82 protein-coding genes and 1 pseudogene (2 of these 83 running past the window's edge) are annotated in these 115,343 nt (G+C 66.1%); 60 read left to right on the plus strand and 23 right to left on the minus strand.

Annotation, left to right across the window (positions count from 1 at the left end; genetic code table 11):
• The 3 genes from LWC34_RS09780 to LWC34_RS09785 all read left to right on the plus strand — a co-directional run.
• Window positions 1–4,214: the end of a hypothetical protein gene (locus LWC34_RS09780; RefSeq protein ID WP_233724676.1), read on the plus strand. It extends 5,614 nt beyond the left edge of the window; the window shows 4,214 of its 9,828 coding nt (coding positions 5,615–9,828); the start codon falls outside the window, past its left edge; the stop codon is at window positions 4,212–4,214.
• Between the two features lie 99 nt (window positions 4,215–4,313).
• Window positions 4,314–4,445, plus strand: a complete 132-nt coding sequence (locus LWC34_RS56745; RefSeq protein ID WP_284051427.1) for a hypothetical protein — start codon at window positions 4,314–4,316, stop codon at window positions 4,443–4,445.
• A gap of 153 nt (window positions 4,446–4,598) precedes the next feature.
• A complete protein-coding gene (locus tag LWC34_RS09785; RefSeq protein ID WP_233724677.1) occupies window positions 4,599–4,904 on the plus strand; it encodes a WXG100-like domain-containing protein in 306 nt (101 codons plus the stop codon).
• On the opposite strand, the gene istB is transcribed toward LWC34_RS09785, so the two are convergent.
• Together istB and LWC34_RS09795 are read right to left on the minus strand one after the other, a co-directional pair.
• A complete protein-coding gene (gene istB, locus LWC34_RS09790; protein ID WP_233724678.1) occupies window positions 4,901–5,674 on the minus strand; it encodes an IS21-like element helper ATPase IstB in 774 nt (257 codons plus the stop codon). The genes LWC34_RS09785 and istB overlap by 4 nt on opposite strands.
• Window positions 5,671–6,558, minus strand: a complete 888-nt coding sequence (locus LWC34_RS09795; RefSeq protein WP_233724679.1) for a Mu transposase domain-containing protein — start codon at window positions 6,556–6,558, stop codon at window positions 5,671–5,673. Before LWC34_RS09795 ends, istB begins: the two co-directional genes overlap by 4 nt.
• A 74-nt stretch (window positions 6,559–6,632) precedes the next feature.
• Between LWC34_RS09795 and LWC34_RS57965 the strand changes: the two genes are divergently transcribed.
• Together LWC34_RS57965 and LWC34_RS09805 are read left to right on the plus strand one after the other, a co-directional pair.
• Complete coding sequence (locus tag LWC34_RS57965) at window positions 6,633–6,872, plus strand: DUF5372 family protein (protein ID WP_233724680.1); 240 nt, start codon at window positions 6,633–6,635, stop codon at window positions 6,870–6,872.
• Between the two features lie 206 nt (window positions 6,873–7,078).
• On the plus strand, window positions 7,079–7,564 hold the full coding sequence (locus LWC34_RS09805) for a helix-turn-helix domain-containing protein (RefSeq protein WP_233724681.1): 486 nt from the start codon (window positions 7,079–7,081) through the stop codon (window positions 7,562–7,564).
• A 43-nt stretch (window positions 7,565–7,607) separates the two neighbouring features.
• Here the strand turns inward: LWC34_RS09805 and LWC34_RS09810 are convergent, their stop codons facing one another.
• A complete protein-coding gene (locus tag LWC34_RS09810) occupies window positions 7,608–7,907 on the minus strand; it encodes a hypothetical protein (RefSeq protein ID WP_233724682.1) in 300 nt (99 codons plus the stop codon).
• On the opposite strand from LWC34_RS09810, the gene LWC34_RS09815 reads away from it, so the two are divergent.
• Window positions 7,870–8,430, plus strand: coding sequence for a recombinase family protein (locus LWC34_RS09815; RefSeq protein WP_233724683.1), 561 nt, complete (start codon window positions 7,870–7,872; stop codon window positions 8,428–8,430). The genes LWC34_RS09810 and LWC34_RS09815 overlap by 38 nt on opposite strands.
• Here the strand turns inward: LWC34_RS09815 and LWC34_RS09820 are convergent, their stop codons facing one another.
• The 3 genes from LWC34_RS09820 to LWC34_RS09830 are packed head-to-tail and all read right to left on the minus strand — an operon-like array spanning window position 8,431 to window position 11,575.
• Window positions 8,431–9,423, minus strand: coding sequence for a tyrosine-type recombinase/integrase (locus LWC34_RS09820; RefSeq protein ID WP_233724684.1), 993 nt, complete (start codon window positions 9,421–9,423; stop codon window positions 8,431–8,433).
• Window positions 9,420–10,361, minus strand: coding sequence for a tyrosine-type recombinase/integrase (locus tag LWC34_RS09825; RefSeq protein WP_233724685.1), 942 nt, complete (start codon window positions 10,359–10,361; stop codon window positions 9,420–9,422). The genes LWC34_RS09820 and LWC34_RS09825 overlap by 4 nt, the downstream gene beginning before the upstream one ends.
• Window positions 10,358–11,575, minus strand: a complete 1,218-nt coding sequence (locus tag LWC34_RS09830) for a tyrosine-type recombinase/integrase (protein ID WP_233724686.1) — start codon at window positions 11,573–11,575, stop codon at window positions 10,358–10,360. Before LWC34_RS09830 ends, LWC34_RS09825 begins: the two co-directional genes overlap by 4 nt.
• Window positions 11,576–11,761: 186 nt before the next feature.
• Here LWC34_RS09830 and LWC34_RS09835 point away from each other — a divergent pair, with 186 nt between their 5' ends.
• Window positions 11,762–13,366, plus strand: a complete 1,605-nt coding sequence (locus LWC34_RS09835; RefSeq protein WP_233724687.1) for a recombinase family protein — start codon at window positions 11,762–11,764, stop codon at window positions 13,364–13,366.
• A 9-nt stretch (window positions 13,367–13,375) separates the two neighbouring features.
• On the opposite strand, the pseudogene istA reads toward LWC34_RS09835, so the two are convergent.
• The 7 genes and pseudogenes from istA to vanR-Sc form a co-directional block, all read right to left on the minus strand.
• Window positions 13,376–14,140, minus strand: a pseudogene (gene istA / locus LWC34_RS09840) (IS21 family transposase); the annotation flags it as partial.
• Window positions 14,141–14,311: 171 nt separating this feature from the next.
• Window positions 14,312–14,839 carry an ABC transporter ATP-binding protein gene (locus tag LWC34_RS09845; RefSeq protein WP_233724688.1) on the minus strand — a complete coding sequence of 176 codons (528 nt, stop codon included), beginning with the start codon at window positions 14,837–14,839 and terminating at the stop codon, window positions 14,312–14,314.
• 88 nt (window positions 14,840–14,927) lie between these two features.
• Window positions 14,928–16,376 carry an Asp23/Gls24 family envelope stress response protein gene (locus tag LWC34_RS57970; protein ID WP_233724689.1) on the minus strand — a complete coding sequence of 483 codons (1,449 nt, stop codon included), beginning with the start codon at window positions 16,374–16,376 and terminating at the stop codon, window positions 14,928–14,930.
• A gap of 110 nt (window positions 16,377–16,486) precedes the next feature.
• On the minus strand, window positions 16,487–16,912 hold the full coding sequence (gene tsaA, locus LWC34_RS09855; protein WP_233724690.1) for a tRNA (N6-threonylcarbamoyladenosine(37)-N6)-methyltransferase TrmO: 426 nt from the start codon (window positions 16,910–16,912) through the stop codon (window positions 16,487–16,489).
• A gap of 201 nt (window positions 16,913–17,113) precedes the next feature.
• A complete protein-coding gene (locus tag LWC34_RS09860) occupies window positions 17,114–18,742 on the minus strand; it encodes a GMC family oxidoreductase (protein WP_233724691.1) in 1,629 nt (542 codons plus the stop codon).
• A gap of 231 nt (window positions 18,743–18,973) precedes the next feature.
• Window positions 18,974–20,029 carry a sensor histidine kinase gene (locus tag LWC34_RS09865; protein WP_235728788.1) on the minus strand — a complete coding sequence of 352 codons (1,056 nt, stop codon included), beginning with the start codon at window positions 20,027–20,029 and terminating at the stop codon, window positions 18,974–18,976.
• Between the two features lie 20 nt (window positions 20,030–20,049).
• Entirely contained in the window at window positions 20,050–20,709 is a 660-nt protein-coding gene (vanR-Sc, locus tag LWC34_RS09870) for a VanSc-type vancomycin resistance response regulator transcription factor VanR (protein WP_233724693.1), read from the minus strand.
• A 1,335-nt stretch (window positions 20,710–22,044) separates the two neighbouring features.
• On the opposite strand from vanR-Sc, the gene LWC34_RS09875 reads away from it, so the two are divergent.
• The 23 genes from LWC34_RS09875 (at window position 22,045) to mpaM (LWC34_RS09985) (ending at window position 72,978) form a co-directional block, all read left to right on the plus strand.
• Entirely contained in the window at window positions 22,045–23,001 is a 957-nt protein-coding gene (locus LWC34_RS09875; protein WP_235728790.1) for a ParB/RepB/Spo0J family partition protein, read from the plus strand.
• A gap of 17 nt (window positions 23,002–23,018) precedes the next feature.
• On the plus strand, window positions 23,019–23,294 hold the full coding sequence (locus LWC34_RS09880; RefSeq protein ID WP_233724695.1) for a helix-turn-helix domain-containing protein: 276 nt from the start codon (window positions 23,019–23,021) through the stop codon (window positions 23,292–23,294).
• Window positions 23,295–23,329: 35 nt separating this feature from the next.
• Window positions 23,330–24,571 (plus strand): cation:proton antiporter domain-containing protein, encoded by a 1,242-nt coding sequence (locus tag LWC34_RS09885; RefSeq protein ID WP_233724696.1) that lies wholly within the window; start codon window positions 23,330–23,332, stop codon window positions 24,569–24,571.
• A gap of 94 nt (window positions 24,572–24,665) precedes the next feature.
• Entirely contained in the window at window positions 24,666–25,730 is a 1,065-nt protein-coding gene (locus LWC34_RS09890) for a prephenate dehydrogenase (RefSeq protein ID WP_233726397.1), read from the plus strand.
• A 965-nt stretch (window positions 25,731–26,695) separates the two neighbouring features.
• Window positions 26,696–28,654, plus strand: a complete 1,959-nt coding sequence (locus LWC34_RS09895; protein WP_233724697.1) for an ABC transporter ATP-binding protein — start codon at window positions 26,696–26,698, stop codon at window positions 28,652–28,654.
• A 2-nt stretch (window positions 28,655–28,656) separates the two neighbouring features.
• Window positions 28,657–34,866 carry a non-ribosomal peptide synthetase gene (locus tag LWC34_RS09900; RefSeq protein ID WP_233724698.1) on the plus strand — a complete coding sequence of 2,070 codons (6,210 nt, stop codon included), beginning with the start codon at window positions 28,657–28,659 and terminating at the stop codon, window positions 34,864–34,866.
• Window positions 34,867–34,871: 5 nt separating this feature from the next.
• Window positions 34,872–38,042: a non-ribosomal peptide synthetase gene (locus LWC34_RS09905; RefSeq protein ID WP_233724699.1), complete on the plus strand. Its 3,171-nt coding sequence runs from the start codon at window positions 34,872–34,874 to the stop codon at window positions 38,040–38,042.
• A gap of 75 nt (window positions 38,043–38,117) precedes the next feature.
• The gene (locus tag LWC34_RS09910) at window positions 38,118–50,123 is read left to right on the plus strand and encodes a non-ribosomal peptide synthetase (protein ID WP_233724700.1); all 12,006 of its coding nucleotides are present in this window, start codon (window positions 38,118–38,120) and stop codon (window positions 50,121–50,123) included.
• A gap of 19 nt (window positions 50,124–50,142) precedes the next feature.
• The gene (locus LWC34_RS09915; protein ID WP_233724701.1) at window positions 50,143–55,713 is read left to right on the plus strand and encodes a non-ribosomal peptide synthetase; all 5,571 of its coding nucleotides are present in this window, start codon (window positions 50,143–50,145) and stop codon (window positions 55,711–55,713) included.
• A complete protein-coding gene (locus LWC34_RS09920) occupies window positions 55,710–55,919 on the plus strand; it encodes an MbtH family protein (protein WP_233724702.1) in 210 nt (69 codons plus the stop codon). Before LWC34_RS09915 ends, LWC34_RS09920 begins: the two co-directional genes overlap by 4 nt.
• A gap of 138 nt (window positions 55,920–56,057) precedes the next feature.
• A complete protein-coding gene (locus LWC34_RS09925) occupies window positions 56,058–57,203 on the plus strand; it encodes a cytochrome P450 (RefSeq protein WP_233726398.1) in 1,146 nt (381 codons plus the stop codon).
• 338 nt (window positions 57,204–57,541) lie between these two features.
• Window positions 57,542–58,738, plus strand: coding sequence for a cytochrome P450 (locus tag LWC34_RS09930; protein ID WP_233724703.1), 1,197 nt, complete (start codon window positions 57,542–57,544; stop codon window positions 58,736–58,738).
• Between the two features lie 118 nt (window positions 58,739–58,856).
• A complete protein-coding gene (locus LWC34_RS09935; RefSeq protein WP_233724704.1) occupies window positions 58,857–60,077 on the plus strand; it encodes a cytochrome P450 in 1,221 nt (406 codons plus the stop codon).
• Window positions 60,078–60,123: 46 nt separating this feature from the next.
• The gene (locus LWC34_RS09940; RefSeq protein ID WP_233724705.1) at window positions 60,124–61,599 is read left to right on the plus strand and encodes a tryptophan halogenase family protein; all 1,476 of its coding nucleotides are present in this window, start codon (window positions 60,124–60,126) and stop codon (window positions 61,597–61,599) included.
• 67 nt (window positions 61,600–61,666) lie between these two features.
• Window positions 61,667–62,851, plus strand: coding sequence for a glycosyltransferase (locus LWC34_RS09945; RefSeq protein ID WP_233724706.1), 1,185 nt, complete (start codon window positions 61,667–61,669; stop codon window positions 62,849–62,851).
• Entirely contained in the window at window positions 62,851–64,077 is a 1,227-nt protein-coding gene (locus tag LWC34_RS09950) for a glycosyltransferase (protein ID WP_233724707.1), read from the plus strand. The genes LWC34_RS09945 and LWC34_RS09950 overlap by 1 nt, the downstream gene beginning before the upstream one ends.
• A 13-nt stretch (window positions 64,078–64,090) precedes the next feature.
• Window positions 64,091–65,314 carry a glycosyltransferase gene (locus tag LWC34_RS09955; protein ID WP_233724708.1) on the plus strand — a complete coding sequence of 408 codons (1,224 nt, stop codon included), beginning with the start codon at window positions 64,091–64,093 and terminating at the stop codon, window positions 65,312–65,314.
• Window positions 65,315–65,322: 8 nt separating this feature from the next.
• On the plus strand, window positions 65,323–66,546 hold the full coding sequence (locus LWC34_RS09960; protein ID WP_233724709.1) for a class I SAM-dependent methyltransferase: 1,224 nt from the start codon (window positions 65,323–65,325) through the stop codon (window positions 66,544–66,546).
• A gap of 181 nt (window positions 66,547–66,727) precedes the next feature.
• Complete coding sequence (locus LWC34_RS09965; protein ID WP_233724710.1) at window positions 66,728–67,540, plus strand: PIG-L deacetylase family protein; 813 nt, start codon at window positions 66,728–66,730, stop codon at window positions 67,538–67,540.
• 81 nt (window positions 67,541–67,621) lie between these two features.
• Window positions 67,622–69,337 (plus strand): ArnT family glycosyltransferase, encoded by a 1,716-nt coding sequence (locus LWC34_RS09970; RefSeq protein ID WP_233724711.1) that lies wholly within the window; start codon window positions 67,622–67,624, stop codon window positions 69,335–69,337.
• A 23-nt stretch (window positions 69,338–69,360) separates the two neighbouring features.
• Window positions 69,361–71,106: an ArnT family glycosyltransferase gene (locus tag LWC34_RS09975; RefSeq protein ID WP_233724712.1), complete on the plus strand. Its 1,746-nt coding sequence runs from the start codon at window positions 69,361–69,363 to the stop codon at window positions 71,104–71,106.
• A 152-nt stretch (window positions 71,107–71,258) separates the two neighbouring features.
• The gene (gene mpaM / locus LWC34_RS09980; protein ID WP_233724713.1) at window positions 71,259–72,083 is read left to right on the plus strand and encodes a daptide-type RiPP biosynthesis methyltransferase; all 825 of its coding nucleotides are present in this window, start codon (window positions 71,259–71,261) and stop codon (window positions 72,081–72,083) included.
• Between the two features lie 61 nt (window positions 72,084–72,144).
• Entirely contained in the window at window positions 72,145–72,978 is an 834-nt protein-coding gene (gene mpaM, locus LWC34_RS09985; protein ID WP_233724714.1) for a daptide-type RiPP biosynthesis methyltransferase, read from the plus strand.
• Between the two features lie 51 nt (window positions 72,979–73,029).
• Here mpaM (LWC34_RS09985) and LWC34_RS09990 read toward each other — a convergent pair whose 3' ends face one another.
• Window positions 73,030–74,316 (minus strand): aminotransferase-like domain-containing protein, encoded by a 1,287-nt coding sequence (locus tag LWC34_RS09990; protein WP_233724715.1) that lies wholly within the window; start codon window positions 74,314–74,316, stop codon window positions 73,030–73,032.
• 222 nt (window positions 74,317–74,538) lie between these two features.
• Between LWC34_RS09990 and LWC34_RS09995 the strand changes: the two genes are divergently transcribed.
• The 9 genes from LWC34_RS09995 (at window position 74,539) to LWC34_RS10035 (ending at window position 84,825) form a co-directional block, all read left to right on the plus strand.
• Window positions 74,539–75,369: an alpha/beta fold hydrolase gene (locus LWC34_RS09995; RefSeq protein WP_233724716.1), complete on the plus strand. Its 831-nt coding sequence runs from the start codon at window positions 74,539–74,541 to the stop codon at window positions 75,367–75,369.
• Window positions 75,366–77,099: an amino acid adenylation domain-containing protein gene (locus LWC34_RS10000; protein WP_233724717.1), complete on the plus strand. Its 1,734-nt coding sequence runs from the start codon at window positions 75,366–75,368 to the stop codon at window positions 77,097–77,099. Before LWC34_RS09995 ends, LWC34_RS10000 begins: the two co-directional genes overlap by 4 nt.
• Window positions 77,100–77,113: 14 nt before the next feature.
• Window positions 77,114–78,304: a cytochrome P450 gene (locus LWC34_RS10005; RefSeq protein ID WP_233724718.1), complete on the plus strand. Its 1,191-nt coding sequence runs from the start codon at window positions 77,114–77,116 to the stop codon at window positions 78,302–78,304.
• Window positions 78,305–78,515: 211 nt separating this feature from the next.
• On the plus strand, window positions 78,516–79,607 hold the full coding sequence (hppD, locus tag LWC34_RS10010; RefSeq protein WP_233724719.1) for a 4-hydroxyphenylpyruvate dioxygenase: 1,092 nt from the start codon (window positions 78,516–78,518) through the stop codon (window positions 79,605–79,607).
• Complete coding sequence (locus LWC34_RS10015; RefSeq protein ID WP_233724720.1) at window positions 79,604–80,710, plus strand: alpha-hydroxy acid oxidase; 1,107 nt, start codon at window positions 79,604–79,606, stop codon at window positions 80,708–80,710. The genes hppD and LWC34_RS10015 overlap by 4 nt, the downstream gene beginning before the upstream one ends.
• Window positions 80,710–82,125 (plus strand): NDP-hexose 2,3-dehydratase family protein, encoded by a 1,416-nt coding sequence (locus tag LWC34_RS10020; RefSeq protein ID WP_233724721.1) that lies wholly within the window; start codon window positions 80,710–80,712, stop codon window positions 82,123–82,125. Before LWC34_RS10015 ends, LWC34_RS10020 begins: the two co-directional genes overlap by 1 nt.
• A gap of 1 nt (window position 82,126) precedes the next feature.
• Window positions 82,127–83,104 (plus strand): NAD-dependent epimerase/dehydratase family protein, encoded by a 978-nt coding sequence (locus tag LWC34_RS10025; RefSeq protein WP_233724722.1) that lies wholly within the window; start codon window positions 82,127–82,129, stop codon window positions 83,102–83,104.
• The gene (locus LWC34_RS10030; protein WP_233724723.1) at window positions 83,101–84,210 is read left to right on the plus strand and encodes a DegT/DnrJ/EryC1/StrS family aminotransferase; all 1,110 of its coding nucleotides are present in this window, start codon (window positions 83,101–83,103) and stop codon (window positions 84,208–84,210) included. The genes LWC34_RS10025 and LWC34_RS10030 overlap by 4 nt, the downstream gene beginning before the upstream one ends.
• A gap of 15 nt (window positions 84,211–84,225) precedes the next feature.
• Window positions 84,226–84,825 (plus strand): dTDP-4-dehydrorhamnose 3,5-epimerase family protein, encoded by a 600-nt coding sequence (locus tag LWC34_RS10035; RefSeq protein WP_233724724.1) that lies wholly within the window; start codon window positions 84,226–84,228, stop codon window positions 84,823–84,825.
• A 52-nt stretch (window positions 84,826–84,877) separates the two neighbouring features.
• On the opposite strand, the gene LWC34_RS10040 is transcribed toward LWC34_RS10035, so the two are convergent.
• Entirely contained in the window at window positions 84,878–86,014 is a 1,137-nt protein-coding gene (locus LWC34_RS10040) for a glycosyltransferase (RefSeq protein ID WP_233724725.1), read from the minus strand.
• Window positions 86,015–86,205: 191 nt separating this feature from the next.
• On the opposite strand from LWC34_RS10040, the gene dpgA reads away from it, so the two are divergent.
• From dpgA to LWC34_RS10065, 5 genes are all read left to right on the plus strand, one after another.
• Window positions 86,206–87,306, plus strand: a complete 1,101-nt coding sequence (gene dpgA / locus LWC34_RS10045; RefSeq protein ID WP_233724726.1) for a 3,5-dihydroxyphenylacetyl-CoA synthase DpgA — start codon at window positions 86,206–86,208, stop codon at window positions 87,304–87,306.
• Window positions 87,307–87,317: 11 nt separating this feature from the next.
• Window positions 87,318–87,956: an enoyl-CoA-hydratase DpgB gene (gene dpgB, locus LWC34_RS10050; RefSeq protein ID WP_233724727.1), complete on the plus strand. Its 639-nt coding sequence runs from the start codon at window positions 87,318–87,320 to the stop codon at window positions 87,954–87,956.
• Window positions 87,953–89,134 (plus strand): (3,5-dihydroxyphenyl)acetyl-CoA 1,2-dioxygenase DpgC, encoded by a 1,182-nt coding sequence (dpgC, locus tag LWC34_RS10055; RefSeq protein WP_308200004.1) that lies wholly within the window; start codon window positions 87,953–87,955, stop codon window positions 89,132–89,134. Before dpgB ends, dpgC begins: the two co-directional genes overlap by 4 nt.
• Window positions 89,131–89,934: an enoyl-CoA-hydratase DpgD gene (gene dpgD / locus LWC34_RS10060; protein ID WP_233724728.1), complete on the plus strand. Its 804-nt coding sequence runs from the start codon at window positions 89,131–89,133 to the stop codon at window positions 89,932–89,934. The genes dpgC and dpgD overlap by 4 nt, the downstream gene beginning before the upstream one ends.
• A gap of 90 nt (window positions 89,935–90,024) precedes the next feature.
• A complete protein-coding gene (locus LWC34_RS10065) occupies window positions 90,025–91,095 on the plus strand; it encodes a 3-deoxy-7-phosphoheptulonate synthase (protein WP_233724729.1) in 1,071 nt (356 codons plus the stop codon).
• A 60-nt stretch (window positions 91,096–91,155) separates the two neighbouring features.
• Here LWC34_RS10065 and LWC34_RS10070 read toward each other — a convergent pair whose 3' ends face one another.
• Both LWC34_RS10070 and LWC34_RS10075 read right to left on the minus strand, forming a co-directional pair.
• Window positions 91,156–92,151 (minus strand): trypsin-like serine peptidase, encoded by a 996-nt coding sequence (locus tag LWC34_RS10070; protein ID WP_233724730.1) that lies wholly within the window; start codon window positions 92,149–92,151, stop codon window positions 91,156–91,158.
• A 585-nt stretch (window positions 92,152–92,736) separates the two neighbouring features.
• Window positions 92,737–93,990, minus strand: coding sequence for an IS256 family transposase (locus LWC34_RS10075; protein WP_233724731.1), 1,254 nt, complete (start codon window positions 93,988–93,990; stop codon window positions 92,737–92,739).
• A gap of 208 nt (window positions 93,991–94,198) precedes the next feature.
• Here LWC34_RS10075 and LWC34_RS10080 point away from each other — a divergent pair, with 208 nt between their 5' ends.
• The 4 genes from LWC34_RS10080 (at window position 94,199) to LWC34_RS10095 (ending at window position 98,198) form a co-directional block, all read left to right on the plus strand.
• Window positions 94,199–94,576, plus strand: coding sequence for a hypothetical protein (locus tag LWC34_RS10080; protein ID WP_233724732.1), 378 nt, complete (start codon window positions 94,199–94,201; stop codon window positions 94,574–94,576).
• Window positions 94,577–94,698: 122 nt separating this feature from the next.
• Window positions 94,699–95,355 carry a Crp/Fnr family transcriptional regulator gene (locus tag LWC34_RS10085; RefSeq protein ID WP_233724733.1) on the plus strand — a complete coding sequence of 219 codons (657 nt, stop codon included), beginning with the start codon at window positions 94,699–94,701 and terminating at the stop codon, window positions 95,353–95,355.
• An 81-nt stretch (window positions 95,356–95,436) separates the two neighbouring features.
• Window positions 95,437–96,183 (plus strand): hypothetical protein, encoded by a 747-nt coding sequence (locus LWC34_RS10090; protein ID WP_233724734.1) that lies wholly within the window; start codon window positions 95,437–95,439, stop codon window positions 96,181–96,183.
• A complete protein-coding gene (locus tag LWC34_RS10095; RefSeq protein WP_233724735.1) occupies window positions 96,180–98,198 on the plus strand; it encodes a hypothetical protein in 2,019 nt (672 codons plus the stop codon). Before LWC34_RS10090 ends, LWC34_RS10095 begins: the two co-directional genes overlap by 4 nt.
• Window positions 98,199–98,430: 232 nt before the next feature.
• Here the strand turns inward: LWC34_RS10095 and LWC34_RS10100 are convergent, their stop codons facing one another.
• Window positions 98,431–99,405, minus strand: a complete 975-nt coding sequence (locus tag LWC34_RS10100; RefSeq protein WP_233724736.1) for a helix-turn-helix transcriptional regulator — start codon at window positions 99,403–99,405, stop codon at window positions 98,431–98,433.
• A gap of 73 nt (window positions 99,406–99,478) precedes the next feature.
• On the opposite strand from LWC34_RS10100, the gene LWC34_RS10105 reads away from it, so the two are divergent.
• The 4 genes from LWC34_RS10105 (at window position 99,479) to LWC34_RS10120 (ending at window position 101,598) form a co-directional block, all read left to right on the plus strand.
• Window positions 99,479–99,817: a YybH family protein gene (locus tag LWC34_RS10105; protein ID WP_308200082.1), complete on the plus strand. Its 339-nt coding sequence runs from the start codon at window positions 99,479–99,481 to the stop codon at window positions 99,815–99,817.
• 2 nt (window positions 99,818–99,819) lie between these two features.
• Entirely contained in the window at window positions 99,820–100,305 is a 486-nt protein-coding gene (locus LWC34_RS10110; protein WP_233724738.1) for a DUF488 domain-containing protein, read from the plus strand.
• A 129-nt stretch (window positions 100,306–100,434) separates the two neighbouring features.
• Window positions 100,435–100,842, plus strand: coding sequence for a hypothetical protein (locus LWC34_RS10115; RefSeq protein WP_233724739.1), 408 nt, complete (start codon window positions 100,435–100,437; stop codon window positions 100,840–100,842).
• Window positions 100,843–100,974: 132 nt separating this feature from the next.
• Window positions 100,975–101,598, plus strand: coding sequence for a glycoside hydrolase family 25 protein (locus LWC34_RS10120; protein WP_233724740.1), 624 nt, complete (start codon window positions 100,975–100,977; stop codon window positions 101,596–101,598).
• A 471-nt stretch (window positions 101,599–102,069) separates the two neighbouring features.
• Here LWC34_RS10120 and LWC34_RS10125 read toward each other — a convergent pair whose 3' ends face one another.
• Genes LWC34_RS10125 through LWC34_RS10140 form a run of 4 tightly spaced genes read right to left on the minus strand, consistent with a single transcriptional unit; the run spans window position 102,070 to window position 105,553 of the window.
• Window positions 102,070–102,885 (minus strand): LLM class flavin-dependent oxidoreductase, encoded by an 816-nt coding sequence (locus tag LWC34_RS10125; RefSeq protein ID WP_233724741.1) that lies wholly within the window; start codon window positions 102,883–102,885, stop codon window positions 102,070–102,072.
• Window positions 102,882–103,367: a hypothetical protein gene (locus LWC34_RS10130; protein ID WP_233724742.1), complete on the minus strand. Its 486-nt coding sequence runs from the start codon at window positions 103,365–103,367 to the stop codon at window positions 102,882–102,884. Before LWC34_RS10130 ends, LWC34_RS10125 begins: the two co-directional genes overlap by 4 nt.
• Entirely contained in the window at window positions 103,364–104,107 is a 744-nt protein-coding gene (locus LWC34_RS10135) for an alpha/beta hydrolase (protein WP_233724743.1), read from the minus strand. The genes LWC34_RS10130 and LWC34_RS10135 overlap by 4 nt, the downstream gene beginning before the upstream one ends.
• Before the next feature lie 3 nt (window positions 104,108–104,110).
• Window positions 104,111–105,553, minus strand: coding sequence for an MFS transporter (locus LWC34_RS10140; protein ID WP_233724744.1), 1,443 nt, complete (start codon window positions 105,551–105,553; stop codon window positions 104,111–104,113).
• 284 nt (window positions 105,554–105,837) lie between these two features.
• On the opposite strand from LWC34_RS10140, the gene LWC34_RS10145 reads away from it, so the two are divergent.
• The 3 genes from LWC34_RS10145 (at window position 105,838) to LWC34_RS10155 (ending at window position 109,935) form a co-directional block, all read left to right on the plus strand.
• A complete protein-coding gene (locus tag LWC34_RS10145; RefSeq protein WP_233724745.1) occupies window positions 105,838–107,037 on the plus strand; it encodes an MFS transporter in 1,200 nt (399 codons plus the stop codon).
• Window positions 107,038–107,257: 220 nt separating this feature from the next.
• Complete coding sequence (locus LWC34_RS10150) at window positions 107,258–108,913, plus strand: FAD-binding oxidoreductase (RefSeq protein WP_233724746.1); 1,656 nt, start codon at window positions 107,258–107,260, stop codon at window positions 108,911–108,913.
• Between the two features lie 56 nt (window positions 108,914–108,969).
• Window positions 108,970–109,935 (plus strand): ParB/RepB/Spo0J family partition protein, encoded by a 966-nt coding sequence (locus LWC34_RS10155; protein WP_233724747.1) that lies wholly within the window; start codon window positions 108,970–108,972, stop codon window positions 109,933–109,935.
• On the opposite strand, the gene LWC34_RS10160 is transcribed toward LWC34_RS10155, so the two are convergent.
• Window positions 109,923–110,861: a helix-turn-helix transcriptional regulator gene (locus tag LWC34_RS10160; protein WP_308200006.1), complete on the minus strand. Its 939-nt coding sequence runs from the start codon at window positions 110,859–110,861 to the stop codon at window positions 109,923–109,925. The two genes, LWC34_RS10155 and LWC34_RS10160, sit on opposite strands and share 13 nt — an antisense overlap.
• Window positions 110,862–111,112: 251 nt before the next feature.
• On the opposite strand from LWC34_RS10160, the gene wecB reads away from it, so the two are divergent.
• The 5 genes in view from wecB to LWC34_RS10185 are tightly spaced (at most 2 nt apart) and all read left to right on the plus strand, a layout consistent with a single transcriptional unit that may run on beyond the window.
• Window positions 111,113–112,264, plus strand: a complete 1,152-nt coding sequence (gene wecB, locus LWC34_RS10165) for a non-hydrolyzing UDP-N-acetylglucosamine 2-epimerase (RefSeq protein WP_308200083.1) — start codon at window positions 111,113–111,115, stop codon at window positions 112,262–112,264.
• Entirely contained in the window at window positions 112,264–113,052 is a 789-nt protein-coding gene (locus LWC34_RS10170) for a hypothetical protein (RefSeq protein WP_233724748.1), read from the plus strand. The genes wecB and LWC34_RS10170 overlap by 1 nt, the downstream gene beginning before the upstream one ends.
• Window positions 113,046–114,260, plus strand: a complete 1,215-nt coding sequence (locus LWC34_RS10175; protein ID WP_233724749.1) for an FG-GAP repeat domain-containing protein — start codon at window positions 113,046–113,048, stop codon at window positions 114,258–114,260. The genes LWC34_RS10170 and LWC34_RS10175 overlap by 7 nt, the downstream gene beginning before the upstream one ends.
• 2 nt (window positions 114,261–114,262) lie before the next feature.
• On the plus strand, window positions 114,263–114,469 hold the full coding sequence (locus LWC34_RS10180; RefSeq protein ID WP_233724750.1) for a hypothetical protein: 207 nt from the start codon (window positions 114,263–114,265) through the stop codon (window positions 114,467–114,469).
• Window positions 114,448–115,343, plus strand: partial view of an acyltransferase family protein gene (locus LWC34_RS10185; RefSeq protein ID WP_233724751.1) — the 5' portion only. 49 nt of this gene lie beyond the right edge of the window; 896 of the gene's 945 nt are visible here — the first part of the coding sequence; its start codon is at window positions 114,448–114,450; the stop codon falls past the right edge of the window. The genes LWC34_RS10180 and LWC34_RS10185 overlap by 22 nt, the downstream gene beginning before the upstream one ends.

Below are 115,343 nucleotides of genomic sequence, written 5' to 3' on the forward strand. Positions count from 1 at the left end.
CTGCTCCGCTGCGTAACCAATCCGGGAGGACAAGGCCGGTGAAGGTCGTGCGGGATAGGATCGCCGAACTGCTGGAAGCGGATCTGGATCCGGATCCGGGCGAGTCCCAGGAGGTGTGGCCGCACCTGTCGGCGGCGTTGCAGGTGGAGAAGCTGACACCGGAGCAAGTTGTCGAACTCATCCGCGACGGGCGGCCCATGAGCAGCAATCTGCTGGCCGCCGCGACCGCGCTGGCGTTCGATACTGCTTTGTGGATTTACCCGCGTTCCGCGGTACCGTACCGGTTCCGGGCGCGCCATCCTCGTCCGGTAAGGAGCACCCACCTCGTTCACCATGAGCTCGCGCCGGGCGTCGATCTCTGGGTCGCCGCGGAGCCTGATCTCCCGGCCTTGCTTCGTTCTCGCGACATACCTTTCGAGGAGACAGAACTCCCCGCTATTCAGGCTGAGGTGGAGCGCGTCGCCAACCGCCTGCCTGGGCATCCGGTCAGTCACGCGGCGATGGTCGTGTTCGGCAGGCGTTTTGTTGAAAAAATCTTCACTGATGCGCATCACCCTGTACCGACGACGCAGGAGATTCTCCGAGCGCTGCACGAGTTGAAGCCGGAGATGTTCACCCCAGGCCCGTTCACAGAGCAAGATCCCGGGTTGGCGGACAGGGTGGCACGCATTATCCACCGGAACCGTGAACGGCGCCTCGTGCGTGAGCAGGCCCGTCACGCGGAAGACGCGTTGGCGAAGCACCCGGATACCCGCGACTCGCTGATCCAGCAGGCTGACGTGATCCTGCTCCGAGAACTGCAGGCACCGCCAATCCGTCATCCGGAGAACTCGCCGGCGGAGGAAGAGCGGTTGTTGCTCCAGGAGCAGATGCGTTGGGTCATCGCCGGTGAGCTGGGCGTGAAGGGCGAACCGGCAGCCGTCAGCCTGGCTCGGCGGCTGGGTCATCGATTCGACTTGAGGCGAGCGTCGTCCTGGTCGGATTCCCAGGCCGGGGCGTCGGTCGCTGATCGTGGATCGATGGACATAGATCCGGGGCGAGGTGCCACGGCCAGGAGTGAGCCGGTCAGGAGCCAATCGGTCCGGAGTCAGTCAGTCAGAAGCGACTCCGCCTCGGTGGACATGGATAACACCCGCCCTCTGACACATGATCAGGAGAAGGCGCTTGAGCAAGCGGGTTTTGATCCGCGCGCCGTCGACCTGGAACCGGAAGGCGTGCGACAGGAATTCGCGGACGCGCTCGTGGTCGCTCTGCAACTCACAAACCGGCACGGAGAGCGGAGGACGGCGACGGAGATCCGGGAGCGGATCGCCGACGTACTGGGGCAGAACCAGGACGCTCGGCACTGGACTGACCTCGACAACTTCGGGCAACACAAGCACCTGACCCGTGAACAGATCATCAACCGCATCCTCAATCCAACACCCGGCAGCAGGACGGACAACATCCTGCTCAGGATCGGCGCCGCGACGGTGTTCAACACCACTATCTGGGTCTATCCGCTCTCCGGCGATCCAGTGCAGTTCGTGTCACCCGACTGGACTCCGCAGACGAGTGTCCACATTGTCGAGGTGGAGCTCGAGTCGGGCCGTGATCATTGGGTCCTCGCCTGGCAGGTGGACATGACGACATTGCTCCGTTCCCGTGGAATGGTCAAAGAAGGCACGGACGAGCGTACGTCCGCCACTGAGGAATACCGCGCGCTGACCGAAGTTCCGACGGGCAACGAATTCAGCCATATCGCGGCGATCCTCTTCGGCAGGCGCTATGTCGACCCGATCCTCGATTCACTGGGCGAACCGAGGGCGACCACCGGCGAGATCCTCTTCGGACTGGAGGCGCTGCGACCCGAGGCGTTCGCTCCTGGCCCTTACTTCCGCAACCAGCCACCCCCTGTCGTCGGCGTGCCGACGCAGTTGGCGGACCGCATCCGTGCCGCGCGCCTGAAGCGGCCAGCGCAGTCGTCCTCGTCGAGCAGCAGCAGCGGTTCCTCGCGCATGGACGTCGACTCGTCGAGGGGATCGGTCAGCTCCTCTGGCGCGCCGCGGGAAGATCGGGCCTCGTCCGTGCGGTCGTACGGTCGCGGTGCGTCCGTGCAGCCGGACGCGAACATCTCGCAGGAGCGAGCCGCTGATGGGGTTTCTCAGTCGCAGCCTGGTTCCAACAGGCACTTGGAGTCGTCGGTGTGGCCCAACCTGACGGACGCGCAGTGGGCGGCCATCGAGCGAGACCACCTTGTCGCACACAACGTCCAAGGCGATGGCGACTGTTTCATGAGCGCGCTGATCGTGTCAGCTGACTTGCCGTTCACTCAGCAGCAGGTTCGCGAGCGTCTCGCGGACACGCTGGAAGAGCATCTGAACATGTCGCATAGCCCGTTGATCGCCCATCTCAGCGCCACTTTGGAGGATCTCGTGCGCCAGCGCGCGATCACCGGCCCCTGGGACGCGGTCGATCAGCTTCGCGAGAACACCGTATGGAACAACGGGCGGATGACCTGGCAGAACACCGGAGACCTGGCTCCAGCCCTCGCCGCGGAGGCATTCCAGCTCAACCTCCGGATGTACTGGGCCACAGGCCGGACCATGGACTTCGCGCCAGCCTATGGTGCCATCAATCCTGGGGAGGCGGTCGGTCTCCTGCACACCAACCACGACCACCCAGGGGCGGAACACTGGGTGGCGACCAAGCCGGCACCCGCGCCCATCAGTGGGGGTGACCTGACCTCCAGCCGTGGTATCGCAGGCTCGGACCGCTCGTGGAGTGAGGATCCGGTGGTCTTCCTCAGGCGGTTGCTGGACCAAGCGGCTCTTCAGGAGCCAATAGACGTGGACCAGGCGGTTGCCACCGCGCGCTCGGAACGTGCGACGAGCATCGCTATCTCAGAGCGCCGGCTCCAGGACACAATGGACGAATTGATCAATCCCGATGCGTTCGGACCGGCCGAATCCGCTGGACAAACACCACGCTCGGTGGCCGACACCGGTCATGACCACGCTACCCAGACGTCATACGACATGACTCCGTCGCGGGGGCGCCACCTGCGGGCCTTCGACGAGCAGCGGGTGAGCGCACGCCAGCCCCTCGAAGAACACTTCAACGTCACGTTCCGCGACGACAACCCCGGGGACGGTACGCAGGATTCCGGCGATATCGCGTACATCGCCACCGAGTGGGAAGTCAAGTGGATTCTTCCGGTACTGCTTGGTGAGTTGACGGCGAAACAGCTGGCGTCCAGCTCGAATCGCTGGCTCAGAACGGTCGAGCGTGTGCTCGATGCGTATGAACGGGGCAACTCGCCGATCGCAACCCGGGACGGGAGAGTGATTCCGCGCGCTCAGTCGGGGACAGTCGACCCGGCGCACGTGCTGGGTCCCGACGCCGTGAAACAGGGACGTGCGCTGGAGATCAGCGACGATCAGCTGGTGGCAGTCCTCCGGAAGTGGTGGAGTGCCGAGGGGCGCGTCACCCGCAGCACGAAGAATTCGTTGACCGTGGACCTGCCCGACGGAGGCAAGTACACCACGCAGCCCATGAGAATCGTCAACAGTTACGTTGACGAGAACAAGGTCTTCGTCCGGCCGATCCCGGCATCCCCGGAGCTCCGGAAGCTGCTCGAGGACGATCTCGGTGTCAAATTTCCCGAGGACGCCAGCACGGACGAGCGGACGCCGGTCCCGCAGGTGATTCCCCTGCCGAGCCAGTCGCAGGAGCCGGCCACCGATGAGGACCGCCGTTCATCCCAATCAGTGTCTTCCAGGACGTGGGCCCGGGCGCAGTCCGCATTCGTCCCCGAACTCAACCGCGTTCTCGCTGGGCAACGTGAACTCGCGGCGTCGGTGGCGGAGATCAGCCAGGCGCGAAGCTCCTTTGGTCCACTGGCGACTCCGAGCGTGCTCGATGTGGCGGGCAGGATCCAGACGATGCGAGAGCAACAGAGGTGGCAGCAGCGAATCGAGGGTGCACGGGCTGTGGTGACTCCGCTGAACCGGAATCAAGCCGCGTATCTGCGGGCAGAAGCGCTACGCATCCTCTTGGCCGAGGGATATGTGCCACCGCCGCTGGCCAGTGCTTCACCGGAGCAACGGGCAGCGATGCAAGAGATTGACAACAACGTTCAAATGGTGGTCGGCGCCGAACTGGCGCGTACGAACAACGAGGCCGCGGCCAGCACCGTTGCCCAGGAGCTCATTGAGCGGTTCAACCTGAGATGACTCGCGCCCCGACGATTACAAGGAAGAGATTTCTGATGGTGGGTGAGGCCGAGAACGCCCGGAAGACCAACGAGAACTGGGCGCTGCTGGGTGGATCCGGTGTGGAAGGCGGAATCGCCGGACGACGGGCCGCCTGCCGAGGTGATGGTGGGTGGCTGGCTGCACGACAACGGGGAGCTGAGGCGGTTCACGCCCAATCCGGGCTACGAGCCCGCGACCGAGGGGGAGTGACGGATCCGACCGACGCGGTGATCCAGTTGGTGGCACAGCGCATTGGCCCAGTTGGTTGAGGACACAGCTGACAAACTCGACGCCATCCGGCGCAATGCCGAGACGACCGAGCAGAACGCGATCATCATCGCCACGAGCCTGAGTAGCTGAAGCGTGGCCGCACAGGAGGTTCCGGACGCGGTACAGGGCTTGCTCGCCGTGGTCGTGGGCAACAACTGGCCCGAATACAACGCCGCCGACCTGCAGGCGATGGCCTCACAATGGCGGGCCGCCGGTGAGCGGGTGGCCGGCGTCATCGCCCAGATCGAGACGGGTGCGGCGCACGTCGAGCGTGGCCTGACTGGACCGGCTTACGAGGCGTTCCGCGGGTTCATCGCGCCGCTCATTGTGAACGATCACGTAATTCCCCAGGGCTGGTGCTCATGTAATTCCCCAGGTCCTGGCCTATGTGGAGTTTAGGCGGCGTCCTCCTTCCGGGTGGTGTTGGTGCGGCCGGTGGGCCGTTTCTTGGGGCGGTAGCTGGGTCCGTTCATGAAGACCTGGTGGCTGGTGTTGATGAGCCGGTCGAGCAGGCTCTCGGCGACGACGGGGTTGGGGAACAGTGGATACCAGTCCTGTGGTGCCCGGTTGCTGGTCAGGATCAGCGAGCGGCCGGTGCGTTCGGTGATCAGTTCGTAGAGGTCGTCGGCCTGGGTGGCGGTGAGCTCACGCATGCCGAAGTCGTCGAGGATGAGGATGTCCGGGCGGGTGAGCTCGCGTAGTCGTTTGTCCCAGGTGCGGTCGGCGTGCCCGCCGGCGAGATCGGCGAGCAGACGACTGGTCTTGAGGAACCGGACATCGGCGCCGTGACGGACTGCGAGATGCCCGAGTCCTTGCGCGATATGGGTTTTGCCGACCCCGACGGGTCCATAGAGGACGACTGACTCGCCGGCGTGTAGCCAGCGCAGCGCGGCGAGGTCGCGGATCTGCGCGGCGGGCAGTTTGGGGCTGGCCGTGTAGTCGAACTCCTCGAGGGTGACCTGCTGCTCGAACCGGGCTCGGCGCAGCCGGCGGGTCATCGCCTGTTGTCCGAGGCGGGCGAGTTCGTCCTCGCAGAGCACCTGCAGGAACTCCAGATGACCGAGCTCACCGGCGCGGGCTTGGGCCAGACGGGTGTCGAGGGTGTCCAGCATCCCGGAGAGCTTCAGCGCCCGCAGCGTGTCGTCCAGTGCGTTCTTGATGATGGTCACGACGCCGCTCCCGTCCCGGCCGAGTCGCCGGGTTCAACGGCATGGACGTCGTCGCAGTGGTCAGCGGGTTTGTCGCCGGGTATGTCGTTGCTGGTGGCCACTGGGGCCAAGGGCGCCGTCTCGGTGGCGGACAGGGGGACGACGTTGGCGAACAACCCGTCCGGGCCGTGCAGGAACGCCGCGGCACCGCCGTCGCCGGTGGGTCGCTCGGCGCCGATGTTCTCGGTGCCGGCGGCCAGAATCCCTTTGATAGTCCGGTAACTCGGGTCACCGACCTCGATCGCGCGGCGACACGCCGCCTCCAGACGTTCGGGCCCGTACTTGGTGGCCAGGCCCAGCACGCCCTGTGCGGCCCGCAACCGGAACAACGCGTTCACCGCAAGCAGGTCGGTGATCACCGCGGTGCAGTGCTCACCGATCTCGCCCGCGCGTTGCCGGCACCAGACCGGGGTGCGCATCTGGAACGCGATCTTCTCCGGCGGATAATCCGCGGTGTCGGTCCGTTTCCCGCGCTCGAGCCATGGGTGGGTCTTGATCAGGGCGCCGTCGTGGAAGAACTGCACCACCGACCCCGCCTCCCGCGCATCCACTGTCGCGCCGAGGAACCGCCACGGAATCGAGTAGAGCGTGTGCCCCACCTTCGCGTGGATATCCGGGCCGACCTTGGCCGTCGACCAGGTGGCCAGCACGAACGGCGAAGTGGGCAACGCCGCCAGCGCGTCAGCCTCAGCCGCCTCGAACACCGACAACGGCGCCGCCCCACCCAACGGCCGACACGACCGGCGGCCGGCGACCTCCAGACACCATGTCACCGCGGCGGCCTGCATCTCCGGCAGCGAACCGAACTCCCGGCCGCGCCAGAACGAGTCGCGGATGTAGGGCATCGGACGTTCCACCCGGGGTTTGGACCGAGTCGTCGAATGCACCCGATGGAGCCGGTGAGCAACGAGTTGTGCGGGTGACGCATCCGTTCCATCCGTTGCGTGGGCAGGAGTTCGAGTTCGTGGCGCGCCGCAACAACTGGGGTGAGGATCGGGTCTGCTTCCATGATGAGCGCGGTGAGCTGAAGTCCCTGCCCACGGCTTGGACCGACGTGGTGGAGCCGGATCCGTTCGTGGTGATGGCGGCCGGCCGTTCGCCGTTCCGGATCCAGGACCTGCTCGCGTTGGCCGATGTGCTGGCGAGCCTGCGTCCCTGACCGTCTGAGCTTGATCCACGTGTCAACCAGATTGCGCCGCGAATGTCAGGGCAACTATGCCGACAATGGTCATCATTCGTTGCTCACGGAGGCACACGACCGAGTGAATAGCGGTTGTCCTGCTGGAGAAGTACAACATCGCATGGTTAGAGTCACCGCCCATCGCGTCAAAGTTAGATAGACAAGATCATGGTGGTGGAGCAGGCATGGGCAGGCGACGGGCAGACCCGAAAGCCGAGACGTTGCGTGAGTCGCGAACACTGAACCCGCATCCGGAGTCGGTGGCCGACGAGCGGTTCACCGACTCGGAGTTCTTCGACGCCCGCGACCTCGTGCAAGTCAAGTACGAGATGGTGCGCCGGGTCGAAGTCGACGGTGTCTCGGTGACGACCGCGGCGGCGGCGTTCGGGTTCTCCCGGCAGAGCTACTACCAGGCCGCGGCCGCGGTGGCCGAGAGCGGACCAGCCGGCCTGGTTCCCGCCAAACCGGGGCCCAAGGGTCCGCGCAAACTCACCGACGAGGTCGTCGACCATCTCGAGGAACTCCTGGCCGCCGACCCCACGCTGCGATCGTCGGCGCTAGCAGAGCTGATCCAGCAGCGGTTCGGCACGCGCGTGCACCCACGCTCGATCGAGCGGGCGCTGGCTCGCCGCCACACGGAATCCAAGGAGCGACCCAAAAGCAGCCCCTGACATCCCCACCCACGGCGCGGACACCGCCGCGCGATACGAAGAACTACGCGCGGCGGTGCTGTCCGGCCACGGCGAGGGATGGCGGCTGGGCTGGGGCGTGCTGACCGGCCGCGGCATGGCTGCCTGGACCACGGCGCAACAACAGATTCCCGTTGCCGCACAACAGGATCCAGAACCTCGCCCCGCCCCGACGACGGCCGCGCTGACCGGCCATGCCACCGAACTGGTGCGGGTGTTGGCCGGCATGGCACTGGCAGCGCTGCGGCCCGAACACGATCACCCCGCACGCGATCAAGGAGAAGACTGTGAACACCAGCGCCGCCAGCGCGGCGGGCAAGGTCACCCACGAGCACCTGCGGCGTGACGCCTACCTCTATGTCCGTCAATCCACGCTGAAACAGGTCCTGTCCAACACCGAGTCGACCGCGCGGCAGTACGCGCTGCGCGGCCGGGCGGTCGCACTCGGCTGGGCCGAGTCGCAGATCATCGTCATCGATACCGACCAGGGCCAGTCCGGCGCCTCAGCCGCGGACCGGGAAGGGTTCCAGCGACTGGTCGCCGATGTCGGCATGGGACACGCCGGGATCGTGCTCGGGTTGGAAGTTTCCCGGCTGGTCCGCAACAACACCGACTGGCACCGGTTACTGGAGATCTGCGCGCTGGCTGGCACCCTCATCCTGGACGAGGACGGCCTTTATGACCCGGCGAACTTCAACGACCGGCTCCTGCTCGGTCTCAAAGGGACAATGTCGGAGGCCTTATGTGGACGTCCACATAAAGCTTCCTATGCGAACCCGTCCGTTATGCCGACCTGGCGGGGGAAGTTGTTTGCTCCCAGCAAAATCTGGCTACCAAGTTCGTTATAGTCACAGACCGTTGAGGAACGCGAGGATGGTGTCGGGGGGTTGGTAGCGGCCTGGTGGTGCGTCGCGGGGTGCGGTTCGGGCCAACGCCCGCTCCTTGAGTGCAAGATCGGCATGGATGTAAACCTGCGTGGTGGCCGTGTTTTCGTGTCCCATCCACAACGCGATGACGGAGATGTCAACACCGGCGTGGAGCAGCCGCATCGCGGCGGAGTGCCGCAGGACGTGAGGTGAGATCTTCTTCTCACCCAAGGTGGGACAGGATCGCGCTGCAGTGGCTGCATGTATGGAAACCCGGCGCTGCAAGGCATCCCGGCTCATGGGGCCGCCGCGGCGGGTCGGAAACAACGGGTCGGCAGGCAAACCAGCGCGTTCGGCAAGCCAGGCACGAAGCACCATGACGGCGCCAGCGGTGAGTGGGGTAATCCGCTGTTTTCTGCCCTTGCCCAGACAACTGACGTGCGCGCCGGTGCCCAGGTGGAGATCACTGATCCTCAGGCGGGTGAGTTCGGTGGCGCGCAGCCCGGTCTGGCAGGCCAGCATGAGCAGGGCGTGGTCGCGGCGTCCGGTCCAGTTGCTCGGGTCCGGGGCGGCCAGCAGCGCGGTGATCTCGTCCTCGGTGAGGTAGGTGATCAGGGTGCGGTCGAACCGTTTGGGTGGGATTGCCAGGACCCGCTGGATGACCGCGGCCTGGTCGGGATGGTGCAGCGCTGCGTAGCGGAACAGCGAGTGGATGGCTGCCAGTCGGGCGTTGCGGGTGCGGACGCTGTTGCCGCGGTCGGTTTCCAGATGGGTCAGGAACGCGCCGATCAGCGGAGCGTCCAGATCGGTGATGTCCATAGTGGAGGGTTGTTTGCCGGTCTGTTTCTCGGTGAAGATCAGCAATAGCTTGGCGGTGTCGCGGTAGGCGGCGATCGTGTGGCCGCTGGCCTGGCGTTGCCGGGCCAGTCGGTCGGTGAAGAATGCTTGCAGGGTCGGGGCCAGAGTGCCGCTCATGCGCCACCTGCCAGGTGTTCGGCCAGGCGCTGCCCGGCCAGGGCCATCAGTTCCGGTGCGGCAGAGAGGTACCAAAATGTGTGTTTCGGGTCGGTGTGGCCCAGGTAGGTCGACAGCCTGGGCATCATGGCCGGGATGTCGGCGCCCTGGCGGTACCAGTCCAGCACGGTCGCGACCGCAAAACTGTGCCGGAGGTCGTGGATTCGTGGCCGGCAGGACGCTGAGCGGCGTGTGATCCCGCACCCCTCGGCCAGGCGGGCGAAGACAAGGCTGATGTTGCTGTGTAGCAACCGTGTCCCCCTGCTGGAGAGCAACAGTGCTGGGCTGGCCGGTCGTGGCAGCCGTTCCTGCCGACACTGTCGATAGCGGGTCAGGGCTCGCATCGCGCTGGGGTGCAAGGGAACCAGGCGGTGTTTGCCGAACTTGGTGTCACGCACCATCAGCAATTCGTGCTCGACGTCGAGATCCTCGTCATCAAGGGCGATCGCTTCACTGATCCGCAGGCCGCTGATCGCCAGCAGGCTGATCAGGCTTTGGTAGGTGGCGGCCCGAAGGCGCGGACGCAGCATGGCCGCGGCCTGGATGAGTGACCGGATCTCAGCCTCGGAATACAAGTACGGAGTAGCCCGGCAGGGCCCCACGGCGTGGATCACCCCGGCCGGCGGAACCTCCACACAGGGGTCAAGGCTGTGCAGGTAGGCGGCGAAGCCGCGCACCACGCTGACGCGGATCGCCAGCCAATGCAGGGATGTCCCAGCGGGTAGCGTCGCCCAGGCCAACGCGTTCTCGGTGGTGATGGTGTCGATGCCGTCGTGTTCGAGGTAGTCGACGAACTGACCCAGCAAGCGGCCGGCGTTGGCCAAGCGGAAACCCACAGCGCGACGCAAATCCAAGTAGTCCGCGAGCGCGCGGCGCAGCGGGGGACGTGACTGTGTCATGCCGCCTCACCTGGCCAAGGCCGGGCCAGTGCCCGTAGCGCCTCGGTATCAACCTTCGCGTAAATCGCGGTGGTCAGCGGGCGAACATGTCGTAGAGCTTGGCCGATGTCGCTCAGCGAGCCACCTCCACGCAGCATGGCGGTGGCCGCCGAGTGCCGCAGCCGATGAGCGTGCACCACGCCAATACCAGCCCGTCGGCCCGCGGAGGCCACCGCAGTCGTGACAGCGCCGGTGCTCAACGCCCGATACGGAGCCTGCGCACGAACGAACACCGTCCGGCCCTGGGCAGCGGCAGGGCGTCCGTTGCGCAGATAGGCGACGATCTTCTCCCCGACATCAGCCGGCAGCGGCATCCGATCACGCCGATTACCCTTGCCCCACACCGTGATCTCACCGAGTCGCCAGTCGATGTCGTCTAATCCCAACGCGGCGACTTCACCAGCGCGCAGCCCGAGCCGAAACAGCAACGTGAGGATCGCCAGATCCCGCCGCCCTGTCGAGGTCTGCTGATCACACGAGGCCAGCAACGCGACCACCTGGTCGGCTTCCAGCGCTTGAGGCAGACCTCTCAGCGTCCAGCCCGCTACCGAAGGCACGGCTGTGGCCAGCGGCTGGTCGATGACACCTTCCAGATACAGAAACGTAAGCAGGGACCGGAGAGCCGTCACGATCCGCTGAGCAGACCGAGGCCGCTTCCGACACTGCACCACCACGAACGCGGCCACCTCACCCGCGGTCAAGCGCTCCAGATCAACGTCATCTTCGGTCTTGTTCGCCCTCTCTAGCAGGAACGGTTGTACCAGGCGCACATTCAGCGCGACCGTCGTTTGGGCCAGTCCTCGCTCAGTGGTGAGGTAGTCGCGATAGCGGACCAGTAACTGCTCCACCGGGGTTGTCGCGGCCGCAGGGACCCACGCTGAAACCACCCCCAGATGCTGCAGGTAGCCCACCAGCGGCCGCAGCGCTCGTGCGGTGCGCTCGTTGACGTAGCCGGCCGCGCGGCGGTAAACGAAGTAGGTATCCACCGTCGCGGGGGTCAACTCCGACGTCTCCAGACCCTCCCGAGCCAGCCATCGGCTCAGGTGCGCCATCAACCGCACATGCGCCGCCGCGGTCAGCGGCGTGTAACCCAATCGCTCCAGCTCAGCCCGGTAACCATCAGCATAAGGAGCTAACGGTAGGCACACCCGAGCCCAACACGGAACTGTCGTCATGACCTTCTCCTCTCCATCAAGGTGTTGAGCGAAAAGGAGACGCTGATCAAGGACGCTGATTACGCCGAACTTGGTAGCCAGATTTTGCTGGGAGCAAACAACTTCCCCCGCCAGGTCGGCATAACGGACGGGTTCGCATAGGAAGCTGAACTGCATTTCCTCAAAGCGCGGTTGCGGGGCGGGGTGTTGTCCAAGGCCCGACGCGGCGAACTGGTCCAGCCGCTGCCGGTCGGCCTGGTCTATGACCCCGTCGGCAACGTCGTGCTCGACCCCGATGCCAGTGTCCAGGGGCCGGTGGCGCGCGTGTTCAGCACGTTCACCGCCACCGGCTCAGCGCTGGCCGTGGTCAAGGCATTCACCGCCGACAGTCTGCTGTTCCCCCGCAGACTGAAAACAGGCCCGCGCAAGGGCGAGCTGGTCTGGGGCCAGCTTCAGCACTCCCGCGTCCTGCAAGTACTGCACAACCCGCGTTACGCCGGTGCGTTCTTCTACGGCCGTCACACGCACGGCCGCGGCCCCGGCGGCACGACGACCACTCGTCTCCTGCCGCGTGAGGAGTGGACGGTGCTGATCACCGACTCCCATCCCGGCTACATCAGCTGGGAACAGTTCGAGGCCAACCAGGCCCGCCTGGCCGCCAACGCCACCGCCCACGGCAACGACCGCCGCGCCAGCCCACCCCGCGAAGGCCCCGCCCTGCTGCAAGGACTGGTGATCTGCGGCAAGTGCGGCGGCCGGATGACCGTGCGCTACCACACCCGCAAAGGCAACCACGTCCCCGAATACGTCTGCCAATCCGAGGGCATCCAGCACGGAAAGATGATCTGCCAACGCATCCCCGGCGCCGGGATCGACGCCGCGGTGAGCCGGTTTCTCCTCGACACTGTCACTCCGCTGGCGCTGGAAACCGCCCTCGCGGTCGCCGACGAGCTCACCGCCCGAGCCGACGAGGCTGACCGCATCCGCGCCACCGCCGTGAAGCGCGCCCAATACCACGCAGACCTGGCCCGCCGCCGCTACCTCGCGGTCGACCCCGCCAACCGGCTGGTCGCCGACCAACTCGAAGCCGCCTGGAACGCCACACTGCGCGAACTCAACGAAGCCACCGACACCTATCAACGCGCCCGCACCGGGCAAACCGGTCCACTGAGCCAAACACAGCGCGACGCCGTCACCGCACTGGCCGCAGACTTCCCCGCACTCTGGAACAACCCGGCCACCCCAATGCGGGAACGCAAACGCATCGCCCGCCTGCTGCTGACCGACATCACCCTCGCCCGAACCGACAACATCACCGTCCACATCAGACTCCGAGGAGGCCAGGACCACACCCTGACATTGCCGCTCCCGTTGGCCTCATGGCAAATCCGCCAGACTCCGACCGAAGTGGTCTCGGCGATCGACACCCTGCTGGAGGAACACACCGACTCCGAGATCGCCGCCATCCTCACCAGCAAGGGCATGGTCAGCGGCACCGGCCAGCCCTTGCACGCCCGGCTCATCCGCCAAAACGGAAAGGCCTACCACCTACGCAGCCACACCCAGCGCCTGCGCGACGAAGGACTGCTCACCCTCAACGACATCGCACGCCACCTCGGAGTCGGCACCAGCACCGTCAAAACCTGGCGCAACCAAGGGCTGCTCACCGGCCGCCGAGCCAACGACAAGAACGAATACCTCTACCAACTCCCCAGCCCCGACATCGCCCGCCCACGACGCGGACGACCACCCCGCAAACCAGCCCCACCCACCGAAACAACCACCACATCAACCACAAGGAGCGCAGTCTGATGCCAACTGTTTGTCCTTCGGTTTCACCGCCCGCGCCGGATCGATCAACGTTCCATAATGGACACCCAACTCGGCATACGACCGGTTGATCTTCGGGTCGTAGAGATCCGGCTTGTCCACCCCAGTCCGCAGGTTGTCCGGCACCAACCGGCGTGGCACCCCACCGAAGAACTCGAACGCCGCAACATGCGACGCGGTCCAGGACCGCTGGTCCATCGTCAACACCGGCCGCACGAACATGTGCCGCGACATAGCCAGCACCATCACGAACGCCCAGACCTTGCGTCCTCGGCCCGTTCCTGGGTCGATCCAGGAACCGAGATGGCCGTAGTCGATCTGGGCCTCCTCACCCACCGGCGGGTCCTCCCGCAACACCGTCACCTGCGCACGCCGGTTCTCCTCAGGCAGGTTCGCCCGCACATACCGGCGCAACGACGCCACCGAGGCGTCCAAGCCCCGCTCGGACACCAACCGCTGATGGATCGTGGACATCGTGACCACACCCAGCATCGACTTGATGTAGTCATGGTGCTTCGCGATCTCCGGCCACGTCACCTGCCGCAACCGGGTGTCCGCCAGCTGCGGGAACCACACCTGCACCTTCTCCGCCCACTGATCGGCGCTGATCGGCGGTCCGCCCGGCACGATGCCTTCAGCCTCCGCGGGCTCGAGGTACTTCCTGATCGTCTTGCGATCCACACCCAGACTCGCGGACAGCTCCAGCTTCGAGCGTCCCGCATACCAGTGGATCAAGATCTCGGTCACATCGACCACGTCAAACGTCCTTCTCGCCATGGGCTCCCTCGCCACACGCGGGTAACAGAGCAGTCTGCAACGTCATGGCCAGATCCACGACGTACACGCCGTCACCCAATCGGGTGGGGAATTACGTGACGCCACAGGTGGGGAATTACGTGATCGCAAACCCAGCTTTGGTGGGGAATTTCATGATCGCCGACAGGTTGGTTCGTCGGCCAGTACGAGCCGGCGATCGCCGACGAGCGCGCGGGCGATCGCCACCCGCTGCTGCTGGCCGCCGGACAGTTCGTCGGGAAATCGTTCCCCGTGGCCCTCAAGGTCCACTTCGGACAGTGCTGTTCGTGCCTGACCGCGGGCCTGCCGCGGGCTCGTGCCGTCGAGTTCCAGCGGCAACGCCACGTTTTCCGCCGCGGTGAGGCTGGCAAGCAGGTTCAGGTCCTGGAAGACGTAACCGACTCGGCGGCGGCGAAGGGCTGCGAGTTCGCGCTTGCCGCAGTCGCCAAGCAGGGTTCCGTCGATGGCGACTTCGCCTTTGGACGGCCGATCCAATCCGCCGGCCAGGTTGAGCAGGGTCGACTTGCCCGATCCGGACGGCCCCATCACCGCGACCAGTTCACCCGCGTTGACCGTCAACGTGACGCCTTTTAGCGCGTGGACCTCGGTTTCGCCTCGGCCGTGGGTCCGGTGCGCGTCACGTAACTCAAGGATGGACATACATACCGAGTATGCATACTCGGTATGTGGTAGGCAAGGGTGACTTCCGGGACTAGGCCTTGGCCGTCAAGGCCTAGTCCCGCAGTCGTCAGGCAGTCGGGATGTGGATGTCGCTGACGTGGACGTCGACCGCGGCCACGTCGAGGCCAAGGAACTGCTCGACCGCGTCGATCACCTCGGTGCGAATCTGCTCGGCGAGAGCCTTGATCGCGTGCCCGAACTCGATAACCAAGGACAGCTTGATCGTGGCGACATCGTCGACAACGTCAACCGAGATACCTTGGTCAGCAAGGCTGTGCACGCCGTCGATCTTGGCCGCGACGACCGTCACGACCTTGCCGACTACACCTTCGCCAACCGTGATGTTGCCGCGAGAGCCCGCGGCTGGCCGGTTCTCGGCCGCAACCGGCACCGCGACCAGCGCAGGCTGATCGACTTCAGCCGCCTCGGTTTCGGCTACAGCTGGGACCTCGGCTTCGGCTTCGGCTACAGCTGGGACTTCGGTTTCGGCTGCGGCTTCAGCAGAGGCAGGCTCGCTGGCCTCATCGGCGGCGGCTGCCGCACTGTCTTCATCGGTGGCTGCGGTGGCTTCCGGTGCGTCTTCGGCGTCGGTGGCTTCCGGCGCGTCTGCGCTGTCGGTGTCTTCGCTGATTGCTTCGGCGGCCGCTTCTTCGGTGAGGTCGTCGTTTGCGGTGGCTTCTTCGGAGTCGTCGGCGTCGGCTTCCGTGGCTGCCGCGGTGTCTTCTTCGGTCTCGGCGGTGGCGGGTTCGCTGTGGTCGTCGTCAGTCTCGGTGGCTACTGCGGTGTCTTCCTCGACGTCGGACGAGACGAGCTCAGTGTCTTCGTTGTCGTCTTCGACGGCTGCTTCTGGTGCGAGGTCTTCGTCCGTGGTGGCTTCGTCGGCTTCGGTTTCGCTGGCTGCCGCGCCTTCTTCTGCTGTCTCGGCGGTGACGCTCTCGGTGTCTTCTTCAGCCTCGGCGGTGGTGGGCTCGCCGTCTTCGTCGGTGGCTTCCGGCGTGTCGTCGGTGTCGGTGGCTTCTGTGTTTTCGGTGTCCTCGTTGGCGACCTCGGTGGCTGCTTCTTCGGTGAGGTCGTCGTTTGCGGTGGCTTCGTCCGCGTCTTCCGGCTCGGCCTCGGTGGCGACTGGGGACTCTTCTTCGGCGTCTTCCGACTCGGTCTCCGTGGCTACCGCAGCGTCTTCTTCGGCCTCGATGTCCTCGGCGGTGTCGCTGTCTTCGTCGGTGGCTTCCGCGCTCTCGGTGTCTTCGTCGGCAACTTCCGCGGTTGCTTCTTCTTCCGCGAGCTCTGTGGTGGCTTCGTCTGAGTGGTCCGCGTCAGTGCTTTCGGTGGTGGCTTCGTCCGATGCTTCGACCGTCTCAGTGTCTACTGGCTTGACTTCGATCGCGTTGGCGCCAAGGGCTTCGTCCGTGACGACTATGTCCGCGCCCGCTGCTGGCGCTGTGTCGGTCTGGGTGGGGGCGGGGGTCGCTGCGGCTGTCTTGTTTCGGCCGAAGAGGGAGTTGATGAGCTCGGGCACGGGGAGTTCCCCTTTCGAGAGCGATGGGTTCGGGGAAGGGAGTGCGCGTCATGATAGGGGCTCGTTCGTGACGCAGATCACCGGGGCCACTTTCGAGATTTCCCTGTGTCTCAACCATGTTCTGGTTGAGACACCTCGGCCTCCAGCACGGGCTTCACGTCGATCACCGGCGTGCCGTCGACGGCTTCGATCCGACCCACTCGCACCCGGAGACCGTCGATCTGCCTGACATTCACCAGATGCAGTCCGATCGGGTTCGGGCGGTCCGCTGACCGGGTACTGAACACTCCCGTCAGCGGGTTGCCGGGATCGTCGCGTGGGTGCACCTCCAGCACATCGCGGTCGGCCTTGTGCAGCCACGTCAGTACGAGGACCGCGGTTCCAGCTTTGAGGTCGCGGATACCTGCCGCCACCTCAGGGGAAAACACCAGCCATGCGTCCGGCGCTCCCTCTTTCCCTTGTTTCGGTGCGTCCGACGGATCTGTCAGCGATGATTCGACGTGTCCTATTGGGACAATCCGATAGTCGTTCGTCATGCCGGTCATACTAGGCGCGGATCGTCAATTCCCGGCGGCGGGGACGCACTCGAAACGGGCGGCCGTTGATGGTGGAACCAAACTGATCTTGGCACGAGCGGCGATGAGATTCCGTGCACGGGAACCAGTACCTATTTCTACAATTGCGGACCGGGGCACCGCTGAACTATTGATCGACCGGAACCCGCCGTCTTCCTCCGGTCAGCTGTCCGAGAGGATGAATTGTGCGCCCATCTCGCCGATCATGATGCAGGGCGCGTTGGTATTACCGCCGGTGATCGACGGCATGATCGAGGCATCGCAGACCCGAAGTCCTTCCACACCACGCACTTTGAGGTCAGGGCGGACGACAGCGAGCTCGTCGACGCCCATCCGGCAGGTGCCGACGCCGTGGTAGACCGACGTCGCCCGGTTGAGGATCGCGTCGCGCAGCTCCTGGCCCCGCAGCTGCGTGCCTGGGTGGATCTCCGCTTTGACCGCACCTTTGAAGGCTTTTGACGCGAAGATCTCGCGGACCATCTCCGAGCCTTCGCCGAGTACTTCGAGGTCGGCGGGGTCGGCAAGGTACTGGAAGTCGATCAGCGGCGCCGCCGTGGGGGCCGCGGAGGCGAGTCGCAACGTGCCGCGGCTCTTCGGATATATCAGTGTCGTCAGGACCGTGAGCGAGGTGCGCTTGTCGACGTCGTGCCGGATCGGCGCGTCCTGGTTTGGTGACACGTAAGCCCACGGCAGGAGATGCAACTGCAAGTCGGGGATCGTGTCGGCTTTGGACGTCTTGAGGAACGCCACCGCTTCGAAGACCGAGTTCGCCAAGAATGTCGTGCCGGGCCGGAGCAATTCTTTGACCAGGCCGCGCGCGAAGTACGGCGCGGTTCCGGTGTTGCGGCTCGACGTTACGTGGAACGTCAGCGCGTGGAACATGTGGTCGTGCAGGTTGTCGCCGACCGGGAGGTCCACGATCACCTCGATGCCGTGGCTCTTGAGGTGCTCGGCGTGGCCGATGCCCGACAGCATGAGCAGCTGTGCGGATCCGACGAACCCGGCGGAGAGGATGACTTCCTTGCCTGCGCGGAGAGTTCGGTGGGTGCCGTCGGCGTCGACGACTTCGACACCGGTCGCGCGGCCGTTCTCGATGATCACCTTCTTGACCAGTACACCGGACTGCAGTTGAAGCGTTGGGGGAGCGAGGTGGTGGATGTAGCCGCGTGAGGCGCTGTAGCGCAGGCCCGCGGCCGCGTTCTGCTGCATCCGGCTGACGCCTTCTTGCGACTCGGCGTTGTAGTCGTCGAGGATCTTGCAGCCGATCGTTTCGGCTGTGGCGTCGATGAACTGCAACGCGCCCTCTTCCGGGCTTTTGTTGCGGGTGACCCGGATCGGCCCGCCCGCGCCCCGAAACGCGTTCTCGTCGTCCTCGAAGTCCTCCATCCGTTTGTACGCGGCGTTCACGCTGTCCGCGTCCCAGCCGGTGTTGCCCTCTGCGGCCCATGAGTCGAAGTTGGCACGGTTGCCGCGGACGTAGACCATCCCGTTGACCGAACTCGAACCACCGACCACCTTGCCGCGCGGTACCGGCATCCGGCGGTCGAGGAGGTGCTTCTGTGGCACGGAGTAGTAGCCCCAGTCGTTGAGCTTCTTGAGCTGGGGCACCGCGTGCATCGGGCCGACCAGTCCTGGCTTGCGGATCAGCAGCTTCTCGTCGGTTTTGCCCGCTTCGAGGACGATCACGCTCGCGCCGGATTCCGCCAGCCGGCCCGCGATCGCGGCTCCCGAGCTGCCCGAGCCGACGACAATGTAGTCGGCCTCGTCGCCGCGCGGCACCCTGTTCGCCATGTCCGCTCCTCGCTCCGGCCAGCCAGGCAAAACTGTAACCTGTTCTACTTCTGGCCTCACGGTATAGCGTCGCGGCTCGGTTTCGCAATCATGTGGGCTGCGAGCAGCTGGTGGGTTAAGGGGTGGCTGTGGGTGTTTGGCTTGTGGCGGTGACTGTGGCGGTTGTTTGGGTTGTGCCGAGGGATGGCTATGGGTGATTGGGGCGCGCCGGGGGATGGCTGCCGCCGCCAGTCAGTCCTGTGTGGGGAGTTCTACTGTGATCCGGAGTCCGCCCGCTTGGCGCGGCACGATGGTGAGGGTTCCGCCGTGCACTTGCGTGATGCTCTTGACGATCGCCAGGCCGAGGCCGACGCCCGCGTGGTCGTTGCGGATTCGTTCCGTGCCACGTTGAAATGGCTCGGTCAGGGTCGAGACCAACTCAGCGGAGAGTTCTTCGCCGCTGTTCTCCACCGTCAGTACCGCGGTGTCGGGATGCGCCGCTGTTCTGATCCACACCGTGCCTTGGTCGGGCAGGTTGTGCACGATCGCGTTGTGCAGCAGGTTTGTTGTCAGTTGCAGCAGGAGCGCTTGCGAGCCGGTGGCTGGGGTGATTTCGCCGGAGGTGTGGATTCGGACACCACGCTTCTCCGCCAGTGGGAGCAGGGTCTCGGTGGCTTCTTCCATCAGCAGCGAGAGATCCACGGGTGCTCGGCTGAAGGACCTCTCCTCTGCTCGGCTGAGCAGGAGTAGTGCTTCGGTGAGGTCGATCGCCCTGACGTTCACCGCGTGCAGGCGGTCGAGCAGTTCGCCGCGGTCGTGTGCTGGATCGTTTCGGGCGACGTCGAGAAGGGTCTGTGAGATCGCGAGCGGGGTGCGCAGTTCGTGCGATGCGTTGGCTGCGAACCGCTGCTGTCCGGCAACGTGGGCTTCGAGTTGGGCCAACATGGCGTCGAAGGCGTCGGCCAGTTCGCGGAATTCGTCCGCACGGCCTTCCAGTCGGATCCGGTGGGACAGTGAGCCGGTCGCGGCCATGCGGGTGGCGTCCGTGATACGAGTAAGAGGTGCGAGCATCCGGCCTGCGAGCAGCCACCCGCCCAACAGCCCGATGACCAGCAGGCAGGCCAACACCGTGCCCGCGACCGACGCGAAGTCGCGCATGAGGTCCGAGCGGATCAGGATCCCTCCGGGGATGGCCGCGACATCGGGTAGGTAGCTGCGCAGCAACGCCCACACCGTAACCACCAGTGGGACACCCGCGACCATCAGGAATCCGGCGTAGCTGAGGGTTAGTTTGAGACGAACACTCAACCCTGGTGGCCTGGCCACCTTCAACTTCCGATGCGGTAGCCGACACCTGGCACGGTGGCGATCAGCCAAGGTTCGCCGAGACGCTTGCGCAGTGCGGAGACCGTGATACGTACGGCGTTGGTGAACGGGTCGGCATTCTCATCCCACGCCCGCCGCAGCAACTCTTCCGCGCTGATCACACCGCCTTCCGCGGCGACGAGAACTTCGAGCACGGCGAACTGCTTCCTGGTCAGTGCCACGTACCGGCCGTCGCGGTAAACCTCCCTGCGGAACGGATCCAGCCGCAGGCCAGCGATTTCCCGCACGGGCGGCCGGTTGTACGCGCGTCTGCGGTCCAGTGCTCTGAGGCGGAGCACCAGTTCCTGGAGTTCGAAGGGTTTTGTGAGGTAGTCGTCCGCGCCGAGGCCGAATCCTGTTGCCTTGTCGTCGAGGCGGTCGGCCGCTGTGAGCATGAGGATCGGCATGCCGCTACCGGAGGCGACGATGCGCTTGGCGATCTCGTCGCCGGAGGGGCCGGGGATGTCACGGTCGAGCACGGCTATGTCGTATGCGTTGACACTCAGCAGTTCCAGCGCGGTGTCGCCGTCACCGGCGGTGTCGGCAGCGATCGCTTCAAGGCGCAGACCGTCGCGGATGGCTTCGGCCAGATAGGGTTCGTCCTCGACGATCAACACGCGCATGGCCCGATGCTACGAGATCAGTACGCACGCGCTGGGATGGTACGGCTTGACACATGTCGTCGGCGTATCGAAAACCGGATACATGCTGGCAACACTGTGCCGCGTTGACTGTAGACATCGGATTCTGCTTACCTGCCTGCCGGGCCCGGCAGGCATCTGCCGGCGCGCATGATCGGGCACCCCCAAACCCGAGATCGAGGCCGGCGATCCGAAGGTGGGACGCACAAGGGCCTCGCAACCACACGTGCGTCCCGCCTCCGGCTTCTTTCGATCGGCCCATTGAAATGCCGCACGCCATTCCGGACGATCGAACCCAGGAACGACGAATACGGCGAACACCGCCACCGAGGTGTCCTCGGCAACACCGGCCAGATTGCATGTTCCGGCAATCAACGATCTTCGTCACGGGTTCTTGATCGCCTGTCCCAAACCCTGAATTCACCTGATCGGCCTAGCGGTGGTGAGCGCTCAGTTGTTAGGAAGCACGCATTACCGGCGCGCATTTCAGTAGATCTTGAATCGGCCGGGACCTGCGAATCAGGGGGCCTTCCTGGATGATGGCCGGGATTCCGGCGCGGCGGATACCATGATCATCTGGTCGGTGCAATGTCGAAGTGTATTAATTGCCAACAACGATTGGCCGTGACATGCTGACCAGTGTGCACTCACTGGGGACTAGAGGCGCGACGGTGACTCGCGGCCATCGGGCCGCCGAGATTCCAATCGGCACAACCACCGGGCCGGGTCCGGCCGGTTTGCCGGGCGCACGAGATGGTGCTGAGCTTCGCCGGACCGTCCACTCGCGGTTGGCTGACGGTCGCATCGGCGTCCGTGGGCGACCCTCGCGGGTATCCGGGACTTTCGTTAACATTCAACAAAATCCTCGCTGCGGAGGATGTCCGTGTTGACGGGTTCCGGGTGTCCAACCGCAGACACCGGGCAGTTGGACGGTGTGGTGTCCGCCACACTGTATCGGCAGTCCGTGGTAACCGGCATGCGGACGTCGCTGTCCGGAATAGGGGGGGTGGATCTGGTATATGATCTCCCTTAGCATGTCGATGAAAGGCCAATGCCAAACCGGGGTCGTTCGAATGCTGGCTGCGAGGCATTCTGCAATTCGGTAAGTATTGCAGACGTCGACATTTGACGGGAACTTCTGGTTCGCCTTTCACCCTTTAACTGGGGAAGACGTACAGGTTTGCCTGTGCGGAAAGACAATTAAGTCTGATTTGCACGATCAGCGTAGATCGAGCGAGCGGCTGTGACGCCGTGTTCTGTGCTGCGCAAAATGGACGAATAAGAGATCCAATTTGGTTTGGGGGCTAAGTGGATCCGATGAGAGATGACCTTGTCGCTCTCCCGGTCGTCGAAATCGAAGTGTCGCGGCTGTCTTCCGCGTACTCGCCACGCACCTCTGGTGAGGATCCGGAGCACGTCGAGATGCTGCTGTCGGCAGAAGGAGATCTCCCGCCCATCCTCGTGCACCGGCCGACGATGCAGGTGATCGACGGCCTGCACAGGCTGAAGGCCGCGCGTTTAAGGGGCGATTCGAAAATACTGGCAAGGCTGGTCGACGGTACCGAATCGGACGCCTTCGTACTGGCCGTCGAAGCGAACATCCGGCACGGTCTGCCGCTGTCGCTGACCGATCGCAAGCACGCGGCTGTCCAGATCATCGGGACGCACCCGCAGTGGTCGGACCGGCGAGTGGCCTCGGTGACCGGTATCTCCGCTGGCACGGTCGCTGACTTGCGCAGGCGCGGCGGAGAAAATGGAAACGAGGCCAGGATCGGGCGCGATGGGCGCATCCGTCCGGTCGACGGTTCCGAGGGCCGACGGCTCGCCGCCGAACTGATCCGCAGTGACCCGGGACTTTCACTGCGGCAGGTGGCCAAGCAGGTCGGTATCTCGCCGGAGACGGTCAGGGATGTGCGCGGCCGGTTGGAGCGCGGCGAAAGCCCGACGCCGGACGGCAGCAGGCGACTGCAGGCAAAGCCGCAGCCACTGCGCTGGAGCGAGCCTGACTTCGGCCGCGTCGTCGACCGCGACCGGCTCGCCATGCTCGAACGTCTGAAGGCCGATCCCGCGCTGCGGTTGACCGAGACCGGCCGGACCTTGTTGCGGATGTTCGCGATGCACTCCATTGACGGCCAGGAATGGGGGCGGGTCCTGCACAACGTCCCGCCGCATCTGTGCAGCACGGTCGCCGGGTTCGCCAGGGATCACGCCCGGGTGTGGGCGGAGTTCGCCGACCGCCTGGACAACCGGGCGAGCGACCTGGCCGCGGGATGAACGCGCGGCTTGACGGTATGTCTCCGGCACAACGTGACGTGTGGTTGCCACGGCAGAAGGACGCTGACCGCGGGACCTCGGCAGCACGCGATACTCCGCCGCTCACCCGTGCGGAACTGCGGGTGGCGGCGCTGGCCGCGCAAGGGTGCGTCAACCGGGAGATCGCGGAGCGGCTGTACATCACGCCGAGCACCGTCGAGCAGCACTTGACCCGCGTGTTCAAGAAACTGGGAATCACCGGCCGGGACTCCCTGCCGCCTTCGCTGTCGGCGGGGAGCCGCGAGGACCCATGAGCGCCCATGCCGCGACACGGACGTAAGGGAATGTCTTGAACACCCACCAAGTGGTCTTCTTGCTGCTCGACCTGGCGGTGATCGTCGTGCTGGCGCGCCTGCTCGGCGCGTTGGCACGGAAGTTCGACCAACCGGCGGTGATCGGTGAGGTGCTCGCCGGAATCCTGCTTGGGCCGACGTTGTTCGGCGAGGGTTTCTCCGCCGCGCTGTTCCCGACCGACGTACGCCCGTTCCTCGCGGCACTTGCGAACGTCGGGGTGGCCATCTTCATGTTCATGGTCGGCCTTGAACTTGAGCGGACCCTGCTGCGTGGCAAGGGAAAGCTCGCACTGACCGTGTCGCTCACATCGATCGTGCTGCCGTTCACCCTCGGTGTCGGACTGGCGTTCTACCTGGCGGTGAACCACCAGGCCGAGCATCGGCTCGGCTTCGTGCTGTTCATCGGCGCGGCCATGTCGGTCACCGCGTTCCCTGTGCTGGCAAGGATTCTCCAGGACCGGGGCATGCTCAAGACGACGCTCGGCGGGCTGGCGCTGACAAGCGCGGCGGTCGGTGACGTGCTGGCGTGGTGCCTGCTCGCGGTCGTGGTGGTCGTGTCGGGCAATGCCAGTGGCACCGAACAGTGGCTGATCGTGCTCGGCCCGCTCTACATCGCCCTCATGCTGTGGGTGGTACGGCCGCTGCTGCGGAAGCTGTTCACGGCCAGCCGCGCGGGAACGCTCCCGATCGTGCTGGCAGGTGTGCTGGTTTCCGGCGCGGTGACCGAGTGGATCGGTCTGCACTTCATCTTCGGTGCGTTCCTTTTCGGTGTGATTGTGCCGAGGGAAGGCACGGAGAAGCTGCGGCACACGATCATCGAACGGGTCGGCGAGTTCAACTCGGCGCTGCTGCTGCCGGTGTTCTTCATCGTCACCGGCTTGAAGGTGAACCTGTCCGGACTCGGTACGACCGGGCTCGTCGAACTCGGCCTGGTGCTGCTCGTCGCCATCACCGGCAAGTTCGGCGGCGCGTTCGTGGGTGCCCGTTTGCATGGCCTACCGGCACGCAAGTCCGCCGCACTGGCCACCCTGATGAACACCCGTGGCCTGACCGAGCTGATTATTCTCACGGTCGGCCTCCAGCTTGGCATGCTGGACCAGCCGCTGTACTCGATCATGGTGGCGATGGCGGTCATCACGACGGCCATGGCCGGACCGCTGCTGCGCGTGATCTATCCGGCCGCGGTGATCGAACGGGATCACGCCGTCGAGCAGGCGCGGCAACCCGCTGCCAGTTGACAGTCCAGATGGACCGGGCTCATCCCGGGGGTGTCCAACTTCCGCGGCTGGACGCCCCGCCGACTGAGCGGCACAAGGAGTAGTAGTGGTGACCATGCAGAAGGTGCTAGTTGTCGGCACCGGACTGATCGGCACCTCGGTCGCGCTCGCCCTTCGCGAGAAGGATGTGGCGGTCTACCTCTCCGACATCGACGCGGACTCCGTGCGGCTGGCACGGGAACTCGGGGCGGGCCAGGAGTGGACCGGCCAGGACGTGGACCTCGCGCTGATCGCCGTGCCACCGCACCTGGTCGGGGAGCGGCTGGCCGATCTGCAGAAACAAGGAGTCGCACGGGCGTACACCGACGTGGCCAGCGTCAAGGCCGATCCGATCGCCGACGCGCAGCGGCTCGGCTGCGACCTGACCACCTACGTGCCAGGCCATCCACTCGCAGGCCGTGAGCGCTCCGGCCCGGCCGCTGCCCGCGCGGATCTGTTCCTTGGCCGTCCCTGGGCGCTGTGCCATGGCGATGAGACGAGTGCGGATGCCGTCGAACTCGCGCGGGACCTGGTGTTGACGTGTGGGGCGAAGGCCGTCACGGTCGATGCGGACGAGCACGACTTGGCCGTAGCGCTGGTATCGCACGCCCCGCACGTGGTGTCGTCGGCGGTCGCGGCGAGCCTGCAGAGCGGTGACGACGTCGCGCTTGGCCTTGCGGGGCAAGGACTGCGTGACGTGACACGCATCGCCGCCGGGGATCCCTTGCTGTGGCGGATGATTCTTTCCGGGAACATGCAGCCGGTCGCCGGGGTGCTTGAGCGGATCGCGGCCGATCTCGCCGCCGCGGCCTCGGCTCTGCGGTCCGGCGATCTGGATGACGTGACGGATCTGCTGCGGCGCGGCGTCGACGGCCACGCCCGCATTCCAGGCAAGCACAGCGGACCCGTGCGCGATTACGTCGCGGTTCAGGTAGTACTGCAGGACAGGCCAGGGGAACTGGCCCGGTTGTTCAACGCGGCCGGGCTGGCCGACGTCAACATCGAGGACGTCCGGATCGAGCACTCGACCGGTCTTCCGGTTGGTGTCGCCGAGATGTTCGTCCGTCCACAGGACACAGACCGGCTCGCCGAGGCCCTGAGGTTCCACGGCTGGCACGTGCCGCCCGTCGCTGGGCGTTAGCCATGGGATGCCGTGAAGGCCACCTTCGCGGAGTTAGACGCGTGAGGGCCTCCCTTGACGCGTTAGGTACCGATGCCAGGAACTGAGGGTTCGGGTTTGGTCGATGCCTGGGGGCGTGTGCGAGTCGTTGACCTGCGAAGGTTTGTGGCGGGCGCGGGTGGGTTGCTGCTGGGGCTGGGTGCCGTGGTGAGGGCGCCGGGCGTGTGCGTCGTGTTGAGGGGTATGAGGGCCGAGTTTGCTGCGTTGAGTGCCGTCAAGGTGGCCTTCGCGGCATCAGGTTCAGTCGTAGGTGGGGCTGGTGTTACAGGTGTGGCTGACGAGGTGATTTGTTGTCCTTAATGGACCTTGAGATGTTCGAAAGCGGCTAGGCCACGGACTTGGTTAAGTTCCTGGCGTTGGCGTTGGCGTTGGCGTTGAAGGCGTGAGGGCCTCCCTTGACGCGTTCGATGCCGATGCCAGGAACTCAGGGTTCGGGAGTTTGGTCGATACTGGAGCGTGCGCGTGCCGTTGACCTGCGAAGGTTCTGGGTTGCTGCTGGGACTGGCCGCACGGGCGAGGGGGCGGGTATCGCGTGGCGTTCAGGGGTGTGAGGGCCGAGTTGGGTGCGTTGAGTGCCGTCAAGGTGGCCTTCGCGGCATCAGGTTCCGTCGCAGGTGGGGCTGGTGTGACACGTGTGACTGACGAGGCGATTTTTTGTCCTTAGTGGACCTTGAGATGCTCGAAAGCGGCCGCCCACAGACCTGGTCAAGGTCCTGGCATTGGTGCTCAAAGCCCGAAAACAGGCCCGCACACGCCATCGCCGCCACAGCCCGTACCCGGAACGCTCCTGGCATTGCTCGTACGTGCCCGAGCAGGTAACGGCGCGTGAGAAAAGACCGCGCCACAACGGGAAATGCACTCGTGGACATCGACCGCATTCAGCACGATTGAGATCGCCGAGTTTCGCGTGTGAGAGGGATGCCCGTATGGACGTAGTGTTGCGCTTCGGTGCGCCGACCAAGAGCGACGACGACCCCGACCCATGGTCGACGACGGTCCGCTCGGGCACGGTCCGCCGAGTGCTCGCCTACTTTCGCCCGCACATCGGCATGGCGGGGCTCTTTGTGCTCGTCTCCGGGTTGGAGGTGGCCACCGTCATCGCGTCTCCGTTGTTGATGATGGAGCTCATCGACAACGGCATCCTCAAGAACGATCTCGGGCACGTGATCTGGATGGCCGCGCTGACCGCCATGCTCGCCGTGCTTGGCGCGCTGTTCTCGATGTGGTCGGCCTACGTCTCCGCGCGGATCGGTGAGGGAGTCACCTACGACCTGCGGGTGCAGGCGATCGACCACGTCCGCAAACTGCCGATCGCGTTCTTCACCCGCACCCAGACCGGCGTTCTCGTCGGCCGGTTGCACACGGAACTCGTTATGGCACAGCAAAGTTTCGGTCACTTGCTGATGGCGGCCACCGCCGGTGTGACGGTCGTGCTCGTGCTGGCCGAGCTGGTGTGGCTGTCGTGGCTTGTCGCCATCGTGACTGTGGTGCTGGTTCCGCTGTTCGTCGTGCCGTGGATCTACGTGGGACGGGTGATCCAGAAACGCACCGGACGCCTGATGGAGGCCAACGCCGGTCTTGGCGGGCTGCTCCAGGAACGGTTCAACGTCCAGGGAGCGATGCTCTCCAAGCTCTTCGGCCGGCCTGACGAGGAGATGGCCGACATCAGGGACCGATCCGAGCGGATCCGCAAGATCGGCGTGAGCATCGCCATCTGGGGCAGGCTCGGTTTCACCATGATGGCGCTGATGGCCGCGGTCGCCACCGCGCTCGTCTACGGCATCGGTGGCGGGCTCGTGATCGACGGGGCATTGGCGCTGGGCTCGCTCGTTGCCATCGCCACCTTGCTCGTGCGGTTGTTCGGGCCGATCACCCAGCTGTCCGGCCTGCAGGAGACCGCGCAGACCGTCCTGGTGAGCTTCGCGAGGGTCTTCGAGCTGCTTGATCTGAAGCCGCTGATCCAGGAACGCCCCGACGCGGTCGGCCTCGAGAAGAACGTGGCGCCGGACATCGAGTTCGACGACGTGAAATTCCGCTATCCCACCGCGAACGAGGTCTCGCTGGCGTCGCTCGAGCAACTGCGGACCAAGCAAGATCGCAACGAGGTGACGGCGGAAGTCTTGCGTGGCATCAGTTTCCAGGTGAAGTCCGGAACTCTCACCGCCCTCGTCGGCCCGTCCGGCGCGGGCAAGAGCACGATCACCCACCTGGTTTCCCGGCTGTACGACCCGAACTCCGGGGCCGTTCGCATCGGCGGGCACGACCTGAAGGACCTCACCTTCGACTCGCTGCGTGCCGCGATCGGTGTGGTCAGCCAGGACGCCTACCTTTTCCACGACACGATCAGGGAAAACCTGCTCTACGCCCGGCCGACCGCCACCGAGGACGAGCTGATCGAGGCATGCAAGGGCGCCCAGATCTGGGACCTGATCGAATCCCTGCCGCGCGGCCTCGACACCGTCACCGGTGATCGCGGCTACCGCATGTCCGGTGGGGAGAAGCAACGACTGGCCATCGCGCGGCTGCTGCTGAAGGAGCCGTCGATCGTCGTGCTCGACGAAGCCACCGCACACCTGGACTCCGAGTCCGAGGCCGCCGTGCAGCGGGCGCTCAAAACTGCCCTGCGCAGCCGTACCTCGCTGGTGATCGCGCACCGGTTGTCCACGATCCGTGAGGCCGACCAGATCCTCGTGATCGACGGCGGCGGCGTCAGGGAGCGTGGGACGCACGAGGAGTTGCTGGCCGCGGGCGGTCTTTACGCGGAGCTCTACCACACGCAGTTCGCCAACCCAGAACGCTATGCGGCCAAGCCGGACATCGAGGACGAGCTTGAGGACATCGAGCCTGAGCCCGAACCGGTCTTCCACATTGGTTTCGGAGGATGACGATGACCTCGGCAGCGCCGACCACGCCGACGGTGCTGGATCTGTTCGCCGCGCAGGTGGACCGGACGCCCGACGCGGTGGCCGTGGCCGACGGGGATCGGGTTCTCACCTACCGGCAGCTGGCTGAGCTCGCGGGACAGCTGTCCGGACGGTTGATCAGCCACGGCGTGCGCCACGGCGACCGCGTGGGCGTCATGCTGGACCGTTCGGCCGACTTGCTGGTGTCACTGCTGGCCGTGTGGCAGGCCGGGGCGGCTTACGTGCCAGTGGATGCGGCCTATCCCGCGCCACGGGTGGCGTTCATGGTCGCGGACTCGGCCGTGTCGCTGATGGTGTGTTCGGCAGCGACGCGCGGGGCCGTGCCGGAGGGGATCGGGCCGATCCTCGTCACGGACAAGGGCGACGCGTCTGCGGTCACTGTGCGGCCGGGCGATCTGGCGTACGTGATGTACACCTCCGGCTCGACAGGCACCCCGAAGGGTGTGGCTGTCCCGCATCGAAGTGTCGCCGAGTTGGTGGGAAACCCTGGCTGGGCAGTGGAATCCAGCGACGCGGTGCTCGTGCACGCGCCGTACGCCTTCGACGCGTCCCTGTTCGAGATCTGGGTGCCGCTGGTGTCGGGTGCCCGTGTCGTGATCGCCGAACCGGGGCCGGTTGATGCCCGGCGCCTGCGGGACGCGGTCGCGGCCGGAGTGACGCGGGCGCACCTGACTGCGGGCAATTTCCGTGCGGTGGCAGAGGAATCGCCGGAGTCGTTCGCGGGGCTGCGCGAAGTGTTGACGGGCGGGGACTTGGTACCCGCGCACGCGGTCACGCGGGTTCGGGAAGCGTGCCCACGAGTGCGGGTCCGGCACCTGTACGGCCCGACAGAAACCACGCTGTGCGCCACATGGCATGTGCTCGAACCAGGCGACGCGCTCGGCCCGATGTTGCCGATCGGGCGTCCGCTTGCTGGCCGCCAGGCTCACGTGCTCGACGGGTCGCTGCAGCCGGTCGCACCGGATGTTGTTGGTGACCTTTACCTTTCCGGTGCCGGTCTGGCGGACGGCTATCTGGACCGGGCGGGGCTGACGGCGGAGCGGTTCGTCGCGGATCCGTTCGCACCCGGGCAGCGGATGTACCGGACCGGTGACCTTGCCTACTGGTCCGCTGACAACGAGTTGATGTTCGCGGGCCGGTCCGATGCCCAGGTGAAGATCCGCGGGTTCCGGATCGAACCCGGCGAGATCGAGGCCGCGCTCACCGCGCAGCCGGACGTGCACGAGGCCGTCGTGGTGGCGATCGACGGCCGTCTGATCGGTTACGTGGTCGGGGACGCGGATCCCGACACTGTCCGCGAGCGTCTCGCCGCCGTGCTGCCGGAGTACATGATCCCGGCCGTGGTGCTCAAGCTGGATACGCTTCCCCTGACCAGCAATGGAAAGCTGGACCGGGCCGCGCTGCCCGCGCCGGTGTTCACCGCGAGTGTCACGGGCCGCGAAGCCACCACCGAGGCCGAGAGTGTCCTCTGTGGACTTTTTGCCGAGTTGCTCGGCCTTGAGCGAGTCGGTGTCGACGACGGCTTCTTCGAGCTTGGCGGCGATTCGATCATCGCCGTACGGCTGTCCGCACGCGCGGCCAAAGCAGGCCTGCTGGTCACGCCTGCCCAGATCTTCGGGGAGAAAACCCCGGCACGGCTCGCGGCCGTCGCGAGTGTCGTCCCGGTCTCGGAGTCTGTCGACGGCCCACTGATCGAGCTGACCGCCGAAGACGAGGCGGAGCTGGCGATCGCGGCCCCCGGTGCCGAGGAAATCTGGCCGCTGGCACCGCTCCAGGCCGGGTTGCTCTTCCAGACGGCCCTCAATGACCATGGGCCCGACATCTATCAGACGCAGTGGATCGTGGAGCTGACCGGTCCGCTGGACGTGGCCAGGCTGCGGGTGGTCTGGGAAGGGGCGTTCGCGCGGCACGGCGAGCTTCGGCTGAGCTTCCACCGGCTGTCGTCGGGCAAGGCGGTGCAGGCGGTCGCCGGGCACGTCGCCCTGCCGTGGCGCGAGGTCGACCTGTCCGACGCGAACGACGCCGAAGCGGCCATCGACGCGCTGGCAAGGCATGAACAGCAGCGGCGGTTCGATCTCACCAAACCACCGCTGTTCCGGCTGGTCCTGATCCGGCTCAGCGAGACGCGGCACCGATTGCTGGTCGTCAATCACCACATCCTGACCGACGGCTGGTCGATCGCGGTGATCCTCAACGAGGTGTCCGAGGCGTACACGGCCGGTGGGCATTTCCCAGAGCGGACGGGTGTCGCGTCCTACCGTGACTATCTGGCTTGGCTCAACCGGCAGGACAAGGACTCGGCACGCGTGGCATGGCGGACCGAGCTGTCCGGCATCGACGTGCCCGCGTTGGTCGCGAAGGCGGACTCCGGGCCGGACTACGACTACCGCACCACGTACCTGTCGCCGGATCTCTACAGCAGGCTGCTTGAGTTCGCCCGCGACCACGAGCTGACCCTGAACACGGTGATGCAGGGCGCGTGGGCGATGGTGCTGGCGCGACTCGTGCGACGCACTGACGTGGTGTTCGGCACCACGGTCGCCAATCGTCCCGCCGAGCTCCCAGGCGTGGAGTCGATGCCAGGGCTGATGATGAACACGCTGCCGGTCCGCGTCCCGCTGGACGGCGATAAGTCCATTGTGGACATGCTGACCGGCTTGCAGTCCAGGCAGGTCGCGATGATGCCGCACCAGCACCTCGGCCTGCCGGAGATCCAGAAGACGGCCGGTGCGGGCGCGGTCTTCGACACGCTGCTGGTGTTCGAGAACTACCCGAGGGACTTCGCCGACCAGTTCCGCTATCTGGGCACGATCGAGGGCACGCACTTCGCCGTGACCCTCGGCGTCATCCCGGCGGACGACTGCAGGCTCATGCTTTCCTACTTTCCCGGGCAGATCGAGGATGCCATCGCCGAGTCGGCGCTCGACTGGTTCGTCGGGACCCTCGAGACGATCGTCGCCGACCCGTCCCGTCTGGTCGGGCGGGCAGGTATGGGCGCGGTTTCGCTGCACCGCTGGGAACCCGCGCTGCTGACCGGCGAGCCGTTGCCCGCGTTGGTCGGGCGCGTGGTCGAGGACTGGCCGGACGACATCGCGGTGGTCGATGGCGATGGCGAGCTGTCGTACGGGGAGTTGTGGGACCGGGCGGTGAAGTTCGCTGCCGTACTGCGGGCTCGTGGGGTTGGCCATGAGGAACGTGTCGGCCTGGTGGTAGGCCGGTCTTCGTGGTGGCTGGTCGGGATGTTGGGCGTGCAGTTGGCGGGTGGCGTGTTCGTTCCCGTCGACCCGGCGTATCCGGCCGAGCGCGTACGGCTGGTTTTCGGCAGCGCGGATCCGATGTTGGTGGTGTGTCAGGGAAAGACCCGGGACGCGGTGCCGGAGGAGTTCGGCGACCGGCTTGTCGTGATCGACGAGTTGGACCTGGTGGCCGCCCCGAGCGCGATCTTGCCGCGGCTCGGCCCGCGTGACGCGGCGTACGTGATCTACACGTCCGGGTCGACGGGAACTCCGAAGGGAGTCGTCGTCACGTACTCGGGCCTGGGGAATCTCGCGCTCGCGCACATCGCCCGGTTCGGTGTGTCGCGCTCGTCCCGGGTCTTGCAGTTCGCCGCGCTCGGCTTCGACACCATCGTGTCCGAGGTGATGATGGCGTTGTTGTCGGGGGCGACACTGGTGATGCCACCCGACGAGGATCTGCCGCCCCAGGCGACGCTGGCCGAAACCTTGGAGCGGTGGGACGTCACGCACGTCAAGGCGCCGCCGTCGGTGCTTGCCACCCTCGATGTGTTGCCCGACAGGGTGGAGACAGTGGTCGCGGCGGGGGAGCTGTGCCCGCCGGGTCTCGTGGACCGCTTCTCGGCGGACCGGCGGATGATCAACGCCTACGGGCCGACCGAGACCACGATCTGCGCGACGATGAGCATGCCGTTGGTGCCACGCCAGCATCCGATCCCGTTCGGGGCACCGGTTCCCGGGGTTCGTGGCTATCTGCTGGACTCGTTCCTGCGTCCGCTGCCGCCGGGCGTCACCGGCGAGCTGTACCTGGCCGGGATTGGTGTCGCCCGAGGCTATCTGGGCCAGACGGCGTTGACGGCTGGGCGGTTCGTCGCCGATCCATTCGTTGCCGGTGAACGCATGTACCGCACGGGCGATCTGGCCTACTGGACCGACCGAGGCGAGCTGGTGTCCGCCGGGCGGGCCGACGACCAGGTCAAGATCCGTGGTTTCCGGGTCGAACCCCGTGAGATCGAGTTCGCGCTGTCCAGCCACCCCGAGGTTTCCGGGGCCACGGTGACCGTCCACGATGGACGCCTGGTGGCCTATGTGGCGCCAGGTGACATCGATCCGCGGGCGCTGCGCGATGACCTCGCGTCACGGTTGCCTCCGTACATGGTTCCTGCGGCGGTGGTCGCGCTCGATGTCCTGCCGCTGACGCCGCACGGGAAGATCGACCGGGCCGCGTTGCCCGAACCGGACTTCTCATCGACATCGGCAGGCCGCGACCCGGAGACCGAGGTCGAGCGGATTCTGTGCGAGGTGTTCGCTGAAGTCCTTGGCCTTGAGCGGGTTGGGGTCGAGGACAGCTTCTTCGAGCTTGGTGGCGACTCGATCTCGTCGATGCAGGTCGCCGCTCGTGCGCGGCGCGATGGCATCTCGCTGACCCCGCGTCAGGTGTTCGAGCACCGGACTCCTGAGCAACTGGCGCTTTTGGTGGCCGAATCGCCGCTGCCGCGGAGTGATCAGTCCACTGTGGCTGATGGTGTCGGTGATGTCGCGTTTACGCCGGTGATGCGGATGTTCGGTGAAGGCGTTGCGGCGCCCGGGTTCGCGCAATGGATCGTGCTGGGTGCGCCGTCGGACTTGACCGAGAAGACGGTGGTTGCTGGCCTCGCGGCGGTCATGGATACGCACGACATGCTGCGGGCGCGTGTTGTCGACGAGCGCTTGGTGGTTTCGGAGCGCGGGTCGGTGGACGCGGGCGGATTGGTTACGCGCGTTGAGTTTGACGGCTCGATCGAGGAGGTCGTGGCGGATGCCGTGAGCCGGTTGGATCCCGCAGCGGGTGTCATGGTCCAAGCGGTGTGGGTGGACGCCGGACCGGATCAGTTGGGGCGCTTGATCGTGGTGGCGCATCACCTGGCGGTCGACGGCGTGTCCTGGCGGGTACTGCAATCGGACTTGCAGGCAGCCTGCGAGGCCGCGGCCGCCGGACGCGAACCAGCACTGGAGCCAGTGGCGGTGTCGTTCAAGCGGTGGGCCGGTTTGCTGGAGCAGTGGGCGGTCTCGGCCGAGCGGGTCGGGGAATTGGCCGCGTGGAAGGAGATTCTCGGTTCCGAGGATCAGCCGGAGCATGCCCCGGGCGGTGACGTCCGTTCCCGGTCGTGGGTCGTGCCTGGGGCTGAGACTTCCGTGTTGGTCGGGCAGGCTCCTGCGTTGTTCCACTGTGGAGTGCACGAGGTCTTGCTTGCCGGGCTGGCTGGAGCGGTGGCCCGGTGGTGTGGCGGCGACACGGCTTTGGTGGACGTGGAAAGCCATGGCCGCCATTGCGCCGATCAACACATCGGGATGGACTTGTCCAGGACGGTCGGCTGGTTCACCAGCACGCATCCGGTGAAACTGGATGTCGCTGGGATCGATCTGGCCGATGTGGTGGCCGGTGGTCCGGCGGCCGGGACGTTGCTGAAGGTGGTCAAGGAACAGTCGCGCGCGGTTCCCGGCGACGGCCTCGGCCACGGGCTGCTGCGCTACCTCAATGCCGAGACAAGGCCGGTTCTCGCGGCACTTCCGTCGGCCCGGATCGGGTTCAACTACATGGGCCGGTTCGTCGCCGGTAACCAGAGTGATGGCCAGGCGTGGCAACTGATCGGTGACATCGGCGGTTCGATCGATCCGAGCATGCGGTTGCCGCACGGGTTGGACGTCAACGCGATTGTCCAGGATCTGCCTGATGGTCCGGAACTGACGCTCATGGTGGAATGGTCGGGCGAACAGTTCGCCGATGCCGAGATCGACCGGCTGGCAAGCGAACTGCTCGCGGTGTTGTCCGGGCTGGCCCGTCAGGCCAACGATCCCGGCGCAGGGGGACATACCGCGTCCGACTTCGGGCTGCTCGATCTCGACCAGGACGAGATCGCCGGCTTCGAGGCTTTAGCAGCGGAACTCAGTGAGGGGTAGACATCGTGAACACGTCGACGACGTCCTCCGGATCGGCGCTCGCCGAAGTCTGGCCGCTGTCCCCGATGCAGGCGGGAATGGTTTACCACGCCTCATTGGACGATGAGGGTCCCGACATTCACGTCATCCAGCACTCGCAGTACATCGACGGCCCTTTGGACGCGGCACGGTTCCGGAAAGCCTGGGAAGCCTTGCTCGGCCGTCACGCGGCGCTGCGGGCGAGTTTCCAGCGGCGCAAGAACGGCGAGACGGTCCAGGTCATTCCCCGGCAGGTGAAGCTGCCATGGGCCGAACGTGACCTGTCCGGCCTTGCCGATGACGACGCGCAGGCCGAGATCACCAAGATCGCCGACACCGAGCGTGCCACGAAGTTCGACCTGACAAGGCCTCCGCTGCTGCGCCTTGTGCTGATCAAGCTCGGTCCGGCGAAGCACTGCCTGGTGACCACGAGCCACCACTTGCTCATCGACGGGTGGTCGCGGGCGATCCTCGAGTCGGATCTCCTTGCGATCTACGCGGCAGGCGGTGTCGCCACCAAGCTGCGGCCCGCGGGTTCCTACGGCAACTACCTGGCCTGGTTGGGTCGGCAGGACAAGGAAGCGGCCCGCGAGGCGTGGCGTGCGGAGCTGGCTGATGCCGACGAGTCGGCGCTGAGGATCCGGGAAAGGCCAAGGCTGGCACCGGGATTGCCGACCAAGGAAGTGCTGAACCATTCCCCGGAGTTCCTGTCGGCTCTGGTCGAGTTCGCTCGTCGCCATGCGTTGACGTTGAACACCGTGGTTCAGGGCGCGTGGGCCTTGGTTCTGGCCCGGTTGATGCGCCGTCGTGACGTGGTGTTCGGAGCGGTGGTCTCCGGACGTCCGGCGGAGTTACCTGGCGCGCAACAGACCGTGGGGCTGTTCATCAACACCGTGCCGGTGCGAGTGCGGTTGGACGGCGGGCAGACGGTTCTGCAGACGCTGACGGAGTTGCAGGAGCGGCAGTCCGCGCTGATGTCGCATCACCACCTGGGCTTGCCGGAGATCCAGAAGATCGACGGGGCGAGCTTCGACACGATCGTGGTGTTCGAGAACTACGCCGATCCGACGACGGAATCGGACTCGCCGAGCGCCATCACTGTGTCGTTGCGGGAATTCCATCAGGCGACGCCGTACGCGATCACCCTGGGAATCTTGCCCGGCAAAGGCCTGGACACCTTGATCGAGTACCAGCCGGAGATCATCGACGACCAAGTCGCCAAACAGGCTCTGTGGCGGCTTGCCCGGGTTCTTGAGCGGATGATCGCGGAGCCGGGGACGGCGGTTGGTCGTCTGGACGTGGTGGCCGATGCCGAGCGCGAGCTGGTTGTCGAGCGGTGGAACCAGACCGATGCTGTCGCGGATGCGCCAACGGCGGTGGAGTTGTTCCGTCGCCAGGTGGAACGGGCGCCAGATGCGACGGCGGTGCAGGCCGCGGACCAGACCTGGTCTTATGCGGATCTCGACAAGTGGTCCGATCGGGTTGCGGGCGCTCTGACGGATCGCGGCGTGCGACGCGGTGACCGTGTCGGGGTTGTGCTGGAGCGGTCGCCGGAAGTTCTGGCGACGTGGCTGGGCGTGTGGAAGGCGGGCGCGGCGTTCGTGCCGGTCGATCCGGGCTATCCGGCCGATCGGGTGGCGTTCATGCTGGCCGATTCCGCAGTCGCGGCAGTGGTTTGTGGACCGAAGACGTCCGGTGTGGTGCCGGTGGACTATCCGCAGATCCTCGTGAACGACGCTGTCGAGGGCGAGGTTTCCGCTGTCCCGATCGGGGCGGATGATCTGGCGTACGTGATGTACACGTCCGGTTCGACCGGGACGCCGAAGGGTGTGGCGGTTCCACATCGGAGTGTCGCGGAGCTGGCGGGGGATTCCGGCTGGCGGATGAAGCCTGACGATGTGGTGCTGATGCACGCACCGCACACGTTCGACGCGTCCTTGTTCGAGATCTGGGTGCCGTTGGTGTCTGGTGCCCGTGTCGTGATCGCCGGACCGGATCTGGTGGATGCCCGACGCTTGCGGGAAGCGGTCGCGGCCGGGGTGACGCGGGCCCATCTCACCGCGGGGAGTTTCCGTGCGGTGGCAGAGGAATCGCCGGAGTCGTTCGTAGGCTTGCGTGAAGTGCTGACCGGTGGTGACGCGGTGCCTCCGCGCGCGGTGGAGCGGGTTCGTGAGGCCTGTCCGCAAGCGCGGATTCGACACCTGTACGGGCCGACCGAGACCACGCTGTGCGCGACATGGCATGTACTTGAGCCGGGTGACGTGGTCGATGAGGTGTTACCGATCGGCCGTCCGCTCGCGGGCCGCAGGCTGTACGTGCTGGACGCTTTCCTGCGCCCGTTGCCGCCGGGCGTCTCGGGCGATCTGTACATCGCGGGCGCGGGCCTTGCGCGCGGCTACCTTGGTCGTTCGGTGCTGACTGCGGAACGGTTTGTCGCCGATCCGTTTGCGCCAGGCCGACGGATGTACCGGACGGGCGACATCGCGTACTGGGCCTACGAGGGCGAGCTGGTCTTCGAGGGACGGGCCGACGACCAGGTCAAGATCCGTGGCTTCCGGGTGGAGCCGGGCGAGATCGAAACCGTGCTGGCCGCGCAGCCGGGCGTCAGCCAGGCGGTGGTTGTGGCTCGTGACGAGCGCTTGATCGGCTATGTCGTGTCCGATGCGGGCGTTGACCCGGCACAGCTGCGTGCGCAGATCGGTGAGGTGCTGCCGGACTACATGGTTCCGGCCGCGGTGGTCGTGCTGGATGCCTTGCCGGTGACCGCGAACGGGAAGATCGACCGGGCGGCCTTGCCCGATCCCGACTTCACCGCCCGTGCTGCGGACCGGGAGCCGGTCACCGAGACCGAGCGGATGCTGTGCGTGCTCTTCGCCGAGGTGCTCGGCCAGGAGAGGGTCGGCGTCGATGACAGTTTCTTCGAGCTTGGCGGGGATTCCATCCTCGCGATGCGGCTGGTGGCGCGGGCACTGCGCGACGGAATGACGTTCTCCGCGCCGGAGGTGTTCGAACACCGGACGCCCGCTGGCCTCGCGGCCATCGTCGAACCGCAGGCAGAGGAACCTGTTGTGGCACAACAGGCCACGTCCACGGCCGTCCTTGTCGACCTGAGCCAGGACGAGATCGACGAATTCGAAGCCGAGTTCGACGCTGTGTAAGGAAAACCCTCGTGAGTGGTTATCCGCGTTAGAACACGCATAACCACTCACGAGGGCTAATCGAGGGAGACGTTGATGGCTCAGTCGCGGATCGAGGAAATCTGGCCGCTGTCGCCGCTGCAGGCCGGGTTGCTCTTCCACGCGGTCTACGACGGCGACGGGCATGATTTCTACATCGGCCACTGGATCCTTGACCTGGCCGGACCGGTGGACGCGGCACGGCTGCGCACGGCATGGGAGGCGCTGCTGACCCGGCACGCCCCACTGCGGGCCTGCTTCCGGCAGCGCAAATCCGGTGAGACCGTGCAGATCATCGCCAGGCAGCCGGAACTGCCGTGGCGCGTGGTCGACCTTTCGCACCTCGATGACGCTTCAGAAGCCGTGCGGGAGCTGGCCGAGGAGGATCGCACGACGCCGTTCGACCTCGCGAACGCGCCGTTGCTGCGGCTGACCCTGATCCATCTCGCCGACGACGGCCACCGCCTGGTGGTGACCTGCCATCACACGATCATGGACGGCTGGTCGCTGCCGATCGTGCTCGACGAGCTTTCGACCCTGTACCAAGGAAATAGCGAACTGCCTGAGGTGACGTCCTACCGGGAGTACCTGGCATGGCTGAGCCGACAGGACAAGGAGAAGGCGCTCTCGGCATGGGCGGCGGAGCTGCGTGGCGCCGAGGAGCCGACACTGGTCGCGCCCGCCGATCCGGGGCGTGCGCCCGGCATTCCGGAGAGCGTCGAGGTCGAACTGCCGGAGGACCTCACGCAATCGCTGGACGAGCTGGCTCGGCGCCACGGGCTGACGCTGAACACGGTCGTGCAGGGCGCGTGGGCGATGGTGCTGGCGCAGCTGGCTGGCCGCACTGACGTGGTGTTCGGGGCCGTGGTGTCGGCGCGCCCGCCGGACCTGCCTGGCGTGGAAGGAATGGTGGGGCTGTTCCTCAACACCGTTCCGGTTCGTGTGCGGCTGAACGGCTCGAAGCCGGTCATCGAACTGTTGGCGGAGTTGCAGAAGCGTCGGTCGTCACTGATCCCCGACCAGTTCGTCGGCCTGGCGGACATCCAGCAGGCGGCCGGGCCTGGCGCGATCTTCGACTCGTTGCTCGTCTTCGAGCGCTTCCACGATGCGCCTGCCGACGCGAAACCCCTTGGCATTCAGGTAAACCAGGGCCGGGTGGCCGCCCACTACCCACTGACTCTCGTCGCCGTGCCGCGCGAGTCGATGCTGATCAAGCTCGACTATCTGACGGACCTCTTCGACGAGGCCACCGCTCTATCCATTGTGGAGCGACTGACTTCGGTCCTCGGGCAGTTGACCAGTGAGATCACAGTGGCGGATGTCGCTGTGACAAGTGCGACTGAGCGTGCCCTGGTCGTGGACGAGTGGGGTGCGGCAGCCGAAGCGGCACCGAATCGCCTCGCCCTGGAGCTGTTTGACAGCCAGGTGGAGCGTTGCAGCGACGCGATCGCGGTTGTCGACCGCGATCGGGCGATGTCCTACGGGGTATTGGCTGAGGATGCCGAGCGGCTCGCGGGTTACCTGCGCGGCCGTGGGGTGCGGCGCGGGGACCGGGTTGCTGTGGTTGTGGAACGGTCCCACGACCTGATCGCGACCTTGCTCGCGGTGTGGAAAGCGGGCGCGGCCTATGTGCCGGTGGATCCCGCGTACCCGTTGGAACGCGTGAAGTTCATGCTCGCGGACGCCGATCCCGCGGTAGTGGTGTGCACGGCGGCGTACCGGGATGCCGTGCTGGACGGCGGGACCGAGCCGATCGTCCTCGACGATCCGCCGACGCGGCAGGCGGTTTCGGAATGCAGCCATCTTTCGGTTGGTACGACAGCTGATGACGTCGCCTACGTGATGTACACGTCGGGATCGACGGGCACGCCCAAGGGTGTCGCGGTCTCGCACGGCAACGTTGCGGCGTTGGTCGGTGAGCCGGGATGGCGCGTCGGCCCAGACGACGCCGTGCTGATGCACGCTTCGCACGCGTTCGACATCTCGCTGTTCGAGATGTGGGTGCCGCTGGTTTCGGGCGCCCGCGTGGTGCTGGCCGGATCGGGCGCGGTAGACGGCGCTGCGCTGGCCGCGTATGTGGCAGACGGAGTTACGGCCGCGCACTTGACCGCCGGTGCCTTCCGGGTGCTGGCCGAGGAGTCGCCGGAGTCGGTGGCTGGTCTGCGCGAGGTGCTGACCGGTGGCGACGCGGTGCCGTTGGCGGCGGTGGAGCGTGTGCGGCGGACGTGTCCGAACGTGCGGGTACGGCATCTCTATGGCCCGACGGAGGCCACGCTGTGCGCGACGTGGTTGCTACTGGAGCCTGGCCACGAGACGGGATCGGTGCTGCCGATCGGTCGTCCGCTCGCGGGGCGGCGTGTGTACGTCCTCGACGGGTTCTTGCGGCCCGTGCCGCCGGGTGTCGCGGGTGAGCTGTATGTCGCCGGAGCCGGTGTGGCGCAAGGTTATTTGGATCGTTCGGCGTTGACGGCCGAGCGGTTCGTCGCCGACCCGTTCGTGCCTCATGGGCGGATGTACCGCACCGGGGACCTGGCGTACTGGACCGACGAGGGTGCGCTGGCGTTTGCCGGACGGGCCGATGACCAGGTGAAGATCCGCGGGTACCGAGTGGAGCCCGGTGAGATCGAGGTCGTCCTCGCAGGCCTGCCTGGCGTTGGCCAGGCCGTGGTGCTCGCGCGGGATGAGCACCTGATTGGTTACGCGGTCGCTGAGGCGGGCCACGAGCTTGACCCGGTGCGGCTTCGTGACCAGCTCGCCGAGACGCTGCCCGAGTTCATGGTTCCGGCCGCTGTCCTCGTGCTGGGCGAGTTGCCGTTGACGGTCAACGGAAAGATCGACCGCCAGGCACTGCCCGAGCCGGACTTCGCGTCCAAAGCGGGCCGGGAGCCCGCTACCGACGCCGAACGAGTCCTTTGTGGAGTGTTCGCCGACGTCCTTGGCCTTGAGCGGGTTGGGGTCGAGGACAGCTTCTTCGAACTGGGCGGCGACTCGATCTCCTCGATGCAGGTTGCCGCCCGTGCGCGTCGCGAAGGCATTTCCCTGACGCCACGGCAGGTGTTCGAGCTTCGGACCCCGGAACGTCTTGCGGCACTGGCACAAGAGACCCAGCCGACGCCACGGGCCGCGGTGACCGGCGTGGGGGAGATCCCGTGGACGCCGGTAATGCGTGCCCTCGGGGACGACGCGGTGCGCCCGAACTTCGCGCAGGCGAGGGTCGTCGGCACTCCGGCAGGCTTGAACCAGGACGCCCTCGTGAAAGCCCTGCAGGCGGTGCTGGACGTGCATGACCTGCTGCGGGCCAGGGTGGAGTCCGACGGACGGCTGATCGTGGCCGAGCCAGGTGCTGTGGACGCGGGCGCCTTGGTCACGCGGGTGGCGGCTGGCGCGGGCAACCTCGACGAGATCGCCGAAGGCCAGGTCAGCACGGCGATGAGCACGCTGAACCCGTCGGCCGGAATCATGGCGCGGGCCGTGTGGATCGACGCCGGGAACGATGAGCCGGGCCGGTTGGCATTCGTGGCGCATCACCTGGCAGTCGACGCGGTCTCGTGGGGAATCCTGCTGCCGGACCTGCGTTCGGCCTATGACGCGGTGATCGCCGGTGAGACCCCTGCCCTGGAACCCGCGACGACGTCGTACCGGCAATGGGCGCTGCGGCTGAGCGAGCAGGCTCGCAGCGACAGCACGGTGGCTGAGCTCGACCAATGGGTGGCCTTGCTGGACGGCGTCGAACCGGTGCTTGAGCAGCAAACCGGGCAGTCGCACTCGTGGTCCGACGCCCTTTCCGGCCCTGTGGCACGCAACCTGGTGTCACAGTTGCCCGCGGCATTCCATTGCGGGATCCAAGACGTCCTTCTGGCTGGCCTCGCGGGTGCCGTGGCGCGGGTGCGCGGTGCTGGCGGCGGGCTGCTGGTGGATGTGGAAGGCCATGGGCGGGAAGCCGCCGATGGCGAGGACCTGCTGCGTACCGTCGGCTGGTTCACCAGCGTGCACCCGGTCCGCCTCGATCTGGGCGACCTTTCACTGAAGGCCGTCAAGGAACAGGCTCGCGCTGTCCCCGGCGATGGACTTGGCTACGGGCTGTTGCGCTATCTCAACTCTGATACCGCGGCCCGGCTTGCCGACATGCCGTCCGCGCAGATCGGGTTCAACTACCTCGGCCGGACCAGTCTGTCCCTCAAGAATCCCGCGTGGGAGGTGAGCGGCGAAGGGCCGCTCGGCGGCGGTCCGGACATGGCCTTGGCCCATCTGGTGGAGGTCGGCGCGGAAGTTCAGGACACGCCAACCGGCCCACGACTGGGGCTCGCCATCGATGGCAGGGACATCGACCCCGCGACAGTGCAGCAGCTCGGTGAGGCTTGGCTGGAGATATTGACTGCCCTCGCCGAGGATGCGGGCGCTGGCGGGCACACGCCGTCCGACTTCGACCTCGTCGACCTGACGCAGCAGGACGTGGCGGAGCTGGAGGCCGCGGCGCCAGGCCTGACGGACGTCTGGCCATTGTCGCCGTTGCAGGAAGGCATGCTCTTCGAGCGGGCCTTCGACGATGACGGCGTTGATGTGTACCAGAGCCAGCGGATCCTGGACCTCGACGGCCCGCTCGACGCGCAGCGGCTGCACGCGGCATGGAACCAGGTGCTCGCCCGGCACCACTCGCTCAGGGCCAGCTTCCACCAGCTCGCATCGGGCCAGACCGTGCAGGTCATCGTCGGCCAGGTCGATATCCCTTGGCGGGTAGAGGACCTGTCGAACGTCGATGACGCGGACGCGGCCGTCGAACGCCTGCTCGCCGAGGATCAGGCGCAGCGGTTCGACGTGACCAAGGCGCCGCTGCTACGGCTGTTGCTTATCCGCCTTGCCGCGGACCGGCACCGGCTCGTGCTGACGTCGCACCACGTTGTGCTGGACGGCTGGTCGACACCGCTCATCCTTGGCGAGGTGTCGACTGCCTACGCGGGTGGTCATGGCACGTCCACACCACCGTCCTACAAGGACTACCTCGCCTGGCTGAGCCGTCAGGACGAAGAAACGACCCGCTCGGCGTGGCGGACCGAGCTCGCCGGGTCGGACGAACCGACCATTGTGGACATTGACGCGTCCAAGACGATGGTGCTGCCGGGCCAGCACGCCGAATGGCTGTCCGAAGAGGCCACACGGGCACTCACCGAATTGGCCCGTGGCCACGGTTTGACGTCGAGCACGATCCTGCAGGCCGCATGGGCGTTGGTGCTGGCGCGCCTGGCTGGCCGGACCGATGTGGTTTTCGGGTCCGTGGTTTCCGGGCGTCCGGCGGACGTGCCGGATGTCGAGCGGATGGTCGGGATGTTCATCAACACCGTCCCGGTCCGCGTGCGGCTCGACGGCAGCCAGCCGGTGCTGGCGATGGTCAAGGACCTGCAGGCGCGCCAGTCAGCGTTGACCGAGCACCAGCACATGGGGCTGCCGGAGATCCAGAAGGCCGCGGGGCCGGGCGCGATCTTCGACACCATCGTGATGATCGAGAACTACCCGCACACCGCCGCTGGACTCGGTGACGACGGCGGCGTCGTGATCAGCGGTGTCGCTACCCGGACCGGCACCAGCTACCCGCTGACGATGAACGTCAGCCTCGGGGATCGCCTGCGGATCAACGTGTCCTACCGGCCAGACCGGATTGCCGCGGACACGGCCGCTGAGGTCGCCCGGCAGGTCGTGCGCGTCCTGGAACGCGTGGTGGCGGAACCTTCACTGCCCGTTGGCCGCCTTGGTGTGACGAGCGAATCGACGCGTGCTTCCGTTGTGGAGCAATGGAACTCGACCGGCGAGGCGCACGGCGGACCGTCGGTGGTGGAGTTGTTCCGGCAGCAGGTTGGCAAGTCTCCCGACGCGGTGGCGGTCGCGGACGGGGAACGCACGCTGTCCTACGCCGACCTCGACCGGGAATCGGATCGGTTGGCGGGGCACCTGGCTGGGCTGGGAGTGCGGCGCGGTGACCGTGTCGGTGTGGTGATGGAGCGCGGCGCGGACCTGTTCGTCGCCCTTCTCGCGGTCTGGAAAGCGGGCGCCGCGCAGGTTCCCGTGAACGTGGACTACCCCGCAGACCGGATCGAACAAATGCTTGTCGGCTGCTCGGTCGCGGTCTGTGGGGAAGCGAGCCGGGTGCCAGATGGGGTCGAGCCGGTGGACGTACTGGCGACCGGGGGAGAACCACCCGCGCTCACGATCGGCGCGCACGACGTCGCCTACGTGATGTACACGTCGGGCTCGACCGGTGTGCCGAAGGGCGTCGCGGTGCCGCACGGAAGCGTGGCGGCCCTGGCGGGTGACCCAGGCTGGTCGCAGGGCCCCGACGACTGTGTGCTGCTGCACGCGTCGCACGCGTTCGACGCGTCGCTGGTCGAGATCTGGGTGCCGTTGGTCAACGGAGCCCGCGTGATGGTCGCGGAACCGGGCGCAGTGGACGCGCAGCGGTTGCGTGAAGCGATCGTCCGTGGCGTGACCACGGTTCACCTGACCGCAGGCGCTTTTCGTGCTGTGGCGGAGGAATCGCCCGAGTCCTTCACGGGGCTGCGTGAGATCCTGACCGGCGGTGACGCGGTGCCACTCGCATCTGTCGTACGGATGCGCCAGGCATGCCCGGACGTGCGAGTCCGGCAGCTGTACGGCCCCACCGAGATCACCCTGTGCGCCACGTGGCTTGTCATCGAGCCAGGGGCCGAAACAGGCGACACCCTGCCGATCGGCGGGCCGTTGGCTGGCAGGCAGGCGTACGTGCTCGACGCGTTCCTCCAGCCGGTGGCGCCCAACGTGACCGGCGAGCTCTACCTCGCAGGCGCTGGCCTTGCGCACGGATACGTGGGCAACAACGGATCGACCTCCGAGCGGTTCGTCGCCAACCCGTTCGCTTCCGGTGAGCGCATGTACCGCACCGGTGACCTGGCGCGCTGGACGGACCAGGGCGAGCTGTTGTTCGCCGGACGGGCCGACTCCCAGGTGAAGATCCGTGGTTACCGCGTCGAGCCCGGCGAGATCGAGGCCGCGCTGGCCGAGGTCCCCGCTGTCGCGCAGGCGGTTGTGGTGGCACGGCAGGACCTCGCGGGTGAGAAGCGGCTCTTCGCGTACGTGACTGGGGAAGCGCTGGATCCTGATGAGGTCCGGGCGCACCTGGCTGCCCGGCTGCCGGAGTTCATGGTGCCGGGCGTGGTGCTGGTCCTTGACAGCTTCCCCTTGACGCTCAACGGAAAGATCGACCGCGCGGCCCTGCCTGCCCCTGAGTTCACTGGCAAGTCAGCCGGTCGCGAACCGCGCACCGAGACCGAGCGGCTGTTGTGCGACCTGTTCGCGGAAATCCTTGGGCTTGACCGGGTCGGCGCCGACGACAGCTTCTTCGAGCTCGGCGGCGACTCGATCCTTTCGATGCGGCTAGCCGCTCGGGCGCGACGCGAGGACGTCGTCTTCGGTGCCAAGCAGGTCTTTGAGCAGAAGACACCCGCGGGGATCGCGGCGGTTGCCGAGCGCGGCGGACCGAAGCGGCTCGACCAAACCGACGGCATTGGCGAAGTCGTACTGACGCCGGTGATCAAGGCACTGATCGAACGCGATCCCAGCGCGCTCAACGCAAGCGCGCAGTGGGTGACCGTCGGTGTGCCCAATGACCTGTCGATCGATGTGCTGACAGCCGGGTTGGCCGCCGTGATCGACACGCACGACATGCTGCGCAGCCGGATCGTCGAGGGGCCCAGGCTGGTCGTGGCCGACCGGGGAACGGTCGACGCGGTGGTCGAACAGGTCGAGGCTGGTGACCTGGACGAGATCGCCGGTGATGCGGCCGCAGGGCTCGATCCCGTTGCGGGCGTGATGATCCGGGCGGTCTTGGTCGGTGCAGGCAGGCTTGTCCTTGCCGCGCACCACCTTCTGGTCGACGTCGTGTCGTGGCGGACCCTGGTGGCGGACCTGCAGGCGGCCTGCGAAGCCATTGCTTCTGGCCGGAGGCCGGAGCTCGATCCGGTGGACGTCTCGTACCGCCGCTGGGCGCGGACACTGGTCGATCAGGCAGCGCTGCGGACCTCGGAACTGACGACGTGGACCGAGATCCTCGACGGAGCACCATCACGCCTCGGTGAGCTCGACCCCAAGCGCGACACCTTCGCGACCGCGGGACGTAAGTCGTGGACGTTGCCGAGGGACAAAGCCGGTGTGCTCGTGGAGAAAGCCACCTCGGCCTTCCACTGCGGTGTTCACGAAGTGCTGCTGGCGACCCTGGCAGGCGCGGTGACCCACTGGCGCGGTGGCACGGGCGTCGTGGTGGACATCGAAGGCCACGGCCGCCAGCCGATCGACGAGATGGACCTGTCCCGCACGGTCGGCTGGTTCACCGACATCCACCCGCTGCGCCTGGACGCGACCGGCGTCGACACAGCCGACGCGATCGCGGGCGGCGTCGCGGCAGGTCGCTTGCTCAAGCAGGTCAAGGAAAACGTGCGTGCCCTGCCCGACGGCGGGCTCGGCTACGGCATGCTGCGCTATCTCAACGCCGAAACCGCGCCGGTCCTCGCGGCACTGCCCACGCCGGAGATCGGGTTCAACTACCTCGGCCGTTTCTCGGCCCACACCGGTGACGCCGAGCTCTGGCAGATCGCGGGAATCTCCGGCGGTGGTTCGGAGCAGGACACGGCATTGCGGCACGTCGTGGAGATCGACGCGGTCGTCACGGACACAGTGGACGGACCCGAATTCACCCTGAACCTCACCTGGGCCGGGCGAATTCTCGACGAAGCCGATGCGGAATCGCTCGCGCGGGCATGGCTGGACATGCTGACCGGCCTGGCCACGCACGTCGACCAAGGCGGCGCCGGGGGACACACGCCATCCGACTTCCCGCTCACCACGCTGACGCAGCAAGAAGTGGCGGAGGTCGAGGCCGCCGTGCCGAGCCTCGTCGACATCTGGCCGCTTTCCCCGCTGCAGGAAGGCCTTTTGTTCCACGCCGCCGACGAGCGCGGCCCGGACGTCTACGCGAGCATGCGGACGCTGGCCATCGACGGCCCGATGGACGTCGCCCGGTTCCGGGCGTCATGGCAGGTTCTGCTGGACCGGCACCCGGCCTTGCGGGCGAGTTTCCACCAGCTCGAGTCCGGCGAGGCCGTGCAGGCGATCGCCAGCGAGGTCACGCTGGACTGGCAGGAGACCGACCTTTCGCACCTGCCCGAAGCCGAGGCGCTGGCGGAATTCGACCGTCTCGCGGAGCAGTTGCACGCCGAGCGGTTCGACCTGACCAAGGCACCGCAGCTGCGCCTGCACCTGGTGCGCATCGGTGACCGCAGGCACCAGTTGGTGTTCACGTCGCACCACATCGTGGCTGATGGCTGGTCGCTGCCACTGATCCTGGTGGACTTGCTGACGGCATACGAGGGCACGACACAGTCTGCTGCGACCTCGTACCGCGACTTCCTTGCCTGGATCGCTCGCCAGGACAAGGCGGCGGCCAGGGAGGCATGGCGGAGCGAGCTCGCGGGGCTCGACGAGGCGACGCACGTCGTACCGCCGGAGTCGATCATCACGCCGATCGAGCCGGACCGCGTCGGCTTCGAGCTCGACACCGAGTTGAGCAAGCGCTTGGTCGAGTTTACTCGCAGGCACGGTGTCACGGCGAACACGCTCTTCCAGGGAGTCTGGGCGCTGCACCTGGCTCGGCTGACCGGACGCCAGGACGTCGTCTTCGGCGCCGCGGTGGCCGGGCGGCCACCCGAGATCCCCGGTGTCGAGTCGTCGGTCGGTCTGTACATGAACATGCTGCCGGTCCGGGCCACCCTCACCGGCCAGCAACCGATCATCGACATGCTGACGGACCTGCAGGAACGGCAGATCGCGCTGCTGTCGCACCAGCACATCGGACTGAGCGAGATCAACCAGCTCGCCGGTCAGGGCGCGGCCTTCGACACGATCGTCGTGTTCGAGAACTACCCGCCCCCGCCGCCTCGGTCCGACGGCCCGGACGCGCTTGTCATACGTCCCACCGGAATTCCGAACGACACCGGGCACTATCCGATCTCCATGCGCGCGGGCGTGTCGGGGCACGGCGAGTTCATTTACCGGCCGGACGTGGTCAACCGCGCCGAGGCCGAGGAGATGCTCGCGGCGATCCTGCGGGCGCTTGAGCAGGTCGTCGCCGATCCGCAGATCCCGGTCGGCCGCGTCGGCCTGATCGGTCCGGAGCAGCGTCGCCTGGTCGTGGACGAGTGGAACCAGACCGACGCGCCAGTCACAAACGAGACGCTGCCCGCGCTTGTCCGCCAGCAAGCCGAGCAGACACCCGACGCGGTGGCGGTGCAGGACGCGGCGCGGAGCCTGTCGTACAGCCAGTTGCTGGGCGAGGTAGAGGCGCTGGCACGGCTGCTCGTGGGTTTGGGCGTTCGGCGTGAGAACCGGGTCGGAGTGCTTGTCGAACGTTCGGCTGAACTGGCCGTGACCCTGATGGGGGTCACGTTCGCTGGCGGAGTGTTCGTGCCGGTCGACCCGGACTATCCCCGTGAGCGCATCGAGTTCATGCTGGCGAACTCGGCACCGGAAGTGCTTGTGTGCACTAAGACGACTCGCGAGGTTGTGCCCGCGGAGTTTACGGGCACTGTGCTCGTGCTCGACGAGCTGCCAGCTGCCGATCCGGGCGTGGAATTGCCTTCCGTGGCACCGGAAGACGCGGCGTACGTGATCTACACATCGGGATCGACCGGTGTGCCCAAGGGTGTCCTTGTCGCCCACTCCGGGCTGGTCAACCTCGGGTACGCGCACATCGAGCGGATGGCCGTGACGTCGTCCTCACGGGTGTTGCAGTTGTCGGCGATCGGCTTCGACGCCATCGTGTCCGAGCTCTACATGACGCTGCTGGCCGGTGCGACCTTGGTCCTGCCAGACGCGGCGAGCATGCCGCCCCGGGTGACGCTGGGCGACGCGATCCGCAAGGCGGGCATCACGCACCTGACCGTATCGCCGAGTGTCCTGGCGAGTGAGGACGATCTGCCCGACACCCTGCAGACCGTGTTGACGGGCGGCGAGGCACTACCGCCCGCGCTGGTGGACCGGTGGTCGCCGGGCCGTCGGGTGATCCAGGCCTATGGGCCGACGGAAACGACCATCTGCTCAACGATGAGTGCCCCGCTTTCGCCGGGACACGAGCAGGTTCCGCTCGGTGGGCCGATCTACAACGTGCAGCACTACGTGCTCGACGCCTACCTGCAGCCGGTGCCGCCCGGGGTGGTCGGCGAGCTGTACATCACCGGCGTCGGACTGGCTCGCGGATACCTCGGACGCCTTGGCCTCACGTCGGAACGGTTCGTCGCCAGCCCGTTTGCCCCGGGTGAGCGGATGTACCGCTCCGGCGACCTGTTCCGCTGGACCCGGGAGGGCCAGCTGATGTTCGCTGGCCGGGTAGACGCGCAGGTCAAGGTGCGTGGCTACCGGGTCGAGCCAGCCGAGATCGAGGCCGTGCTGATCGAGCATCCAGGGGTTGCCCAGATGGCGGTCGCGGTCCGCCGGGACGGGCCGGGTGACAAGCAGTTGGTGGCGTATGTCGTGCCGTCGGCTGACGCTTCGGACACGCTGACCTCGTCGCTGCGTGAGCTGGCGGCCGAACGCCTGCCGGAGTACATGATGCCTGCGGCGTTCGTGTCGTTGGACCGGATGCCGTTGACTCCCAACGGGAAGCTCGACCACAAGGCGCTTCAGGCACCCGACTTCGCCGCGATGTCAACGAAGCGTGGTCCGAGCACGGCTATGGAGGCGCGGCTGTGCGAGCTGTTCGCGGACGTGCTCGGTCTTGACCAGGTCGGCGTCGACGACAGCTTCTTCGAGCTCGGTGGCGACTCGATCACCTCGATGCAGCTGTCCGCCCGAGCCCGCCGCCAAGGGCTGGAACTGACGCCGTGGCAGGTGTTCGACGAGAAAACGCCGGAACGGCTGGCGGCCATGGTCAAGGAGCTCCAGGTCGAGGAGGAGCCCGCCGAGGCGCCCAAGCCCGCGGCAAGCCCACTCCTTGCTCTTTCACCTGACCAGATGAACCAACTCGAGGCCGGACTGGCCGGTGAATAACTTCCATAAGGAGCAGATCGTGACCGTTGACGACACTCGCGCGAAGCCGCGCTCCAGTGTGGAAGACGTCTGGCCGCTTTCCCCGCTACAGCAAGGAATGCTCTACCACACGGCCCTCGACGACGACGGCCCGGACACCTACACCGTGCAGACCGTCTACGGCATCGACGGCCCGCTGGACGCTGATCGCCTGAGGGCCTCGTGGCAGGCTCTCGTGGACCGGCATGCCGCGCTGCGGGCCTGTTTCCGTTACGTCAGCGGCGCGCAGATGGTCCAGGTCATCGCACGCGGCGCCGAGATTCCGTGGAACGAGACGGATCTTTCCGGCCTCCCGGAGGACATCGCCGACGACGAGGTGGACCGGCTCGCGGCGCAGGAAGTGGCCGAGCGGCTGCGTATCGAGGTGGCGCCGCTGATGAAGCTGCACCTGGTCCGGCTTGGCCCGGAGCGTCACCGGCTCGTGCACACGCTGCACCACGTGCTGGTCGACGGCTGGTCGATGCCGATCATCCACCGCGAGCTCGCGGCCATCTACGCGGCAGGCGGTGACGCGTCCGGGCTTCCGCCCACGGTGTCCTATCGGGACTATCTGGCGTGGCTTGGCCAGCAGGACAAGGACGTTGCCATCGCGGCTTGGCGCAAGGAGCTCGCCGGGCTGGACACGCCGACCACGGTCGCCCCGGCGGATCCGACCCGCGTGCCGGACATCGACACCACGGTGATCGAGCTGTCCGCGCAGTTGACGGACGATCTGTACAAGTTGGCGCGCAGCCACGACCTCACTTTGAACACGGTCGTGCAGGGCGCGTGGGCCGTTGTGCTGTCACAGCTGGCCGGTCGTAACGACGTGGTTTTCGGCGCGACGGCGTCGGGTCGGCCAGCTGACCTGCCCGGTGTCGAGGCGATGGTCGGGCAGCTGCTCACCACGCTGCCGGTCCGTGTCCGGCTCGATGGCGGGCGTCGGGCGGTCGAACTGTTCGCGCAGCTGCAGCGTGACCAGTCCGCACTCATGGCCCATCAGCATCTCGGCTTGCAGGACGTGCAGGCAGTTGTGGGACCGGGCGCGGTTTTCGACACGCTCGTCATCTACGAGAACTTCCCGCGCAAAGGACTCGGCAAGGCCCCGGACGGCGGCCTTTCGCTGATCCCGGTGAAGCGCGGGCGTAACTCCTCGCACTACCCGTTCACACTGATCACCGGTCCCGGCGAGCAGATGCCGCTGATCCTCGACTACGACCGCGGCCTGTTCGACCCGGCGGCCGCGCAGTCGGTCGTCGGTGCCTTGGCTCGTGTGCTGGAGCGGCTGGTTGCCGAGCCCGATGTCCTCATTGGCCGTCTGACGCTGGTCAGCGAGGCCGAGCGTGCCTTGGTGGTTGACGAGTTCAACGCGACCGCGGGCCCGGTACCCGGGGACTCGGTGATCGAGCTGTTCGCCCGCCGCGTCGCCGAGGCACCCGACGCGGTGGCGATCACCGATGCCAGCGGCGCGAACCTGACCTACGCCGAGGTCGACCAGGCGTCGAACCGGCTGGCCGGTTACCTCGCTGGTCGTGGCGTCGGCCGTGGGGACCGTGTCGGTGTGGCCATGGAACGGTCGCCGGACTTGCTGATCGCGTTCCTGGCGATCTGGAAAGCGGGCGCCGCCTACGTTCCGGTCGACGTCGAGTACCCGGCCGAGCGAATCGCCTTCATTCTCAACGACTCCAAGGTCTCGATCGTCCTGTCCACTCAGGACACCTCTGGAGTGGCCGAGAACTCGATCGTCCTCGACGCCCCGGAAACGCGCGCGGCCATCGATGGCTGTGCTGCTCCGGAAATCCAGCTGTACGCGGGCGATCTGGCGTACGTCATGTACACCTCCGGGTCCACCGGCCTGCCGAAGGGCGTGGCCATCCCGCATGGGGCTGTGGCTGGTTTGGCTGGCGACGCGGGCTGGCAGATCGGTCCGGATGACGGTGTGCTGATGCACGCGACGCACGTCTTCGACCCGTCGCTCTATGCGATGTGGGTGCCGCTCGTCTCGGGTGCCCGGGTCCTGCTCACCGAGCCGGGCGTGCTGGACGCGGCCGGGGTACGCCAGGCCGTGCAACGCGGCGCGACTTTCGTGCACCTCACGGCCGGTACCTTCCGTGCCCTCGCGGAAACGTCCCCCGAATGTTTCGAAGGTCTGATCGAGATCGGGACTGGTGGCGACGTGGTTCCCGCGCAGTCCGTGGAGAACCTGCGGCGGGCCCAGCCCGGCCTTCGGGTCCGCAACACCTACGGGCCGACCGAGACCACTCTGTGCGCGACGTGGCTGCCGATCGAGCCTGGTGATGTGGTTGATCGGGAGCTGCCGATCGGCCATCCGATGACCAACCGGCAGATCTACATCCTCGACGCGTTCCTGCGTCCCGTCGCGCCGGGTGTCGCGGGCGAGCTGTACATCGCCGGTACGGGCCTGGCCCGCGGGTACCTCGACAGCCCCGGCGTGACGGCCGAGCGGTTCGTGGCGAGCCCGTTCGTTGCCGGGGAACGGATGTACCGCACCGGCGACCTGGCGCGCTGGACCCGTGACGGCGAAGTGGTGTTCCTCGGGCGTACCGACGAGCAGGTGAAGATCCGCGGCTACCGGGTCGAACTCGGCGAGGTCGAGGGCGTCCTGGCGGCCCAGCAGGGTGTTGTCGAGGCAGTTGTCCTGGCACGGGAGGACCAGCCGGGGGAGAAGCGCCTGGTCGGCTACTTCGTCTCGGACGGCACTGACGCGGGACCGGAGGAGATCCGGCGGCAGATGGGCCTTGTCCTGCCCGCGTACATGGTTCCTGTGGCTGTTGTCGCCCTGCCTGGCCTGCCTGTCACGCCCAACGGCAAGGTGGATCGCCGGGCACTGCCCGCTCCGGATCTCGCCGGACGCGCGTCGGAGAACGCGCCGGAGAGCGAGGCCGAGAAGGTGCTGTGCGCGCTCTTCTCCGAGATCCTTGGTGTCGAGCAGGTTGGTGTCGATGACGCCTTCCATGACCTCGGCGGCAGTTCGGCGCTGGCCATGCGGCTCATCGCGCGGATCCGTGAGGAACTCGGCGTGGATATGCCGATCCGGCAGCTGTTCTCGTCTCCGACTCCCGCGGGTGTCGCGCGAGTGCTCGCCGCGAAGTCACGTCCCGCGCTCGAAGCCGCCGCGCGGCCAGACCGGATTCCGCTCACCGCACGGCAATTGCGCGCCTGGCTGCTGGCGCGTCCGGGCGAAGACACTGCCGGCCAACACATCTCGGTCGCGCTGCGCCTGCGCGGCAAGCTGGACGTGCCCGCGCTGGCGGCGGCGCTCGGCGATGTCGCGGCACGGCACGAAATCTTCCGTACGACCTTCCCTGGCGACGCGCAGACCGTGTACCAGCACATCCACGACGCCGCCGTGGTCGAGTTGACGCCGGTCCCTGCGACAGAAGAGAACCTTCCCGGGTTGCTCGCTCAGCGCCGGATCTTCGATCTGACCAAGGAAATACCGTGGCGCTGCGACCTTTTCCAGCTCTCGGAAAAGGAACACGTTGTGCACCTGCAGGTGCACCGGATCCTGGCTGACGACGACTCGATGGACGTGTTCTTCCGTGACCTGGCGGCCGCGTACGGCGCTCGGCGCGAGGGCCGGGTCCCTGAGCGTGCGCCGCTGGCGCTGCAGTTCGCCGACTACGCGATCTGGGAGCAGCGACTGCTCGCGGGCGAGCGTGAACTCGACAGCCTGATCAACGAGCAGATTGTCTTCTGGCGCGACAACTTGGCCGGTATCGACGGGGAGACCGTGCTGCCGTTCGACCGTCCGCGCCCGGCGATCCCGTCGCGGCGGGCTGGCTCGGTCGAACTGCGGCTGGAGGCTGGCCCGCATGCCCAGCTGATGGCCGCCGTTGAAGAGGCTGGCGCGGACCCGTTCCAGGTGGTGCACGCCGCGCTCGCCATGCTGCTGAGCAAATACGGCGCTGGCCACGACCTGGTGATCGGCACGGCCCTGCCTCGCGACGAGGACCTGATCGACCTCGAACCCATGATCGGGCCGTTCGCCCGTCCGGTCGCGTTGCGCACGGACGTCTCGGGCGACCCGACCTTCCTTGAGGTCGTCACCCGGGTGCAGGAGGCGCTGCAGGCCGCGCAGGAGAACCTGGACGTGCCGTTCGAGCGCCTCGCCGAGCTGCTGGACCTGCCTGCCTCGCTGTCCCGCCACCCGGTGTTCCAGGTGGGACTCGAGGTTCGGGAAGAGGACCTCAGCTCGTGGGACGCGACCGAACTGCCCGCCCTGCGCACCGAAGCCCACCCCGTCGGGCCTGAGGCCACTGAGCTGGACCTCGCGTTCAGTCTCGACGAGCGCCGCGACGACGATGACAACGAGGACGGCATCGAAGGCACGCTTCGGTATGCCGCCGACCTTTTCGACGAGGACACCGCCGAATCGGTGGCCCGTCGGCTGATCCGCGTCCTTGAACAGGTCGCTGAAGATCCTCAGCGACGGATCAGCGAGGTGGACATCTTCCTGGACGACACCGAACGCAACCGTCCACCGATCGCACCCGCGCGGTGGTCCGGTCACGTGCCCGCGGCGGTCGCCGACCTGGGCCCGGTCGGCGCGCTCGTGCTCGACGACCAGCTGCGCCCGGTCGCTCCCGGTGCCGTCGGCGATCTGTACGTCACCGGTCCGGCAGTGGACGCGGGAGACGCTGGCCCGACCGTGCCGATGCCGTTCGGGACTCCGGGACACCAGATGCTGCGCACGGGTTTGCTCGTCCGTAAGACCTCGGCCAAGACCCTGGTTGTCGTGGGTGAGCGGCGGCGGTCAAGCGCCTCGGTGAAGACGGGCGACTTCGAGATCTTGCTGCCGTTGCGGGTCGATGGCGACCGCCCGCCGCTGTTCTGCGTGCACGCGAGCGGTGGCCTGAGCTGGAACTACGAGCCACTGCTCCGGCATCTTCCGGTGAATCAGCCGGTGTACGGCGTGCAGGCGCGTGGTTTGGCCCGCACCGAGCCGCTGCCCGGCAGCGTCGAGGAGATGGCGGCCGACTACCTCGAGCAGATCCAGGCCGTGCAGCCGACTGGGCCGTACTACCTGCTCGGCTGGTCGCTCGGCGGACGTGTCGCGCAGGCCATCGCGAGATTGCTTGAGGCACAAGGGGAGCAGGTAGGCTTGCTGACCCTGCTCGACGCCTATCCCGTCTACATGGGACGCAATGCGACCGGCACCGCGAGTGAGCAAGCCGAGCGTGACGAGGCTGCCATGGAGAAACGCAACCAGCAGGACCTCGACCTCGCGGGCCAACTGGTCAAGGGCGCAGCCGCCAGGGCACGCCTTGAGGCCGTCATGCGAAACCTCTGGGAGGTCGGGCCACGGCACACCGCCTCGCCCTTCACCGGCGACATCCTGCTCTTCGTGGCCACAGTGGACCGTCCGGAACACCTGCCCGTCCCGGTGGCCAAGGCCAGCTGGACGGACTACACCACCGGGGCCATCGAGTCGCACGAGATCGCGTCCAACCACTACGACATGGTGCAACCCGCCGCGTTGGCCCAGATTGGTGCCATCGTCGCCGAGAAACTCCGGTCGCGGCCGGAGTCGGAAAGGACACAACGATGACCAACCCGTTCGACAACGAGGACGGCACCTTCTTCGTGCTGGTCAACGACGAGGGCCAGCACTCGCTCTGGCCGACCTTCGCCGAGGTGCCTGCCGGCTGGACCCGCGTGCACGGTGAAGCAAGCAGGCAGGAGTGCCTCGCGTATGTCGAGCAGAACTGGACGGATCTGCGGCCGAAGAGCCTGATCCAGGCGCTCGGCGCCTGACCTGTCCAGCCGCTCAATACGGACGGTTGGACGAGCTCGAGGCTCGTCCAACCGGTTTTCCGGGAAAGGACCTGTGCGGTGATCGAGGAGAACGACGTTGTCCGTGGTTCGTTCGAGGAGATCAACGTCGAACTGGGCATGGCGATCCACCACCGGGACGGATTCGACCCGGCGCCACCGCTGCGCGCCTTGATGGCCAAAGGCGGGATGACCGTGCTCGGCGTCGAGGACGCTCCCGAAGCCCGGACCGCGTGGCTCGCGACCGGATACGACGAGATCCGGCAAGTGCTCGGCTCGGACAAGTTCAGCGCCAAGCTGATCTTCGGCGGGACCGACGCCGGATTCACCTTCCCCGGGTTCCTCACCCAGTACGACCCGCCGGAGCACACGCGGCTGCGCCGGCTGGTGACGCCGCCGTTCGCGATCCGGCGGATCCAAGGCTTCCGGCCACAGGTCGAGAAGATCGTCGAGGCCACGCTGGACGCCATCGAGGCAGGCGGCGGCCCCGTCGACTTCGTGCCACGGTTCGGCTGGCCCATCGCTACCACGGTGACGTGTGACTTCCTTGGCATTCCACGGGATGACCAGGCGGAGCTGTCGCGTGCACTGCACGCCAGCCGGGCCGAAAAGTCAGGCAAGCGGCGGGTGGCCGCGGGAAACAAGTTCTGGACCTACATGAGCCAGATCGTCGCTCGCACACGCCGCGACCCCGGCGACGACATGTTCGGTGTCGTAGTGCGTGAACACGGCGACGAGATCACTGACGCGGAGCTGATCGGCGTGGCCTCGTTCGTCATGGGTGCGGGCGGGGATCAGGTGGCTCGTTTCCTCGCGGCGGGCGCGTGGCTGATGGTCGAGCAGCCCGAGCAGTTCGCTGTGTTGCGGGACAAGCCGGAAACCGTCCCGGATTGGCTTGACGAGATGGTCCGGTACCTGACCAGCGACGAGAAGACCACGCCACGGATCGCGATGCAGGACGTGGAAATCGGCGGTTGCCCGATCAAGGCGGGCGACACCGTCACACCCTCTTTCCTTGCCGCGAACCGCGCGAACTTCCCAAACCCCGAGGATGCCTTCGACATCACCAGGCAACGGGCGGCGCATGTGGCGTTCGGGCACGGCATCCATCACTGTCTTGGCCGCCCGTTGGCCGAGATGGTGTTCCGGGCGGCGATTCCCGCTCTGGCACACCGCTTTCCCACGCTGCGACTGGCCGAACCGGACCGTGAGATCAAACTCGGCCCGCCGCCGTTCGACGTCGAAGCCTTGTTGCTCGACTGGTAGCCGGATCTAGGGCGTGTTTCAAATGCCCGATCGCGATAGCCAGGCCGGATGCGGCCCCTGACGCCACCGCGGCAACGCCCAAAGACAACCAGTATTCGCGGCGTCACCGCGGCGTCGCCAGGAACCACCCCGATCCTGCCTCTCATCGACCGGGACATTCGAAACACGCCCTAGAGGAGAAAATCGGTGCGAATCACTTGCCCCGAATCGTTGGCCCGGCAATCCATCTTTCCGATGGCCCATGAAGGGGTGTGGGTCGTTGCGAGGGGAACATTTGGCGCGTTGAACGCCGCGAAGGTGGCCTTCACGGCATCTGGCCCGGCAGAGGAGCTTTCCCGGTGACTGACGATGACCCGCGCCCGCTGCACATTCGCAGGCAGGGCTTGGATCCGGCGAAGGAACTGATGTCGGCCGGAGCGCTGACCAAGGTCACCGTCGGAACCGGAGCGGACGCCGAGACCAGCTGGATGGCCACATCGCACGCCGCCGTCCGGCAGATCATGGGCGACCACAAGAGTTTCAGCACGCGGCGGCGCTGGGACGACAAGGACGAGATCGGCGGGACGGGCACCTTCCGGCCGCGTGAACTGGTCGGCAACCTGATGGACTACGACCAGCCCGAGCACACACGCCTACGGCAGAAGCTGACCTCTGGCTTCACGCTGCGCAAGATGCAGCGGCTGCAGCCGTACATCGAGCAGATCGTGAACGAGCGTCTCGATGAGATGGAGCAGGAGGGATCGCCCGCGGATCTGGTCGAGTTCGTCGCTGACAAGGTGCCTGGCGCCGTGCTGTGCGAGCTGATCGGCGTGCCACGCGACGACCGGGCCATGTTCATGCAGCTGTGCCACGGGCATCTCGACGCCTCGCGAAGCCAGAAGAGACGGGCGGCGGCAGGGGAGGCGTTCTCGCGCTACCTGCTGGCGATGATCGCAAGGGAACGCAAGGACCCTGGCGACGGGCTGATTGGCGCGGTCGTTGCCGAGTACGGCGACGACGCGACGGATGACGAGCTGCGAGGCTTCTGCGTTCAGGTGATGTTGGCGGGTGACGACAACATCTCCGGCATGATCGGGCTCGGCGTGCTGGCCCTGCTGAGGCATCCCGAGCAGGTCGCCGCGTTCCAGGGTGACGATCAGGCGGCGCAACGCGCGGTCGACGAACTGCTTCGGTACCTGACTGTCCCTTATGCACCAACACCCCGGATCGCGATGCAGGACGTCACTGTGGGCGACCAAGTGATCAAGACTGGGGAGAGCGTCATCTGCTCGCTCCCGGCGGCCAATCGTGATCCCGAACTGGTGCCGGATCCGGATCGCCTTGATGTCTCACGTGATCCCGTGCCGCATGTCGCGTTCGGACACGGTATTCACCATTGCCTCGGTGCGGCCTTGGCCCGGCTCGAACTGCGCACAGTCTTTACCGCGCTGTGGCGGCGTTTTCCCACGCTGCGGCTCGCGGATCCCGCGCAGGAGGACAAGTTCCGCCTGACCACTCCCGCGTATGGATTGACCGAACTGATAGTCGCGTGGTGACTGGAGAATCGTTGTCCACGCATGGCGCTGGACCTGCTGCCGGACTACCGATGAGACTGGGGCATCAGCGTGTTGGGGTCGAAACGCATTCCGGTCAGTGAAGGAGCTTCCGCTCGGTATGAGTCACGGTATCGATGAGGTCGCGCACCTCGTGCCGGAGCCGGCGAACTATCTGCTGAGGACGAACTGCGACCCGCACAAGGACAACTTCGATCTCCTCGCGAACGGCCCGCTGTTCAAGCTGGTCGGCGACGCGTCCGCCCAACTGGGCAGGGACTATGTCTGGCAAGCGTCCGGCTACGAAGTCGTGCGCAGGATTTTGGGCGATTACGAGAATTTCACGACCCGCCCGCAATTCACGCAGGAGAAATCCGCGGCACACGTCGAGGCTCAGTTCGTCGGCCAGATCTCGACCTACGATCCGCCCGAGCACACTCGCCTGCGCAAGATGCTGACGCCGGAGTTCACCGTCCGCCGGATCCGCCGAATGGAGCCCGCGATCCAAGGCCTGATCAACGATCGCCTTGACATGCTGGAGGCCGAGGGCCCGCCCGCGGACCTCCAAGGGTTGTTCGCCGACCCGGTCGGCGCTCTGGCATTGTGTGAGCTGCTTGGCATCCCGCGCGATGACCGGACCGAGTTCGTCCGCCGGATCCGGCGCAACGCCGATCTGAGCCGCGGGCTCAAGGCACGGGCGGCCGACAGCGCGGCATTCAACCGGTACCTGGACAACCTGATTGCCAAGCAGCGCAAGGATCCTGACGACGGACTGCTTGGCTCGATCGTCGCAGAGCACGGCGACAACATCAGCGACGAAGAACTCAAAGGCCTGTGCACGGCCCTGATCCTCGGCGGTGTCGAGACTGTCGCAGGCATGATCGGCTTCGGAGTTCTTGCCCTGCTGGAGAATCCTGACCAGATCCGGTTGCTTTTCGACGGCCAGGACAAGGCCGATCGCGTTGTCAACGAGCTCGTGCGTTATCTGTCCCCGGTACAGGGACCGAATCCACGCCTTGCCATCAAGGACGTGGAGATTGACGGACAGCTGATCCGGGCGGGGGACTACGTCCTGTGCTCGGTGCTGATGGCCAACCGGGATGAAGCGCTGACGCCGAATCCCAACGTTCTCGACGCGAATCGTCCCGCAGTGTCGGACGTCGGATTCGGGCACGGCATTCATTACTGCGTTGGCGCCGCGCTGGCCCGCTCAATGCTGCGGATGGCGTATCAGACTCTGTGGGAGCGATTCCCCGGGCTGCGGCTGGCCGTGCCCATCGGGGAAGTGAAGTACCGCAGCGCGTTCATTGACTGCCCCGATCAGGTCCCAGTCACCTGGTAGCGGGTGAAAACCAGCAATTGGACACTCGATAGAGGAACGGTGGGAGATGTCGGTCGAAGACTTCGATGTGGTGGTTGCTGGTGGCGGGCCCAGTGGTTCGACCATTGCCACGTTGGTGGCCATGCAGGGGCACCGGGTTTTGCTTGTGGAGAAAGAGGTTTTCCCGCGATACCAGATCGGTGAGTCGTTGCTGCCCGCCACCGTGCACGGCGTGTGCCGGATGCTCGGCATCACCGACGAGCTGGCCAACGCGGGGTTCCCGATCAAGCGGGGCGGCACGTTCCGCTGGGGCGCGCGCCCGGAGCCGTGGACGTTCCACTTTGGAATCTCCGCCCGGATGTCCGGCGCGACGTCACACGCCTACCAGGTGGAGCGCGCGCGGTTCGACGAGATCCTGTTGAACAACGCCAAGAGCAAGGGCGTCGTCGTACGCGAGGGCTGCTCCGCGACCGACGTCGTGGAAGACGGCGAGCGCGTCACGGGTCTGAAGTACACCGACGCCGACGGCAATGAGCGTGAGGTGTCGGCGCGTTTCGTGATCGACGCGTCGGGCAACAAGAGCCGCCTGTACTCCAAAGTCGGTGGCAAGCGGAACTACTCGGAGTTCTTCCGCAGCCTGGCCCTGTTCGGCTACTTCGAGGGCGGCAAGCGGCTGCCCGCACCGGTTTCCGGCAACATCCTCAGCGTCGCCTTCGACAGCGGCTGGTTCTGGTACATCCCGCTGAGCGACACGCTGACCAGCGTCGGCGCGGTGGTGCGTCGCGAGGACGCCGACAAGATCCAGGGTGACCGCGAGAAGGCCCTCAACGCCCTGATCGCCGAATGCCCGCTGATCTCCGAGTACCTCGAGAACGCGACCCGGGTGACCACCGGCAAGTACGGCGAGCTGCGAATCCGCAAGGACTACTCGTACCAGCAGGAAAGCTACTGGCGGCCGGGCATGATCCTGGTCGGCGACGCCGCCTGCTTCGTCGACCCGGTGTTCTCCTCCGGTGTGCACCTGGCGACCTACAGCGCGCTGCTCGCGGCCCGGTCGATCAACAGCATCCTCGCGGGCGACCTTGACGAGAAGACCGCGTTGAACGAGTTCGAGGCGCGCTACCGCCGTGAGTACGGCGTGTTCTACGAGTTCCTCGTGTCCTTCTACCAGATGAACGTCAACGAGGAGTCGTACTTCTGGCAGGCCAAGAAGGTCACCCAGAACCAGAGCACCGACATCGAGTCGTTCGTCGAGCTGATCGGTGGCGTGTCCTCCGGTGAGACCGCGCTGACGGCCGCCGACCGGATCGCCAAGCGCAGCGCCGAATTCGCTGCGGCCGTCGACGAAATGGCCAGTGGCGACGGCGACAACATGGTGCCGATGTTCAAGTCCACAGTGGTCAAGCAGGCGATGCAGGAAGCGGGCCAGGTCCAGATGAAGGCCCTGCTCGGCGAGGACGCCGAACCGGAGCTGCCGCTGTTCCCCGGTGGTCTGGTGACCTCACCGGACGGCATGAAGTGGCTGCCGTACCACCCGGCCTGACGCGTCCTTACTGACTCAGGTGCGTGCCCGCGGTGCGGGATCGAGTTCGTGGAACAGGGGATGCGAAATGCGTGTGTTGATCTCGGGGTGCGGATCACGCGGGGACGTCGAACCGCTTGTGGCACTGGCGGTTCGGGTGCGGGCACTCGGTGCGGAGGTGCAGATGTGCGCACCGCCGGACTACGTCGAGCGGTGCGCCGAGTTCGGTGTGCCGCTGGTGCCGATCGGCCGGCCAGTGCGCGCAGGCGCACGCCCGCCGGGAGTTCTGCCGCCTGGCGCGCCCGAAGTCGCGGCCGAGGTGATCGCCGAGCAGTTCGACAACCTCCCGGAGGCCGCGGAGGGCTGTGATGTGGTGCTGGCGACCGGCCTGCTGCCCACCGCCGTCGCGGCGCGGTCGGTGGCCGAGAAGCTGGGCGTCCCCTATTTCTACACCGTTCTCTGTCCGGACCATCTGCCGACGGCGCACAGTCAGGCGCAGCGGGACCAGTACAACGAGGGCGCCGACCGGCTGGCCGGTGGCGCGGTCAACGGTCAGCGTGCCGCGATCGGCCTGCCGCCGGTGGCGAACCTCTTCGACTACGCCTACACCGATCAGCCCTGGCTGGCGGCGGATCCGATCCTGGCCCCGCTGCTGCCAGGGTATGACGCGGTGCAGACCGGCGCGTGGATCCTGCCCGACGAACGGCCGCTTTCCGTTGAACTGGAGGCGTTTCTGGCGGCAGGTCCACCACCGGTGTACGTGGGTTTCGGCAGCTCGCTCAAAGCCGTTGACGCCGCGCGGGTCGCCATTGAGGCGGCCCGCGCCCATGGCCGCCGGGTCATTCTCTCCCGGGGCTGGGCCGATCTGGACCTGATCGACGACCGGAACGACTGCTTTGCCGTCGACGAGGTCAACCTGCAGGTGCTGTTCGGCCGGGTTGCCGCCACCATCCACCACGACGGTGCGGGCACGACGCACGTGGCCACGCGGGCAGGCGTCCCCCAGATCGTGGTACGCCACATCATTCCCCAGGTGTACTACGCCGACCGGGTGGACGAACTGGGCGTCGGTGTGGGACTCGACGGTCCGACCCCGACTTTCGACTCCTTGTCAGCCGCGCTCACCACGGCCTTGGCTCCGGAGACCCGCGCCAGGGCGGCGGCCGTGGCCGGCGAGATCCGTACCGACGGGGCAACCGTGGCCGCGCAACTGCTGTTCGAAGCGGTCAGCCGGGAAAAACCGGCCGTTTCTGCACAACGGGGGAAAACCTGATGCGTGTGTTGTTGTCGACGTCCGGCAGCCGCGGAGACGTCGAACCGCTTCTGGCACTGGCGGTTCGGTTGCGGGAACTCGGCGCGGAGGTGCGGATGTGCGCGCCGCCGGACTCCGCTTCCCGGCTCGCCGAGGTTGGTGTGCCGCACGTGCCGGTGGGGCAGCCCGCACGCCCGAAGGCAGACGGGGGCAAGCCCCCGTCACGCGAGGAGATGGCCCGGTTCCTGACCGAGGCGATCACCATGCAGTTCGACCACGTCCCGGCGGCTGCCGAAGGGTGCGACGCGGTGGTGACGACCGGTCTGTTGCCCGCGGCGGTCGGCGTCCGGTCGGTGGCCGACAAGCTGGGCATTCCGTACTTCTACGCCTTCTACTGCCCGATCTTCATGCCGTCGCCGTACTACGCGCCGCCGCCGCCCATCGGCGAGCCGCCCGCACCGGCCGGGACCGACATCCGGGCGCTGTGGGACCGCAACAACCAGAGCGCCTACAGGCGGTACGGGGACACGCTCAACAGCCAGCGGGCGGCGATCGGTCTGCCACCGGTCGAGGACATCTTCGGTTACTGCTATACCAGTCGGCCTTGGCTGGCGGCCGATCCGGTACTGGCCCCACTGCAGCCAACGGACCTCGACGCCGTGCAGACCGGTGCTTGGATCCTGCCCGACTCGCGGCCTCTTTCCGTTTCGCTGGAAGCGTTTCTGGAGGCTGGTCCGCCGCCGGTGTACGTCGGTTTCGGCAGTATGCGGGCAGACGCTCACGCCGCGAAGGTGGCCATCGAGACCATCCGTGCCCAGGGCCGCAGAGTGATCCTCGGTCGCGGCTGGGCTGATCTGGCTTTGATCGACGAGCAGGACGACTGCTTCGCCGTTGACGAGGTGAACCACCAGGCGCTGTTCAGCCGGGTGGCCGCCGTCGTTCACCACGGCGGCGCGGGCACGACGACCACGGCCGCTCGCGCTGGCGCCCCTCAGGTTCTGGTGCCTCAGATAGCGGACCAGCCGTACTACGCCGGCCGGGTGGCCGAGCTCGGCATCGGTGCGGCACACGACGGTCCGATCCCGACCTTCGACTCTCTGTCCACCGCGCTCACCACGGCCTTGGCCCCGGAAACCCGAGCCCGCGCAACGGCCTTGACAGGCACCGTTCGTACCGATGGGGCGACTGTGGCCGCGCAACTGCTGCTGGACGCGGTCAACCGGCACAAGCCCGCTGTTTCTGCGTGAACGGGGATACGTGATGCGTGTGTTGTTGTCGACGTCCGGCAGCCGCGGAGATGTCGAGCCGCTGCTGGCACTTGCCGTCCAGTTGCAGGACCTCGGTGTGGACGTGCGGATGTGCGCACCCGCCGACTCCGCGGAGCGGTGCGCCGAGGTCGGCGTCCCGCTGGTGCCGGTCGGCCCGAAAGAGCGCGTGATGCTCAAGGAAGGGATGCCGCCGCCGTCGCCCGAGGAGGGGCGCCGGTTCGCGGCCGAGGCGATCGCCCTGCAGTTCGACCAGGTCCTGGCGGCCGCCGAGGGATGTGACGCGGCGGTGGCGACCGGCGAGCTGGCCGCCGCCATCGCCGTGCGGTCGGTTGCCGAGAAGCTGGGCATTCCCTACGTCTACTCCGCCTGCAGCCAGCCTTACCTGCCGTCGTCGCACTATCCGCCGCCCCTGGACGAGCAGACCGAACCGGGCGTGGACAACCGGACGTTGTGGGACCAGCGCAGCCGCCGGTTCTGCGAGGGTTTCGGGGAGATGATCAACGACCAGCGGGCCGCGATCGGCCTGCCACCGGTGGCGAATGTCTTCGACTACGGCCACGCCGATCAGCCCTGGCTGGCGACCGACCCGGTCCTGGCCCCGCTGCAGCCCAACGATCTCGACGCGGTGCAGACCGGTGTGTGGATCCTGCCGGACTCGCGGCCGCTTTCCGCTGAGCTGGAGGAGTTTCTGGCTGCCGGGTCACCGCCGGTGTACGTGGGTTTCGGCAGCTCGTCCGGGCTCGGCACCGATGACGCCGCCCTGGCAGCCATCGAAGCGGTCCGTGCCCAGGGGCGCAGGGTGATCCTCTCCCGCGGCTGGGCCGAACTGGACCTGCCCGACGACCGGGACGACTTGTTCGCCGTCGACGAGGTGAATCTTCAGGCGCTGTTCGGCCGGGTGGCCGTGGCCATCCACCACGGCAGCGCGGGCACCGTCCACATTGCCACGCGGGCGGGCGTCCCGCAGATCGTGATACCTCAGTCAGGGGACCAGCCGCACTTCGCCGAGCGGGTCGCCGAGTTGGGCGTCGGTGCGGCACACGACGTGTCGATCCCGACCTTTGATTCCTTGTCGGCCGCCCTCGCCATCGCCTTGGCCCCGGAAGTCCACACGCGAGCGACGGCCGTGGCCGGCCAGATCCGCACTGATGGGGCAGCGGTGGCAGCGGAGTTGCTACTTGCCCGCGCCACAACCCTGTTGACGACAAGCACATAGGAGACTTCATGTCGACCACGACCCAGTGCCGGATCTGTGCGGGCACGGTCAGAGAGTTCATCGACTTCGGGCGCCAGCCGCTCTCGGACGCGTTCGTCGTTCCCGGCGACACCCAGGAAGAGTTCTTCTTCCGGCTGGCCACCGGGATCTGCGACACCTGCACGATGGTGCAGCTGATGGAAGAGGTCCCGAGGGACCGGATGTTCCACGAGGCATACCCGTACCTGTCCTCCGGTTCGGCGTACATGCGCACGCATTTCGAGGAACTGGCCAAGCGGTTCCTGGCCACCGAGCTGACCGGCGAGGACGCGTTCATCGTCGAGCTCGGCAGCAACGACGGCATCATGCTCAAGGCAGTGGCCGAGGCGGGCGTGCGCCACCTCGGCGTCGATCCGTCTGGCGTCGCGGATCTGGCTGCGGCCAAGGGAATCCGCGTCCGCAAGGACTTCTTCGAAGAGGCCACGGCGGCCGACATCCGCGCGAACGAGCGCCCCGCCGACGTGATCTACGCGGCCAACACCCTCTGCCACATCCCTTACATGGACTCGATCCTGAAGGGCGTCAACACGCTGCTCGGCCCGAACGGCGTGTTCGTGTTCGAGGACCCGTACCTCGGTGACATCGTGGAGCGCACGTCGTTCGACCAGATCTACGACGAGCATTTCTTCTTCTTCACGGCCCGCTCGGTCCAGGAGATGGCTCGCCGCCACGGCCTTGAGCTCGTGGACGTCGAGCGCATTCCGGTGCACGGCGGCGAGGTGCGTTACACCCTCGCACTCACTGGCGCCCGTAAGCCGACCAACGCCGTGGCCGAGCTCCTCGCGTGGGAAGCCGAGCGCGAGCTGTCGGAGTACGCCACGCTGGAACGCTTTGCCACCAAGGTGAAGAAGAACAAGGAAGACCTGATCGCGCTGCTGACCAAGCTTCGTGACGCGGGCAAACGCGTCGTCGGCTACGGCGCGACGGCCAAGGGCGCCACCGTGAACAACTTCTGTGGCATCACTCCGGATCTGGTGCAGTTCATCTCCGACACCACACCGGCCAAGCAGGGCAAGCTCAGCCCCGGACAGCACATCCCGGTCCACGAGCACAAGCAGTTCGCGGACAACTACCCGGACTACGCACTGCTGTACGCCTGGAACCACGCCGACGAGATCATGAACGCGGAGCAGGCTTTCCGCGATGCCGGTGGGAAATGGATCCTGTACGTGCCGGATGTGCACGTGATCTGACGTGCCAATGATGTGCCTCAATGCCGCATTGGTGGTGTCGCACGCCGCCAATGCCGCATTCGGGGCGCGGGGCAGCTGCACGTCTTCGGAGTGTGCCGGCGGGCCCGAGCCGTGAAGATGTGCTGGTATGTCCAGACTTCACCCGTTGTAACGTGGCACCGCTGTCGTCAAAGTGAGCGCTATGTCTTCAGACCCTGACGCGACCCGCCTGCTGGCAATTTCCGCTCATTTGGACGACGCGGCTCTGTCTTTCGGAGCCGGCCTCGCCCAGGCGGCGCAGGACGGTGTGAAGGTGACCGTCTATACGGTATTCGCCGGTACGGCGGCGGCCCCTTACTCTCCCGCGGCTGAGCGGATGCACTCGATCTGGGGCTTCTCGCCGGACCAGGACGCACCGCTGCAGCGCCGAAACGAAGACATCGCCGCGCTCGATCACCTGGGAGTCGGTTACCGGCATGGCCGGTTCCTTGATTCCATCTACCGCAAGCGGCCGGACGGCCGGTGGCTGGCCGACAACGTGGCAGGTCGCCAGAAGCTGGCGATCAGCAAGCAATCGCCACAGGACGATCCGGAGCTCTTCGCCGCGGTCCGGGATGACATCAAGTCGGTTGTCGACGAGTACGACCCGACGCTGATCGTCACGTGCGCGGCGATCAGCAGTCACATCGACAACGAGATCGCGCGGGATGCCGCGCTGATCGTCGCACACGACAAGGGTATTCCGGTGCGGCTTTGGGAAGACCTTCCGCACGCGACCTTTGGGAGGGGGGCGGCTGAACTGCCTCAGGGCTTCCGGCTCGGTCCGCCCGATTTCAGTTCCGTCAAGCCGACGGCGCGGACGCGGAAGTTCGAGGCGCTGAAGCTCTATCCGTCGCAGATGTTGATGCTCACCGGGCCGGACAAGGATTTGTTCGCTCAACTGGACGCGCATGCTCGGAAAAACTCACCCGATGGCGGATACAGCGAAACGACCTGGCCGGTTCTCCGCGACTGACAAGTTCACGTTCACATTCGCGCGAGCCGACGGTCTTTGAACACACACAACCGAAGCAGTATCACGCCCGGAGGTACCGGAGTGTCCGCAACACTCACTCATCTGCCGTCGCCGCACCAAGACCCGGTGGGAGAAGGCAGATCCAACCGCTGGGCGTTCTGGCGTTCGCCGGCTGGTCAGCCTCCGTGGGCCCGGCCCGCGTTGCTGGGTATCGCGTTGGTCGCGGTGGTGCTTTACGCGTGGAACTTGCCGGTGGTCGATTACGCGCCGCTGTACTCGGATGCCGTCAGGAGCATGTCCGGGAGTTGGAAGGCGTTCTTGTACGGCGCGGTCGATCCGGCGGCGACGTACACGCTGGACAAGCTGGCCGGATCCTTTGTGCCGCAGGTGATTTCGGCGAAGATCTTCGGGTACAGCGAGTGGTCGCTGGCACTGCCGCAGGTGATCGAGGGTGTGATCTCGGTACTGGTGATGTACCGGGTCGTGCGGCGATGGGCGGGTGTGGTTCCCGGTCTGCTCGCGGCGGGGATTTTCACTTTGACCCCGGTTGCCGCGTCGATGTTCGGGCACAGCATGCACGACGGGTTCCTGACGATGTGCTTGGTGTTGGCGGTTGACCAGTATCAGCGGGCTGTGCTGGACGGACGGCTGCGGTCGTTGGTATGGGCCGGTGTGTGGGTCGGGCTCGGCTTCCAGGCCAAGATGTTGCAGGCGTGGATGATCCTGCCCGCTCTGGTCGTCGGTTACTTGTTGACCGCGCCGATCGAGATGCGTCGTCGGATGAAGCATGTGGCGGTCGCCGGTGTGGTGATGTTGGCGGTGTCGCTGTCGTGGGTCGCGCTTTACACCTTCACCCCAGCCAGCGACCGGCCCTACATCAGCCGCACCACGAACAACAGCGCCTTCGCCATGGTGTTCGGGTACAACGGTCTCGGGCGTCTGGGCATCGACCTGCCCGGCGCCGTTCCCGGTGACCAGGCGGGCGGTCCGCTCGGCGGTTCAGGTCGAGAAGCGGGTGAACTCGGCGGCCCGGGTCAGGAAGGTGGGCCGGGTCAAGAGGGTGGGCCGGGTCAGGAAGGCGGACCCGGGATGGGGCCGGGGATGGGGCCGGGGATGGGGCCGGGGATGGGGCCGGGTGGGCCCTTCGATGAAGACCCGTCGAAAGTGGAGAGCCGGGAGAGTCCCACGGGATGGGCCAAGCTGCTCGACGGCCACCTTGGTGTAGCGATCGCCTGGCTGTTCCCGCTCACGCTGCTGACCCTGCTGTGCGGGCTCTTGTGGTGGCGCCGGGCCGAACGCACTGACCCGGTGCGTGGCGGGCTGGTGATGTGGGGCGTGTGGCTGGTGACCTTCGGCCTTGTCTTCAGCGCTGCCGAAGTCGCGCACACCGCGTACGTGGCGTCACTCGCGCCCGCGGTCGCCGCTCTCTCCGCTCTGGGCATTGTGATGTTCTGGCGGTCGTATCGGCGAGGCGGCAGGCAGGCCTGGATACTGCCGCTCGCGGTCGTGGCCGAACTAGCTTGGGGCGCCTGGTTGTGGTCCCATTACCCCGATTTCCTGCCGTGGGCGAAATGGGGCACGCTCGCGCTGGGCGCAGTGGCCCTCGTCGCGCTGGTTCTGGCGCGAGTGATCAGGTCCGCTTCTCCCGCCTTGGTCACGGCCGGACTCGCCATCGGCGTCGTAGCCATATTGGCCGCGCCTGCCACGTATGCCTTCTCCGTACTTGACCCCGATTACGCCGGCAACTCCTTTGACGCCAACGCCGGACCGGCATCAGGGCGAGTGATCATCCGATGAATATCACGCCCGGAGGTACCGGAGTGTCCGCAACACTCACCCATTTACCGTCACCGTCCCAGGAACCCTTACCCGAAGGCAAAACCAACCGCTGGGCGTTCTGGCGTTCGCCGGCTGGTCAGCCTCCGTGGGCCCGGCCCGCGTTGCTGGGTATCGCGTTGGTCGCCCTTGTGCTTTATGCCTGGAACCTGCCGGTGGTCGACTACGCGCCGCTGTACTCGGAAGCCGTCAGGAGCATGTCCGGAAGCTGGAAGGCGTTCTTGTACGGCGCCATTGACCCGGCGGCGACGTACACGCTGGACAAGCTGGCCGGATCCTTTGTGCCGCAGGTCATCTCGGCCAAGATCTTCGGGTACAGCGAGTGGTCATTGGCACTGCCGCAGGTGATCGAGGGTGTGATCTCGGTACTGGTGATGTACCGGGTCGTGCGGCGATGGGCAGGTGTGACTCCCGGCTTGATCGCGGCGGGGATTTTCACCTTGACCCCGGTTGCCGCGTCGATGTTCGGGCACAGCATGCACGACGGGTTCCTGACGATGTGCTTGGTGTTGGCGGTTGACCAGTATCAGCGGGCTGTGCTGGACGGACGGCTGCGGTCGTTGGTATGGGCCGGTGTGTGGGTCGGGATCGGCTTCCAGGCAAAAATGTTGCAGGCGTGGATGATTCTGCCTGCGCTTGTGGTCGGCTATCTGTTGAGCGCCCCGATCGAAGTGCGCCGCCGGGTGAAGCATGTGGCGGTCGCAGGCGTGGTGACCTTGGCGGTGTCGCTGTCGTGGGTCGCGCTCTACACCTTCACCCCTGCCAGCGAACGGCCCTACGTCGACGGCAGCACGAACAACAGCGCCTTCGCCATGGTGTTCGGGTACAACGGTCTCGCGCGTCTGGGCATCAACCTACCGGGAGCGAGGGTGGTCAGCGAGACCGACGTTCCGGTGCTGGACCCCAACGTGCCGCCGCCTCCGATGGTCGACATCATTCCCACCATCAGGGGAAACCCGTGGGAGGACCCGACGAAGGCAGAGAGCCGGGAGAGCCCGAAGGAGTGGGGCAAGCTGTTCGACGGCCACCTCGCCATCGCGGTCGGCTGGCTGTTCCCGCTCGTGTTGATGACCCTGGTATGCGGGCTTTGGTGGTGGCGCAGGTCCGAGCGCACTGACCCGGTGCGTGGCGGGCTGGTGATGTGGGGCGTGTGGCTGCTGACTTTCGGGCTGATCTTCAGTGCTGGCGAGGTTCCGCACACCGCGTACGTGGCGTCACTCGCGCCCGCGGTCGCCGCTCTCTCCGCCCTGGGCATTGTGATGTTCTGGCAGTCGTATCGGCGCGTCGGCAGGCAGGCATGGCTACTGCCGGGCGTGGCCGCGGCCGAACTGGCCTGGGGCGCTTGGCTTTGGTCTCACTACCCCAACTTCCTGCCGTGGGCGATGTGGAGCGTGATCGCGCTCGGCGCGGTCGCCGTTGTCGCGCTGGTTCTGGTGCGTGTGCTCAAGAACGCCTCCAGCAGCCTGGTCACGGCCGCGCTTGCGATTGGTGTCGCGTCCATTCTGGCCGCGCCTGCCACGTATGCCTTCTCCGTGCTTGATCCTGACTACGCTGGCGCCTCCTACGACGCCAATGCCGGACCGGAGTCGGGCAAGATCCCGGGTGGACCGGAATCAGGCGAAATGCCAGTCGGCGGCGAAGGCGGTATGCCAGGTCCCGGCGGCGAGGGAGGGATGCCAGGCCCAGGAGGCGGTGCGCCAGGCCCGGGCGAGCTAGGCCCAGGAGGCTGAGCCGGATTGGCCAATTCCTCGTGAGTGGTTATGCGTGTTCTAACCCGCCTAACCACTCACGAGGTCCGACCAGGGGCATGCCGGTGACTCAGCCGGTGTCGTCCATCGTCTGATCGTTCCGGTGCCTAATGTCTGCCCGTATTCTGGCCCGCATGACTGATCAAATGGCGCGTGCGGCGGTGCGGACCACTCGCGCGAATGTTTTGCTGGCCTCGGCGGGCGAGCGGGGCGTTCTGTGCGACTTCTACAGCGAGACCGCCGCGGACATTTATCAGGACATCATGGGGGATGGCGACAAGGACGGCAGTCCGGAAGCCGGAGAGTACGCCACGCACATTCGCCCCGAGGCGGGACCGGTGCTGGAGTTGGCCGCGGGAACGGGCCGTCTCACGTTTCCTCTCCTTGATCTTGGCCTTGAAGTCACCGCTCTCGAATTGTCGGCCGCGATGCTCGGCGGCTTGCAGAAACGTTTGGCAGAAGCGCCAACGGAAATCCAAAAGAGGTGCACCGTTGTGCACGGGGACATGTCGGCCTTCTCTTTGGACACGCTCTTCGGAACAGTCATGATCAGCTCAGGTTCGATCAACGTCCTTGACGACGCCGACCGGCCCGGCGTCTACGCGTCGGTGCGTGACCACCTCGCGCCAGAGGGGCGATTCCTCCTCGGTGTGGCCATCTCTGAGGCTGTCGAGCAAGACGCTGTTGAGCGCCAGCAGGAGTTGCCAGGGAGGAGTGGACGCCGGTACGTACTGCACGCACGGCAGTCTCCCACTGAGGAGATCCACGAGATCACCATCTATCCCGCCGACGAAACCGCTGCCCCTTTCCTTGTCTGCACGAACCGGGTAAGGCTGCTCAAACAAGATCAGGTCGTACGGGAACTCGAACAGGCCGGATTCGATGTGATCGCACGGACTCCGTTCTCGTCGCCAGGTGCCGAAGGCGTGTTGTTGCTTGAGGCAGTGGTCCGCGGCTGAGGGAAACTCGTCCATCTTCGGAGAGTTCCCGCACCAAATCTCGGTCCGTATTCTTGCCCGCATGAGTGATCAATTGGCGCAGGACGCGGTGCGGACCACTCGCGCGGATGTTTTGCTGGCCTCGGCGGGCGAGCGAGGCATTCTGTGCGACTACTACAGCGAGACCGCCGCGGAAATCTATCGGGACATCATGGACGATGAGGGCGAGGACACTGGCGCCATCTCCGAGGCGCAGGAGTTCGCCAACCACATTCCCGCTGGATCGGCACCGGTGCTTGAGCTGGCCGCTGGCGCGGGACGCCTGACTTTCCCGTTGCTGGATCTCGGTCTTGAGATCACCGCTCTTGAACTTTCGGCCAAAATGGTTGCCACACTGAGCAAGCGGTTGGCTGAGGCGCCTGCTGAGGTCCAGGCTCGGTGCACCGCGGTGGTCGGCGACATGGCCGACTTCGCGTTCGACCAGCAGTTCCGCGCGGTGATCATCAGCCCTGGCACGATCGCTGTCCTTGACGACGAGGGCCGGGCCGGCCTGTACGCCTCGGTTCGCAAGCATCTCGCGCCAGGCGGGCAGTTCCTGGTCGGCGTCGGCCAGCAGAATCCCAACAAGGACGAGCCGCTTGAGCGCTTCCAGGACTTGACCGGTGCGAGCGGCCGGGAGTATGTGCTGCACCACCAACGTTGGTTCCCTGGGGACGAAGAGGTGCACGACATCACCATCTACCCCGCCGACGAAACCGCTGACCCGTTCCTCATCTGCACGCACCGCATGCGGATTCCCAACATGGACCGGATTGTGCGGGAATGCGAAGCGGCCGGATTCGACGTCACCGTGCAGCACTTCGCCGGGAAGCTGCCGCAGGACGTGCTGCTGCTCAAGGCGTCGGTGCCCGCCTGACACATGGAAAACCTCAGCGAGATGATCGCCGCTGAGGTTTTCCCAATGGCTTCAGGGAAGGCGCGCGGTGACGAGCTTGGCCAGCCGGGAGACGCCCTCTTCGATCAGGTCGGGCGTGAGCAGGCTGATCGACAGCCGGAGCTGGTTGAATCCGCCCTTGCCACCGAAGAAGTGATGCATCGGGGTGAACAGCACGCCGTGGTCGCGCGCGGCAGTGGCCAGCAGCTCATCGTCCACAGTGAACGGCACGGTCACGGTGACGAAGAACCCGCCTGTCGGCGTGTTCCAGCTGACCCCGTCGAGGCCGCCGAGCCTGCGGGACAGTTCGCCGAGCGTGAGCTGGAGGTTGCGCTGGTAGATGGCGATCTCACGGGCGTTGGCCTTGGTCAGGCTGAAGTCGTTGAGCAGCAGCTTCCCGGCGATCACGGCCTGCGCGATGGGGGAGGTGTTCACCGTGAGCATGCCCTTGAGCTTCGAGAGCTGGTCGGCGAGCAGGCCACCCCCGGCCACCTGCTGATCCGCCACCGCGTAGCCGACGCGAGCGCCAGGCATGCCGGTCTTGGCGAAGGAACCGATGTAGACCACGCTTCCCGACCGGTCGAGTGCCTTCAGTGTGGGCAGACGCTCAGTTCCGAAAAGCCCGTACGCGTTGTCCTCCAGCAGCAGAATGCCGTTGGCCTCGGCGACTTCCAGCAGCCGGTGGCGGGCGGGCAGGTCCATGCTTGTGCCGGTCGGGTTGGCGAAGTTCGGTGTCACGTAACAGGCCCGGACCCGCTTGCCCTGGTCCGAAGCCCGTTTCAACTGCAGCACAAGGTCTTCGGGGTCGATGCCGTTCTCGGTCGACCGGACCGGCCAGACGGGCGTGTCGGTCAGCAGCGCCGCCCCGGTCAGCCCGACGTACGTGGGGGCGGGCGCGAGCAGCACGTCGTTCTCGTTCGCGCGCAGTGTGCGCAGGATCAGGAACATGGCTTCCTGAGCGCCAACCGTGACCACCACGGACTCAGGAGCGGCGTTGATGTTCTCGTCCTCGGCGAGGTTGCGGGCGATCAGATCGGCGATCACGCCCTTCGTGGTGCCGTATTGGAACAGCGTGCGGGTGACCACCGCTTCGTCCAGTTTCCGATCACGCCGCAGATGGTCGCAGTACGCGTCGATGTACTGATGAATGAGCTGCACGTCGAAGAATTCTTCATACGGACGGCCAGCCGCCATGGAAATGGCTACCGGATATTCCTCGATCAACTCGTTCAGCAGGTTCATCGATGAGATGGCCGGATCGTTCAGCGATCCGTGTAGCGTTTCCATGCTCAATTGGGTGGACAGACCGTATGAATCCATGAATAGTAGGATTCCAGCTGCCGTCGCCGTGTCAAGTGCGGCCGGTTGACGCGATTCTCGCCGATTTCCACTGTCCATCGTCAATTACGCCAGACACTCGATCTCTGCGGGTACGGTCAGGCGAGTGCGCCACAGCACCTGGGGAAGGGCACAACCATTGAGGGGAAACAAGAACTCGTCGCCGCGCGCCCGTGTACGCGTGGTGGGCGACGGAGGACGTTCATGCTGATGACAACTGAGACCGGGATCCGGTTGTCGTATCACGACCATGGCGACGGCCCGCCTGTCCTGTTGCTCACCGGGACCGGAGCGCCGAGCTCGGTGTGGGACCTGCATCAGGTGCCCGCGCTGCGCGCCGCCGGGTTCCGGGTGATCACCATGGACAACCGTGGCATCCCGCCGAGTGACGAAGGCGCGGACGGGTTCACCATCGAGGACCTTGTCGCCGACGTGGCCGCCCTGATCGAGCACCTCGATGTGGCGCCGTGCCGCGTGGTCGGCACGTCGATGGGCTCGTACATCGCGCAGGAGCTGGCACTCAAGCACCCGGAGCTGCTTGACGCGGTCGTGCTGATGGCGGCCTGCGGCAAAAGCAGCCTCGTCCAGCGGGTGCTCGCGGAGGGCGAGGCGAAGCTGATCGAACTGGGCACCGAGCTGCCGCCGGGTTTCCTTCCCGCGGTTCGTGCCATGCACAACCTCGGGCCCGCGACGCTCGCCGACGACGACCTCACCGGGGACTGGCTCGACCTGTTCGAGGCGGCCGACAACTGGGGCCCCGGCGTCCGGGCGCAGCTGCGGCTGAGCGCGTTGCCCGACCGTCTCGACGCCTACCGTTCGATCAAGGTGCCCTGCCACGTCGTCTCGTTCGAGCATGACCTCGTGGCGCCGCAGGCCGCCGGACGCGAGCTCGCCGCCGCGATTCCCGGCGCCACGCACCGCACCATCCCCGGTTGCGGGCACTTCGGCTACTTGGAGAACCCGGAAGCGGTGAACCGTGAGCTGATCCGGTTCCTCCGCGCCGAGTCCGCCGCGCGACTGGAGGAGACCGCATGACCGGCGAGGCATCCACTGCGCCCGCGTTATTCGAGGCAACCACCGCCAAGGTGCCGGACCGACCGGCCGTGGCGATGGGGGCGACCACGCTGACCTACGCCGAGCTGAACGGTGAGGCCAATCTCCTCGCCCACAGGCTCGTCGAGCACGGGGTCGGCCCGGAGAAACTCGTCGCACTGGCGATGCCACGGTCGATCGAGTTCGTCATCGCGATTCTGGCCGTGCACAAGGCAGGCGCCGCGTACGTGCCCGTCGACCCGGACTATCCGGCGGATCGCAGGCGGCACATGCTCGATGACACCGCGGCGCATTGCCTGCTGGCCATGCCTGGGCAGGACGTTGCCGGTGCGCCGGTCGTGATGAGTGTGCAACGGCAGCCGGGCGGGTCGGCGCCGAACCTGACCGACCAGGACCGGCTCAGCCCGTTGCTGGCCAACCATCCCGCGTACGTCATCTACACGTCCGGCTCGACCGGGCAGCCGAAAGGCGTGCTGGTCACGCACCGCGGCATCCCGAACCTGGCTGACGACTACGTGCGTCGCCAGAACCTGGTGCCGGACAGCAGGTTGCTCGCCTTCGCGTCCCCGAGTTTCGACGCGGCCGTCGCCGAGTTCTGGCCGATCTGGCTGGCCGGTGGCTGCTTGGTGCTTGCGGCCGCGTCCGACCTGATTCCCGGCGAGCCACTGGCCCGGCTGGTCCGCGACCAGGGCATCACCCACATCACGCTGCCGCCGTCCGCGCTGGCACCGCTCGAGGAAGGCGGTGGCCTGCCGCCAGGACTGACGCTCCTGGTCGCGGGCGAGGCCTGCCCGGCGCCTGTCGCGAAGAGCTGGGCGCGCGACCGCGTGATGATCAACGCCTACGGTCCGACCGAGGCCACGGTCGCGGTCACCGCGAGCGACCCGCTGACCGGCGAAGGCACGCCACCGATCGGCAGGCCGATCACCAGCGTGAGCACGTACATCCTGGACGACCGGCTGCAACCCGTCCCGGAAGGCGACGTCGGCGAGCTGTACATGACCGGCCCCGGCCTCGCCCGTGGATACCTGCGTCGACCGGCCGCGACAGCCGAGCGGTTCCTGCCGAATCCCTTTGGCGGTCCGGGGGAGCGCATGTACCGCACCGGCGACCGCGTCTGGGCGGGTTCGGACGGCCAGCTCGTCTTCGTCGGCCGCGTCGACGACCAGCTGAAGGTTCGTGGTCATCGCATCGAGCCAGGCGAAGTCGAGTCCGCGCTGCTCGCGGTGGATGACGTGGCCCAGGCCGTGGTGACCGAGCACGACAACAGGCTCATCGCCTACGTGGTCGGCGTCGGAGGCGAACGGGTGGCAGCCGAAGACCTGTTGCCACCGCTGCGAAAGCGGCTGCCCGGCTACCTCGTACCTGACGTGGTCGTCAGCTTGCCGCGGCTGCCGACCTCGCCGAACGGCAAGATCGACCGGGCCGCGCTGCCCGATCCCGATCGGGAGGGCGCCGAGCGTGTGACGTCCGGGCGCGCGCCCAGCACGCCGACGGAAGTCCTGCTGGCCGGGTTGTTCGCCGAGGTGCTCGGCGTCAGCAGTGTCGGCGTCGACGACAGCTTCTTCGACATCGGCGGCCACTCGCTGCTCGCGACCCGTCTCGTCGCCCGTATCCGCGAAAGCCTGAAAGTCCGGCTGCGGGTGCAGGCCTTCTTCAACGCGCCGACCGTGGCACAGCTGGCCACCGTGCTCGACGGCGCATCGAGCTGACCGGGAGACCCTTCATGCGGACGACGACAGCCGTCGATCTTGGTAATCCGGATCTGTACACGAGCCTGGACCGGCACGCCCGCTGGCGTGAGCTCGCCGCGCAGGACGCGATGGTGTGGAGTGAGCCGGGCACCTCGCCCTCCGGCTTCTGGTCGGTGTTCTCGCACCGGGCCTGCGCCGCGGTCCTCGCGCCATCGGCGCCGTTCACCTCCGAGTACGGGATGATGATCGGCTTCGACCGTGACCACCCTGACCAGTCGGGCGGTCAGATGATGGTGGTCTCCGAGCAGGAGCAGCACCGCAAGTTGCGCAGGCTGGTCGGGCCGTTGTTGTCCAGGGCCGCGGCGCGAAAGCTCTCCGAGCGGGTGCGTACCGAGGTCAACGGAGTGCTTGACCAAGTGCTCGATGGCGCAGTGTTGGACGCTGCCACGGCGATCGGTCCGCGTATTCCCGCCGCGGTCGTGTGCGAGATCCTCGGTGTGCCCGCGCAGGACGAGGACATGCTCATCGAGCTGACCAATCACGCGTTCGGCGGCGAGGACGAGCTGTTCGACGGGATGACGCCACGCCAGGCGCACACCGAGATCCTCGTGTACTTCGACGAGCTGATCACCGCGCGCCGCGAACGTCCCGCTGACGATCTCGTCAGCGCGTTGGTGACCGATGACGCCCTGTCGATCGACGACGTATTGCTCAACTGCGACAACGTGTTGATCGGCGGCAACGAGACCACGCGGCACGCGATCACCGGCGCGGTGCACGTGCTCGCCACGGTTCCCGGCTTGCTGACCGGGCTGCAGGACGGGAGCGCGGACGTCGACGCCGTCGTGGAGGAGTTGCTGCGCTGGACATCGCCCGCGATGCACGTCCTGCGGGTGTCCACCGAGGACGTCACGATCAACGGCCAGGACCTGCCGGCCGGCACACCGGTGGTCGCGTGGTTGCCCGCGGCGAACCGGGATCCGGCCGAGTTCGACGACCCCGACACGTTCCTGCCCGGCCGGAAACCCAACCGGCACATCACGTTCGGCCACGGCATGCATCACTGCCTCGGCTCCGCGCTCGCCCGGATCGAGCTCTCGGTCCTGGTGCAGGTTCTTGCGGAGCGGGTGTCGCGGGTCGAGGTGCTGAGCGAGCCGGAGTGGCTGCGCGCGATCGTCGTGCAGGGCTATCGAGCGCTGCCAGTGCGATTCACGGGGCGGTGACGCGGGAATACCCGGCTGATTTGCCGTACACCCTCGGTTATGGCCGTGGGTGAACTGAGCTCGGCCTTTTCGGGCACTCCACGCGGTGTGTCTGGCCAGGCCAAGTGGCTTGTCCTTGCCCGTGCGGTGTCAAGCTGACAACCATTGATGCGAAATTGGCTTGCCGCCATCCTGTTTATCAGCAGGACATCTATTTCACGGAGGAAATACCTTGACTGCGGGATCGACTGTCCAGAATTTCCAGATCGACTATGTGGAAATGTATGTTGAAAATCTCGAGGTCGCCGCGTTCGGCTGGGTGGACAAGTACGCCTTCGCTGTCGCCGGTACCAGCCGGTCGGCTGACCACCGGAGCGTCGCGTTACGGCAGGGGCAGGTCACGCTGGTCCTGACCGAGCCCACGTCGGACCGTCATCCGGCGGCGGCGTACCTCCAGACCCACGGTGACGGCGTCGCCGACATCGCCTTGAGCACTCCGGACGTGTCGGCCGCGTACAAGGCCGCGGTGCAGGCGGGTGCGGAAGCCATCCGGGAGCCGGGCCAGCACTCGGAGGAAGCGATCGTCACGGCCACCATCGGCGGTTTCGGCGATGTCGTGCACACCCTGATCCAGCGCGACGGATCGGCACCCCAGATGCCGCCGGGCTTCACCGGCTCGCTGGAGGTGACCAACCACGGCAGGGGAGATGTCGACCTGCTCGGCATCGACCACTTCGCGATCTGCCTCAACGCGGGTGATCTCGACCCGACCGTGGAGTACTACAAGCAGGCACTCGGCTTCCAGCAGATCTTCGACGAGCACATCGTGGTCGGCGCACAGGCGATGAACTCGACTGTCGTGCAGAGCACGACCGGAGCGGTCACCCTCACCCTGATCGAGCCGGACCGCAACGCCGACCCCGGCCAGATCGACGAGTTCCTCAAGGGACACCAGGGCGCGGGTGTTCAGCACATCGCCTTCAACAGCGATGACGCGGTCCGCGCGGTCAAGGCGCTGTCCGAGCGTGGCGTTGCGTTCCTGAAGACTCCTGGGGCCTACTACGACCTGCTCGGCGAGCGGATCGAGCTGGCGACGCACACCCTCGACGACCTGCGCGCGACCAACGTGCTCGCCGACGAGGACCACGGCGGCCAGCTGTTCCAGATCTTCACCGCGTCCACGCACCCTCGGCACACCATCTTCTTCGAGGTCATCGAGCGACAGGGCGCAGGCACCTTCGGCAGTTCCAACATCAAGGCCCTGTACGAGGCCGTTGAGCTGGAACGCACTGGGCAGAGCGAATTCGGCGCCGCTCGTCGATGACGTACGTCTGCCTGACTGACCTCGAACACGCCGCACGGGACGTCCTGCGGGGCGAGATCTGGGACTTCCTCGCTGGGGGCAGCGGTGCGGAAGCGTCTCTGGGGGCCAACCGCACCGCGCTCGAGCGGATCTTCGTGATCCCCCGGATGCTGCGTGACCTGACGGACACCACCACCGAGGTCGAGATTCTCGGCCGGCGCGCCGCGCTGCCGATGGCGGTCGCGCCGGTCGCGTATCAGCGCTTGTTCCACCCCGATGGCGAGCTCGCGGCGGCTCGGGCAGCTCGTGACGCCGGTGTGCCGTACACCATCTGCACGTTGAGCAGTGTTGCGCTTGAACAGATCGCGGCCGTCGGCGGACGGCCGTGGTTCCAGTTGTACTGGCTGCGCGACGAGAAACGTTCCCTGGAACTGGTCCGCCGCGCGGAAGACGCGGGCTGCGAGGCGATCGTGTTTACCGTCGACGTGCCGTGGATGGGACGGCGGCTGCGTGACATGCGCAACGGCTTCGCGTTGCCGGAGTGGGTGACGGCGGCCAACTTCGACGCTGGAGCGGCCGCACACCGCCGTACCCAAGGGGTTTCGGCCGTCGCTGACCACACCGCGCGCGAATTCGCCGCGGCCACTTGGGAATCCGTGGAAGCTGTCCGCGCGCACACGGATTTGCCGGTGGTGCTCAAGGGGATCCTCGCGGTCGAGGATGCCCGTCGCGCGGTCGACGCGGGTGTCAGCGGAATCGTGGTGTCCAACCACGGAGGTCGTCAGTTGGACGGTGCAGTACCAGGCATCGAGATGCTCGGCGAGATCGCCGCGGCGGTGTCCGGCGGCTGCGAGGTGTTGCTGGACGGGGGAATCCGCAACGGCGGTGACGTCATGAAGGCGACCGCCCTTGGCGCGTCGGCTGTGCTGGTCGGGCGGCCCGTGATGTGGGGGCTGGCCGCGGCGGGCCAGGACGGCGCCCGGCAGGTGCTCGACCTGCTCGCCACCGAACTCCGAGACGCCATGGGGCTTGCGGGCTGTGAATCGGTGAGCGCGGCCCGTCGGCTGGACACGAGGACCGTTGGCGGCGGGATCCCGATGACCAATCAACTGGGGGTTGTTTGATGTCGTCCTACGTCGATTCATTACCCACCACGCTGCGCCCTCGTGATCACCGCGACCACGCGGACCGGATCGCCTTGTCGGCCGCGACCACCGACGGCGTGCACATGCGGACCGAGGACGTCCGCGCGTGGATCGCCGAACGCCGTGATGCCAACGTCTTCCATGTCGAACGCATCCCGTTCGCCGACCTGGACCAGTGGTGGTTCGAAGGTGTGACGGGCAATCTCGTGCACCGCAGCGGCCGGTTCTTCACCATCGAGGGCCTGCACGTGATCGAACACGATGGTCCGCACGGCGACGGTCCGTACCGGGAATGGCAGCAGCCGGTCATCAAGCAGCCCGAAGTGGGCATCCTCGGCATCCTGGCCAAGGAGTTCGACGGCGTGCTGCATTTCCTGATGCAGGCCAAGATGGAGCCGGGCAACCCCAACCTCGTACAGCTCTCGCCGACCGTGCAGGCCACCCGCAGCAACTACACCAAGGCACACGGCGGCACGAACGTGAAGCTGATCGAGTACTTCGCGCCGCCGGAACCCGACGGCGTGATCGTCGACGTTCTCCAGGCAGAGCAAGGATCGTGGTTCTTCCACAAGTCCAATCGCAACATGATCGTCGAGACCCGCGACGACGTGCCGATGTGGGACGACTTCTGCTGGCTCACGCTCGGGCAGATCGCGGAGCTGATGCACGAGGACGAGACGATCAACATGAACGCCAGGAGCGTGCTGGCGTGTTTGCCTTACCACGACACGGCTCCGGGCGCGCTGTTCTCCGATATCCAGCTGCTGTCGTGGTTCACCAACGAGCGTTCGCGCCACGATGTGCGTGCCCGCCGCATTCCGCTCACGGACGTCTGCGGCTGGAAGCAAGGCGTTGAGGCGATCGAGCACGAGGACGGCCGTTACTTCAAAGTCGTTGCGGTAGGGGTGAAAGGCAGCAACCGCGAGAAGGTCGCCTGGACCCAGCCGTTGCTCGAATCCGTCGGTCTTGGTGTCGTCGCGTTCCTCATTCGCGACATCGACGGCGTGCCGCACGTTCTGGTGCATGCCCGCGCTGATGGCGGTTTCCTCGACACGGTCGAGTTGGCGCCGACCGTCCAGTGCACGCCCCGCAACTACGCGCACCTGCCCGCGGAGAGCCGTCCGCCCTTCCTGGACTTCGTCGTGGACGCGCCACGGTCACGGATCCGTTACGAGGCAATCCATTCCGAGGAAGGCGGCCGTTTCCTCAACGCCAGGGCCCGATATCTCGCGGTCGAAGCGGACGAAACGGTCGAACCACCTCCTGGCTACGCCTGGGTGACGCCCGCACAGCTCACCGCGCTCACCCGGCACGGGCACTACGTCAACGTCGAGGCCCGTACGCTTCTCGCTTGTATCAACGCCGCGTCGGCACAGCCACAAGGAGTTGCCTGACATGAAGCTGATCACGGTCCTCGGCGCGTCGGGCTTCGTCGGCTCGGCTGTCACGCGCGCACTGGCACAACAGCCAATCCGGCTGCGAGCAGTGGCGCGCAGGCAGTTCACGCTCGCGCCTGGCCAAGCCGAGACAACCGTCATCTCCGCTGACCTCACCGACCGTGCCGCGCTCGCCAACGCAGTCAAGGGATCGGACGCGGTCGTGTCCCTGCTGTTGTCGGACGGCGGATGGCGCGTGGCCGAGACCGAGGAAGCCGAACGTGTGAACGTGGGCGTCATGCGGGACCTCATCGACATCATCGGCAGCGACAGCGGGACGCCCCCGTTGATCGTGTACGCCGGTGCCGCCTCGCAGGCCGGTGTGCCACCCCGGGAACCGATTGACGGCAGCGAGCCCGACAACCCGGCGACTCCGTACGACCAGCAGAAGCTGGCGGCGGAACTGATCCTCAAGAAGGCCACAGCCGATGGTCTGGTGCGCGGCATCAGCCTGCGTCTGCCCACGGTATTCGGTGAGACCACAGCAGAAGGCGCGAACCACGACCGTGGTGTCGTGTCCTTCATGGCACGGCGAGCCATCGACGGCCAGCCACTGACTGTGTGGGGCGACGGAACCGTTCGACGCGATCTGCTGCACGTCGAGGACGTCGCGACAGCGTTCACGGCTGCACTGGCCAACCCGGATTCCCTTGTTGGCGGCCACTGGCCGCTCGGCGCAGGCCGAGGCGACCAGCTCGGCGAGGTTTTCCGGCTCGTGGCAGACGAAGTCGCCGAGCACACCGGACAGCCCCCTGTCGACGTGACATGCGTGGAACCGCCGTCGCACGCGCCTGAGATCGATCTGCGCAGCGTCACCATCGATTCGACGCCGTTCCGGGCGCTCACCGGCTGGCGCCCAGAGATTTCGCTGTCCGAAGGAGTGCGTCGCACTGTCGCCGCATTGACGACACCAGTTCATGGAAAGGCTCGCGGATGACCACGCGTGTATGGGATTACCTGACCGAATACCAGGCCGAGCGGACCGACCTGCTTGACGCGGTCGAGACGGTCTTCGATTCGGGCCAGCTCGTGCTCGGCGCGAGCGTGCGCGGCTTCGAGTCGGAATTCGCCGCGTACCACGGGGTTTCGCACTGTGTCGGCGTCGACAACGGAACGAACGCGATCAAGCTTGGCCTGCAGGCGCTTGGCGTCGGACCGGGCGACGAGGTGATCACGGTGTCGAACACCGCGGCTCCGACCGTGGTCGCCATCGACGGCACGGGTGCGACGCCGGTCTTCGTCGACATCCGCGAGGACGACTTCCTGATGGACACCAGCCAGGTCGAGGCCGCGATCACCGACCGCACCAAGTGCCTGCTGCCTGTGCACTTGTACGGTCAGTGCGTGAACATGGCTCCGCTGAAGGAACTCGCCGCGAAGCACGGGCTGTCCATTTTGGAGGACTGCGCTCAGGCTCACGGGGCCAAGCAGGACGGTGTGATCGCGGGTTCGACCGGTAACGCGGCCGCGTTCTCCTTCTACCCGACCAAGGTGCTCGGCGCGTACGGCGACGGCGGCGCGACCATCACGTCCGACGAAGCCGTTGATCACAAGCTGCGGCGGTTGCGGTACTACGGCATGGACACGACCTACTACACGCTGGAAACGCCCGCCCACAACAGCCGTCTTGACGAGGTACAGGCTGAAATCCTGCGGCGCAAGCTCAAGCGGTTGGACACCTACATCGCTGGCCGTCAGGCCATCGCGCAGCGCTATGTCGACGGACTCGGCGACACCGAGCTGAAGCTGCCGCAGACCGTGCCAGGCAACTCGCACGTGTACTACGTCTACGTGGTGCGTCACCCGCGGCGCGACGACATCCTTGAGCGCCTCAAGGCGTACGACATTCACCTGAACATCAGCTACCCGTGGCCGGTGCACACCATGACCGGGTTCGCCAAGCTTGGCTACGCTGAGGGCTCGTTGCCGGTGACCGAGCGGCTCGCCAAGGAGATCTTCTCGCTGCCGATGTATCCAGCGCTCTCGCCGGACCTGCAGGACAAGATGATCCACGCGGTCCGCGAAGTCCTGTCCACCCTCTAGAACCCAGGAGCAGCTGTGCAAGCACGCAAACTGGCTGTCGAAGGCGCGATCGAGTTCACTCCTCGCGTCTTTCCCGACGACCGGGGGGCGTTCCTCTCGCCGTACCAGGAAGCGGCCTTCGTCGAGGCTCATGGCAGCCCGCTTTTCCGTGTGGCACAGACGAACCACAGCGTGTCCAAGCGTGGCGTGGTGCGGGGCGTGCACTACACCGCGACGCCGCCGGGTGTCGCCAAGTACGTCTACTGTGCCCGCGGTAAGGCGTTGGACATCGTGATCGACATCCGGGTCGGCTCACCGACGTTCGGGCAGTGGGACTCGGTGCTGATGGACCAGCAGGACCACCGGGCGTTGTACTTCCCGGTCGGCGTCGGCCACGCGTTCATCGCGCTTGAGGACGACACGGTCATGTCGTACATGATCTCGGGGACCTATGTGGCGAAGGACGAACTCGCGCTGTCCCCCTTGGATCCCGCGTTGGGGCTGCCGATCGAGACCAGTGGCGTCGAGCCGATCCTTTCCGAACGCGACCAGGTGGCCATCACCCTCGCCGAAGCACAGGAGCAAGGTCTGCTGCCGGACTACGCCAAGAGCCAGGAAATCGAGCGCCACCTTTGAAAACCCTCGTGAGTGGTTATCCGGGTTAGAACACGGATAACCACTCACGAGGTCATTTGAGGCTGGTGACGACCTCGGCGGGGCTTGGCATGGCGGCGACCTCGGTGGCAAGGGCACGGGCAGCGTCCCGCACTGCGGTGTCCGCCAACAGGAAACGGGCCTGCTCGGTGATGTCGTCGGCCGTGAAGTCCTCGACGAGCTGGGTGGCGACACCGGCCTTGACAGACGCCTCGGCGTTGGTTGAATGGTCGGCGCCTTGCGGCAGGAACAGCTGGGGGAGACCGGCGCCGAACGCGCCCAGCATCGTCCCGCTTCCGCCGTGGTGCACGACGATATCCACGTGGGGCAACAGTTCCCTTTGCGGGACCCACGTTTCGAGCCGCACGTTCGACGGCACCTCGCCAAGCAACTCGGCCTCGACGAACGGTCCGGTGGCGACCAGCACGTCGAGGTCGAGCGCGGCGAGGCCGATGGTCGCCTTGACCAATACGTCGCTGTTGCCGTACTGAGTGCCCAGCGTCACGTACGCCAGCGGACGGCTCCGGTCGCGATCAGCGATCCCGGCAGGCAGGTCACCCGGCACGCTCCAACCAACCGGCCGCAAGGGGATCCGGTTCGCCGTGGCGACGAACTCCTGTGATTGCACCGACTCCGGGCAGATGTCGACGATCGGGTCGCCGAACGGGGCCTCAAGCTCACCTTCCAGACCGAACTCGGCGGCCGTGGCCCGCATCTCCTCGCGGATTTCCTTGCCAGCGTCGTAGTCCGCCATCCGGCCGAAGTTGTGGCTGATACAAGGGATCCCGGCCCGCTTGGCCGCGTACGCCCCACCCGCGTTCGCCGCCTCGTAGACCACGAGATCCGGTCGTCGCTCGGCGAAAACCGGCTCAAGGTCGGCAACCACGGCCCGTGGTACGGCATCGCCGAACACCCGGCCAAGCAGCTTGAACAGCTTCTTCTGCGGAAGCGCCCTCGGGTCCCCGTCGACCCCCTTCAGCAGCTCGGTGAACGCCTGCTGCGGCGTGAGCCCGACCGGGATGCCGGTGATGCCTGCTTTCTCGATGTTCGGCAGGAATTCCGCTGCGGTCGCGAAGGCGACGTCGTGCCCGGCGTCACGCGCGGCGACGGCGAGCGGGATGAGCGGGAAGGAATGTCCGTAGGCCCCCAGAGCCGTGAATATCAGGCGCATGCGGCCACAGTAGCCATAAGCTGGGCGGACTTCCGGTGTCCGTGCGGTCGTTGGACGAGCTGGACCACCGAGATCAACCGAGGTTACGTTCACTCCGTCTGCCCATACTGGGGAAAGGTGAGACCGATGGACGCTGCGCAAGTCAAGCAGCTACTCCGTAGCAAACTCAGGACGTGGGGGTGGATGTATCGATGACTGTGGACGTCGCACCAGCCCAGGATTTGTCCGTCCTCACCGGACTGACCGAGATCACCCGGTTCGCCGGTGTCGGGACCGCCGTGTCCGACACGGCCTACACGCAGTCCGAGCTGCTCGAAATCCTCGACATCGAGGATCCCAAGATCCGGTCGGTCTTTCTCAACAGCGCGATCGATCGGCGTTTCCTCACGCTGCCACCAGAGAGCCCAAGCGGCGCACGGTCGTCCGAACCGCAGGGCGATCTACTGGACAAACACAAGAAACTCGCCGTCGACATGGGGTGCCGGGCGCTCGAGGAGTGCCTGAAGTCGGCGGGCGCAACGCTTTCGGACTTGCGTCATCTGTGCTGCGTGACCTCGACGGGGTTCCTGACGCCCGGTCTGAGCGCGCTGATCATCCGCGAGATGGGCATCGACCCGCATTGCAGCCGTTCCGACGTCGTCGGCATGGGCTGCAACGCGGGCCTGAACGCGCTCAACGTGGTCTCCGGATGGTCCGCTGCGCACCCGCGTGAGCTCGGCGTCGTCCTGTGCAGCGAGGCGTGTTCGGCCGCATACGCCCTCGACGGCACGATGCGGACCGCGGTGGTCAACAGCCTGTTCGGTGACGGATCCGCTGCCCTCGCAGTCGTTTCCGGTGACAGCCGGGTGGAAGGCCCGCGTGTCCTGAAGTTCGCGAGCTACATCATCACCGACGCCATCGAGGCGATGCGGTACGACTGGGACCGCGACCAGGACCGGTTCAGCTTCTTCCTCGACCCACAGATTCCGTACGTGGTCGGCGCGCACGCCGAGATCGTCGCCGACCGGCTGCTGGCCGGAACCGGCCTGCGACGCAGCGACATCAGTCACTGGCTCGTGCACTCCGGCGGCAAGAAGGTGGTTGACGCCGTCGTGATCAACCTCGGCCTGAGCAGGCACGACGTCCGCCACACCACCGGTGTGCTGCGCGACTACGGCAACCTTTCCAGCGGATCGTTCCTCTTCTCCTACGAGCGGCTCGCCGAAGAAGGCGTCACTCAGCCGGGGGACTACGGCGTACTCATGACCATGGGGCCTGGCTCCACAATCGAAATGGCGCTCATCCAATGGTAAATAGCGATCTGGTGCTGCGACTCGATGGCGCGCAGCCACTGTCGGCCACGTCGGTCGAGGAACTGGTCAGCCTGTGCGACCGCGCCGAGGACCACCGGGAATCCGGTCCCGTCACGATTCACGTCACGGGTGTCCCGTCGGCAGACTGGTCCGAGGGACTGACGGTCGGTTTGGTCTCCAAGTGGGAACGCGCGGTGCGCCGGTTTGAACGGCTCAACCGGGTCACGGTCGCGGTGGCGTCCGGCGACTGCGCCGGAACCGCGCTGGACGTGCTGCTCGCCGCCGACGTGCGGATTGCCGCCGCGGGGACGCGGTTGCTGCTGTCCTGGGCTGGCGGCGCGACGTGGCCAGGGATGACCCTGCACCGGCTGACCCAACAGGCCGGTGCGGCCGCCATCCGGCGGGCAGTCCTGCTCGGCGTCCCGATCGAGGCCGACCGGGCGCTCGCGCTCAACTTGATCGACGAGGTGTCCGACGACCCGGCGGCGACTTTGGCCTCGTTGACCGAGGCGGCCGGTGCGATCGATGGCGCGGAGATCGCGATTCGCCGTCAGCTGATCTTCGAGGCCGGGTCGACCGCCTTCGAGGACGCGCTCGGTGCTCACCTGGCCGCGGCGGACCGAGCCTTGCGGCGGGAAGCTGCGTCGTGACAACGGTTTCATTGTCGGTCGAGCGAGTCGATGACGAGATCAGGGCGATGCGCATGGACTACGTGCAGACCCACGCGGAGGAGATCTACGACTCCTTGACCGCTGGCCGCGCCAAGTACCTGCGTATCGACGAGCTCGTCCGAGCGGCCGCCGTCGCTTATCCCGGCCTTGTGCCCACGGATGAGCAGATGGCGGCCGAGCGCTCGCGGCCACAGGCGGAGAAGGCAGGCCGCGAGATCGACCAGGGGATCTTCCTGCGCGGGATCCTGCGCGCCCCGAAGGCCGGTCAGCACCTGCTCGACGCCATGCTCCGGCCCACCACCAGGGCTTTGCAGCTGCTGCCAGAGTTCGTCGAATCCGGTGTGGTGCAGATGGAAGCGGTCAGGCTGGAGCGCCGGGATGGCGTCGCGTATGTGACGCTGTGCCGGGACGACTGCCTGAACGCCGAGGACGTCGAGCAGGTCGACGACATGGAGACCGCCGTCGACCTGGCGCTGCTTGATCCATCCGTCCGGGTCGGGATGGTCCGGGGTGGAGAGATGACTCATCCCCGGTATCTGGGGCGCCGGGTGTTCTGCGCGGGCATCAACCTCAAGAAGCTGAGCTCCGGCGACATCCCGCTGGTGGATTTCCTGCTGCGGCGGGAACTCGGCTACATCCACAAGATCGTCCGTGGCGTGTTCACGGGCGATTCGTGGCATTCGCCGTTCGTCGACAAGCCATGGCTGGCCGCTGTGGACTCGTTCGCCATCGGCGGCGGGGCTCAACTGCTGCTGGTGTTCGACCATGTGGTGGCGGCGTCCGACGCGTACTTCAGCCTGCCCGCAGCGAAGGAAGGGATCATTCCCGGCGCGTCGAACTTCCGGCTCAGCCGGATCACCGGGCCACGCGTGGCCCGGCAGGTGATCCTGGGCGGCCGTCAGATCCGGGCGGACGAACCGGACGCGCGGTTGCTTGTGGACGAGGTGGTGGCGCCGGGGGAGATGGACGTGGCGATCTCCCGTGCGCTGGCCAGCCTCGACGCGGACGCGGTCCGGGCCAACCGGCGCATGCTGAATCTGGCCGAGGAGCCGCCCGACGAGTTCCGGCGGTACATGGCCGAGTTCGCCTTGCAGCAGGCCCTCCGGATCTACGGTGAGGATGTGATCAGCAAAGTCGGCAGATTCGGAGCGGGATGAGCTACGCACGGGTGCAGTACTCGAAGAGAGACCACGTCGCCTACGTGACGATGAATCGGCCCGAAGTGCTCAACGCGATGGACCGCCAGATGCACACGGAACTCGCCGAGATCTGGGACGACGTCGAGGCCGACGATGATGTCAGGGCGGTGGTCCTGACCGGTGCCGGGACCCGCGCGTTCTCCGTCGGCCAGGACCTCAAGGAACGCGCGCAGCGCAACTCCTCGGGCGAGCCGGAGTCGACGTTCGGCAGCCGGGGCCAGGCAGGCCATCCCCGGCTGACCGACCGTTTCACGCTCTCCAAGCCCGTGGTCGCCCGGGTACACGGCTACGCACTGGGCGGCGGCTTCGAGCTGGCGCTGGCGTGCGACATCGTTATTGCCTCGTCGGAGGCGGTATTCGCCCTGCCAGAAGTCCAGCTCGGCCTGATCGCCGGGGCGGGCGGGGTGTTCCGGCTGCCGCGTCAGCTGCCGCAGAAGGTGGCGATGGGCTACCTGCTGACCGGGCGCCGGATGGATGCGGCGACAGCGCTGCAATACGGTCTGGTCAACGAGGTTGTGCCGGTGGACTCATTGGATCAGTGCGTCGCCGAATGGACCGACAGCCTCGTGCGCGCCGCGCCGCTGTCGGTGCGCGCGATCAAGGAGGCTGTTCTTCGGTCACTCGACCTCCCGCTCGAGGAGGCGTTCACCACGTCGTACGTGTGGGAGGAGCGCCGCAGGCGCAGCAGCGACGCGGTCGAGGGCGTCCGAGCCTTTACTGAGAAGCGAAATCCTGTCTGGACAGGCCGTTACGAGTGAAAATGGATACAAGGCTTTGACCGCAGGCCGGGTCTGGAAGTCCCGGCACTCCCTACCGCCCGGTGCGGGCAGAAACCGTGGATATCTGTGATGACACCCACCGCCACCGCGGTTGATCTCGACAATCAACGCATCGACCGCATGGTTCCCCTGGTCACCCCCGCCCTGCTGCACCACGAACTGCCGCTGAGCGCGGACGCGGCGGAGACGGTGCGACAAGGCCGCGAGGCGGTCGTGCGCGTCCTCGACGGTTCGGACGACCGCCTGCTCGTGATCGCCGGCCCATGCTCGATCCACGACCCCGCCGCGGCACTGGAATACGCCGACCACCTGGCCACCGCGGCCACCCAGTTCGCCGACGACCTGCTGATCGTGATGCGTGTGTACTTCGAGAAACCCCGCACGATCGGAGGCTGGAAAGGGCTCATCAACGACCCGCACCTCGACGGAACCGGCGACGTCAACCACGGCCTGCGAATCGCCCGGCACCTCCTGCTTGAGCTGGCCGAACGCGGCCTGCCGACCGCGGTCGAATGGCTCGACACCACCATCCCCGCGTACCTCGCCGACACAGTGTCCTGGGGCGCGATCGGCGCACGGACGGTCGAAAGCCAGAACCACCGCATGCTGGCCAGCGGCCTGTCCATGCCCGTCGGCTTCAAGAACCGTCGGGATGGCGATGTCACGGTGGCTATCGACGCGATCCGTGCGGCCGCGGCCCGTCATGTGGTTCCCGGCGTAAACCCAAGTGGCCTGCCCGCGATCCTGCACACGGTTGGCAATCCGGACTGCCATCTCGTGCTGCGCGGCGGAAACAACGCGCCCAACCACTACCCAGCGTCTGTCCACAGTGCACTGGCCGCACTGCGGGACGCCGGGCAGCCTGCCCGTGTTGTGATCGACGCGAGCCATGACAACAGCCGTAAGGACCACAACCAACAACCTGTTGTCGCAGAAGAGATCGCCGAGCAGATCAAGGACGGCCAGCGCGGCATCGTCGGCGTCATGCTCGAGTCGAACCTCAAGGCAGGTCGCCAAGATCTGCGCCCAGGCCAGCCATTGACCTACGGCCAATCCATCACGGACGCCTGCATCGACTTCACCACCACACAGACGGTCCTGCACAACCTCGCCTCAGCGACCGCCGCCCGTAGGCGGTGAATTAGCTGCGAAGCGGCGGGCGAATCCATCGCCCGCCGCTTCAGAGGTCACGAATTTTTCCTACGGAGTTTGATCTTTCGCGGCGTTGTAGACATCGAGAACGTGGTTGTCGTAATAAGGGCCAGAATTGGCTCCATTAAGGATGCCCTGGGTGGCGCTGATTACGTAACCGAGGCCGTTGGGTTGGTAATCCTCCAGCCATGGTCCGCCGCTGGCGCCGCCGCCGAAATCACAGCCGAGTCGATATGCGTTGGCTCCCGGCCACTGGTCAGTGGTTCCCCAGCAGTACCACTGCACCTCGCCACCGTCGCGGTTTCCTGGATAGCCTGCGATGTGCACGAAACGGCTGTAGCTGCCGTTCACCCGGAATCCGTGGCCACCTGCCGCGTTGACCACCTGCTGGCCGAAGCCGTTGTTGTGCGTCACCACGAACGCGAAGTCCCGCTGCCAGTCGTTTCGGACCGACCAGCCTGTTGAGTAGTGGAACCAGTAAGCGGAGAACCGGCCTCGTGGCTCGGCGCCGCGCTGGTAGCCCGGGATGAAGACCCAGTTCAGCATGACCTGGCCGTTGCCGCCGCCGACGACCGCGCAGTGGCCCGCGGTGGAGACGAGGCGTTTCGATCCGCTGTTCAGTGCGCTTCCCGAGCAGGCATATCCCCGGTTGTCCCGTGGGTCGACGAAGAAGATCTTGCCGTTGGTGTTGGAGAACCAGGCGTCCTGGGTTGACGGGCCGCCGGCCGCGGGTGCCACCGGAGTTGAGGCGGTCACCTCTTTCGCAAGCGCGGCAGGCGCCTTTTCATTCGTTGTGCCGGTGGTTGGAACGATGGGAATGGCGGCGGCGAGTCGTTCTGGCGTCCAGTAGTCGTTGACAATCCGCTCAGCGTCTTCAGCCGAAACCTTCCGCTGCGCGCCGACGCTCTCGTCCCAGACGACCGCGGCCGTGCTGACGATCGCCTCGTTAGCCGACGTGGATTCGGCCGCCGCTGGCGTCGTGACCAGTATCGACGCCGTCAGCGTCAGGCTGGAAATGGCAACGAGCATCGATCTTCGGGTCATTCTCATGGAACCCCCGTAAACAGGATTTTCATACTGCCGAATTACCCGGTCAACTCTCCACATTACGGAGCTGATTGTGATTCAACAACCGCCTACCGGCGGAGGCGGTATTCCGTCCGCCGGACCAATGGGATGATCCGAATATAGTGAACGTAAATGTGGGAATAAGAGGGGTGTCCCTGGTCTCGGTCAGCGTGCCGTCCCGACGCCGGGCCGTCGGGACAACCTTGGCCTGGATCATCCGACACCGCAGCTGTGTCCGGATGACAAACGACTACCTGAACGCCACGCACTGGGTTACGGAACGGACATCACTGGTCAACTTTGCGTGTCCAGCGGATGCGCGCATTGGGACGCTCGGGCGAAAGTCCTGCGCCTAACGGGTATCTCAGAGTGTGGCCGTAATACCAGTTCGATGTTGTGCGATGGCACCGCTATCTATTCCCGGCCGGAGTATGGGAGGCCGTTATGAGTGCGTTGCGAATCGGTGCTGGTCGGCTACGTCCGAAGGTAATGAGTCCGGCACCTGGGGTCATGCCCTGCGGAGTGGTGTAAGAGAAGGCTCCGCGTGATCCAGTGTGGACTTTAGGCGGTCATGGTCTCGGTGGCCATGATTTCTTTGGTTTCCGTGGCCGTGTCGTCGTTGGGTAGCAGGTGCATTCTGCTGCGGGACAACAACTCCGGCCCGATGTAGCGGTGTCCTTCGGCCCATTCGTCGGTCTGTTCGGCCAGCACCGCGCCGACCAGACGGATGATCGCCGCGCGGTTCGGGAAGATCCCGACCACATCGGTGCGGCGGCGGATCTCCTTGTTCAGCCGCTCCTGCGGGTTGTTGGACCAGAGCTGTTTCCACAACTCACGCGGAAACACAGTGAATGCCAGCAACTCGTCCCGGGCGGCGTCCAGATGCTCGGCCGCGGCCGGCAGCTTGTCGGCCAGCGAATCGGCGACCTTGCCAAACTGCTCACGCACTGTCTGAGCGTCGGCCTGATCGAAGATCGTGCGCACCAGCGTGGCCACGCCCGGCTGCGCCGACTTCGGCACCTTGGTCAGCAGATTACGCAGGTAGTGAGTGCGGCACCGCTGCCAGGACGCGCCCGGCAGCGCCGAGGCCACCGCGGCGGTCAGCCCGGTGTGCGCGTCGCTGGTGACCAGCGAGACCCCGGTCAGGCCACGGGCCACCAGCCCGCGCAGGAACGCCAGCCACCCGGCGCCGTCCTCCTGCGAGGCCACGTCCAGGCCAAGCACCTCGCGGTGCCCGTCGTTGTTCACCCCGGTGGCGATCAGGGCGTGCACGTTGACGATCCGCCCGTTCTCCCGGACTTTCATCGTCAACGCGTCCATCGCCACGAAGGTGTAGGGCCCGGCATCCAGTGGGCGTTCCCGGAATGCTTTGACCTGCGCGTCCAGGTGCGTGGCCATCTCGCTGACCTGGGACTTCGACAGGCTCTTCACGCCCAGCTGCTCGGCCAGCTTTTCCACCCGCCGGGTCGACACGCCCAGCAGGTAGCTGGTGGCCACCACGGTGACCAGGGCCTGCTCGGCCCGCCGACGGTGCTGCAGCAGCCACTCGGGGAAGTAGGAGCCCGAGCGGAGTTTCGGGATCGCCAGCTCCACCGTCCCGGCCCGCGTGTCCCAGTCCCGGGTCCGGTAGCCCTTGCGGGAGTTGACCCGCTCCGGGCTACGGGTGCCGTACTCGGCCCCGCACCGCTGGTCGGCCTCGGCCGACATCACCGCCTCAGCGAACGTCTTGACCATGCTGCGCAACAGATCCGGACTCGCCGCGGCGAGTTGGTCATCCAACCAGCCGGTCGGGTCGATACCCTCGACTGCGGCCATCGTGGTGATCCTTCCTCTGAGTTCCTTGGTCGGTACTCGAAAGGATCACGCGGTGGCCGTCCCTTATGGAGACGCCACGCCGCCAACCAGCGGAAACGTCGTACACCACCTCAGTGGACACAACCGCACCTGGCGGCGGTGACGGAGGAAACGGCGGTGGTGCACCCACTGCGCCGACATTGGTCAAGCAGGCGCCAGCTTGGCTGCCTTGGCCAAGTGGTTGCCTGCTGAGGTTCTCGCATTCTACGCCGCCGCCGTGACCATGATGCAACCGCCGCTGACTCCTGAAGGGCAGCCAACCGAGCCTCCCGTTGTGAGCTGGTGGGCATGGTCGATTGCTTTGGCGGCAACGCCGGTGTTCGTCTATATCGGCGCTCTGTACCGGCACAACTTCGATCGCTTCTGGCTGCGGGTCGGTCTGTCGCTGCCCGCGTTCGTGCTCTGGAGTGCGACAGTTCCCTACTCCGCCTGGTACGACGTTTCCTTCTTTGAGAGCGGCTCCGCCATTTTCTGGCTCGCGCTGGGACTTGCCGCGGCGGCGTTCACCGCAATCGCTAGCCACTTGGCCCCACCGGCTGAAGAGTGAGCTGTTCGACGCGAGGTTTGGCCGGTCATGGCGAGAACACCGTGACCGGCCACCCGTTCGATTGGGCCCATCGAGTGAACGACCTGCTGGCCAAGAGTCCTTCTACGGCACCATGAACGGTCATGCATGAGCACGCGATCGAGCACTTGCGGCGAGCGGGTCAGCGTCGGCAGTTCGATCGGGAGGACCGTCTGATGACAATCGGTGCTGCCAGCCAAGATGTACTGCTGATCGAATCCGGTGTGGTGAAGGTGTCTCTGTCAGCAGGAGATGGGTCGGAGTTGATCGTCGATCTGTACGGGCAAGGGGAGTTGATCGGCGAACTGGGCGTCATGAGCGGGCGGCCTCGGAGTGCCTCTGTGGTCGGCCACATTTCTGGTGTGGCAGTGCGCGTTCCTGGTGTGAGATTTCGGGAGTTAGCCAGACAGCATGCTGACGTCTTGCTGATGGTCAACGAGACACTCGACCGCAGACTGCGCAACGCCGACCACAGGCAACTCGCCATGGCCTCCCGTGAGGTGCCGAACCGCGTCGCCTACCAGCTGGTGATATGGGCGAAGGAACACGGCGAGCAGACTGCCGACGGTCTGCGGGTACGTGGCATCACACAGCGAGAATTGGCTCAGACGGTCAACGCCTCCGAGAAGTCGGTCGACGCCGCGCTGCAGTTGCTGAGGTCGGACCATCTAGTCCAAACCGGCAGGCTTTGGTACTTGCTGCCGGATGTGCGCAGGCTCGAAGAGAAGCTGGACCAACCCAGTTGGAAGCCAGGTCGCTGAGACTTGTCCCGGATTTCCGGGAGACCATGCGGCGCGTCTTCTCCACACTCGCTCTTCCCGGATGACGAACGTGGAGGTGCGATGAACTCCCTGCCTCAGCATCACGCGCTGCTAGGTGTCGACGTGATCGGATCGGCCCGCAATCCAGGTCACTATCTGGAAAAGCTCCAATCGTCCACGGACACCATGCTGCGTACCGCGTTGACAGACGCGGGGGTTCAGCTGTCGCGGGCGACGAACTGGGAACCGACGGGAGACGGCGCATTGGTGACGCTGCCCAGCAGCGATCTAGGTGCGCTGTTCGACGCGGCGAGCCTGCTCGAAGTCAAGGCCGCGGAGCACAATCGGTGGCACAAGCCGGACGTGCGGCTGCGCATCGCTGTCCATGTCGGGCCGGTCGGTCCCGAACCCGGCTACTACGAGCCGAAGATCACACTTAGCAGGCTACTCAACGCACCAGTGTTCAAGCAGGTGGTCGAGCGCTGTTTGGCCGAGCGCCGCGGTGACGTCAATACAGGTTTGATCGTCTCTGACAATGCGTATCGCGCGGTTTTCGGCGGTGACCACACGAGACTGGTCACCCAAGCCGAGTTCGCGTCGGTTGCCGCGTCCGACAAGGAATTCGCCCAGCCAGCATGGATCCGCGTTCCGGGGTTTGAGGCCAAGAGTCTGGTCGCGTCAGTCGCAGCCGAGGGGCCGGCGTCCGCATCCGGGGCTGCGCCTGCTGGCACGCCCAACGGGTCAATGCAGAACACTGCGAACGGTCCCATGAGCGGCCTGCAAGCGAACACCATCGCCGGCAACGTCTCGTTCAGGATGGGGCAATGACCGCACTCGAAGTGGAGACCAGCACGGTCGCCGCCGAGACAGGCGAATCGAAGAAGAACGAAGTCAACGGCCCGATGTCCGGGCTTCAAGCCAATGACATCCATGGTGACGTCACCATGGTCGACGCGAGGCCGACGAAAGCAGACCTGGTCACGCTGTGGCTCAACGCGGACGAGATCGCCGATCTCAAAGAGCAGTTCGTGCCCAACACCCAGTTCGACAGGGCTTGCACCATTTTGCGCGACAGCCCTGTGGTTGTCTTGTGCGGCATAGGTACTGGACGGACGTTCACCGGTCGCAAGCTTTTGCTGCACCATGGTCACTCTCAGATCGCGCATCTCAACGGATCCCGGGGGCTGGGATCGGTCGAGGCGCAGGAACTGCGGAACGGTGCCGGATATCTCTGGCGGGCGGGCGAAACTGGTGCAACGGCGTTCACGGGAAGTCACCTGGAACAGGTCGCGCATGTCATGCGCTCGGTTGACAGCAGGCTGGTGATCATCGTGGATCACGAGTCGTATGTGCCACGGGAAGCTGGCTATCGGATAGTCCGGATGTCGCCACCGAATGCTGCGACGATCGCCCTCGCGGTTATTCGTCGACGGGACGAAGACGTGCAGGTCACCGCGAGGGAGGTGCTGAACGGTGAGCTGGGCATTGGCCTCAACGAGGATGACCCGCCTGATAAGGCGGTGCGGGCGGCAGAGCTGGCCATTGCCGTCGCGAACAAGGAACTGACAACAGCGGCAGCGATCGAGTTGCTGACCGAAAACATCGACCAGACTATCGCGACGACTTATCAGGACTGGTCAGTACTCGAGTTCTCGATGATGTTGGCGGTGGCTGTACTGGAGAACCAGCCGTACGACGAGGTCGCGGAGTACGCGAGCGAGCTCGATGAACTGATCCGCACGGCGGAGCTGCCGCCAGATGAGGAACTCAGTCCTCGTGAAGTGTTCGCCAAGTCAAAGCAGGCGGTGCTCCGCGACGTCGGTGCGAAAACGGTTGTCCGGGAGCATCCGCGGCATCCGGGCCTGCAGGAGGAGACCATCAGGTTCGTCCGGCAGGACTGGGCTGAGGCGGCGCTTTGCCACGTCTGGCGCGAGTATCTGTCGGTGCACCGCATCCTGCTGAGCTGGTTGTGTGTGCCCGCGCTGCTCGATCGATTTCCCTCAGCCTGCATTAACGCGTTGTGCTGGATCATCGCCAAGACTCCCGCGCACGAGCCATTGCGCATGATCGACCAGCTGGCCGCGAGCAGAAGTCATGCGAAGCGAAAGCTGGCGAGTTGGACACTGGTGCGGCTGGCCAAGGACCACGACCTGCAGCCGGTGGTGGATCAGACGCTGACGGAGTGGGTGGACACCGGGTCCCCCACGCGGAAGGCTACCGCCGCGATGACGTACGCGTTGAGGTACAGCAAGACAGATCCGAGTTTGGTGCTCGATCGACTCCACGCGATCTTGGTTAAGACGGACAGCGTGGTCGCTCGGATGTCGGTGTATCACTCGTTGCTCTTCACGCTGGAGGAAGCGCCTCCGCATCGGTCCACTGTGCTCAGTGAACTCTGCGCGTGGTCCGAGACAGCAAGGCGCACCGGTGCTGACGACGGCCCGCGGCAGGTCGCGCTGAAGGTCGGAATGTGGGTCTCTGGCCTGACGCCGAACGCGAACAATATCTACGTCGAGGCGGCTGAGATGATCACGGAACATTCGACCGAGGTCGCTGTGCTCGCCGAGCGGGCGCTCTTGGACCGTGATTTCGGACCTGTCGCCCTTGACCACTTGTTCAAGCTGGCGGGCGTCGCCTACTACAGCACTGCGGAACAGGCCGAGCAAGGTACCGAGTCAGCGGGCGTGGAACTGGTGCGAAGCCTTACCTTGCTGGCACCGGATCTCCGGTGGTGGGCGTCATGGCGGAAGGTTGTGGCGCTGTGCCGTCGCCATCCCACCCGTCGCAAGCCAATTCGGTGGATCTTCAAGGTAGCTCGACGTCATCAGCGCTGGAGCGCCTAGAAGCCGAGTCCATCGCGGACTCGGCCGGCGAGCTGACGGGCCAACGCACCGACGTCGATTTCCGGCGTAAGCCACCTGATGTCCCGGCACGGATCACCATGTCGCGGATCTCGCCGGGACCGTAGGAGTACGTCGCGGCCAACCCTGCGCCCATCCGGCGCACCGAAAGCCGGACGGCACTGTCGCCGGGGAGCGTCAGGTCGATCTGACCGCGATACGGTCCGACTCCCGATTAAGACGGCACCTCGTAGTGGGTGGCGACTTCTGTGGCGCGGTCGTGCAGGGAAGTGCGTAGCCATTGTGGGGAAAGGGCTTCCGCGTTCGTGGCGAGTTGCCACAACGCCCATTCGGCGTGTCGTGAGTCTTGGAAGGTCACTTCCATTCGCAGCCAGCCGTCCGCGTCAGCTTGCTCGGCGAGGACGGCCAGCGCTGTGCCCACCACGTCCCCGCGCCGTGCCGGATTCACCCGTACCAGCACGGTGACTTGGTCGCCGCCGGTCCGGAACTGCGTGCTGCGTTCCTGCCAGGCCCGGTCAAGGTTGACCTTGTCGGGTCGCTGCGCGGGTTCGGCGAGCTCCTCGGCGGCCAAGATCCGGGACAGCCGATACGTGCGATCGGCGCCGGACCTCTTGGCCAGTAAGTAACCTTGGCCGCGCGCGGTTACCAGGCCGATCGGGTCTACCGTGCGCCACTGTGCACTCTGGTCCACGGCCGCGTAATGGATGCGCAGTTTGTGCCCGGCGAAGACCGCGCTGCGCACCTGGCTCACGACTGCATCAGGCACCTCTTCACTGGCCAGTCGGCGCTCCAAGAGGTCCGTCTCCGGATCGATGAGCAACCGTTGGGCCGCACCGGCTGCAGTGGCTCGATAGCTCTCGGGAAGCGCGTCAACAACCTTGCGCATGGCCGACGCCAACGCCGCACCAAGCCCGAATGCCTGCGCCCCGCGCCGCGATCCGGCAACGAGCAACGCGAGCGCTTCGTCGTGGTTCAGCCCGGTGAGCTCGGTCTGGAAACCTGGCAGCAAAGCGAAACCGCCATGCCTGCCACGTTCGGCGTATACCGGAACGCCCGCCGCGGACAACGCCTCGATGTCACGCAGCACGGTCCTCGTGGACACCTCCAGTTCGCTGGCGAGGGCGGTCGCGGACATCCGGCCGTGCTGGCGCAGAAGCAGCACCAGCGAAACCAACCGGTCGGCACGCATAAGAAAAGTCTACTGAAATACACGACACAAGATGTCATGATTAGTTGCGAGGCTTGTCGGCATGACAAGGAAAGTGGCTACCGAGCCGAACGACCTGGGGAAATACTTCATCGAGCACGGCAATGCGGGCGATGTCGACGGGCTGGTGGCGTTGTACGAGCCGGACGCCGTGCTGGCGTTCCCACCAGGCAACCTCGCGAGCGGACACGCGGAGATCCGCAAGGTGTACGAGCAGTTCGTGGCGGCTGCCCCGGTGCTCATGCCGGGCAGGCAGCATCCAGCGCTGGTGAGCGGCGACTTGGCACTCACGGTGTCCACGTTGACCACCGGTGAGATGACCGTGGAGGTCGCCCGTCGCCAGGCAGACGGGTCATGGCTGTGGGTCGTGGACCAGCCGGTACTCGTGCCGTAGCGATGAGGCGTATCGCGACGATCGGTGTCTACGGCTTCACGGCTGAAGCGTTCGTCGAGCGGCTGACTGGCGGGGGAGTCGGGCTGCTGCTCGACCTCCGCCAACGTCGCGGTGTTCGCGGCCGCGAGTACTCATGGGCGAACTCCGCGCGTCTGCAGCACACGCTCGCCGAGGCTGGTATCGGCTATCGGCACGTGAAGGAGTTGGCGCCGACGACCGAACTGCGCCACTTGCAGTACCGCGAGGACGATCGTCAAGGTGTGGGCAAGCGCAACCGCATCGCGCTTGCCCCGGGGTATGTCGAGGGCTACACCGACGAGATCCTCGATCCGTTCGACCTGCGCGGGCTCGTGGCCGAACTTCCTGTTGACGCGGCTACCGCGCTGTTCTGCGTCGAGCGTGATCCGGAGGCATGCCACCGCTCACTTGTGGCCATTCGCCTGCGTATCGAGCATGGCCTGTCAGTCACCGACCTCCGTCCGGAGTAGGGCGTTCGACTGGCAACTGGTGACGATCTCGCTGTCGAACCTCGTTCAACGGGGGCGCGTAGATCACGTCCGGGTGCCGCGACCGCCAGCGCGGAACCCGGACGTTCCCCCATCACCACGGAGGTTTCTTTGCGCAAACTGATCGGGCTCGTTGTCGCGGTCGCGGCGGCGGCCGTTGCCAGCGCTCCTGCTGCCGCTGCGGCTCCTGCCGGTACATGGTGCGCCCGGTACGTGTTTGGCGGCCACTACCAACTCGGCCACCTTGAGTACAATGTGGACATAGCGTTCCATGCGGGTCTCGACGTGCCGAGGGTTGTCAACGACGTCACGAGCTACGTCGGCGAGTACATGTCCAGCTACGACTACTGCGACAGGTATGCCGACGTGAAAGCGTTGATCACCAAGGCAAACAGCCAGTTGCCGCGGATCGACGCCGTGGCCATCGCCGGTGGCGACTTCGAGGCCATTCTCGCCGAGGCCAAGCAGGTGCAGGACGTGTACCGTCAGGCGGAATCGCTCGCCTGGGCCAAGCGTTAGCCGCTGCCGCCTGTCTGGTCCCGACGCGACCAGACAGGTGGGACGTTTGGCTCAGCCACATCAGCGGAGACCACTAACATGGGATTGTTGGTGGACAGCGCTGGCTGTCCAATTGGACCTGAGGGGCCCCGTATGGTGGACATAACTGGGGTGGATGTCGCCGTCTGGCAAGGAGACATCGACTTCACCGCATTGGCCGGCGGTACTGCGCTGAGGTTCGCGTACATCAGGTTGTGCAAGGGCCTCAACGAGTTCGACACCAAGGCCGTCCAGAACATGCGAGGCTTCGCGCAGATCGGCGTGCCATTTGGCCTGTACCACCGTATCGACACGACCCAAGGATCGCCGGAACAGCACGCGCTGTACTTCCTTTCGTGCCTGCGCCAAGTGTTGGACGAAGCGCCCGCACCGCACCTGGCGCACGCCCTTGACTACGAGAACGACGTGATGGGCGGTGGCCCATGGTGCCGCAGCTACATGGCGGGTGTTCGTGGGGTCACGGGTGACCGGCGATATGTGCTGTACAGCTCGGGTTCGTGGTTCGGCAAGCAGATCGGGCCGGAGGCGTACGCCGATCCCGAAGTGAAACTGTGGGTCGCGGACACCGGCAAATGGACCGGTGCCACGCCAGGCAACCCGAAGTTCAAGCACCCGCAGTCGGTCATTCACCAGTACAGCCACGAGGGCCGCGTGCCCGGCATCGGACCGAACTGCGATCTGGACATGCTGATCGGCCCGATGCCAGTCAGAAGCTAGCCGCGGTGTAAGTAATTGCGCCGAGGTCTGCGTTCGGGATCGACGACAATGCCGCTTAGTTAAGCGGCATTGGGATCGACGAAGTCCGGTGGAGTGAACCAGGCGCCGTCGTCTTTCAGCTCGACTGTCCATTCGCTGCGGTGGACGAGCCGCAGGACCAAGGCGCGCCGGATGCATAGACCCGACGTAGCTCGCCCTCGGAAACGGAGATGCGCGCGACAAGCTCGCGATTGTCGAGAAGCTGCCAGAGTGTCGATGCGTTCTCCCCCATGCCTCCAGAGTAGGCCGACGAAACGTGAAAGTCCTTGCAGTACAGGGCAACCACACGATCAGGTGTCAATGCTGGACAGGGCTCCCTTCCTCGCATCGGGCACGCCAGACGGGAGGAAGGGATGCCAGGTCAAGCGTTGACCGAGCAGACAGCCTCAGACAACAGCCGATAAGACCGAAGCCGGTCAGCAGGGTCATGTGTCAACGTATTGACAATGACCTCATCCACACCATGGTGCTTGGCCAGGCCGAGCAGGATGGGCTGAAGCTGTTCCGGTGTCCCGGCCAGCAGCGCGCGGCTGTGTAGATCGGCGCGCTCCAGCTCCATGCTCGTCCAGCGATGCGCGCTGACGGTGGCAGGCGAAGGCATCGGCCGGTCGTCGCCGAGGTCCTTTCTCGCACGCCACAACAGAAAACCCTGCGCCAACGAATAGCCTTCGAAGCCGTGTCGGCCGCGACAACACGCAGCGCGAGCGCGCCACGAGGATCCGCCGCCTGACTGGTGTACGCGTCCAAAGCGGCGACCCCGGGCGCGGGGTTGAGGAAATGGGCGAAGGCGAACCCAGTTCCCAGGCGTGCCGCGAGACCGGCCGAAGACCCGCTGCTGCCAAGCAGCCACACGTCCGAAGGCCCCATCGCCCGCACGATATCCGAGACCTGCTGCGGAAATTCACCGGCAGGGCCACCCGCGCGACCGACACCGAGATCCACCCGCCCCGGGTACAAAGCCGACAGCACACGGAAAACCTCGATGACCTTGTCCGAAGTGTACCGTGGCAGCAGCACGCCACCAGATCCGACGCGCATCGTCCGAGTGTTCGCCAGTATCGCCCCGGCCAAGATTTCCGGTGCGGTACCGGCAAAACCCGGCGAGTTGTGGTGCTCAGCCACCCAGTAACGGGCAATGCCCAAACCCTCGGCGGCACGCGCGGTGTCCACTGAGGACTGCAATGCCTCAGCCGCCGTACCGCCCTCGGGAATGGGGGATTGGTCGAGGATCGAGAGCCGCACGGTCACGCCGTCGTCGCCGGGACGATCCGGTAGTCCGCCTCGAACACCAGATTGTGCAGGTCCGCGGCGATGATCGCCCGCATCGTCGGCAACTCGTGAGCGGCCTGCTCCGGCGTGAACACGTTGAGCGGCCATTCACCCACAGTGGCGCCGGACAAGTGCGGATGATGGAAACCACGGCCATAGTGCGCACGGATCAGCACAGGACTGATGCCCGCGCCCTCCTGCTCTTTCCATGACAGCGCCCACACCGCGGCAACGCCACCATCCGGCGACCGGGTCAGCCCGGAGGCCACGATGGTCCCGGTGTCCAGCAGTAGATCGGAGTTCATCTCGGCGAGTGCCTGCCGGGCAACGGGATCCAGCAACTCCACCGTATCGGCGAACAGTTTTTCCTTGTCCGTACGGGATACCGCGGTCTCGCCGTGGGTGCCGTCGCGTAGGTCGGCGAAGTGCCGCAGCAGCGCTTCGGAATGGGTCAGGGTCATGATGTCTCCTTGATGGCGGTGAGGTCCCGCAACGCGGAACCAAGCCAGTCACGCAACGGGTTCGCGCCCGGCTGCAGGAACACGCCGTGTGGCAGGCCCGGAAACAGCCGCAACTCCACGGTAATCCCAGCGGCCCGCAGGCGCTTGGCGTAGTCGTGCACGTCGCCCGACACCGGATCGAGTGAGCCGACGCCGAGCACCGCGGGTGGCAGGCCGCTGAGGTCCTTGGCGTCGAACGGCGTGCTGTACGCGTCCCCAGGTCCGTTTGCCCGGTACAGCCGCCACGCCGCCTGCATGTCCGATTTGGTCGGGAAAGTCCCCAGTGAGTACGAGGCGGCCTGGCATTCCGGGTCGAACGGTGGATACGCCAGCACCTGGGCGGTCAGCGAGCGGCCGAGGTCTCGCCAGGTCAGCGCCGCGCAGGCGGCGATAGTGCCGCCCGCGCTGTCGCCGCCGACCGCGACCCGGCCGCTCTGGGTGGACGCCCAGTCCATGATGGTCAGTACGTCGGTCAGTGCCGCGGGGTGGGGGTGGTGGGGTGCCAGCCGGTATTCGACGCTGACGACCGTGCGGCCGGATTGCACGGCCAAGTCGGCGCACGGTTCGTGCCAGCCTTCGACCGAGCCGCGGATCCAGCTGCCGCCGTGCGCCCACACCAGCCATTCGTCCCGTCCGTTGGCTGGACGGAACACCCGGGCTGGCACGCCGCGCACGACGACCGATTCCCACGTGACGCCCACTCGTTACGCGTCCTGCTTGGCGGGACGCAGGAACAGCGCGATCAATGCGGCCGCGACAAGGCACAGCGCGGTGTTGACGTAGATCGCGGTGGTCACGCCGTCCAGCACGGACGACGGTGTCTCGCCGCCGAGCGCGTGCACCCGGGCTGTGGCGATCGCGCTCATGATCGGGATGCCCATGGTGATGCCGACCTGCTGGCTCATCGTGGCAAGGCCGGTCGCCATGCCCTGTTCGTTGTCCGGCAAGCCACCGGTCGCGGTCACCATGAACCCGACGATCGCCACCAGGTTCGCCACACCGCCAACGAAGGTCGCCACCAGCAGCAGCGCGATCGATGCCGAGGTGTCACCGAGCAGCACCAGCGGCAACGTGGCGGCGGCCTGGACGAGGAAACCGGCGATCACGGTCTTCTTGTTGCCCAGCTTGCCGATGATCTTCGGTGCGATGATGCCGCCGAGTACCGTGCCCGCGCCGAGCACCGCGAACGACAGGCCCGCGCCGAGCGGCGTGTAGCCGAGCATCTTCTGCAGGTACAGCGTGAGCAGGAAGACCAGCGAGGTCTCGGTGATGAACGCGAGCAGCCCGGCGAAGTTGCCCCAGCCGATGCTGCGGCGCTTGAGGATCGACGTCGGCACCAACGGCGCCGCGACCCGCTTCTCGATCGCCAAGAAGGCCACGAGCAACACGGCACCGACGGCCAGCGGACCCCACGAAAGCGTGTCCGCCCAACCCTTTTCGCCCGCGGTGGTCAGTCCGAAGACGATGGCGAGCAGACCGAGCGTCACGGTGATGGCGCCGGGCACGTCCAGCTTCGGCCGCTCTTCCGGGCGGCTTTCGGTGAGCACAGTCGGCGCGAGCACCAGAACCACAAGCGCGACAGGGACGTTGATGAAGAACGCCCAACGCCAGCTCAGCACGTCCGTGAGCACACCGCCGAGGATCGCGCCGGTGGTGAAGCCCGAGGCCATGAGCGCGCCGTTGAGGCCGAGGACCTTGTCACGCAGCGCGCCTTCCGGGAAGGACGTCGTCAGCAGCGACAACGCGGCGGGAGTGACCGCGGCCGTAGCCAGACCCTGCGCCACCCGCGCGGCCAGCAGCAGCGCCGGGTCGGTGGCCAGGCCACCAGCCAAAGAACCGATGCCGAGCAACGCCATGCCGACCAGGAACAGCCGCCTGCGGCCGAACAGGTCGGCAACCCGGCCGAACAGCAACGTGAAACCCGCGGCACACAGGGCGAACGCCGTCGCGATCCACTGCAAGTTCTCCAGGGAGAACCCGACCGCCGACCCGATCTGGGGCAGCGCCACGTTCAGGATCGAGAAGTCGACGGCGAGGGTGAAGCTCGCGCTGAGCAACAGGATGAGGGTGAGGCGTTGCCGCGAGGTCATCGACGGCGCGGCCGTTACGGCCCCGGCCTCGCTTGTGACCTGCTCGACACTAGACATGCCGATTTTTTCCTTTCCGGAGGAATGAAGACTTTGTCATACAACAATCCACCGAGCTCCAGCCGCGCAGCCAGTACCCTGCGTTGCCGAGCACTCCGCTGCATAGCACTCGCAGGGATACCCACGCAGCGGGATGGCGGGTCACAATGACGCCATTCGGCAGCCGGGTGGAAGACTGGGGGATAAATGCAAAACGACGCTTTTAGTAAAGCGCTCAATTTACCGATGAGTCAACGTCGTGTTACCCGAGGGCGCAGTGCTGTCAAAGACCAGGGAGTGCGGCGATGACAGTCGCTTTGTTGGCCCTCGCGATCGGCGCGTTCGGCATCGGTACCACCGAGTTCGTCATTGTCGGGCTGCTGCCACAGGTCGCTGCCGACCTGGGGGTTTCCATTCCCAGTGCGGGCCTGCTGATTTCGGGTTACGCGCTGAGCGTGGTGATCGGCGCCCCGCTGATGACCGCAGCGGGCTCGCGCCTGCCGCGTAAGACCATGTTGGTGCTGCTTATGGCGGTGTTCCTGGCAGGGAACGCGCTGTGTGCGGTGGCCGAGAACTACGCGCTGCTGATGGTCGGCCGCGCGGTCGCGGCGTTGTGTCACGGCGCGTTCTTCGGGATCGGCTCGGTGGTGGCGGCCAACCTGGTCGCGCCCAACAAACGGGCAAGCGCGATCGCGATGATGTTCACCGGGCTGACTGTGGCCAACGTCCTCGGCGTGCCGCTCGGCACCGCCCTTGGCCAGCATTTCGGCTGGCGGTCGACGTTCTGGGCGGTCACGGCCCTCGGCGTCGTCGGGATCATCGGCATCATCACCCTCGTGCCGCGGCAGCCCGTTCCAGAAGGCGGGATCCGCGGCGAGCTGGCCGTGTTCCGCCGTCCGCAGGTGTGGTTGGCGCTGCTCATGACCACGCTCGGCTTCGCAGGGGTGTTCGCGTCCTTCACCTACATCGCGCCGATGATGACGCAGGTCGCGGGCTTCTCCGAGGGCGCGGTGAGCTGGCTGCTGATCCTGTTCGGCGCCGGGTTGTGCATCGGCAACGTTGTTGGCGGGCGTGCCGCGGACCGCAAACTGATGCCGAGCTTGTACGTCATCCTCACGCTGCTCGCGGTCGTGTTGTTGATCCTCGTGTTCACGGCACAGGCACAGCTACCCGCGGCGATCACGATCCTGCTGTTCGGTGCGGCCGGATTCGCGACCGTTCCCGCGCTGCAGATGCGGGTGATGGACAAGGCCGAAGGGGCGCCAGCGCTGGCGTCGGCAGCCAACATCGCGGCCTTCAACCTCGGCAACGCCATCGGCGCGTGGCTCGGCGGGCTGACCATCGACGCCGGATTCGGTTTCACATCGGCGAACTGGGTCGGCGCGCTTCTCGCTTTGTCCGGATTGTCGGTCGCGGTCGTGTCCGGAACGCTTGACCGGCTGTCCCGAAGGTCGGGAATGCATTCCTCCGCCGTTGAGGAATTCCCAGTCGCGGGCGCTCGGTAAGGCACCCTTTCACCTGCGAATTTGTCCAAAGGTGCAGATTTTCGGCTATGCAATGTGGATCGCTTGACCCCCTCTATGGCGCGCGGTACGTTGCTGACGCAGAATACGGGGGAGTCAGGGAAATCCGCGTTATATCCGCGTGATTGTTTGTTTCATGTTTCCGGGCGGTTGCTGATGTGTCCGGCTTATTAAGTATGCACAGAAAAGGGGATTCTCCACGATGAATGATGCCAGTGCGGTGAATCGCAGATCACTGTTATTCGGCGCGGCCGCGGCGACAGGCGCCTTGGCGGCAGGCACGGGGACGGCCTATGCCGAGCCTGCGGTCGCTGCTCCGGCCGGGGCGACCATCCGCCCGAACGACCCGCGCTACCCGGAGCTGACGACCGGCAACAACCAGCGGTTCGTCGCCAAGCCGGACTACATCCGCATGATCAAGTCGACCGAGGACGCTGAGCGCGCGGTGCGCGACGCCGTCCGCGCGGGCAAGCGGGTCTCGATCCGCGGCGGCGGGCACTGCTTCTCCGACTTCGTGTGCAACCCCGAGGTCGAGGTCGGCCTGGACGTCTCGGAGATGACCGGCGTCTACTACGACTCGGCGCGCCGCGCGTTCGCGGTCGAGTCCGGCGCCCGGTTGATCAACGTCTACGAGGCACTGTTCAAGGGCTGGAACGTCACCATCCCCGGCGGCATTTGTTACAGCGTCGGCATTGCCGGGCACATCGCCGGTGGTGGGTACGGCCTGCTCTCGCGTGCCCACGGCCTGACGGTCGACCACCTGTACGCGGTCGAGGTTGTCGTGGTCGAGAACGGCGGTCGCGTTCGGACAGTCGTGGCAACACGCGAGGCGAACGACCCGCATCGCGACCTGTGGTGGGCGCACACCGGTGGCGGTGGCGGCAACTTCGGCGTCGTCACGCGCTACTGGTTCCGCTCGCCCGGCGCGACCGGGACCAACCCGTCCGACCAGCTGATTTCCCCGCCGTCGAAGGTGCTCGTCAGCGCGATCGAGTTCCCGTGGGACGAGCTCGACGAGCGCGAATTCCACCGGCTGCTGAAGAACTTCGGCGCGTGGCACGAGCGCAACGCGGGCCGGAACTCGCCCGCGACCAGCCTGAGCAGCCTGTTCAACGTCAGCTCGAAGGCACACGGCGGCCTGGGGATGTTCACCCAGGTCGACGCGGGCGCGCCGGGTGCGCGCAAGCTGCTTGACGACTACATCGCCGCGATCACCGAGGGCGTCAGCGTCACCCCGCAGGCCGCGACCCGCTCGATGGGCGAAATCGGTGCCATGCCTGGCTTCGAGGCGCCTCGCGAACTGCCGTGGCTGCAGGCCACCCGGATGGTCGGCACGAACAACCCCACCATCACCAACCCGAGCTCGCGCGGCGGCCACAAGTCGGCGTACATGCTCAAGAACTTCACCGACGCGCAGATCGCGGCGCTCTACAAGCACATGACACGCCCGGACTTCCAGAACCCGGACACGATGCTCGTGCTGTTCTCCTTCGGTGGCAAGGTGAACGCGGTCGGTCCGAACGCGACAGCCAACGCGCAGCGCAGTTCCATCTTCAAGATGTGCTTCCAGACCTTCTGGGAGAAGCCGGAACAGGACGAGTTCTACCTCGGCTGGCTGCGTGAGCTCTACGGCGAATTCTTCGCCGCGACCGGTGGCGTCCCTGTTCCCGGCACCACGGCCGACGGCTGCTACATCAACTACCCGGACAACGATGTCGCCAGCGCGTCGTACAACCGTTCCGGTGTGCCGTGGTCGACTCTGTACTACAAGGACAACTACCCCCGGTTGCAGCGGGTCAAGCGGCGCTATGACCCGACCAACTACTTCCGGCACGCGTTGTCCATTCAACCAGTCTGACGGCGTCTGGCTTGAAGGGGGTTGGGGGAAGCATGATGCCGGAACACCGTCCAAACATGTCCATTGTGGAATCGCCAGCGCTCGGCCCGGTCCGTCTACTCAGGATCGCCGACGTGAAACCGGCCGACTCGCCGAGGACCGGCGGGCAGGTCGCCGAATACGTGCGACTGCTTGCCGAGGCGAACACCGAACTGCCGCCGATCATCGTGGACCGGGCCACGATGCGAGTGATCGACGGCATGCACCGGCTACGGGCCGCGGTCGTGCGCGGCTCACAGACGATCGAGGCGCGGCTCTTCGACGGGTCGCCGTTCGAGGTGTTCGTGTTCGCCTTGCGGGCCAACGTGGAGAACGGCCTGCCACTGTCCTTGGCCGACAGGTCTGCGGCAGCCGAGCGGATCGTGTGCTGGCGGCCGGAATGGTCCGACCGGGCCATCGCGTCGGTCACCGGCCTCGCGTCCGGCACGGTCGCGGCGATCCGGGCGCGCGTGGGCAAAGCAGAAGGCCCGACCAGGGTCGGGCTTGACGGCAAATCACGGCCGATGAGCAGTGCGGAAGGACGGCGCGCTGCTTGCGAGTTCGTGGTCAACAATCCGAACGCGTCGTTGCGTGCGATTGCCAAGGCCGCTGGGATCTCGGTCGGCACCGCACGCGACGTGCGTGAGGGGTTACGTCGCGGCGAGGACCCGTTGCTGCCAAAGCAACGGGCGGCGCTGGAGAACGACAGCGGGTCCGCTGCGCTCCCGGTCCCGTCGTCGCGGCCGGTGGAGGAGCAGCGAGCGACGGTCGACGCGTTACGCAACGATCCGTCGCTGCGCTACTCGATCGTCGGCCGGATGCTGTTGCGGCTGCTGGATACGCACGCCATCGGGTCGCGTGAGTGGCTTCGGCTGGCCGACGCCGTGCCGATCCACTACGCCGAGATGGTGTCCGAAGCGGCACACGAGTGCGCGGGAGCGTGGCGGCAGTTCGCGGGACAGCTGCAGCGGCGCCACAAAATGGCCGCTGCTCAAGAGTCCTGAGGTGCCTTCTCGCTCGCGGTCTGCTGGGTGCTCGCGCCCAGCAGCCGCAACGCGGCCTCCGACGGGGTGCCCGGCTCGGCGCTGTACATCAGGATCCGGTGCGCCGAATCGTCCGGCATCTGCACGACCTCGAACGCCAGCTCGATCTGGCCGACCACCGGGTGGTGGAAATACTTCACGCCGAACGTGCAGTTGAGCACCGGATGCCGCGACCACAACGCGGCGAACTCGGTGCTTTTCATGGACAGCTCACCGATCAGTTCGGCCAAATGCCGATCGTCCGGATGACGGCCTGCCACCAATCGCAGCGACGCGATCGAACGCTTTGCCTCGTCGTCCCATCGGGCGTACAACTCGCGCGTATGCGAGTCGAGAAAAAGCATTCTGGTGAGATTCGGACGCGTCCCGACAGAATAGGGACTGTTGACGTCGTAATGGCTGCCGAGCAGTTGGTGGCCGAGGGTGTTCCAGGCAAGAACGTCACTGCGGCGATCCATCGCGACGACCGCGACACCGTCCATCGCGAGGATCAGCTGACGGGTGCTCGGACGTGCGGTTTCCGGGCGCGATGTCTGCCTGCGCTTGCGTTTCGCCGGCCGCGCGAGGTTGCGCAGATGCGCCGTCTCGTCGTCGTTCAGGCGCAGCGCGCGGGCGATCGCGTCAAGCACGTCGTCCGACGCGTTCTGGCTTTGTCCCTGCTCAAGCCGGGTGTAGTAGGTCACACTGACGCCGGCGAGCTGTGCGAGCTCTTCGCGGCGCAGGCCGGGCACCCTGCGGGCGCCATAGGAGGCGAGGCCGACCTCTTCCGGCTGCAGCCGGGCTCGCCTCGTGCGCAGGAAGTCACCGAGCTCTGTGTCCACTTCACCAGTGTCCCGCATCGGCGGCCGGATCTGCCTGTCCCTGTCGGTGCCACCCTTGTCACACATCCGGATTCCTGGTTTTAATACGGTGATTTGACTGAATTCACGCGTGCGTTCAACTGTCTAAAATGAGTTGTTGCACAGCGATTCCTTTCGGTCCGCCGCTGCGTTTAGCATCGAGCCGTATTCGCCAGACTTGGCTTTCAAAGTGGATCAGCTGAGTGATGACCATCTCGGGGTAAACGAGTCGATTAAGGCCGAGTCAGGAAATCCCTTTCATCGGCCGTAGGAAGGACGTCACGCGAAAGGTTGCTGTCATCCTCGGCACGCGGCCGGAGGCCATCAAATGCGCCCCGGTCATCCGGGCGCTGAAGGATGACCCTCGATTCACTCCGGTCGTACTGTCCACCGGCCAGCACAGGCAGATGCTCGACGAGACGCTTGCGGCATTCGGGATCACCCCGGACGTCGACCTGAGCGTGATGGCCGAGCGGCAAACCCTTTCCCAGGTAACCCATCGGGCGCTGAGCGGCCTGGCCGAGCACCTGTCGGACTCGCCGGTCGACGCGGTCATGGTGCACGGCGACACGGCCACCACACTCGCCGGTGGCCTTGCCGGATTCCACAACCAGATCCCGGTCGTGCACATCGAAGCGGGACTGCGCAGCGGCAACCTGTACTCGCCGTTCCCGGAAGAGGCCAACCGCAGGCTGGTCGCGCAGATCTCCGAACTGCACCTGGCACCGACGGCAGGCAACAGCGCCAATCTGATCCGCGAGGGCATCAGCGAACACAAGATCGTCGTCACGGGCAACACGGTCATCGACGCGTTGCGGTGGGCGAGCGCGCAGGCGGTCGACTACGGCGACCCCGCGTTGGAGGACCTGGACGACGACCCGCGCCGGGTGATCGTCGCGTCGGCGCACCGGCGTGAGTCGTGGAGCAAGCTCACCCAGATCGGCCAGGCGCTGCGGCAGGTCGCGGACGCCGAAAACGTCCGGATCGTTGTCCCGTTGCACCGCAATCCCGTTGTGCGCGAGGCGATACTGCCGGAGATCAGTGGTGTTCCGAACATCACGATCGTCGACCCGTTGCCGTACTTACAGTTCTGCCGGTTGATGCTGCGTAGCGACATCATCGTGTCGGACAGCAGCGGTGCCGAGGAGGAAGGTCCGGCGCTCGGCAAGCCGACCTTGGTGTTGCGGGACATCACTGAGCGCCCCGAAGCGGTCGTGGCAGGCACCGCCCGGCTCGTCGGACGCACCTGTGAGCGCGTCGCTGCTGAGGTCACCGCACTCCTGCGCGACGAGGCTCTGTATACGCGGATGGCCACGACCGCGAACCCTTATGGTGACGGCAAAGCGACCGACCGCGTGGTCGGCGCGCTGGCCCACTACTTCGGCGACGGGCCTGCGGTCGTGCCGTTCGTGCCGGGCAGCCTGATCACGCCCGCTGGGATAGCGGCCTGATGGCGGGCACGAGCAGGCCGATCAACTCGGCCAACGCGTACATCGATGCCCAGTTCGTGGTGGCGCCCAAGGACTTCCCGGTTCTCGGAAGGACCATTGTGGTCAATCCGAACCTGACTCCGCTGACCGTGGGGGAGGAGCCGGTCCGGCACATCCCGGCGTTCTCGTCGACCGTGCTCGTGGACACGACCATCGAGCAGGGCGACAGCGTGCTGCTGTTCCGTGTGCTGGACGAGGACAACATGGCGGACATCGTCAACCAGCCGGACTGGAGCCTGTTCGCGGACCTGCTGCCCGGGTTCCCGCGCTCGACCCAGCTCTACCGTGGACCGGTCGACCAGATCGGCACCATCGAGTTCGACCCGGACATCGCACTGGCCCCCACCCGACAAATCCCGCCATCCAGGGGAGCCCTTGCTTTTACGTTACCCGAGGGGTCCGACAAAACCGGGAACTCTCGGACTTTCCGGATCTCGGTGAACCTGTGGTTCGCACCCGCCGGGACCGACTGCGCGATCCACAACGTGCACGAGTTCATCGAGATCCACTCCCAGATCCACGGGTACGGCCGGATGCAGAAGTTCAAGCAGCGCGACCACAGCACGCTGTACGAGGACCAGTTGATGAGTCCCGGCCACACCCCGCCCGTGCCGTTCTCTCCGCACCAGGCCGGACGGCGGGTTCACCTACCCGTGGCACCAGTACCGAGCCGACACCGACTGCGTCTGGCTCGCCGTCGAGTACCACGCCGTCTGAGTTATCGAAAGGAAAGGAGACAACTGTGGTGACACCCCCGAAGTTCACCCCGGAGATCGTCGCCGAGCAGTTGCGCGACGGGTACTGGCTTGAGGCACCTGACGTCGACGGCGATGGAACGCCCGACCTGTTCGGCTACGGCCTGCGCCTCGGCGAGATCTACTGGTACCAGAACCGCGCAGGCTGGCCGAAGCGGCTGGTGACCGACGGGTTCCGGATGCCGGTCGGCGCCGACTTCGGTGACATCAGCGGCAACGGGCACCCCGACATCGTTGTCTGCTATGAGCTTTACGGTCCGATCGGCACGATCCACGACCCTGACCCGGCAGGCGGCAAGATCGACTGGATCGAGAACCCCGGCGGCGCGGACAAAACCGAGGAACGCTGGAAGCGTCACTACATCGGCCGTGCGACAGGCATGCACCGGTTGCGCGTCGGCTACTTCACGCAGACCGAGAAACTGGAAGTCATCGGCCTGCCCATTGTCGCCGAAGCGGACGTGCACGCGGTGCTGCCGGTGGTGATGTTCACCCAGCCCGACGACGTGTACGCGGCCGAGGAGTGGGACAAGACCGTCATCGACGACTGGTCGTTCCGGATGATCCACGGCGCCGAGAAGAAGAAGGGCCTGATCCCCGGATCGGACCTCGAATCGATCCTTCTCGCCTCCGACGAAGGCGTGACCTGGCTGTACTTCGACGAGAAGACCGGCCAGTGGCGCAAGGAACTGATCGGCACCGGCGAGCTGACCCAGTTCGAGCAGACGGGGTTTCGCGGCAGCGGCGACCTCGACGCGGGTGGCCTTGGTGGTGACCCGTTCGCGTACCTCGCCGCGATCGAACCGTTCCACGGCAACACGGTCGCCGTGTACACAAAGGACTCGGAGGGTGCGTGGCAGCGCACGTTGCTTGACGTCTACGGCGATCCCAACGAGAACGGCGAAGGCCCGGGGCACCAGATCGTCTGCGCCGACTTCGACGGCGACGGCGACGACGAGTTCCTGGTGGCGCTGCGCGGCCCGTGGCCGTGGCAAGGCGTCATGTACTACAAGGCAATCGACGCCAGCCAGGGCATCTGGGCGAAGTGGCGGGTCGCCGACGAGTCCGTCGCCCGCATCGCCACGGCCGACTTCAACAGCGACGGCAGGCTCGACTTCGCCACCATCGCGTACTCGGTGCAGAACTACTACGTCGCCAAGGACGCGAAGTTAATGGTCTACCGCAACGAAATCCCGAGGTAAGCATGTCCCGGCCCTCCTCCCTGCGTTCGCTGACAGGGCTGCGGTTCGTCGCGGCCCTGCTGGTGTTCTTCTTCCACATCACGCTGTCTAACTCGCCGATCCCGCCGAACAACCCCGTCAACCCGTTCGCCGACGAAGCTCTCGCGGACTGGCTGGAGTGGCTGTTCAGCAAGGCCGGCTACCTCGGGTGTCGTTCTTCTTCGTACTGAGCGGCTTCGTGCTGACCTGGTCGGTCAAGCCGGGGGAGCGGATGCGCGCGTTCTGGCGCCGCAGGCAGCTCAAGATCTTCCCGAACCACCTGGTGATGTTCGCCGCGGCGATGATCCTGTTCGCTGCGGCGATGACACCGGCGTCCGGCTGGATCGCGAACATGTTCCTGCTGCACTCGTTCTCGCCGGACCCGACGGTCTACGTGAACGTCAACCCGCCATCGTGGACGCTGTGCAGCGAGCTGCTGTTCTACATGCTGTTCCCGTTGCTGCTCAAGCCGATCACCAAGATCGGCGCGAACAGGCTGTGGTTCTGCACCGGCATGATGATCCTCGGCATGGTCGCCGTGCAGGTGATCAACACGTTCCTGATCCCGGACTCGCCGAAGTCGCCGATCACCCCGGTCTCCGGGGCGCAGTTCTGGTTCGGCTACATCTTCCCGGTTCCCCGGCTGTTCGAGTTCGTCACCGGCATGCTGCTGGCCAGAGCGGTGATGGCGGGACGTTTTCCGGCGATCAACCCTCAGTTGTCGTTGCTGAGCATCCCGGTGGGTTACGCGGTCGCGTTGAACGTGCCGTTCATGTACGGCTTCGTCGTGGCCACGATCATCCCGATCTGCCTGGTGATCGGCGCATACGCGGTGGCTGACAGCGAGGGCCGTCGAACAGGTCTGCAAGGCCCGCGATGGCACTGGCTTGGCGAGATCTCGTTCGGTTTCTATATCTGCCAGGGTGTTGTCGTGTTCTACGGCCGGACTTTGCTGCCGTCGGACCCGTTCAGCAAGCCGGTCGCGATCGGTGTTTCGGTGCTGCTGTTCATCGCGACCCTGCTGGCGGGCTGGGCTCTCTACGCGCTGGTTGAGCGCCCGGTGAT

This window comes from Kibdelosporangium philippinense (genome assembly GCF_021390435.2).
Lineage (GTDB): Bacteria > Actinomycetota > Actinomycetes > Mycobacteriales > Pseudonocardiaceae > Kibdelosporangium > Kibdelosporangium philippinense.

Coding starts and splice junctions, on each gene's coding strand:
- LWC34_RS09935 (WP_233724704.1), top strand. CDS start 58,857: ATGAGTCACGGTATCGATGAGGTCGCGCACCTCGTGCCGGAGCCGGCG.
- LWC34_RS10130 (WP_233724742.1), bottom strand. CDS start 103,367: ATGACCCTGACCCATTCCGAAGCGCTGCTGCGGCACTTCGCCGACCTA.
- LWC34_RS09795 (WP_233724679.1), bottom strand. CDS start 6,558: ATGCCCTACATCCGCGACTCGTTCTGGCGCGGCCGGGAGTTCGGTTCG.
- LWC34_RS10020 (WP_233724721.1), top strand. CDS start 80,710: ATGTCGTCCTACGTCGATTCATTACCCACCACGCTGCGCCCTCGTGAT.
- LWC34_RS10150 (WP_233724746.1), top strand. CDS start 107,258: ATGAATGATGCCAGTGCGGTGAATCGCAGATCACTGTTATTCGGCGCG.
- LWC34_RS09945 (WP_233724706.1), top strand. CDS start 61,667: ATGCGTGTGTTGATCTCGGGGTGCGGATCACGCGGGGACGTCGAACCG.
- LWC34_RS09995 (WP_233724716.1), top strand. CDS start 74,539: ATGCTGATGACAACTGAGACCGGGATCCGGTTGTCGTATCACGACCAT.
- mpaM (WP_233724713.1), top strand. CDS start 71,259: ATGACTGATCAAATGGCGCGTGCGGCGGTGCGGACCACTCGCGCGAAT.
- LWC34_RS09830 (WP_233724686.1), bottom strand. CDS start 11,575: ATGACGACAGTTCCGTGTTGGGCTCGGGTGTGCCTACCGTTAGCTCCT.
- LWC34_RS10100 (WP_233724736.1), bottom strand. CDS start 99,405: ATGCGTGCCGACCGGTTGGTTTCGCTGGTGCTGCTTCTGCGCCAGCAC.
- LWC34_RS09860 (WP_233724691.1), bottom strand. CDS start 18,742: ATGGCGAACAGGGTGCCGCGCGGCGACGAGGCCGACTACATTGTCGTC.
- LWC34_RS10085 (WP_233724733.1), top strand. CDS start 94,699: ATGCATGAGCACGCGATCGAGCACTTGCGGCGAGCGGGTCAGCGTCGG.
- LWC34_RS10030 (WP_233724723.1), top strand. CDS start 83,101: ATGACCACGCGTGTATGGGATTACCTGACCGAATACCAGGCCGAGCGG.
- LWC34_RS10155 (WP_233724747.1), top strand. CDS start 108,970: ATGTCCATTGTGGAATCGCCAGCGCTCGGCCCGGTCCGTCTACTCAGG.
- dpgA (WP_233724726.1), top strand. CDS start 86,206: ATGACTGTGGACGTCGCACCAGCCCAGGATTTGTCCGTCCTCACCGGA.
- LWC34_RS10160 (WP_308200006.1), bottom strand. CDS start 110,861: ATGTGTGACAAGGGTGGCACCGACAGGGACAGGCAGATCCGGCCGCCG.
- LWC34_RS09910 (WP_233724700.1), top strand. CDS start 38,118: ATGGCTCAGTCGCGGATCGAGGAAATCTGGCCGCTGTCGCCGCTGCAG.
- LWC34_RS09805 (WP_233724681.1), top strand. CDS start 7,079: ATGGGCAGGCGACGGGCAGACCCGAAAGCCGAGACGTTGCGTGAGTCG.
- LWC34_RS09895 (WP_233724697.1), top strand. CDS start 26,696: ATGGACGTAGTGTTGCGCTTCGGTGCGCCGACCAAGAGCGACGACGAC.
- tsaA (WP_233724690.1), bottom strand. CDS start 16,912: ATGACGAACGACTATCGGATTGTCCCAATAGGACACGTCGAATCATCG.
- LWC34_RS09990 (WP_233724715.1), bottom strand. CDS start 74,316: ATGGATTCATACGGTCTGTCCACCCAATTGAGCATGGAAACGCTACAC.
- LWC34_RS10110 (WP_233724738.1), top strand. CDS start 99,820: ATGAGGCGTATCGCGACGATCGGTGTCTACGGCTTCACGGCTGAAGCG.
- LWC34_RS09890 (WP_233726397.1), top strand. CDS start 24,666: ATGCAGAAGGTGCTAGTTGTCGGCACCGGACTGATCGGCACCTCGGTC.
- LWC34_RS10090 (WP_233724734.1), top strand. CDS start 95,437: ATGAACTCCCTGCCTCAGCATCACGCGCTGCTAGGTGTCGACGTGATC.
- LWC34_RS09940 (WP_233724705.1), top strand. CDS start 60,124: ATGTCGGTCGAAGACTTCGATGTGGTGGTTGCTGGTGGCGGGCCCAGT.
- LWC34_RS10000 (WP_233724717.1), top strand. CDS start 75,366: ATGACCGGCGAGGCATCCACTGCGCCCGCGTTATTCGAGGCAACCACC.
- LWC34_RS09920 (WP_233724702.1), top strand. CDS start 55,710: ATGACCAACCCGTTCGACAACGAGGACGGCACCTTCTTCGTGCTGGTC.
- LWC34_RS09820 (WP_233724684.1), bottom strand. CDS start 9,423: ATGAGCGGCACTCTGGCCCCGACCCTGCAAGCATTCTTCACCGACCGA.
- LWC34_RS10070 (WP_233724730.1), bottom strand. CDS start 92,151: ATGACCCGAAGATCGATGCTCGTTGCCATTTCCAGCCTGACGCTGACG.
- LWC34_RS09950 (WP_233724707.1), top strand. CDS start 62,851: ATGCGTGTGTTGTTGTCGACGTCCGGCAGCCGCGGAGACGTCGAACCG.
- dpgD (WP_233724728.1), top strand. CDS start 89,131: ATGAGCTACGCACGGGTGCAGTACTCGAAGAGAGACCACGTCGCCTAC.
- LWC34_RS10095 (WP_233724735.1), top strand. CDS start 96,180: ATGACCGCACTCGAAGTGGAGACCAGCACGGTCGCCGCCGAGACAGGC.
- LWC34_RS09960 (WP_233724709.1), top strand. CDS start 65,323: ATGTCGACCACGACCCAGTGCCGGATCTGTGCGGGCACGGTCAGAGAG.
- LWC34_RS10170 (WP_233724748.1), top strand. CDS start 112,264: ATGGCGGGCACGAGCAGGCCGATCAACTCGGCCAACGCGTACATCGAT.
- LWC34_RS09925 (WP_233726398.1), top strand. CDS start 56,058: ATGGCGATCCACCACCGGGACGGATTCGACCCGGCGCCACCGCTGCGC.
- LWC34_RS10140 (WP_233724744.1), bottom strand. CDS start 105,553: ATGTCTAGTGTCGAGCAGGTCACAAGCGAGGCCGGGGCCGTAACGGCC.
- LWC34_RS10015 (WP_233724720.1), top strand. CDS start 79,604: ATGACGTACGTCTGCCTGACTGACCTCGAACACGCCGCACGGGACGTC.
- LWC34_RS10120 (WP_233724740.1), top strand. CDS start 100,975: ATGGTGGACATAACTGGGGTGGATGTCGCCGTCTGGCAAGGAGACATC.
- LWC34_RS09825 (WP_233724685.1), bottom strand. CDS start 10,361: ATGACACAGTCACGTCCCCCGCTGCGCCGCGCGCTCGCGGACTACTTG.
- LWC34_RS10005 (WP_233724718.1), top strand. CDS start 77,114: ATGCGGACGACGACAGCCGTCGATCTTGGTAATCCGGATCTGTACACG.
- LWC34_RS09880 (WP_233724695.1), top strand. CDS start 23,019: ATGTCTCCGGCACAACGTGACGTGTGGTTGCCACGGCAGAAGGACGCT.
- vanR-Sc (WP_233724693.1), bottom strand. CDS start 20,709: ATGCGCGTGTTGATCGTCGAGGACGAACCCTATCTGGCCGAAGCCATC.
- LWC34_RS09875 (WP_235728790.1), top strand. CDS start 22,045: ATGAGAGATGACCTTGTCGCTCTCCCGGTCGTCGAAATCGAAGTGTCG.
- LWC34_RS09845 (WP_233724688.1), bottom strand. CDS start 14,839: ATGTCCATCCTTGAGTTACGTGACGCGCACCGGACCCACGGCCGAGGC.
- LWC34_RS10025 (WP_233724722.1), top strand. CDS start 82,127: ATGAAGCTGATCACGGTCCTCGGCGCGTCGGGCTTCGTCGGCTCGGCT.
- LWC34_RS09955 (WP_233724708.1), top strand. CDS start 64,091: ATGCGTGTGTTGTTGTCGACGTCCGGCAGCCGCGGAGATGTCGAGCCG.
- LWC34_RS09900 (WP_233724698.1), top strand. CDS start 28,657: ATGACCTCGGCAGCGCCGACCACGCCGACGGTGCTGGATCTGTTCGCC.
- LWC34_RS09965 (WP_233724710.1), top strand. CDS start 66,728: ATGTCTTCAGACCCTGACGCGACCCGCCTGCTGGCAATTTCCGCTCAT.
- LWC34_RS10040 (WP_233724725.1), bottom strand. CDS start 86,014: ATGCGCCTGATATTCACGGCTCTGGGGGCCTACGGACATTCCTTCCCG.
- LWC34_RS10065 (WP_233724729.1), top strand. CDS start 90,025: ATGACACCCACCGCCACCGCGGTTGATCTCGACAATCAACGCATCGAC.
- LWC34_RS10075 (WP_233724731.1), bottom strand. CDS start 93,990: ATGGCCGCAGTCGAGGGTATCGACCCGACCGGCTGGTTGGATGACCAA.
- mpaM (WP_233724714.1), top strand. CDS start 72,145: ATGAGTGATCAATTGGCGCAGGACGCGGTGCGGACCACTCGCGCGGAT.
- LWC34_RS10180 (WP_233724750.1), top strand. CDS start 114,263: ATGTCCCGGCCCTCCTCCCTGCGTTCGCTGACAGGGCTGCGGTTCGTC.
- LWC34_RS10145 (WP_233724745.1), top strand. CDS start 105,838: ATGACAGTCGCTTTGTTGGCCCTCGCGATCGGCGCGTTCGGCATCGGT.